This window comes from Seonamhaeicola sp. ABD4_175 (genome assembly GCF_056160885.1).
This window is the reverse complement of sequence record NZ_JBSWYC010000001.1, coordinates 1451272-1543960: the sequence shown is the minus strand read 5'-3', so window position 1 is coordinate 1543960 and position 92689 is coordinate 1451272. Positions and strand designations below refer to the sequence as shown.

69 protein-coding genes and 1 tRNA gene (1 of these 70 cut by a window edge) are annotated in these 92689 nt (G+C 33.0%); 48 read left to right on the top strand and 22 right to left on the bottom strand.

Features of this window, described 5'->3' with window-relative positions:
* The first annotated feature begins 294 nt into the window (after positions 1–294).
* From ACXAG4_RS06305 to ACXAG4_RS06290, 4 genes are all read left to right on the top strand, one after another.
* The gene (locus ACXAG4_RS06305) at positions 295–3138 is read left to right on the top strand and encodes a TonB-dependent receptor (protein WP_475295223.1); all 2844 of its coding nucleotides are present in this window, start codon (positions 295–297) and stop codon (positions 3136–3138) included.
* 10 nt (positions 3139–3148) lie between these two features.
* A complete protein-coding gene (locus tag ACXAG4_RS06300) occupies positions 3149–4756 on the top strand; it encodes a G-D-S-L family lipolytic protein (RefSeq protein ID WP_475295222.1) in 1608 nt (535 codons plus the stop codon).
* Positions 4757–4926: 170 nt separating this feature from the next.
* Positions 4927–6435: a F0F1 ATP synthase subunit beta gene (atpD, locus tag ACXAG4_RS06295; protein WP_475295221.1), complete on the top strand. Its 1509-nt coding sequence runs from the start codon at positions 4927–4929 to the stop codon at positions 6433–6435.
* Between the two features lie 77 nt (positions 6436–6512).
* Positions 6513–6806: a F0F1 ATP synthase subunit delta/epsilon gene (locus ACXAG4_RS06290; protein WP_475295220.1), complete on the top strand. Its 294-nt coding sequence runs from the start codon at positions 6513–6515 to the stop codon at positions 6804–6806.
* A 71-nt stretch (positions 6807–6877) separates the two neighbouring features.
* Here the strand turns inward: ACXAG4_RS06290 and ACXAG4_RS06285 are convergent, their stop codons facing one another.
* Complete coding sequence (locus tag ACXAG4_RS06285; RefSeq protein ID WP_475295219.1) at positions 6878–8512, bottom strand: tetratricopeptide repeat protein; 1635 nt, start codon at positions 8510–8512, stop codon at positions 6878–6880.
* A 587-nt stretch (positions 8513–9099) separates the two neighbouring features.
* Here ACXAG4_RS06285 and ACXAG4_RS06280 point away from each other — a divergent pair.
* From ACXAG4_RS06280 to ACXAG4_RS06270, 3 genes are read left to right on the top strand one after another with little or no spacing between them, the layout of a single operon-like run.
* Positions 9100–12192: a SusC/RagA family TonB-linked outer membrane protein gene (locus ACXAG4_RS06280; RefSeq protein ID WP_475295218.1), complete on the top strand. Its 3093-nt coding sequence runs from the start codon at positions 9100–9102 to the stop codon at positions 12190–12192.
* A gap of 18 nt (positions 12193–12210) precedes the next feature.
* On the top strand, positions 12211–13941 hold the full coding sequence (locus tag ACXAG4_RS06275; RefSeq protein WP_475295217.1) for a RagB/SusD family nutrient uptake outer membrane protein: 1731 nt from the start codon (positions 12211–12213) through the stop codon (positions 13939–13941).
* A 17-nt stretch (positions 13942–13958) separates the two neighbouring features.
* Positions 13959–15542: a hypothetical protein gene (locus ACXAG4_RS06270; protein WP_475295216.1), complete on the top strand. Its 1584-nt coding sequence runs from the start codon at positions 13959–13961 to the stop codon at positions 15540–15542.
* A 79-nt stretch (positions 15543–15621) separates the two neighbouring features.
* On the opposite strand, the gene ACXAG4_RS06265 is transcribed toward ACXAG4_RS06270, so the two are convergent.
* Complete coding sequence (locus tag ACXAG4_RS06265; RefSeq protein ID WP_475295215.1) at positions 15622–16458, bottom strand: AraC family transcriptional regulator; 837 nt, start codon at positions 16456–16458, stop codon at positions 15622–15624.
* A gap of 255 nt (positions 16459–16713) precedes the next feature.
* Here ACXAG4_RS06265 and ACXAG4_RS06260 point away from each other — a divergent pair, with 255 nt between their 5' ends.
* From ACXAG4_RS06260 to ACXAG4_RS06235, 6 genes are read left to right on the top strand one after another with little or no spacing between them, the layout of a single operon-like run.
* Complete coding sequence (locus ACXAG4_RS06260) at positions 16714–17874, top strand: cytochrome P450 (protein WP_475295214.1); 1161 nt, start codon at positions 16714–16716, stop codon at positions 17872–17874.
* A gap of 23 nt (positions 17875–17897) precedes the next feature.
* Positions 17898–18206 carry a 2Fe-2S iron-sulfur cluster-binding protein gene (locus ACXAG4_RS06255; protein ID WP_475295213.1) on the top strand — a complete coding sequence of 103 codons (309 nt, stop codon included), beginning with the start codon at positions 17898–17900 and terminating at the stop codon, positions 18204–18206.
* Positions 18207–18211: 5 nt separating this feature from the next.
* Entirely contained in the window at positions 18212–19459 is a 1248-nt protein-coding gene (locus tag ACXAG4_RS06250; RefSeq protein ID WP_475295212.1) for an NAD(P)/FAD-dependent oxidoreductase, read from the top strand.
* Between the two features lie 16 nt (positions 19460–19475).
* Complete coding sequence (locus tag ACXAG4_RS06245) at positions 19476–20606, top strand: zinc-binding dehydrogenase (protein WP_475295211.1); 1131 nt, start codon at positions 19476–19478, stop codon at positions 20604–20606.
* A gap of 33 nt (positions 20607–20639) precedes the next feature.
* Positions 20640–23150, top strand: coding sequence for a glycoside hydrolase family 2 TIM barrel-domain containing protein (locus ACXAG4_RS06240; protein WP_475295210.1), 2511 nt, complete (start codon positions 20640–20642; stop codon positions 23148–23150).
* A gap of 9 nt (positions 23151–23159) precedes the next feature.
* Positions 23160–23960: an alpha/beta hydrolase gene (locus ACXAG4_RS06235; RefSeq protein ID WP_475295209.1), complete on the top strand. Its 801-nt coding sequence runs from the start codon at positions 23160–23162 to the stop codon at positions 23958–23960.
* Here the strand turns inward: ACXAG4_RS06235 and ACXAG4_RS06230 are convergent, their stop codons facing one another.
* Positions 23961–24311, bottom strand: coding sequence for an arsenate reductase family protein (locus ACXAG4_RS06230; RefSeq protein WP_475295208.1), 351 nt, complete (start codon positions 24309–24311; stop codon positions 23961–23963).
* A gap of 72 nt (positions 24312–24383) precedes the next feature.
* Here ACXAG4_RS06230 and ACXAG4_RS06225 point away from each other — a divergent pair, with 72 nt between their 5' ends.
* On the top strand, positions 24384–24845 hold the full coding sequence (locus ACXAG4_RS06225) for a DinB family protein (protein ID WP_475295207.1): 462 nt from the start codon (positions 24384–24386) through the stop codon (positions 24843–24845).
* Between the two features lie 12 nt (positions 24846–24857).
* Here the strand turns inward: ACXAG4_RS06225 and ACXAG4_RS06220 are convergent, their stop codons facing one another.
* Positions 24858–25607: a THC0290_0291 family protein gene (locus ACXAG4_RS06220; RefSeq protein ID WP_475295245.1), complete on the bottom strand. Its 750-nt coding sequence runs from the start codon at positions 25605–25607 to the stop codon at positions 24858–24860.
* A 251-nt stretch (positions 25608–25858) separates the two neighbouring features.
* On the opposite strand from ACXAG4_RS06220, the gene gdhA reads away from it, so the two are divergent.
* The 5 genes from gdhA to ACXAG4_RS06195 all read left to right on the top strand — a co-directional run bounded on the left by gdhA (position 25859) and on the right by ACXAG4_RS06195 (position 33927).
* Entirely contained in the window at positions 25859–27202 is a 1344-nt protein-coding gene (gdhA, locus tag ACXAG4_RS06215; RefSeq protein ID WP_475295206.1) for an NADP-specific glutamate dehydrogenase, read from the top strand.
* 135 nt (positions 27203–27337) lie between these two features.
* Positions 27338–28378: an acyltransferase family protein gene (locus tag ACXAG4_RS06210; RefSeq protein ID WP_475295205.1), complete on the top strand. Its 1041-nt coding sequence runs from the start codon at positions 27338–27340 to the stop codon at positions 28376–28378.
* A gap of 78 nt (positions 28379–28456) precedes the next feature.
* Positions 28457–30793 carry a type IX secretion system anionic LPS delivery protein PorZ gene (gene porZ, locus ACXAG4_RS06205; protein WP_475295204.1) on the top strand — a complete coding sequence of 779 codons (2337 nt, stop codon included), beginning with the start codon at positions 28457–28459 and terminating at the stop codon, positions 30791–30793.
* Positions 30793–31512, top strand: coding sequence for a DNA repair protein RecO (gene recO, locus ACXAG4_RS06200; protein ID WP_475295203.1), 720 nt, complete (start codon positions 30793–30795; stop codon positions 31510–31512). Before porZ ends, recO begins: the two co-directional genes overlap by 1 nt.
* A gap of 3 nt (positions 31513–31515) precedes the next feature.
* Positions 31516–33927 (top strand): TonB-dependent receptor plug domain-containing protein, encoded by a 2412-nt coding sequence (locus ACXAG4_RS06195; RefSeq protein ID WP_475295202.1) that lies wholly within the window; start codon positions 31516–31518, stop codon positions 33925–33927.
* A 31-nt stretch (positions 33928–33958) separates the two neighbouring features.
* On the opposite strand, the gene ACXAG4_RS06190 is transcribed toward ACXAG4_RS06195, so the two are convergent.
* A complete protein-coding gene (locus tag ACXAG4_RS06190; protein ID WP_475295201.1) occupies positions 33959–36322 on the bottom strand; it encodes a hypothetical protein in 2364 nt (787 codons plus the stop codon).
* Between the two features lie 81 nt (positions 36323–36403).
* Between ACXAG4_RS06190 and ACXAG4_RS06185 the strand changes: the two genes are divergently transcribed.
* Positions 36404–36880, top strand: coding sequence for a regulatory protein RecX (locus ACXAG4_RS06185; RefSeq protein ID WP_475295200.1), 477 nt, complete (start codon positions 36404–36406; stop codon positions 36878–36880).
* 158 nt (positions 36881–37038) lie between these two features.
* Here the strand turns inward: ACXAG4_RS06185 and ACXAG4_RS06180 are convergent, their stop codons facing one another.
* The 3 genes from ACXAG4_RS06180 to ACXAG4_RS06170 form a co-directional block, all read right to left on the bottom strand.
* Positions 37039–37533 (bottom strand): DUF6646 family protein, encoded by a 495-nt coding sequence (locus ACXAG4_RS06180; protein WP_475295199.1) that lies wholly within the window; start codon positions 37531–37533, stop codon positions 37039–37041.
* A gap of 56 nt (positions 37534–37589) precedes the next feature.
* Positions 37590–38456, bottom strand: a complete 867-nt coding sequence (locus tag ACXAG4_RS06175) for a cupin-like domain-containing protein (RefSeq protein ID WP_475295198.1) — start codon at positions 38454–38456, stop codon at positions 37590–37592.
* 167 nt (positions 38457–38623) lie between these two features.
* Positions 38624–40444 carry a TonB-dependent receptor plug domain-containing protein gene (locus ACXAG4_RS06170; RefSeq protein WP_475295197.1) on the bottom strand — a complete coding sequence of 607 codons (1821 nt, stop codon included), beginning with the start codon at positions 40442–40444 and terminating at the stop codon, positions 38624–38626.
* Positions 40445–40520: 76 nt separating this feature from the next.
* Here ACXAG4_RS06170 and ACXAG4_RS06165 point away from each other — a divergent pair, with 76 nt between their 5' ends.
* The 3 genes from ACXAG4_RS06165 (at position 40521) to ACXAG4_RS06155 (ending at position 43563) form a co-directional block, all read left to right on the top strand.
* Entirely contained in the window at positions 40521–42014 is a 1494-nt protein-coding gene (locus ACXAG4_RS06165; protein ID WP_475295196.1) for an aminotransferase-like domain-containing protein, read from the top strand.
* A 66-nt stretch (positions 42015–42080) separates the two neighbouring features.
* Positions 42081–42521 carry a DUF3157 family protein gene (locus ACXAG4_RS06160; protein ID WP_475295195.1) on the top strand — a complete coding sequence of 147 codons (441 nt, stop codon included), beginning with the start codon at positions 42081–42083 and terminating at the stop codon, positions 42519–42521.
* A 10-nt stretch (positions 42522–42531) separates the two neighbouring features.
* Positions 42532–43563, top strand: coding sequence for a sugar-transfer associated ATP-grasp domain-containing protein (locus ACXAG4_RS06155; RefSeq protein WP_475295194.1), 1032 nt, complete (start codon positions 42532–42534; stop codon positions 43561–43563).
* Between the two features lie 11 nt (positions 43564–43574).
* Here the strand turns inward: ACXAG4_RS06155 and ACXAG4_RS06150 are convergent, their stop codons facing one another.
* A complete protein-coding gene (locus ACXAG4_RS06150) occupies positions 43575–44117 on the bottom strand; it encodes a hypothetical protein (protein WP_475295193.1) in 543 nt (180 codons plus the stop codon).
* Between the two features lie 53 nt (positions 44118–44170).
* Here ACXAG4_RS06150 and ACXAG4_RS06145 point away from each other — a divergent pair, with 53 nt between their 5' ends.
* From ACXAG4_RS06145 to ACXAG4_RS06130, 4 genes are all read left to right on the top strand, one after another.
* A complete protein-coding gene (locus ACXAG4_RS06145) occupies positions 44171–44713 on the top strand; it encodes an N-acetyltransferase family protein (protein WP_475295192.1) in 543 nt (180 codons plus the stop codon).
* Positions 44714–44742: 29 nt separating this feature from the next.
* Positions 44743–45999 (top strand): Y-family DNA polymerase, encoded by a 1257-nt coding sequence (locus tag ACXAG4_RS06140; protein WP_475295191.1) that lies wholly within the window; start codon positions 44743–44745, stop codon positions 45997–45999.
* 106 nt (positions 46000–46105) lie between these two features.
* Complete coding sequence (locus ACXAG4_RS06135) at positions 46106–46552, top strand: LexA family protein (protein WP_475295190.1); 447 nt, start codon at positions 46106–46108, stop codon at positions 46550–46552.
* A gap of 33 nt (positions 46553–46585) precedes the next feature.
* A complete protein-coding gene (locus tag ACXAG4_RS06130; protein WP_475295189.1) occupies positions 46586–48064 on the top strand; it encodes a tetratricopeptide repeat protein in 1479 nt (492 codons plus the stop codon).
* A 174-nt stretch (positions 48065–48238) separates the two neighbouring features.
* On the opposite strand, the gene ACXAG4_RS06125 is transcribed toward ACXAG4_RS06130, so the two are convergent.
* The gene (locus tag ACXAG4_RS06125; RefSeq protein WP_475295188.1) at positions 48239–50845 is read right to left on the bottom strand and encodes a glycoside hydrolase family 3 C-terminal domain-containing protein; all 2607 of its coding nucleotides are present in this window, start codon (positions 50843–50845) and stop codon (positions 48239–48241) included.
* A gap of 122 nt (positions 50846–50967) precedes the next feature.
* Between ACXAG4_RS06125 and ACXAG4_RS06120 the strand changes: the two genes are divergently transcribed.
* On the top strand, positions 50968–51132 hold the full coding sequence (locus tag ACXAG4_RS06120; RefSeq protein WP_475295246.1) for a hypothetical protein: 165 nt from the start codon (positions 50968–50970) through the stop codon (positions 51130–51132).
* On the opposite strand, the gene ACXAG4_RS06115 is transcribed toward ACXAG4_RS06120, so the two are convergent.
* Complete coding sequence (locus ACXAG4_RS06115; RefSeq protein WP_475295244.1) at positions 51115–51621, bottom strand: RNA polymerase sigma factor; 507 nt, start codon at positions 51619–51621, stop codon at positions 51115–51117. The two genes, ACXAG4_RS06120 and ACXAG4_RS06115, sit on opposite strands and share 18 nt — an antisense overlap.
* A 136-nt stretch (positions 51622–51757) precedes the next feature.
* On the opposite strand from ACXAG4_RS06115, the gene ACXAG4_RS06110 reads away from it, so the two are divergent.
* From ACXAG4_RS06110 to ACXAG4_RS06090, 5 genes are all read left to right on the top strand, one after another.
* Positions 51758–52894, top strand: a complete 1137-nt coding sequence (locus ACXAG4_RS06110) for a FecR family protein (RefSeq protein WP_475295187.1) — start codon at positions 51758–51760, stop codon at positions 52892–52894.
* A gap of 170 nt (positions 52895–53064) precedes the next feature.
* The gene (locus tag ACXAG4_RS06105) at positions 53065–56520 is read left to right on the top strand and encodes a SusC/RagA family TonB-linked outer membrane protein (RefSeq protein ID WP_475295186.1); all 3456 of its coding nucleotides are present in this window, start codon (positions 53065–53067) and stop codon (positions 56518–56520) included.
* Between the two features lie 11 nt (positions 56521–56531).
* Entirely contained in the window at positions 56532–57947 is a 1416-nt protein-coding gene (locus tag ACXAG4_RS06100) for a RagB/SusD family nutrient uptake outer membrane protein (protein WP_475295185.1), read from the top strand.
* Between the two features lie 129 nt (positions 57948–58076).
* Complete coding sequence (locus ACXAG4_RS06095; protein WP_475295184.1) at positions 58077–59147, top strand: TlpA family protein disulfide reductase; 1071 nt, start codon at positions 58077–58079, stop codon at positions 59145–59147.
* 104 nt (positions 59148–59251) lie between these two features.
* Positions 59252–60460, top strand: coding sequence for a thioredoxin family protein (locus tag ACXAG4_RS06090; RefSeq protein ID WP_475295183.1), 1209 nt, complete (start codon positions 59252–59254; stop codon positions 60458–60460).
* Between the two features lie 106 nt (positions 60461–60566).
* On the opposite strand, the gene ACXAG4_RS06085 is transcribed toward ACXAG4_RS06090, so the two are convergent.
* From ACXAG4_RS06085 to rseP, 3 genes are all read right to left on the bottom strand, one after another.
* Entirely contained in the window at positions 60567–64085 is a 3519-nt protein-coding gene (locus ACXAG4_RS06085; RefSeq protein WP_475295182.1) for a carbohydrate-binding protein, read from the bottom strand.
* A gap of 765 nt (positions 64086–64850) precedes the next feature.
* Positions 64851–64924: transfer RNA gene (locus tag ACXAG4_RS06080), tRNA-Asn, on the bottom strand.
* Positions 64925–64997: 73 nt separating this feature from the next.
* Entirely contained in the window at positions 64998–66344 is a 1347-nt protein-coding gene (gene rseP / locus ACXAG4_RS06075) for an RIP metalloprotease RseP (protein ID WP_475295181.1), read from the bottom strand.
* A gap of 171 nt (positions 66345–66515) precedes the next feature.
* On the opposite strand from rseP, the gene ACXAG4_RS06070 reads away from it, so the two are divergent.
* The 12 genes from ACXAG4_RS06070 (at position 66516) to ACXAG4_RS06015 (ending at position 78143) form a co-directional block, all read left to right on the top strand.
* On the top strand, positions 66516–67190 hold the full coding sequence (locus ACXAG4_RS06070) for an SCO family protein (protein WP_475295180.1): 675 nt from the start codon (positions 66516–66518) through the stop codon (positions 67188–67190).
* Positions 67191–67287: 97 nt separating this feature from the next.
* Positions 67288–67521, top strand: coding sequence for a FeoA family protein (locus ACXAG4_RS06065; protein WP_475295179.1), 234 nt, complete (start codon positions 67288–67290; stop codon positions 67519–67521).
* On the top strand, positions 67518–69620 hold the full coding sequence (feoB, locus tag ACXAG4_RS06060) for a ferrous iron transport protein B (RefSeq protein ID WP_475295178.1): 2103 nt from the start codon (positions 67518–67520) through the stop codon (positions 69618–69620). The genes ACXAG4_RS06065 and feoB overlap by 4 nt, the downstream gene beginning before the upstream one ends.
* A 42-nt stretch (positions 69621–69662) precedes the next feature.
* Positions 69663–69800 carry a FeoB-associated Cys-rich membrane protein gene (locus ACXAG4_RS06055; RefSeq protein WP_475295177.1) on the top strand — a complete coding sequence of 46 codons (138 nt, stop codon included), beginning with the start codon at positions 69663–69665 and terminating at the stop codon, positions 69798–69800.
* A gap of 72 nt (positions 69801–69872) precedes the next feature.
* The gene (locus ACXAG4_RS06050; RefSeq protein ID WP_475295176.1) at positions 69873–70745 is read left to right on the top strand and encodes a 3-keto-disaccharide hydrolase; all 873 of its coding nucleotides are present in this window, start codon (positions 69873–69875) and stop codon (positions 70743–70745) included.
* A gap of 136 nt (positions 70746–70881) precedes the next feature.
* Positions 70882–71541: a metal-dependent transcriptional regulator gene (locus ACXAG4_RS06045; protein WP_475295175.1), complete on the top strand. Its 660-nt coding sequence runs from the start codon at positions 70882–70884 to the stop codon at positions 71539–71541.
* Positions 71542–71566: 25 nt separating this feature from the next.
* The gene (locus ACXAG4_RS06040; protein ID WP_475295174.1) at positions 71567–73753 is read left to right on the top strand and encodes a TonB-dependent receptor; all 2187 of its coding nucleotides are present in this window, start codon (positions 71567–71569) and stop codon (positions 73751–73753) included.
* Positions 73754–73772: 19 nt separating this feature from the next.
* Positions 73773–74678: a metal ABC transporter solute-binding protein, Zn/Mn family gene (locus ACXAG4_RS06035; RefSeq protein WP_475295173.1), complete on the top strand. Its 906-nt coding sequence runs from the start codon at positions 73773–73775 to the stop codon at positions 74676–74678.
* Complete coding sequence (locus ACXAG4_RS06030; RefSeq protein WP_475295172.1) at positions 74678–75415, top strand: metal ABC transporter ATP-binding protein; 738 nt, start codon at positions 74678–74680, stop codon at positions 75413–75415. Before ACXAG4_RS06035 ends, ACXAG4_RS06030 begins: the two co-directional genes overlap by 1 nt.
* 42 nt (positions 75416–75457) lie before the next feature.
* Complete coding sequence (locus tag ACXAG4_RS06025) at positions 75458–76573, top strand: metal ABC transporter permease (protein ID WP_475295243.1); 1116 nt, start codon at positions 75458–75460, stop codon at positions 76571–76573.
* Positions 76566–77726: a metal ABC transporter permease gene (locus ACXAG4_RS06020; RefSeq protein ID WP_475295171.1), complete on the top strand. Its 1161-nt coding sequence runs from the start codon at positions 76566–76568 to the stop codon at positions 77724–77726. The genes ACXAG4_RS06025 and ACXAG4_RS06020 overlap by 8 nt, the downstream gene beginning before the upstream one ends.
* 57 nt (positions 77727–77783) lie before the next feature.
* Positions 77784–78143 carry a YraN family protein gene (locus tag ACXAG4_RS06015; RefSeq protein WP_475295170.1) on the top strand — a complete coding sequence of 120 codons (360 nt, stop codon included), beginning with the start codon at positions 77784–77786 and terminating at the stop codon, positions 78141–78143.
* Positions 78144–78149: 6 nt separating this feature from the next.
* On the opposite strand, the gene ACXAG4_RS06010 is transcribed toward ACXAG4_RS06015, so the two are convergent.
* Positions 78150–79481, bottom strand: a complete 1332-nt coding sequence (locus ACXAG4_RS06010) for a TlpA family protein disulfide reductase (RefSeq protein WP_475295169.1) — start codon at positions 79479–79481, stop codon at positions 78150–78152.
* Positions 79482–79500: 19 nt separating this feature from the next.
* The gene (mfd, locus tag ACXAG4_RS06005; protein ID WP_475295168.1) at positions 79501–82857 is read right to left on the bottom strand and encodes a transcription-repair coupling factor; all 3357 of its coding nucleotides are present in this window, start codon (positions 82855–82857) and stop codon (positions 79501–79503) included.
* A 245-nt stretch (positions 82858–83102) separates the two neighbouring features.
* Between mfd and ACXAG4_RS06000 the strand changes: the two genes are divergently transcribed.
* Positions 83103–83534: a tellurite resistance TerB family protein gene (locus tag ACXAG4_RS06000; protein WP_475295167.1), complete on the top strand. Its 432-nt coding sequence runs from the start codon at positions 83103–83105 to the stop codon at positions 83532–83534.
* A gap of 59 nt (positions 83535–83593) precedes the next feature.
* Here ACXAG4_RS06000 and ACXAG4_RS05995 read toward each other — a convergent pair whose 3' ends face one another.
* The 6 genes from ACXAG4_RS05995 to ACXAG4_RS05970 form a co-directional block, all read right to left on the bottom strand.
* Entirely contained in the window at positions 83594–84274 is a 681-nt protein-coding gene (locus ACXAG4_RS05995) for a hypothetical protein (protein WP_475295166.1), read from the bottom strand.
* Positions 84275–84391: 117 nt separating this feature from the next.
* A complete protein-coding gene (locus ACXAG4_RS05990; protein ID WP_475295165.1) occupies positions 84392–84760 on the bottom strand; it encodes a cupredoxin domain-containing protein in 369 nt (122 codons plus the stop codon).
* Positions 84761–84799: 39 nt separating this feature from the next.
* Positions 84800–85348: a carboxymuconolactone decarboxylase family protein gene (locus tag ACXAG4_RS05985; RefSeq protein WP_475295164.1), complete on the bottom strand. Its 549-nt coding sequence runs from the start codon at positions 85346–85348 to the stop codon at positions 84800–84802.
* Positions 85349–85479: 131 nt separating this feature from the next.
* Positions 85480–85638: a hypothetical protein gene (locus ACXAG4_RS05980; RefSeq protein WP_475295163.1), complete on the bottom strand. Its 159-nt coding sequence runs from the start codon at positions 85636–85638 to the stop codon at positions 85480–85482.
* 91 nt (positions 85639–85729) lie between these two features.
* Complete coding sequence (locus ACXAG4_RS05975; RefSeq protein ID WP_475295162.1) at positions 85730–86572, bottom strand: helix-turn-helix domain-containing protein; 843 nt, start codon at positions 86570–86572, stop codon at positions 85730–85732.
* A gap of 36 nt (positions 86573–86608) precedes the next feature.
* On the bottom strand, positions 86609–88732 hold the full coding sequence (locus tag ACXAG4_RS05970) for a Tex family protein (RefSeq protein WP_475295161.1): 2124 nt from the start codon (positions 88730–88732) through the stop codon (positions 86609–86611).
* Positions 88733–89000: 268 nt separating this feature from the next.
* Between ACXAG4_RS05970 and ACXAG4_RS05965 the strand changes: the two genes are divergently transcribed.
* Positions 89001–90530: an alpha-L-fucosidase gene (locus ACXAG4_RS05965; RefSeq protein WP_475295160.1), complete on the top strand. Its 1530-nt coding sequence runs from the start codon at positions 89001–89003 to the stop codon at positions 90528–90530.
* Positions 90531–90689: 159 nt separating this feature from the next.
* Positions 90690–92689, top strand: partial view of an MORN repeat-containing protein gene (locus tag ACXAG4_RS05960; RefSeq protein WP_475295159.1) — the 5' portion only. 445 nt of this gene lie beyond the right edge of the window; 2000 of the gene's 2445 nt are visible here — the first part of the coding sequence; its start codon is at positions 90690–90692; the stop codon falls past the right edge of the window.

Below are 92689 nucleotides of genomic sequence, written 5' to 3'. Positions count from 1 at the left end.
GATTAGATGATGATAAACTTACAGACAAATTAAGTGAGTATATAGGTTTAATAGGTGCTGAGTGTTGTCCCGTTGGAGAACATTCAGTTACAGTAGAATAGTTTTTTAAAAACTTACCTTAATATTACAAAGCCTAGATTCATTATCTAGGCTTTTTTTAGTTTATTAAAACAATACTTTTTAGGAAAAACGCATTTATTTTAATCTTTTTTTGTTAATTTATATTATGCGCGCATAGTTTTTTAAGATTTTATTTATATATTGGCTTATTAACTTAAACTAATTATTGCTTAAATGAAGACAATTCTACCCTTCCTACTGTTGTTTTTGTGCAGTTTCACTTACGCTCAAACAACAGTAACAGGCTCAGTTACTGATGATAATGGTCAACCCATTCCAGGAGCAAACGTAATTATAGTAGGTACCACAGTTGGTATTGTTACAGATTTTGATGGTAACTTCACGTTAACATACAATGAAAACCCACCATTTTCTATACAAGCCAGTAGTGTTGGCTTTGAATCTGCTACTGCTCAAATTACAAAATACAAACAAAATGTTTCTTTAGTTTTAAAAGAAGGAAACGCTTTAGATGAAGTTGTAATATCTGCTTCTAGAACACCTGAACGTATTTTTGAATCGCCTGTAACAGTTGAACGCTTTGGCCTTAAAGAAATTAAAAACACAGCTTCTTCTGAATTTTATGATGGTTTAGAAAACTTAAAAGGTGTAGATATTAACACAAATAGTTTAACATTTAAATCTATAAACACCAGAGGTTTTGCAACGTTTGCAAACACACGTTTTATGCAACGTGTTGATGGTATGGATAATGCCGCACCTGCATTAAACTTCCCGCTAGGAAATTTACTAGGTATGGTAGAAACTGATGTACAAAGCGTAGAGCTTTTACCCGGTGCTGCATCTGCTTTGTATGGTGCCAATGCGTTTAATGGTATTTTATTCATGACAAGTAAAAACCCATTTGATCACGCAGGTATTAGTGCTTATTTTAAAATGGGAATAACATCACAAGAAGCCGCTGGAGATAATGAGTATAAAGATTATGGCATTAGAGTTGCACATAAATTTAGCGATAAGTTTGCAGCCAAAGTAAACTTTAGTTATTTACAAGGAACAGATTGGGTAGCAAATGACACAAGAGGCAAAGACAGAAATACAACATTTATAAAAAACAACAGCACCAGAGAAAATGATCCTGATTATGATGGCGTGAATGTTTATGGAGATTTAGCATCTACTAATCTTAGAAATGTAAAAGAAAGCCCAACCTTCTTAAGTCAATTACCAAACCCCGCCTTGGCTAATTTAATTCCTGATGTTAATGTTAGTAGAACAGGGTATCATGAAGCAGATTTAACAAATTACGATGCCAAAAGTATTAAAACCGATTGGGGATTATATTATCGCCCATGGGAAAATGATTTTGAAATTCAATACGTTGGTAAAATAGGTTCCGGTTCTACCATCTATCAAGGTTCTAACAGGTATTCTATTAAAAACTTCTTCTTACAACAACATAAATTAGAAATTAAAAACGATAACTTTTTTATAAGAGGTTACGTAACTGCTGATAATGCAGGAGACTCTTATGATATGGTTTTTACAGGTGTTAACATTAATAGAAAATGGAAATCTGATGACCAATGGTTTGGTGAGTATGCTGGTGCCTTTTTACAAGCCACACTAGCTGGTTTAAATGGAGACCAAGCCCATGCTGCTGCAAGACAAGCTGCTGATACTGGTCGTTTTGAACCTGGAACACCTGAATTTCAACAAGCTTTTAACGCTGTAACAAACGACCCTGATATTGCAACAGGAAGTCAGTTAAAAGACGAATCTAAAATTTACCACTCTGATGCTAATTACAATTTTAGTCATCTAATTGATTGGGCTGAAATTCAAGTTGGTGGTTCATACAGAAAATATGTATTAAATTCTTTCGGTTCTATTTACACTGATAGAAATGATGAAATTCCATATTCTGAAGTTGGTTTATATACACAAATTCAGAAAAAATTCTTAGAAGATGATAGATTGAAGGTAACAGCTTCGTTACGCTATGACAAATCTGAACTGTTTGACGCCTTCTTTTCACCTAGACTTTCATTAGGTTATAATATTGGAGAAAATAATAACCACAATATAAGAGCATCATTCCAAACAGGCTTTAGAAACCCTGATACACAAGCCTTATATATTGGCTTTAACGTTGGGCCAATTACACTTATTGGTAGTGCTTTTGACAATCCTGAAAGATTTACAAGAACAGTAAGCGGCACAGAAATATCACCAACAGGGCAAGCAATTTTAGGTACAAACTCATACACCTACAACGCTAATGGCGCTTATGATAATTCATTTACGCGTAGCTCTGTTACTGCTTTTGCTGCATCACAAAACCCAACAGACTTAGAAATAGCAAACCCAGATTTAGTTGAACCAGAACAAGTAAGTTCATTTGAAGTTGGGTATAGAGGTAAAATTGATAAAATAAGTTTAGACTTTAGTGCTTATTACAATCAATATAAAGACTTTATTACTACTGTTGATGTTATTAACCCATACTATGGCGATGTGCAATTATCGCAAACATTTCCTGTAAACGGTACACCAACACCATTATCTGTAATTGCTCTTGCAAATGAAGATTTTCAAGCTTACAGAGCTTACACTAACACTTCTGAAGATGTTAGTTCATACGGTGCTTCTTTAGGCGTTTCAACAAAAATATTTGGCGATTTTGATTTAGGCGCAAATTACACATATGCTAAATTAGATTTTGACAGACAAGCAAACTCTGATTTCCAAACAAATTTTAACACACCAGAACACAAGTTTAAAGCCACCTTTGGGAATACTGAGTTATTTGAAAACTTTGGTTTTAATTTAGCTTGGAGATGGAGTGACAATTACGTTTGGGAGGCTTCTTTTTTAACTGCCGATGTACCTGCATACCATGTACTAGATGCTCAAATAAATTTAAGAGTACCTAGTTTAAAATCATCATTTAAAGTTGGGGCAACTAATCTTTTAGGTGATGAATACTTTACTGCAGCAGGAACAGGATTCATAGGGTCTCAATACTATGTATCTTGGATAATTAATAACCTATAAAAATAAAATTATGAAATTTAAATATATATGGCTTTTAGTAATTTTAGTAGGATTTATTTCCTGTGATGATTTAGAAAGCCCAATACCAGACCAAGAAATTTTACCAGAATTAACTTCGGGTAGCGCAGATTTTTCTAACTATGTAGCTTTAGGCGCCTCATTTACAGCAGGCTTTACAGATAATGCTTTATTTAAAGCATCTCAACAAAATTCATTCCCTAATATGCTTGCAAGCAAATTTGCATTGGCTGGTGGTGGTGATTTTTCTCAACCTTTAATGAATGATAATATTGGAGGCTTAGCGGCTAATGGTAATAGAATTACTGACCCTAGATTAGTTTTCAATGGCTCTGCACCAGCTAGTTTAGAAACCGTTATTGGCCCTGTAACCGTATCAACTGATATTGTATTAAATAACCCAACAGGCCCTTTTAATAACTTAGGCGTACCAGGTGCAAAAAGTTTCCATTTAGTTGCTAATGGCTTTGGTAACCTTCAAAATTTTCCAACGGCCGCAAACCCGTATGCTATTCGTATAACAGGTGATGCTTCAAATGCGTCTATTTTAGATTTAGCTTTAGAACAAAATCCAACCTTTTTTACATTATCTGAAATTGGTGGAAACGATGTTTTAGGCTATGCTATCACAGGAGGTGATGGCAGCAATCCAATTACAGATACTACAACTTTTAATAATGCATTTGGTTTTCTTGTTTCTGAACTCACAAAAAATGGTGCAAAAGGTGTAGTTACAACCGTACCTTACATTACAGATTTGGCTCATTTTACAACTGTGCCTCATAATGCTTTAGACCCTACAAATGAAACATTCGGACCATTAATTCCTACATTAAATGGTATATTTGGTCAAATAAACTTAGTTTATCAAGCTTTAGGTCACCCAGAAAGACAAATTGTTTTTTCTGAAACCAGTGCAAGTGCAGTATTAATTAAAGACGAATCTTTAGAAAATATAGCTGCAGATATGGCTGCAGCATTTAATGCTAGTCCAACTTTTCCAGCATTTATACAATCTTTAGGTTTACCGGCTCAAGCCGCCCCCGCCGTAGCAAATTTATTAGGTTTAGCCTATGGGCAATCTAGACAAGCAACAGCCAATGATTTATTAGTATTACCAAGTAGTTCTGTAATTGGAACTGCAAATACACAATTCTATACTTTTTTAACAACTCAAAATATTCCACCACAATTGGCTGGTCAATTTTCTGTTGAAGGTATTACCTACCCTTTAGATGATAAATGGGTTTTAACTCCTGAAGAGCAAATGAAAATTAGCGCAGCCACAGATGTCTTTAATGCTACTATTACATCAGTTGCAAATGGAAATGAAAATGTTGCACTGTTAGATTTGAATGCTATTTTAACTGAATTAGCTTCAACAGGCATCATGTTTGATGGTTATTCTTTAAAATCTAGCTTAGTTACTGGTGGTGCTATTAGTTTAGATGGTATACACCTAACAGCAAGAGGTTATGCGCTTATGGCAAACAAGTTTTTAGAGGTTATTGATACTGAATTTGGCAGCAATTTTGAGGCCTCAGGCAATCTTTTAAAAGCTAGTAATTACCAAACAAATTATTCGCCTACACTACAATAAATATCACATACTATACAAATTTTTAAAACACCTTCAATATGAAGGTGTTTTTTCTTACTAAAAAAGAGTAAAAAAGACGTATATGTTTTAATTAAAACATATATCTTTGCAGCCGAAAACAAAACCATGTTTTCTAACAATTAAATCGCATAATATTAAACAGATAAGTAATGTCAAAAGTTACAGGTAAAGTTGCACAAATAGTAGGACCAGTTATTGATGTAGAATTCGGAGCAGGGTCTGAACTTCCAAAGATTTATGATTCATTAGAAATTAAGAAGCCAGATGGCTCTACATTAGTATTAGAAGTTCAATCTCATATTGGTGAAGATACGGTTAGAACTATTGCAATGGATTCTTCTGATGGTTTAAGCAGAGGTACTGAAGTTGTTGCAACTGGTGCCCCAATTCAAATGCCAATAGGAGAAGATGTTTACGGACGTTTATTTAACGTTATTGGAGATGCTATTGATGGTTTAGGTGATTTACCTAAAGCTAATGAAGCTGGATTACCAATTCACCGTGAAGCTCCTAAATTTGAAGATTTATCTACATCTACTGAGGTGTTATTTACTGGTATTAAAGTAATTGATTTAATTGAGCCTTACGCAAAAGGTGGTAAAATTGGATTATTTGGTGGTGCTGGTGTTGGTAAAACAGTATTAATACAAGAGTTAATTAACAATATTGCAAAAGGTCACGGTGGTTTATCAGTATTTGCTGGTGTAGGTGAAAGAACACGTGAAGGAAATGACCTTTTAAGAGAAATGCTAGAATCTGGTATTATTAAATACGGTGATGATTTTATGCACTCTATGGAAGAAGGTGGATGGGATCTATCAAAAGTTGATAAAAACACCATGAAAGAGTCTAAAGCTACTTTCGTTTTCGGACAAATGAATGAGCCTCCTGGAGCTCGTGCTCGTGTAGCACTTTCAGGTTTAACCATAGCAGAATATTTCCGTGATGGTGCTGGTGACGGACAAGGAAAAGACGTACTTTTCTTCGTAGATAACATCTTCCGTTTTACACAAGCAGGATCTGAGGTGTCTGCACTTTTAGGTCGTATGCCATCTGCGGTAGGTTACCAACCAACATTAGCAACAGAAATGGGTGCAATGCAAGAGCGTATTACGTCTACTAAAAAAGGATCTATTACATCTGTACAAGCGGTTTACGTACCTGCAGATGATTTAACAGATCCTGCGCCTGCTACTACGTTTGCTCACTTAGATGCAACAACAGTATTATCTCGTAAAATTGCAGAGTTAGGTATTTACCCAGCGGTAGACCCATTAGATTCTACTTCTAGAATCTTAACACCTGAAATTTTAGGTACAGAGCATTATGCCTGTGCACAACGTGTAAAAGAGCTTTTACAACGTTATAAAGAGTTACAAGATATTATTGCTATTCTAGGTATGGAAGAATTATCTGAAGAAGATAAATTAGCCGTATCTCGTGCGCGTAGAGTTCAACGTTTCTTATCACAACCTTTCCACGTAGCTGAACAATTTACTGGTATACCTGGTGTATTAGTTGATATTAAAGATACTATTAAAGGCTTTAATATGATTATGGATGGTGAACTAGATAACTTACCAGAAGCTGCTTTTAACCTTAAAGGTACTATTGAAGAAGCTATTGAAGCTGGTGAGAAAATGTTAGCTGAGGCGTAAAACTAGTTAGCAGTAATAAGTAATTACAGTCTACTATGACTGAAAACTGTACACTGCGTGCTGTAAACTAAAAGAATATGTATTTAGAAATTGTATCACCAGAAGCCACTTTATTTAGTGGAGAAGTTGATTCTGTAGCTGTTCCAGGTGTGAATGGCGAGTTTCAAATGTTAAATAATCACGCACCAATAATTTCTTTATTGAAAGAAGGTATTGTTAAAATTCATACGCACACACAAACACACTTAGAGTTTAACGACTTAAATGGCAAAGTTGTGCCACTTGCTGACGATGATAAAATTTTAACTGTTCAAATAAACTCTGGAACAATTGAAATGAAAGATAACAAAGTAATTGTTTTGGCAGATTAAAATAAATACAACATTATAAATTATAAAAAAAGCGAACCGTAATGGATTCGCTTTTTTGTTTGTTGTATACATTAGAGAGAGTTAATATAATCCTCTAAATTTACGCTTCTTGAAAGCTTCATTTTTTTCCTAATTCTGTGACGCGATGTGTGCACAGATTCTACAGATATACCCAATAAACGCGCCATATCTTTACTTGAAAAGTTCAATTTTATAAGCGCACAAATTTTTTGATCGCCTTGGCTTAAGTTTGGAAATTTATCAAACATTTTCTTATAAAAATCTTTATTCACATCAATAAAACGAAGCTTAAACTCTTCCCAATTTTGATTATTGCTAACAGATATTGAACGAAGAACTTTGTTAACCTCATGCACTTTTATTTTTTCGTCTTTTACTCTAACTTTTGATTTTAGGGTTTTTAAAAACTCTTCTTTTTCAATTAGCTGTAAAGCAGATGCTGCCAATTCTTTATTTTTAAGTTCAAGCAACTCTTGTGTTTTTTTATTTTCTAACTCTTGGTTCTTCTTAATAAGCGCTTTTTCTGCGTTATGTTTAGCTCTTAAGTGTTTTACATATATAAAGGCTAAAACGGCAATAAAAACAATTGAAACTAACAATATTATGCGCTCTAGGTTACTAATTTCATCTTCTTGCTCAAGTTGTTTTAAGTATTGCTCTTGTATGCGAGCTTCTTGTTTTAATTTTTCAATTCTGTAATTATCTTTAATCTCTAATAATGATTGATTATTTGAACTTCTGCTATCAAAAAAAAGTTCATTTAGTTGTTTAGCTAACTCTAAGTGTTTAAATGCATTTTTAAAATCATTCTTTTTTAAATACATATTACTTAACTTCTCATGCACTAATGGTATAAAATCTTTATGTGAGTTGTATTCTTTAGAAATTGCTAAAGATTTCATATATAAATCTTCACTAACATTTAACTTATTCAATGCAAGATAAATGTCTGCCCATTGTTTGTAAAAAAGTACTAAATAAGATGGGTTATTCTTTTTAAACCATGGATAAATATCTTCTAAAAGCTTTATAGCCTCAGTTTCTTTATTGGTTTTAGATAAAACATATGCTTTTTCAAAATGAACTAAAGCCTTTGGGAAATCATTGAGTTTTTCTGGCATTATTTGATAGCAACTATCAACATAAGTTTTTGCCAAGTTAGGCTTGTTTAATTCACGATATGTACTAGCTATAAAGTAATAATAGGGTATTAATTCACTTTTATTTAAGCCTTCTGCTTCAATACTATGCTTTCTAAGTAGTAAGGCTTTATTAAGATATTTTAATGCATCGTCTTCTCGTTTATAATAACTATAAATTCTACCTAATCTATGATAAATTAAAGATTTAATATTATCATTTTTAAAATTATCGGTAAGCATTAATGCGCTCCAATACGCATCATATGATTTTGAGTAGTTGGCATTATTTTCAAAAATATGTGCTTTTGCTAATAAACTATTGGCAGCTTGTATAGTATCATTTTCATTTATAAAAACCTTAAAACTCTGTTCTAAAAGTGCTATAGAACTATCAGGAAATTTATATCTTAATTCATTGGCCTTATTTCTTAATATTAAACCTGAATTAATACTATCTTTTTGAATTTTAGTTAAACCAAAAGATAATGTGTTTATAGCAAAATATACTATGGCAACCATAGCCAATCTTGGTAGCGTATTCATTGTAATTAATGTAAAGTTTAGTTTAGTGATTTTAAATATAGATAAAACATATGCTAAAATTAGCACATGTCAAGTTTTTGTGCAGTAGTAAAAACCAAATAAAACAGAAATAAATCGCAATTATTCATCTGAAAACATGACGTTTATGTGATTTCATAAACAACATATGCTCATTTTAAAAAAAACATATGTTTAGTTAAAAAACAGGAAATAGTAAGTTTATAATAACGATATTAACTTTTAAATTAACCTCTAAAACCAAACAAAAAAGATGAAATATTAATAGCATTGCTTTCTGTATAAATATGATGAAATAAATAAAAACAACATTCATTAAAATATTATAACCAAACTTTAATTGTTTGAAAATATTAAAATATAGACTGTAAGTATTAAATAAATGTTAATTTACAAAAACACTTTGGTATAAAAACCTCAAAATAAGGTGTTTATAATAATTAAATTGAGTTTATATCAAGTTTTATTATAATCATAAAATTATTTTGTCTAGTTATGATACAGTACTAAAAACATAACAAAAGTAGCTATCATATTAATTTAGAGTTCTTTAAAACTAAACTAAATATATGATGAAATTAAACTTTTGTTTGAAACAAGGTTTTAAGTATGTACTCTACTTTGCTTTGTTTATTGTCTTTTGTGGAAACTTACATGCCCAAAGTAAAACTATAAAAGGTGTAGTTAGTGCAGATGGCGGACTTCCATTACCAGGCGTTACCATTTTAGTTAAAGGCTCAACTAAAGGAACCGCTTCAGATTTTGATGGTAATTATGAGTTAAATGCTAATACCAATGATGTGTTGGTATTTAGTTTTATTGGTTACACAACTAAAGAAGTTACCGTTGGAAACAAAACAACACTTAATGTAACTTTAGAAGAAAACCTATCTAAACTAGATGAAGTAATTGTTGTTGGTTACGGTACGCAAAAAAAGAAAGAGGTTACAGGTGCTGTAGCCAAAGTAAGTGCCGATGAAATTGTAAAAGCACCGGTTGCAGATTTAGGAGCTGCCATACAAGGTAAAGTTGCAGGTGTTAACATTCAAGCAGCTAGTGGTAGACCCGGCGAATCTTCAAATGTACAAATTCGTGGTTTAGCTTCAATTAATGGTGGCGAGCCTTTGTATATTGTAGATAATATTCCGCAAGAAGGCAATCCTAATATTCCACCAGAACAAATTGAATCTATTGACATTTTAAAAGATGGTGCTTCGGCAGCCATTTATGGTATTAGAGCTACCGGTGGTGTAATTCTTATTACTACTAAAAAAGGTAAATCTGGTAATATGAAGGTAGATGTATCTACATACACCGGTATTCAAAACATCACCTCTGGTACACCTTTAATGAATACAACACAACAGTTGTATAATTTAGAGGTAACTACAGAACAATTAGGTACAGAACCTTTAACATTCTTTTTTCAGCCAGATGCTTTAGATTATGACTCAGATTTTGTAGCCGATGTACAAAATGATAATGCCATAATACAAAATGCAAACCTTAATATTTCAGGTGGTATTCAAGATTTAACTTTTAACTTTTCAACCAACTATTTTAAACAAGATGGTGTATTAATTAATTCTGGCTTTGATAGATTATCAAACAGAATAACAGGGCAGTTTTCAAAAGGAAAATTTAAAGCATTTGCTACTATAGGTATGACTACTGAAAACAGAACGCAAGAACCTTGGGCTTTGTATGAATACGCCATTGGTCAATCACCTTGGGCAAGACCACTAAATGCTATCCCAAGTGTTGGCCAAAATAGTGTTGAACTTGATGTTGGTAACGAAATATTTTACAGTTTTTTATCAAGACAATTAGATAATGTTGATGAACGCGAAGTAAAATCAAACAACATTGCTTTAAACTTAGAATATGAAGTTTTAAAAGGTTTAAAATATAAACTTAACCTTGGTAGAAATGAATGGAATTACTTTAGAAGATTCTTTCAACCACAATACCTAGCCTTTTCTAGAGAAGGTGTTTATAACGCTACCGCCTCTAGACCACAAGCTACTTTAGATGAAGATTATATTTTCACTAAAAGAGAAACCATAGAGCATATACTTAATTACTCTACAAGTTTTGGTTTACATAATTTAAATCTTTTAGGTGTAATGTCTTATGAAAGATTTAAATCTAGAACTGTTGGTCTTGGTGTTATTTATGATGAAAATGCAAGTAATGATATACAAACACTAGGTGCTGGTGCTGAAGGTATTAAACCTAACTCATATAACATTGATAGAACATTAGCTGGTAAACTTGTTAGAGTACAGTACAACTATAACCAAAAATACTTGTTATCTGCAAGTTACAGGCGCGATGGTTCTTCAAAATTCTCAAGTGATAATAAATATGGAGATTTCTACGGGTTTTCAGCTGGTTGGAACGTACACGAAGAAAACTGGTTTAACCTCCCTTTTATTAACGCATTAAAAATAAGAGGAAGTTGGGCAGAATTAGGTTATGAAGGCGTTTCAGACTATTCATACCAACCTGTAATTGAAACAGGTATAAATTATCCGTTTGGTTTTGATGAAGATTTGCAATTTGGATCGGTTCAAAGACGTTATGCTTCTGATATTTTTTGGGAAACAACCGTATCAAAAAACATAGGTATTGAACTTTCTATGTTTAAAAACAGACTTAATATCACTGCCGATGTTTACCAAAACGATAAACAAGATATGCTATTACAACAGCGTATTGCGCCATCATCGGGTACGCATCAGCCAAGAGCAGCTTCACAATTCAACTTTATAAATATTAATGCTGGTAATATGTTTAATCGTGGTGTTGAATTAGCTGCTAGTTACAAAAACAGTATTGGCGATTTAAAATTTAGTCTTACCGGAACCTTCACAACAAACACAAACGAAGTAACAGATTTAAATGGTATTGAAAGAGGCTATGCAAACGGTAGACCACTTGTTTCTAGAGGTCAAAACATTGAATACACCACTTTTTTAGCTAAAGGTTATGAAGCTGGCGCTTTCTTTTTATTCCAAAATGATGGTGTTATTAAAACACAAGAACAACTTGACGAGTACACACAACTAGATTTAAGCAGTGTAAGTACACCTCAATTAGGAGATATGATGTATAAAGACACAAACAATGATGGTAAAATTGATGACAAAGACAGGGTGTATTCTGGCTCCGGGCAACCAGAATTTGAAGCTGGTTTAAACCTAAACCTAAAATACAAAAACTTTGATTTTGATGTACAAGGATACTATGTTGGCGGTACAGAAATTTACAACGGTGCCAAACTATATGCCTATACAGCAGGTAGGCACATAGATTTATTAAACATGTGGAGTCCGCAAAATCCAACATCAAACATCCCAACATTTAGGCAAAACGCATTTCATAGTAATGTTAGAGCTGCCTCTGATTATTTCTTAGAAGATGGTTCTTACTTAAGAATTAGAACACTAACATTGGGTTATTCAATTCCTGGTATTAAAGATGCCACAGGTATTGATAAAGCCAGAGTATTTTTAACATCAACCAACCCATTTACCTTTACAAACTACTCTGGTTATGATCCTGAAGTTGGTGGCGATGGTTTATTTACACGTGGTATAGATAGCGGTAGCTACCCAGTTACCCGCCAATTTATGTTTGGTGTACAGTTAAGTTTCTAAAAAAATAAAAAAAGTATTATGAAAATATATAATAAAGTTTTAACCCTAATTTTCTTTAGCACACTTGCGTTTGTAAGTTGTAATGAAAGTAATTTTCTTGAGGAAATTAACCCTAATGCCATTACTACTGAAACCTTTTGGCAGTCTGAAAAACAATTTAATAGTGCACTAACAACAGTTTATGGTGCACTACAATTTCCAAGTGTAAGCGGTGGTGAACTGCAATATGAATTTGTTTTAGGTGATATAGCCGGAACAGAATCTTGGTACCGCCCAAATGCATTCAGAAATTTAACCTATAATGATGGTATTTATCACATAACCGATAAATGGGATCAATTATACGTAGGTATTTTTAGAGCCAACCAAGTTATTCAATTTATACAACAAGCAGACCCAACAGTGTTTAACGGTAATACAAAAGCCGAAATTGAAGGGCAAGCGCGTTTTTTAAGAGCGTTTTTCTACTTTCAATTAGCACACACTTACGGTGGTGCTGTAATACATAACGAAGTTGCTGAAGGGCTTGATGATTTTAACAAACCCTTTTCATCAATTAATGATGTAAATACTACTATAATAATACCAGATTTAGAATTTGCCATTGAAAACCTTCCGCAATCTTGGGACACTAACAATGTTGGGCGTGCAACATGGGGAGCCGCAACTACACTATTAGGAAAAGTACATTTATATGATGAAAACTGGCCAACTGCAGCTACACTTTTCAAACAAGTAATAGATTCTGAGGTATATGCGCTTACCCGAGATATTACTGATAACTTTTGGCATGAAAATGAATTTAACGAAGAATCTATCTTTGAAGTAAACTATTCTTTTGATATAGCGCCTGGTGTACCCGGTGCCGTTGTTGATGACAATGCCAATGAATCTGGTGCAGAATCTACCGCTATGGCAACAGCCGTAGGCCAATTAAACTTTGGTGCTTTTAATACCATATTACCATCATATAACTTACACGAAATGTTAGTAAATGATGAAGTAGACCCAAACAACCCTATTAATGATGGTAACTTAGAATCTAGAAGAATGAATGGCACTATTGCACCAAGAAACTTTGAAGGTTTATACTATCAGCTTCCGCAAGGTGAACCACGTGGTTGGGGTTTTGGTCAAAGCGCTTATGTAAAAAAACATTCAAATTGGTATCATTTACCTGCAGAACCAGCTCTTTCTAGATCTGGCATTAATTTTAGACACATTAGATATGCCGATGTACTTTTAATGTATGCTGAAGCCATAATTAATGCTAGCGGAGATTACACAACAGCTATTGAATATATTGATATGGTTAGAAAACGTGCCGGTGTTTACACGCTGCAACAATACATGGATATGAATGGCGGTATGTTTCCACAACTTCACGTTAGCAAACAAGTGCATGGTAGCCAACCATTAGTACCAGCAAATGCTCAAACAGTTTTAACACACATACAACGTGTTGAAAGAGCTGTAGAGCTTTGTTTTGAAGGTCATAGATGGAAAGACCTTGTACGCTGGGGTATTGTAAAAGAAGTTTTTGATGAATTACGTGCCGATGAAATTTGGAGAGAAAACAATAAAGATACCGTACTACAAGTAGATGATAATGGTGTTGAACCATTATTTATTATTGAAAGAATAAGACCAGATTTTTTCTTGGCTTCACAAAACTATAATCCTTCACAACACAACTACTTCCCTATTCCAAACGGCGAAGTACAAACCAATGATGGATTGACTAACTAAAAAAAATTGTTTGAATTATGAAAAATATAAAATTTTTAATCGTAATAATCTTAACGGCCACCTTTGCTGTAAGCTGTTTTGAAGACGATTCTATTAACACAACAGAACCCAATCATAGAGTTATTGTAACCTCTGAAATGAATTTTGATAATACCATAAACCCTGGTGGCCATATAGATTTTGGCGATTTATCACAAGGTGTTCAAAGCAGAACATGGACCTTTCCTGAAAATGCATCGCGTATTTCAGGTGAAGATGGAAATACGTCTACTAAAAATGTTGTTAAAGGTATTTTTAATACACCCGGTGTTTATAATGTAACTTTAAATCAAATTTTTAAAGGCAATGTATACCCAAATGAAGACAGTACAGTACCAAACAACTCAAAAGAACTAGACACCACCATTGTTGTAACTGTGCTAGATTGGGTAGAATCTAACATTAAAGCTTACTATATAAATGAAGATGGCTCTACTGGCAATGAATTAACCATGACTTCTAATGCCGAAAACGAAATTACAGCCAGTGAATTTATAAGGTTAACATACACCGCTATTGGCGCACCTGATGAAGTTGTATGGTCATCGGCAGGAGGAAAACCAACATCTATTACAACTAATGACGAAGCTGAAGTTGACATGAGATTTAGCAAATTAGGCACCTGGGATTTGCAATATATTGCTTCTAGAAGCAGACCAGGAGATGCTGATACCATTGCAATTAAAAATTTCATAAAGGTAATTCCTTCAACAGAACCCGTAACGTTAGATCGTGTTTTTGAAAAAGAATATCAAACAACCTTAGGTTTAGAGTTTAGTAGAGAAATGAACCCAGAAACTGTTAATAAAAACAACTTTTCTATAACTATTGAAACCGCTGCAGGTTCCATTTTAAATCCTGAAATAGCAAGTGTAACTGTTGATGCAAACGAAGGAAACATTATACAAATTGAACTTGCAAATGATATCATGTATAATGATGATGTTGTAAAAGTATCATACACACCGGGTGTTTTAGCTACCATGGATGCTGTTGCTGCAACAGCTATTACAGATGCTGTTTTAACAGATTTCATAAAAACTAATGCTCTAGAAAATACTAATGTTGATTATTCTTTTGAAACCACTGAAGATAGTAATTGGCCATACCTTTGGTGGGGCGACAGATGGGGCGAGTATGATTATAACTTGTCTTTTGATAGAGCCCACACAGGTAGTAAAAGTATGTACATTGAATTTAGACCAAATGGCGGTATGATTATGGGGCACAGAGATAATGACAATGCAAATATTACCTTCCCAGTAGAATCTGGCGTAAACTATGAAATGGGCGCATGGGTATACGTTGAAGATTTAGGAAACATAACCGCTGAAGCTAATATTAGAATGTATTGGACACCTGGTACAAATTGGGGAATTGGTGATAACGTTACATTTACCACCAGTACACCTGTTGGGCAATGGTTTTACTCATCGGCAGTTGTTCAATTTGCCGCAGCTGGAGATGTTAGCTATATGATAAGAGGTGTTAACGATAATACTGAAAGGTTAAAGTTTTACATTGATGATTTAACACTATATAAACTTACAAGCAGACCATAATTTTTTACTATTTACAAGCTGTAAATTGCAATTTGATTTTCAATAAAAAAAGGAAGCTGATAAAGGCTTCCTTTTTTAATTATGCTTTATGTTTACCCCTATACTTTTTTGGTGTAACATGTTTAACTTTTTTAAATTGTTTATGAAAAAAGGTTAAAGACTCATAGCCGCAGGCATAACCAATTTGCGCCACAGACCAATCTGTATCAATTAACATTCTGCTAGCCATATTTATACGGTATTCATTTAAAAAAGTAAAAAAAGGTCGACCCATCATTTTACTAAAAAAACGTGAAAATGAGTATTCAGACATGCTCACTAATTCAGCCAGTTCTTTTAAAAAAATTTTACGTTGATAATTAGCTTCAATAAAATCGTGTATTTTTGTCATTCTACTACCATATTCTGTTGGAATATCATCTTCAAAACTAGCATTAGACAAGTATTTAAAGTCACACGCAGAAAGTGCCAAAAGCAACTCAAGCAAACTAACATACAACGCTTGCCCTTCTAAATAAAGTAAAGTTTCAATTTTAGGCCTTAAAACTTGCACCGTATCTTTTGAAAATAAAATACCTCTAGATGCAGCTTTTAACATATTGAACAAAGCCTCTAATTCTGGCACTCTATTGTAAATGCCTTTGTTCCATTGTATTACAATAGATTCCGGCATCTCACTTTGTTCCTGCAAATTCTTCCAACAATGTGGCAAATAAGACCTTAAAAGCACCAATTCACCTGGTTGATATGAACCTACATAATCGCCAATAAACTTTGTACCCGTACTTTTTGTAATAAAGGTAAGTTCATGCTGCGGATGAAAATGCCATGGCGCATCAAAATCTTCACCACTATACTTATAAGCAAGTATAGAGCGTTTTTCACCTAATTTAATATGCTCTAAAACTGGTTTCATAACTTAAAAAAAGTATTAAAAATAGAAAAACAGTGAATAATATGTATGCAATTATACACTTTAAATGATTTATTATGTGAATAATATGCTTAAAAACTACAAAATTCTGCAAAATAGTTTACTTATTAAACAAAATAAGATAATTATCATATGTAATTAATGGCAATATTTGTATTCTAGAAAAATCTCTTTTTCTAAATTTAAAACACCCAAACACATAACCTTCTTAATAACAAATAGTTAAAAAGATAAAAAATGAAAAAAAGCACACTTCCTGATCCGTTTAAAGAAGCAAGAGAGACCAAAGGTACTGGTGAAATGAATGACCAAAACGATCCTGTAAAAATGGTTTTAGGTCATAAAGACGTGAGAAGATGTGCTCACAATTGGAAAACATTTCAGTCTGGCGGTGATGAAGTTGGGCGCATTGTTGTGCCTTCTGAAGTTCATATTAGAGACACACGTCAAATTCCTTTTGAAGTAGATCCGCCTAAGCACAAAAGCTACCGAGATTTGGTGGAATCTTGGTTTAAACGCCCTTTAGAAGAAGCTTACCAAAAAGCGTTAACCAAAATAATTGAGGGTGTTGTAGATGAAGCTTTAGAAAAACAAACCTTAGAAGTTGTTGAAGAATTTGCTTTAAAACTCCAATCTAGAGCTTTAACACTTTTACTTAATATTCCTTTTGAAGAGTCTGATTTATGGATTTCTTGGGGAACTCACGTATTTAGAAGCGAAGACACTGCCTTAGATGGAGACAAAGCCAATATTTTATATGATTATATAGATGCGCAAATAGATAAAGCTATAGCAAACCCAGGTGATGATTTATACTCTGTTCTTTTAGCTTCTGAAGTTGATGGTAAAAAAATGACCAAAGAAGAAGTTAAAGGTGTGCTTATTTTAACATTTGCCGGTGGTAGAGATACTGTAATTAACGCCGTAACCAATTCCATTGCTTATTTTGCAGATCATCCGGAATCTTTGAAACGCCTACGTGATGAACCAGAAATAATGAATACAGCAATAGAAGAATTAATTCGTTATTTTTCGCCATTAACTCAAATGGGACGTGTAGTTACTGAAGATACGCAAGTTTGTGAACACGCCGTAAAAGCACAAAGCAGAATTTCTATGTGTTGGGCATCAGCTAACAGAGATGAACGTGTTTTTGAAAATGCTAATGAGGTGGTTTTAGATCGAAAAGTGAATCCTCATGTTGCATTTGGATTTGGAACGCATAATTGTTTAGGTGCTACCCATGCACGCCAAATAATGAAAATTTTATTAACCACACTTACTAAAAAAGTAGGTTCTATGGAAATACTAGATTGCAAAGAAAACATTGAAGATTTAGACGAGTTTAAACGTAAAGTAGGCTTTGATAGTATTCAAGTAAAATTCAACAAACTATAAATAATACATTAAAAGAAGATAAAATGGCAAAAATAACATTTATAACAAGTGATAACGAAACTATAGTTGCAGAAGGCACTACAGGAAACGTTATGGAATTAGCAGTAAAAAACAAAGTAAAAGGTATTGATGGTGATTGCGGAGGCGTTTGTTCTTGTGCCACCTGTCATGTACATGTAAATGAAGCCTTTTGGAGTGCTGTTGGTGCACCAAGTGAACTTGAAAGTGATATGTTAGAATTTGATGACAATGTAAGTGATTATAGCAGATTAGCGTGCCAACTTCAAGTAAATGAAGTACCAGACGGCCTAATTTTAAAAGTTGCTAAATAAAAAATATGTCTTTAACCAAAGAACAGGTTTGTGTAGTTATTGGCGCTAGTCATGCTGGTGTAAATTTAGCATTTGCATTAAGAAAAGAAGGTTGGGAAGGTGAAATTATTTTATATGATATAGATAAAGAATTTCCTTATCATCGTCCGCCACTTTCAAAAGCCTATTTAACTAGTGAAGAAGGCACTGAACAGAGTTTATTATTTCCAAAGGAAAACTACCAAACAGACAACATTATTTTAAAATTAGGCATTGCGGTAAAACATATTAATAGAGAAAATAAGTCTATTTCTCTAAGTGATGATTCTGTTCAAGCTTATGATAAATTAGTAATTGCTACAGGAGCAAGACCTTTCATTCCGCCAATAAAAGGCATTGATACTGCCAAAAACTTATTTCCAATGAGAACTGCAGAAGATGCAGTTAACATTAGAAAAGCTTTTAACGCTTCAGAAAAAAAACGCGTAGTAGTTATTGGTGGTGGTTATATTGGTTTAGAAACTGCAGCCTCACTAAAAAAACTAGGCGCTAATGTTGTTGTTTTAGAACGTGAAGAACGTATTCTTGCTAGAGTTACGGCACCAGTAATGTCTCAATTCTTTACTGAATTGCACCAATCTAATGGCGTTGCTATTAAAACCAGTAAAAATGTAATTTCAATTGATCAACACAACGGATCTAACGTTGTTGTTTGTGATGATAATTCTAAATACGAAGCAGACCTTATTGTAGTAGGCGTTGGCATTAAAGTAAATACAGAATTAGCGCAAGAAGCTGGTTTAGATATAGAAAACGGCATTAAAGTTAATGAAACCGCTAGAACTAATGACGAACATATTTATTCGGTTGGAGATTGCACATATCACTACAATCCGCATTATAAAACCAATGTAAGACTAGAATCTGTACAGAACGCCGTAGACCAAGCCAAAACCGCTGCAAAGGCCATTTGTGGTCAAGATATAACGTATAACACTGTTCCTTGGTTTTGGTCAGACCAATTTGATGTAAAACTTCAAATGGCTGGACTTTTAAATGGTTACAATCAAATAGTTATAAGAAAAGAAGAAGTTAAAAATAGTTTTTCAACTTGGTATTTTAAAGATGATGAGTTATTAGCTGTAGATGCTGTAAACTACCCAAAAGCATACATGCTAGGAACTCGTTTTATAAAATCCGGACAAAAACTTGACAAAACCAAGTTAGAAGATATATCAATTCCCTTTAAACCAAATAGCTTTTTAGCCGAATAAAAAATAAACCAAGATTATGAGTAAAGAAGATTTTATTATAAGTAAAGCCGCAGTTGCCCATACTGATGGAACTTTCACTATTGAAGAAACTAAAATTTACCCTCCTCAAGGTGATGAAGTATTAGTAAAGATTAAAGCAGCGGCTATTTGTCATACAGATCACGACTCGTTAACATGGGATATGCCAATTGTAATGGGACACGAAGGCGCAGGAATTGTAGAATCTATTGGACCAGACGTTACTAAAGTAGCCGTTGGTGACGAAGTGATTTTAAATTGGGCTACTCCTAAGTACGATAGTTTTCAATCTCAAATAGGAAATCAAAATATATGTGAGTGTAACTCGCCAGTTATGGCAAGTCATGCCGGCAAAATTTCTGGAGGACATCCAACTTTTGAATCAACTACTTTAAATAACAAGCCCATTGAGCGTTCGTTCAACCTAGGAACTTTTTCTGAGTATGCACTAGTAAGATCTTCTGGAGTTGTAAAGAAAAATTCAAAAAAAATGTCTTTTGAAGCCGCTTCAACAATTAGTTGTGGTGTAATGACGGGCTGTGGTTCTGTATTCAACACTGCTAAACCAGAATGGGGAAGTTCTGTAGTAGTTCTAGGAACTGGAGGTGTTGGACTAAATGTAGTGCAAGCCGCTAGAATTTCTGGAGCTGCAAAAATTATTGCTGTTGATATTAATGAGCAACGTCTTGAAATGGCAAAACAATTTGGAGCAACCGATATTATTTTGGCAGACAAAAATGATAAAGGGTTATTAAACGCCGCTGAAATTGTAAAAGGCATGACCAATGGTAGAGGCGCAGATTATGCTTTTGAATGTACCGCTGTTCCTGCTTTAGGAGTTGCTCCTTTAGCAATGATTAGAAACGCTGGTACTGCGGTACAAGTAAGTGGAATTGAAGAAGAAATTATGGTAGATATGCGCCTGTTTGAATGGGATAAAATATACATTAACCCATTATACGGCGGCGCAAAACCTGATATTGACTTCCCAAAATTTGAAGCACTTTATGAAAAAGGCGATTTAATTCTAGAAGAAATGATTACACGTACCTATAAGTTAGAAGACCTTCAACAAGGTTTTGATGATATGCTTTCAGGTAAAAATGCCAAAGGTGTAATTACTTTTTAATTCATACAACAACTAAACAATTATAATATCAAAATGCTTAAAAACACCACAAAAATTCTTTCGTTTTTATTAATACTTTCGGTACTTCAAACCCAAAGTCAATCTAGGAGAATTACATTATTAAAAGATTGGAAATTCACTCAGTATGACGATGGGGCATCTTTTCAAGAAAACTTTAATGATTCAGATTGGAAAACTGTAGAGGTTCCACATGATTGGGCAGCTGAAGGGGAATTTGACTTTGCAAATGATATTCAATTAACCATGGTAGTTCAAGATGGAGAAAGAGAAACTAAATTTCGTTGTGGTCGTTCGGGGGCATTACCTTATACCGGCGTAGGCTGGTACAGAACAAATTTCAACATAGAAGACACCAATAAAGTCTACGATTTGCTCTTTGATGGCGCCATGAGTCACGCTAAAGTATATGTTAATGGAACATATGTGGGCGGACGCCCAAATGGGTATGTTTCCTTTCATTTTGATATCAGTTCTTTTCTAAAAAAAGGAAATAATACTCTAGCGGTGCGTTTAGAAAATTTCAATAGCCAATCTAGATGGTATCCAGGGGCAGGATTGTACCGTAAAGTAAGTTTAATTCAGAAGGAAAAAAATCATATTCCTACTTGGGGAACTTATGTTACAACTCCAATTGTTGAAAAAGGGAAAGCTGTTGTTCATGCTGAAATTACCATAGCTGGTGAAGGTGTAGTTTCTGTAAAAAATGAAATTATAGATGCTAAAGGTGACATAGTTGCATCTAATACTCAAGAAGTTGATGCTTCTAAAACTAAAAAAGCAATTACAGATTTGTCTTTAAAAAAGAAAAACATTGTTTTATGGGATTTGAAAAACCCTTATTTGTACACACTTAAAAGCACTATCATTACTAATAGCAAAGAAAGTGATGTAACCGAAACAGCTTTTGGTATTAGAACACTGGCTTTTGAATTAGACGGATTCTATTTGAATGGCAAAAAAACACGTTTCAATGGGGTGAACATGCATCATGATTTAGGTCCTACGGGAGCAGCTTTTTATCCAAACCTATTTAGAAGACAAATGTTAAAAATGAAAGAAATGGGTGTTAATGCCATTCGTTTCTCTCACAATCCACCCGCACCTGAAGCCTTAGATATTTGTGATGAATTAGGACTTTTAGCCATTGATGAAGCTTTTGATGAGTGGCAAATTGGAAAAGTAATTAACGGGTACTCTAACGATTTTGACAAATGGGCTGAAATAGATTTAACAGAGATGATATATAGAGATCGTAACCACCCATCAGTAATTATGTGGAGTATTGGTAACGAAATTTTAGAGCAATATAGAAATGACCCCAATAATATTACGGGTTATTTAAATGACATTGTAAAAAAAGTAGATACTACACGTGCTACTACCTGCGGATTTAATTCGCCTTTCAATGCATTAAAAAACGGTATGGCTTTTAAAGTTGATGTTGCTGGGTTTAACTATAAATCAGGCTCATACCATCTTTACCGTGAGAAATATCCAAATTTAAAGTTTTATGCAAGTGAAACTGGTGGAATGGTGAGTTTAAGAGACACATATAGATTTCCGGTGGTTTTTGATACCATTAGAGATAAAAGAGGTTTATCTTCTAACACATACACATACAAAGATGGTTACGCGGGCAATTATGAAACCACAGGTGTACGTTGGGGATATCCGGCTTATAAAGAGTTTGCTGCGCAAGATGTAAATGATTTTGTTTACGGCGAATTTGTTTGGACTGGTTATGATTATTTAGGAGAACCTTCTCCTTATCATTTTGCACAATCGCGTAGTTCTTATTTTGCACCAGTAGATTTTGTTGGTTTAGAAAAAGATAAGTTCTACCAATACAAAAGTCGTTGGAATCCAGAAGTAAAGACATTACATGCGTTCCCACATTGGTCTGACCCTGCTGAGAAAGGAACTACTTTCCCTGTGGTTTGTTATACGAATTATCCAAAAGCAGAATTGTTTGTTAATGGCGTTAGTAAAGGCATTAAAACCAGAGAAAAATTAAACCCTTCATTATTCCAAAATACAAGTCTTGATACGCATGGTTCTGGCGGTCCTTCATATGGTTTAATGAAAGCTTATGCCATTGTATGGGAAAATATCACTTACCAACCCGGTGAAATAAAAGTTGTTGCCTATGACAAAAATGGAAGGAAAACTGAAACACTGCGCTATGAAACGGCAAAACAAGCAGCTAAAATAACCATTACTCCAGAGGTGAAAACTATTGAAAAAGAGGAAGTAGCCGTGTACAGAGTTACAGTAACAGATAGCGAAGGAAACTGGCAACCAAATTATGATAAGCTATTCCATATAGAAGTTTCAGGAGCTGGAAAATTCTTAGCTTCAGGAAATGGAGACCCAACTAACTTACAAAAATTAACAGGCCTAAAAAGAAATTTCTATAAAGGGAAAGCCGTTATTTTTGTTAAAGGGATTGAGAAAGGAAATATCAAAATTAATATAAAAAGTAAGGACTTTACGGCGGCAAATTCTGAAGTAGAAGTAAAATAAATTTAAAATATGGCGTCAAGTTTTAAAACCATAGAATTATCAGATGTTCCTTATGAATCTCAAGGACTTCGGTTTTTAACTATTAAAACACCTAATCTTCAAGGTAGAGGAGATATTTGTTTGTATGTACCTAAAGTAGATGAAGGTATAGATAATCTTCCTATTTACATATTACTTCATGGTGTTTATGGTAGTGCATGGATTTGGGCCATGAAAGGTGGTGCTCATAAAACCGCTGAAAAACTAATGAATAACAATACCTTAGACCCCGCAATAATAGCAATGCCTTCTGATGGGCTTTGGGGAGATGGTTCTGCTTATTTTTCACACCATTCTAAAAACTTTGACAATTGGATTGTAGATGACGTAGTTACAGCTATAAAGGAAAATATCCCACAAGCTAAAAATTCCACCTCAACCTGTATTGGCGGCTTATCCATGGGAGGCTATGGTGCTTTAAGTTTAGGTGCTAAATTTCCTGAGAAGTTTAAAGCAGTTTCAGGACATAGTTCTATTACGAAATTAGAACAAATGGCGCTTTTTGTTGAAGAACCTCTAGAGGAATATACCAATAACAACAACTTGCCAGATGTTATTGACTGTATTAAATTAAATCGAGATAAACTACCTAAATTAAGATTTGACTGTGGTATAAAAGATGAACTTATTGAACCTAACAGACTACTTCATAAAGAACTCACAGCATTAAATATTAATCATATTTATGAAGAGTTTGAAGGCGGGCATGAATGGCCTTATTGGATTAAGCATGTTGAAAAAACCCTAGAGTTTTTCAATAAACACAAATAATTAGTTTAAGGCTGCTTTTACAGCTTCAACATTCTTTTTTGAGTTTCCAATAAAAATTTCATCTTCAATAATGAACACAGGTCTACTTAAAAACGTGTAATGCTCTAAAATGTAGTTTTTAATATCTCTTTCTTCTAAAGTTTGATCTTTTAAACCCATTTCTTTGTAAAGCTTTGAGCGTTTACTAAATAAAGCTTCATAACTACCAGATAATTTTTTCATTGTCTCTAGCTGTGCTACTGTTATGGGTTCAGATTTAATATCTTGAAGTATAAATTCTGATGGAAGATTTAACTCTTTTAAAATTCTAGTACAAGTGTTACAAGTTTTTAAATAGTATACTTTTTTCATTTTATAAGCCTTATTTACAGCAAAAATACAGGCATTTATTTCATTTAAAACTATATTTACAAAAAAAACATCATGCAATTTCAATTTGACGTATTATTAAACGTAAGAAAAGCGTTAAAACAAATTTTAGATAACGCTTCTGAAATAGAGTTAAACAAAATACCTACAGGTTTTAACAACAATATTATTTGGAATATTGCACACCTTGTGGTTTCAGAACAACTGCTAATTAACAAACTATCTGGCTTACCACTAACCGTTTCTGAAGATTTAATAAACGCTTACAAAAAAGGAACAAAACCAACCGGTAATGTTTCGCAAAAAGAAATTGATGTAATTAAAGATTTAGTTATTAGTTCTATTAAAAAATCTGAAGAAAATTATAAAGCAGGACTATTTAAAAATTACACAGAATATACAGTTTCAACTACAGGTAACACCCTAAAAACTGTTGAAGACGCCTTAAATTTTGTTCTATTACACGAAGGTATTCACCTTGGTGTGGTTATGAGTTTACTTAAACTAGTAAAGTAAATTTTATTAAATTTAGTCTAAGTAATAAATGTAGCCAACATTAAACCAAACAAGCCAATCATTATATTTGTTGTAGCTTAGTTGATGATTTAAACCATCAACCCAATCATCAAAATAATATTGCCATCTTAGGTCTAGCATTAAATCTGACAATTTACCAACTTTATATCTAAAACCTACACTGCTAACCATAGACCAAGCACTTCCTGGAGAAGCATCAACCGAACCCGGATCCCAGGCAGAATAAAAGTTTGTAGGATCTGTTACGTCACCAATTGCATCAGGATTTGGGTTAGCATAAGTAGTTGTAACCTCTGGTGTGTAATATGTGTAATGAATGCCTAAACTAGCAAAAGGTGCTATCCTATAACCAAAAGCCTGAAATGCTCTTATACTTCTAGGAAAAAACTCTATTTGGGTACCTATATCTAAGTTTTTAGCATAACCTGTATGACCACGTAATTGATTAGCTTCGGGCGAGTTTTTACTTGGGTCTACCCATTCACCCAAATGTTCTAATTTGGTTTTATTCCAAGAAATTTCGTTTCTTAATTTAAAATGGTCATTAAAATAGGTATCTGTTGTGTAGCAACTACAATCTGCACTGTAAGAAAAATTTAAATAATGAATTATACCAATACCAATACCGCTATTACCAAAGTTAGTTTCAGATTCGTTTCTATTTCCATAGTCTGAGCGAAACTGCACAGGACCGGCAATAACACCTAATTCGTGAGAGAAACCTAATTGAGCGCTTGCCATATCAAAAATAAAAAACAAGCAAAAAGCAGACGCTAAATGTTTAAAGTTAAGCATAATAAGGTTTCTTTTTTTGAGGCATTTATTATAACAAATATATAAAAACTCAATTAACATTCAAATATTTACAAATTTTACCAGTTACGCAAAAATATTTGTTATGAATTTCAAAAAAAATAAGCGTAATTTTTGCATAAAACGTATATTTGCCGCTATATATTATATTTTTTTTAAAATAGTTCAATTTTAAGCTTATGAAAAGTATTATTAATGAGTTTTTAGACCAAGTTAAGCAACGTAACCCACACGAGCCTGAATTTTTACAAGCAGTTGAAGAAGTTGCTGAAACGGTAATTCCTTATATAGTTGAACATGATATTTACTATGGTAAAAATATCTTGTTAAGAATGGTTGAACCCGAGCGCGTAATTACTTTTAGAGTATGCTGGGTTGATGATGAAGGAGAAATTAGAGTAAACAGAGGTTATAGAGTTCAAATGAATTCGGCCATTGGCCCATATAAAGGCGGCCTTAGGTTTCACCCAACAGTAAACTTAAGCATTTTAAAGTTTTTAGCCTTTGAGCAAGTGTTTAAAAACAGTTTAACTACCCTGCCAATGGGTGGCGGAAAAGGTGGTAGTGATTTTGACCCCAAAGGAAAAAGCGACAATGAAATAATGCGCTTTTGTCACGCTTTTATGAATGAACTGTTTAGACACATTGGCCATAACACCGATGTTCCTGCAGGAGATATTGGCGTAGGCTCTAGAGAAATAGGCTTCCTTTTTGGTATGTACAAAAAAATAAGCAATGGCTTTACAGGTGTATTAACAGGTAAGGGCATGTCTTGGGGTGGCTCTTTAATAAGACCAGAAGCCACAGGTTACGGCGCTGTATATTTTGCTGAAAACATGTTAAAAACTAAAAACGATAGTTTTGAAGGCAAAAACGTTATTATTTCAGGTTCTGGAAATGTTGCTCAATTTGCGGCAGAAAAAGTACTGCAACTTGGTGGTAAAGTTTTAACACTATCAGATTCTTCGGGTTATATTTATGATGAAGAAGGAATTGACGAAGAAAAACTAAAATTTGTCATGCATTTAAAAAATGAAAAACGTGGCAGAATACATGAGTATTTAGAAAAATATCCTAATGCTAAATTTGAAAAAGGTAAAACCCCATGGGAAGTTACTTGTGATATTGCCTTACCATGCGCCACACAAAATGAGTTGAATGAAAAAGATGCTAAAACATTATTAGAAAACGGCTGTATTTGTGTAAGTGAAGGTGCCAACATGCCATCTACAAAAGGTGCCATAGCAACTTTCCATAAAGCTAAAATACTATTTGCACCCGGAAAAGCATCCAACGCAGGTGGTGTAGCAACTTCTGGTTTAGAAATGACACAAAACTCTTTAAGGTATAAATGGACGCGCGAAGAGGTTGATAATAAATTAAAAGATATTATGGAAGATATTCATAATTCATGTATAGAATACGGCAAAGATGAAAACGGCTATATAGATTACGTAAAAGGTGCTAATATTGCTGGTTTTGTTAAAGTTGCCGATGCTATGTTAGCTCAAGGTATTGTATAAACATACGGTATTAATATTTTAAGTTTTAAAAACGCTTCTTAAATTAAGAAGCGTTTTTTTATTTAATTTATATCACTTTAAACTTCAAAATCGTTTGTTAAATAAATATCTTTGAACTTAATAAAAAAAATTTTTTTGACTAAAATTAACGTTAATAATTTTGATTTTTTAAGAGTTGTTTTTGCCACAACGGTGGCTTTATCTCATTTAATTGAATTAAGTAATATTAATGAATTGAAGATTTTCTCATCAATATTTAACACACGTTTAGCTATTGATGGTTTTTTTATAATTAGTGGTTTTTTAATTGCTAAAAGTTATCAAAACACAACTTCAACAAAACAATATATTTTTAGAAGAATTAAAAGAATTGTGCCTGCTTATGTTGTTGTTATCTTTTTAAGCGCACTTTGCTTTAGTTTAATATCTTCAATGAGCGCTTATTCATACTTTACAAACCCGCAATTTTATAAGTATTTATTAGCAAACTTAAGTTTTCAAAATTACATTGAACCTTGCTTACCTGCTGTGTTTCAAGATAATACTATATGTGCTGTTAATGGTGCTCTTTGGACTATTAAAATTGAAGAAGCTTTCTACCTGTTAGTTCCTCTATTTTATTGGTTAATAAATAAAAAAAGAATTAATATTTATGTTTTATCCAGTATCATATTTACAATATCAGTAATATACTTTAGTTATTTTGTTAGTATTGATATGTATAGAATTGCTAAACAGTTACCAGGAGCTTTAGCATTTTTTGTAACTGGCATGATGTTATATCACAAATTTTCATTTTTTAACAAATGGAAACATTACATTATAATACCCTGTTTGTTATTATTTATTTTAGAATATGTTTATTTAAAAACATACATTTTAAAGCCTGCAACATTTGGCTTTATGGTATTTTATATAGCCTATAATTTTAAATTTTTAAACCATTTTGGAAAGTATGGCGATTTTACTTACGGTATTTATATATATCATTTTCCTATAATACAAACATTTGTTTACTTGGGTTTGTTCAATGCACTAAACTCATATTTGGCTAGTTTCATAACGTTAGCTATAACTTTAATACTATCAATAATATCATGGTATTTTATTGAACTACCTAACTTATCTAATAGCCGAAAATCTAGACACAAAAACATATTTAAGCCTTCTAAATAATACTTTACTTTTAGTTTAATATTATTTGTTTATTTATTTCGTTTATAAATTAATAGTTTTGAAGTTAAATTAAACAGCATGCTTAAAAAGCTAATTATTATAATAATTATAGTGTTTCCTGTGAGACTTATTGCTCAGGATTTTTCTAGTGAATGGACAGGGCACTTTTCTTATTTTAACATTAAAGACATTATTGAAACTGAAAACAAAATATTTGCTGTATCAGATAACGCAATTTTTAGTTTAGATGTTCAAACCAACGTTATAGAGGAGTACACAACGGTTAACGGCTTATCTGGCGAACCCATTTCTAAAATTCATTACAGTGAAACCTATGACTTGCTCATAATTGGATATGAAAATGGTTTAATTGAAATAGTTTTTTTTAACGGAAGTGATGTACTTTCAGTTGTTGATATTATAGAAAAAACAACCATTCCGCCTACACAGAAAAAAATAAACCACTTCAATGAATACAATAATTTACTCTACATTGCTACTAATTATGGTATTTCAGTTTTTAATCTAGAGCGTTTAGAGTTTGGAGACACCTATTTTATTGGTACAAACGGAAGCCAAATTGCCGTTAATGGCACTTCAGTTTTTAATAATTCTATTTATGCTGCTTGCGCTGGTAATAATGGTATAAAAAAGGCCGATGTAACTAGCCCAAACCTTATAAACTTTCAAAATTGGCAAACAATTGCAACAGGTTCATATTTATTTATAGTAAATACTGCTTCTAAACTATATACCATTAATTCAAACAGAAAAATTTATGAAATAATTAATGATGGACTAATTGAACGCGCTACGTATAATAACACGCCAGCAGATTTAAAATTTAGTTCTAGCCTAGTTGTAACAACACCGAACAATGTGTTTGTTTATGATGAAAATTTTAATGCTTTAGCCCAAGTAAATATTGAAACGGCTTTTAACACAACATACACTTCGGCTACGGTAAAAAATAATGATATCTATATCAGTTCTTCTAATTTTGGTGTTTTAAAAACCTCTTTTGCAACCTCTAATACATTTGAAGAAATTCATCCAGATGGGCCATTACTTAACAGTCCTTTTTCAATTAAATTCTCAAACAATGATCTTTGGGTAGTTTTTGGTGGTTATAGTTCATTTTTCACTTGGGATGGTGGACGTGCTATTTCAGGCATTAGTAAACTAAACTCAAACGGATGGAAAAACATACCTTATGACACTATACAAACTGTTGTTAATGAACCAAGACATCTCTCTCATATAGCAATAAATCCAACAAATAAATCTGAAGTTTATATTAGTTCTTATTGGGCTGGTATTATTGAAATTGAAAATGAAACAATTAAAACACTATACAACCAAAGCAACAGTACTTTAACCCCTTTTGTTAATGATTGGTATTTAACACTAACATCAAATTATGACAATGAAGGTAATTTATGGGTAACTAACGCTAGGGTTGACACAGCTTTACATAAAAAGAATACTAGTGGAAATTGGACTTCATTTGATTTTACATCGTTAATTGGCGACAGGTTTTCTAACATTGGCTATTCTAACATAGAATTTGATATAAATAATAATTTATACTTTGGAAGCTTTGATTATGGCATTATTGGCTTTAAAGAAAATAATGGCAACCATGTTATAAAAAGTATTATGGGAGAAGACAAAAATATGCCTTCTAACAATGTAACCGCTTCTGCCCTCGACAAAAGAAACCAACTCTGGATTGGTACTGACAAAGGCCTGCGCGTGCTATACAACACTGCTGGTTTTTTTGATGATGATAATATACAAGTTGACGAAATTATAATTGAAGAAGATGGCATTGCTAAAGAACTTCTATTTCAGCAATTAATAACAGATATAAAAGTTGACGGCTCTAACAACAAGTGGATTGGAACCGCAGATTCTGGTCTGTTTTACTTTTCGCAAGATGGCCAAAATACCATTTATCACTTCACAAAAACCAACTCGCCTTTACCATCAAACACTATAAATGATATTTCGCTAGATAGCGCTAATGGCATTGTTTACATAGCTACCAGCCGTGGTTTGGTGTCTTTTAAATCAGGTGGTTCTAGTCCGTTTAAAGATTTAACCAATGCTTATGCCTATCCTAATCCGGTGCGCCCAGGATTCAATATTGTTTCCGATAAGGTAAAAATTAAAGACATTTCAGAAAACGTAAACATTAAAATAACCGATATTGAAGGTAATTTGGTAGCCGAAGCTCAATCTAACATCAACCAAAGGCATCGTGGTTATAATTTAGAAATTGATGGTGGAACCGCCTACTGGAATGGTAAAAATCTTGCCAACAATCTTGTAGCATCGGGTGTCTATTTAATTATGTTGTCTGATTTAGATACCTTTGAAACAAACGTTATAAAACTAATGCTGGTTAGATAATGCTTGTTACCACAAACGCTATTGTTTTATCAAAAATTAAGTATAAAGATTATGACCTTATTGTAAAGTGTTACACTGCACAATTAGGTGTAATTAGTTTTATATTAAAAGGTGTTTTAAAAAGTAAAAAAGGCCACAATAAAGTTGCTTACTTTCAATTATTATCGCAGCTGCAACTTAATTTTCAGCATAAAAACAACCGTAATTTACACACCATAAAAGATGTTAAGCCACAAGTGCTATACAACAGTTTACACACCAATGTTGTAAAAGGCGCCATTGTTATGTTTTTAGCCGAAGTACTTTCAAATGTTTTACAAGAAGAAGAAGAAAACAAAAACCTTTATAGCTACATTGAAACTACCTTATTATGGCTAGATGAGCAAACACAATTTTCAAACTTTCATTTATTATTTTTATTAAAACTTACTAAATACTTAGGCTTTTACCCAGATGTTACCAACATACAACTACCCTATTTTAATTTATACGAAGGAAGCTTTAACGCAAAAAAAATTAACAACTATTGTGTGTCTGGTGATAATTTAACACTCTTAAAACTGCTATTAGGCACAACATTTGATGCACTTTCTTCAATTAAAATTAATGCCAACCAAAGACAATTGTTTTTAAATATGATTTTGCTGTATTTTGAACTACATTTGGGCAATTTTAAACAACCAAAATCTTTACAAATATTTAATCAAGTTTTTAAATAAAACATGAAGTTTTACACGTCAATTTTTCTTTTTTTCTTAGCTTTTTTAAATACTCAGGCCCAAAATATTAAGGTTTTAAACAGTATTACAAAAGAACCTATTATAGGCGTAGCCATATATAATATTGATAAAACTAAAAGTATAATTACCAATTTTAGAGGTGAAGCTGATATTTCAGAGTTTTCTGAAACCGAAGACATTTACCTAAAACACCTATCGCACATACTAAAAACCATTACAAAACAAACCTTAGGTAACAGCAACACCGTTTTTTTAGAAGCTAATACCCAAGGGCTTGAAGAAATTGTTATTTCAGCATCTAAATTCATACAAAACAAAAAAGATATCCCGCAAAAAATAGTAAGTGTAAATGCCCAAAACATTCAATTTACAAATCCGCAAACCAGTGCAGATTTATTGGAAACCACTGGGCAAGTGTACATTCAAAAAAGCCAATTAGGTGGTGGTAGCCCCATGATTAGAGGCTTCTCAACAAACCGCCTTTTAATTACTGTAGATGGTATTAGAATGAACAATGCTATTTTTAGAGGCGGCAACCTACAAAATGTTATTTCTATTGATCCGTTTTCTATTGAAAACACTGAGGTTACTTTAGGCGCAGGCTCTGTAATTTATGGTAGTGATGCCGTTGGTGGTGTTATGAGTTTTTACACCCAAAAACCGCAATTATCATACACAGACTCGTTACTTTTTAAAGCCAATGCAATATTAAGATACGCCTCTGCAAATAATGAAAACACAGGGCATTTCAATTTTAATTTAGGTTACAAAAAATGGGCTTTTTTAACAAGTGCCAGTTATACAGATTTTGATGATTTACGCATGGGTTCTCATGGCCCTTCAGATTATTTGCGCCCTGAGTTTGTTTTAACAACCAATAACACAGACCAAATTATTACCAACACAAACCCTAAAAAACAAAAACAAACAGGCTACAACCAACTTAACTTAATGCAAAAAGTACGCTACCAGCCCTATAAAAATATAAGTTTTGATTTAGGCTTGTATTACACCACCACATCAGATATTCCAAGGTACGATAGGTTAATACGATACCGAGATAACACACTCCGTTCTGCCGAATGGTATTATGGGCCGCAAAACTGGTTTATGTCTAATTTAAACATCACCAAACTTAGCAGCAGCTCTAATTTATACGATAAAATTATAGCATCAGTAGCCTATCAAAATTTTGAAGAAAGCCGTATAGACCGCAACTACCAATCTGCCACCCGAAATATTAGAGAAGAACGTTTAAACGCCTACTCTTTAAACATAGATTTTGAAAAAACCTTTAGCCCTAAAACACAATTTTTTTATGGTGTAGAATATATTTACAACCAAGTAAACTCCACTGGTTTTGAAGAAGACATAAACACTAAAAACACAACACCAATAGTATCTAGATATCCAGATGGTGCCAATTGGCAATCGGCAGCAGTGTATAGTAGCATTAAATACAAACCCAACACTAAATTTGTATTTCAGTCTGGTTTGCGTTATAACCATATTGTTTCAAAAGCCAATTTTGAAGCCAATAATGCTTACTTAAATTTACCATTTAACAGCTCTAAAAACAATGCGAGTGCTTTAACCGGTACCGCTGGTGTTAGTTGGTCTCCTAATGATATTATTCAATGGAAATTAAACGCCTCATCTGCTTTTAGAGCGCCTAATATTGATGATATTGGAAAGGTTTTTGATTCTGAACCTGGCTCTGTAGTTGTACCCAATGAAAACCTTAAACCAGAATATGCTTATGGAGCAGATCTTGGCTTAAAACTAGATTTTAACAACAAAGTTGTTTTAGATTTAAATGCATATTACACCTATTTAGATAATGCTTTAGTACGAAGAGATTTTACCCTAAATGGCGAAAGTAGCATTATGTATGATGGCCAATTAAGCAACGTACAAGCCATACAAAACGCATCAAAGGCATGGATTTATGGTTTTGAAGCTGGCTTACTTGTTAACCTTACCAAAAACCTAAACCTTAACACACAATATAATATAATTGGTGGTACCGAAGAAGACAACGGCATTGAAGTACCCATACGGCACGTTTCACCTAATTTTGGAAATGCCCACATAATTTACACAAACAACAGCTTTAAAATTGATGCATTTATTAATTTTAATGATGAAATAGCTTTTGCCGATTTAGCTCCTTCGGAAATTGAAAAAGATTACATTTACGCTTCCGATGCTAACGGAAACCCATACAGCCCATCATGGTACACGCTTAATTTGCGCACACAATATAACATTGGCAAATCTACGTTATTAACAGCCAGTTTAGAAAACATTACAGACCAACGTTATAAAACATATTCATCGGGTATTGCAGCTGCTGGCCGCAATTTTATTCTATCATTAAAATATAGTTTGTAATAAAAAAAACACTTATTTAAACTTATTACTGCTACCTCTTTACAGCTTTACGGCTGATTTCAATACCATTTGATAGCATTACTTTAGCCACAAACACGCTGCTTTTTAATTTTGATACGTTATATGTTTCTGTACTGCTATTTCCGTTAAAACTATAAAGCGTTCTACCTAAAACATCGTAAATTTTTACGGTTTTAATTGTTACATTATTGCTAGTGCTAAACTGCACAAAATCGTCTTGTAAAGCCGTAATTTTTAAACTGTTGTTATTAGCAATTGCTGTATTTGTATGTAAAGCTGCATTACTAAATACAATTTGAAAACGCTCATTAAACGTGCCTGTTTCTGAAGTAAATGTATAATCAGATTCCGATAAATTATGCGTTTTCCCCAACAAATTATCTTTTAAATACACAGGATTATTGGTTAAAAAATCACCCTGTAATTTAGCTAAAGACAAAGTGTAAAGCGTTGCCACATCAATATTGGTTTTAAATCCTAAAGCTATTTGCTCGTTTTCATTTAAACTGTTTGGTGCTTTACCTTGAATTACAAATGTTTTATTTGAGTTTTCTATTTGTGAGTATAAGGCAGCATAGGTAGTTGGTGCTATAATTTTTTTAGCATCATAAAAAGCGCCATCATCGTTATTAGTAGCACCATTAACATAAGCCACTAAAATTTGATTAAACACACCGTTATCCGATGTTAAATTAATCCAAAACTTATTGTCTTCTGAAACAGCTTTCTTTTTTGCATTACCATTTTTGAAGAACACACTATTATCTGGAGATAAATTTAAGCGCCTCATACCATTGTTGAATATAACTGTTCCTGAGTTTGATGGTGCACTATCAGAAAAAGACACAAAGAAACCTTGACCCGACGGTATAAACCCGGTAGTTGTAATACCATCACCACCTGTTGTACCACCAGAACCATTTTCAACAGCATAATCTGATATTGAAAAATTTAATCCACTATTACCATTTTCAGTACTGTTATAATCTGTGTTTTGAGACCAGAAATAAACAGCTCCGTCTAATGGACCAGCTGGATATAAATTTTGTGCCATAAACTCATTAACATTTATTGCAGATGGGTACGGGTTACCAATAAAATTCCAGTTATCATCTAAATTAGTATTATCATTTCTGTCAACAGGTACTGTTACTACTCCGTTATTAAAAGTACCAATAAACGAGTATCTATAGTTTACAGCTGGAAAAGGTAGCATTGCTACTTCAGAGTGTGTTGCGGCGTACCCAACGCCAGGTATCATAAGATTTATGCCACTTACCCATTGCCAATCATCACCCTCATCATCAATACCATCTTGTCCTGCAACAAATGTATTATTGTTATTTGTTTCAGCTAATTCATCGTTATAGAGGGCTCCGTTGTATGTAAATATTCTATCACTATCAGCATCACCTAATGCTGTACCAACTGTTGCATTTGTAACAGGCGAACTCCAATACGTGTACTCGTACCAATTGTCAATGGGAGCTGTTAGCTTATCAACTTGCATAATACCATTATTTGTAACAACACCTGTATCATTATTTTGAATAAACGCACCATATGGTTGTACAACTATAGAGGCACCAGCATTAACAATTATATCATTTTGTACCTCAACATAATCACCATCAGCTATATTTAAAATGCCAGTAGTAACTGTAATTGAGCACGCACTAATGCTACCGTCAATAGCTGTATCATAATTTGAAGCAATTATAACTTCGGTTGATAAATCAGGTGTCCCATTACTCCAACCTGCATTCCATGTTGTAGATGAGGTACAACATCCTATTGGGGCATCACCAAAACCACTCATATTTGTTCCGACAGCAATTGCATCAAAACGAATACTTGGGTCTGACCACCCTATTAAATCACCTGAACAAACACCATATTTAACTTGTAAATTATCGTTTTCTGTACTAACACCACTACCAGACCAAGCTGTACCTGGATCTGTTCCACAAGTTCCAAACGTATCTTGTAAAACTCCACCTAGATATAACTGTAATGCATCATCACCATTAAAATTAAAACCATAATTTGTTGTTCCTGATAAATTAACTCCGTTTGTTATAGCGTATGCTGTTAAATCAGAGGTTCCTATAACCCACACTTCATTAGCTCTTAAAATCCCAGATGTTATAATTGCACCTGATAAAGGTGAACATGTACCTCCATTTCTTCCTAGATAAACCTGTAAATTATTTGCAGCAGAAAAAGTAATATCAACACCCGACGCATTAAATATTTCTAATCCTTTTGGAGTTAATCCAGAAGAAGTTTCAATATATTGACTAATAAAAATGTCTTGCCCAAAGCTAAAATTTAAAGCCAAAAGCAGTGTTATAATGGTTGAGAGTTGTTTCATGGTACTAATATTAGTTGTTTGTTGTTAGGGTTTTATGTTTATACTTTTAAAACTGCTAATGCTTTTATATTTTTGGTGCTTATGCGGCAACAAAAAAATACTTATACGGTACAAGAGGCTACAAAAAAAATAGAGCACTATTGCGCGTACCAAGAACGCTGCCATAAAGAGGTTAGGCAAAAGCTACAAGGTATGCACATGATACCCGAAGCCATAGATGTTATTATTGTACATCTATTACAGCATAACTACCTTAATGAGGAACGTTTTGCCAAAACATTTGTTAGCGGTAAGTTTAGAATTAAGAAATGGGGGCGGCGCCGTTTAACTCAAGAACTTAAATTAAAGGACATTAGCAAAGTTAATATAAACCGTGCACTTGCTGAAATTACAGAAATGGATTACATCGAGGTTTTTAATGCTTTAGCCGAAAAAAAAGCTGACAGTATTACTGAAACTAACCTTATGAAAAAACGAAAAAAACTCATTGATTTTTTACTATATCGTGGTTGGGAACCGCATTTAGTGTACGAAAAAGCTAATGAACTAGCGCATTGAGTTTTTTAAAAACTTGCTATTTTGAAACTTAAGTGAATAAACACCTTTTTTTTGTACAATTACAAAGCAGCACTTTCTTATAATGACAATATAAACTGTACGTAACAAAAAAAGATAGCTTTAAAAGCTATCTTTTTAAATATTGTTTTTACTTTTTTTTAAATATTGAAACTTGCGCCAAAACTTACATTAAATTGATTGTGAAGTTTTTCGGCAGGTGTTAAAGTATCACTATTGTATTTAGCAAATGGTGCATTTAATTCAGAATAAATACCAAAACCACTAGAAAAGAAATAGCGCAACCCTAAATGACCTCCAAAGTTTTTTAAACCAAGGCCTAAACCTGGGTATACATCAAAATTATCATCTACATTAATAACGTTGCCTAAGTTGGCACTAAAACGGGCTCTTACGTCAATTCTATCGCCAAAATCGGCATCAATAGCTTCTTCAACGCTTAAAAGATAGGTTGATGCTAAACCAATTGATATGTTTTCGCCAATACCATAATCATAAGTTACATTAATACCGGTACCGTTGTCTTGAAAATTGGCGCCTACTTGAAATTTGTTGTCTGTGTTACCAATAAAAGCCTGAGCATTAACAAATACAACGCTTAATAAGGCTACTACTAAAATTATGTTCTTTTTCATTATTTGGGATATTAATTTTAAGCGGCAAATATACTACATCTTTTGTAAACTAATCCTTAAATGTTTAAATGTTTGTGTGTACGTGTAATGGCTTTTTGGTTTTTCCAATCTATCCATTTTTGGCCTTTTATTTTTCGCATAGCGTTATCAAAATGGCGCATTATAAGTATGTTATAAAGTGCTTTACTAAAGTTTTTTGGGTTACGGGCAATGGCACGTAAACTCATTGAAAAGCCTGGTGTTAGGTATTTCATGTAGTGCCAATAACCTTCGGGCATGTATAAAATTTCGCCATGTTTTAGTTCTGTTTTATAGCCTTGTGCATGTTTTAATGCGGGCCATTTTTCAAAATTGGGGTTACTAAAATCTATATCTTCGCGGGTTATTAATGCGTGTGGTATTTTGTATAAAAATTTATTTTGTTTTTGATTAAATAGAATACATTGCTTTTTTCCTTCAAAATGAAAATGAAAAATGTTAGCTAAATCTATATCATAATGCATAAATGTATGCGAATTGGTACCACCAAAAAATAACATTGGAATACCCTTCATGAGTTTTAGCCCAAAATCTGGAAATTTAAAATCTTTTTGTAACTGCGGAATTTCTTTTAAAATATTCCACAGAAAAATACGATATTTTGTGGGCTCTTTTTTAAGTAAATCAATGTAATCGGCCATTTTCATTTTAGCGTGTGGCTCGTTAAAACCTTCTTTATAATCAACTGGCCTGTCATCATAAAGTGGTACAACGGTATTACCTGCAATGGTTTTTATATACTCTAAATTCCATTTTTTGTATGCAGGCCAATCATCAATAAAACGCTCAATAACCACAGGTTTTTGAGGCTTAAAGTAGTTTTTTATAAACTCTTGTTTGGTTATGTTTTTTACTCTTGGAACTTCTTGTAGGTTCAATTTCAATTTACTTAAAATTAGTTGGCAAAGTTAAGTAAACGTTAAGTAACTACATTACTATTTTTTGTTTTGCCTGTTTTTTAACGTATTAAATAAATTAATATTGGATGTAAAAAACTAAAGCTGCATAAAAAAAGCAGCTTCATTTAAAAAATATATTTGTTGTTTTGGTTTTAGTTAAAATTATAGCGCAACCCAAATAACACATTGCTTGGTGGCATTGGCACTACACCAGACTCTATATAATCTGCATCAAAAATATTAGCTGCTGTTACAGTAAATTCTAATTGGTTTAAGTTTATAATTGCCGAGGCATCCCAAACATTATAGCTTAAACCTTCGGTACGTTCGGCATGTTTATATACTACATTTAAGTTAATGTTGTTTGACACTTTTGTGTTTAAACGCCCTGTAAAATGATGTTTTAATGAGTTTATAGAATACCTTGAAAACGGTATATTTAACGTGCCAACTTCGTCTTCAATAAACGTATAACCAAAAGCTATATTTTGTGGCTTATTTGCTATTGTAAAGTTGTAGCCTGCATTAACCTCAAAACCTTTTGTATACAAATCTCTTAGGTTTGTTGCAGTAAAAGGGTCGTCTTCTAAAACTTTTACATAGTCTATTAATTTACTAGCATCTCTGTAAAAAAGTGCAAATGATGCTGTTACTTTTTGTGAAAAATATTTACCACCAAACTCGGCAGATAAGGCTTCTTCTGGCTCTAAATTTTCGTTTCCAACGGTTGCTGGATCTGCGTAATACAAATCTGTATATGTTGGTATTCTGTACGTGTAACCTGTGTTTGTATAAAGTTTAAAATTATCGGTTAGTTTGTAACCAACATCTAAACCAGGGAATGCATGAAATTTAAAATCTGAAAAATAGGTTACAGCTACACCCGGTGTAATATCTAGTTTATTATTAAATAATTTAAATTGATGCTCTAAAAACATATTAACCATAAACCTATTACGTTTGCCCAAGTTGTTACTTCTAATGTAAATTTTTGATACATCTACACCAAAACCTGTAACACCAAGTTTAGAGTTGTATGATGCGTTAACCTCTGCTCCTATTTTATTTGTAATATGTAAGTTTCTGTAAAAGTTAGGCTCGTTTCGTCTTAATAAAAATATATCCTGATTACGTTTCCAGTAAACACGTGGTTTAATTTTTAATTGGTTTGATTTGAATGCTGTTGTAAACCCAAGCAAACTGTTTTGTGTTTCTTCGTATTCGTTAAATGTTGGGTTGGTGGTGTAGAAATTTTCGGCACCAAATTTTCTTTCAAAAAATGTAGCAATCATTTCAATAGGTTGTGCATTTTTATTGAATACACTCTTTAAAAAGTAGTTGGAGTTTTCATAATCTGAATTTACTCTATAACCTTCAGAAGTTAATTTACCTGCATGTATAATATGTGATGAATTCTCTAACTCAGAGCCTACAGTTACTGAGCCGTTTAACTGCCCAAAAGAACCTGTTTCTAAATTTGCAGATACTGTATTTTTTAACTGTTTTTTAGTTACAATATTTATGGCTCCTGTAAATGCATTTTGCCCAAATACACGAGCTGCTGGCCCTTTTATAATTTCAATACGCTCAATAACTTCTATGGGTAATGCAGCATTCATGGTGTGGTGGCCTGTTTGTGCATCGTCCATTTTTATACCATCTATTAACAACAAAGTTTGGTCAAAACTACCACCACGAATGTACAAATCTGCTTGACTTCCGGCAGTACCTCTTCGGCGAATATCTACACCTGCTACCTGTTGTAATAATTCTGCTACTGTTGTTGCGGCACTGTTTTTTATATCTGTTGCCGAAATAACGTCTATGGTTCTAGAGTTTTCTTTAAAAGGTAAATCTATTCTGGTTGAAGCAATTAAAACGGTATCTAACTTTTGGTCTTGTGGTGTTTGTTGTGCAAAACCAGTTACCGTTAACAATGCTAAAAAAGCTGTAAAAACTACTGTTGTTTTCATGTATTAAATTGATTATTTAAAAGCGGTGCAAAATTCGTAACTTTCCGGACGATTTGTGTAGTCCAGTTTTAAAACTATGAATAGTCCGGTTGTAAATATTTTAGAACAGTTAATTACGTTTGAAAAAACAGGCACTAACCCTGTTTACATTCAAATTGCCCAACAAATTATAAATGCTATTCAGCGCGGATATTTATTAAAAGGCACCGTATTACCAGGAACACGTACCTTTAGTAATTTATTAAAAATACACCGTAATACCGCCGTGGCCGTTTATGATGAGTTGGCATCACAAGGTTGGGTAGAAATTATACCTAACAAAGGCACGTTTGTATTGGTACCCAAACAAGGCAACGCGCCTATTAAAGCAACTGTACAGCGTAATATTGATGATGCTTATGAATACTCTAAAACTACCGGATTTCCATTTCAGCAATCCTTACATTTGGCTTCTACGACCGAAAAAACCAATGCAAAATTTATAATTAATGACGGAAAACCAGATTTAAGGTTGCATCCCATACATCAATTTTCACGCTGGTATAGCGCTGTAATGAAACGTAAATTGGTGGTTAATAAGTGGAATGACACCAATACATCGGCATCAATTTTCCACACACATATTTGCAATTACCTAAACGCCACACGCGGTTTTCATATAAAGCCAAACAATTTTATTAGTACCAGAAGCACTGAAATGAGTTTGTACATTGTTTCTCAACTTCTTATAAAACCAAACGATATTGTTTTGGTTGGCAATTTAAGTAATTACGCTGCTAATATGATTTTTCAGCAAGCTGGCGCTACTATAAAAACAATTCCTGTTGATGCAGATGGTTTAAACATAGAATACATTAAAACACATTTTATAAAACACCGCATAAGGTGCATTTATATTTGCGCAAACAGGCACTATCCAACCACACAAACATTAAGTGCAAAAAGGCGTTTAGAACTTTTAAACCTTGCTAAAACCTACAAATTTGCCATTATTGAAGATGATTTTGATTACGATTTTCAATTTGAAGGTTCTGCCATGTTACCCTTGGCAAGCGCCGATGTTAATGGCATGGTAATTTACCTAGGCAAGTTAGGGCAATCATTATTTCCTAGTTTTCAAACAGGGTTTGTGGTAGCTCCAGAAAATTTAATTGCCGAAGCTAAAAACTATTTACAGTTGCTTGACGAACAAGGCGATATTATACAACAACAAATGCTTGCCGAATTAATTGATGAAGGTGAAATTTACAGACTTACAAAAAAAAATGTAGTAGTATACAAGCAACGGCGTGATATTTTATGTAAGCACCTTCACACCTATTTTAAAAACAAAATAACTTTTGAAATTCCAAACGGTGGATTAGCCATTTGGTTACAATTTAAACCTAAAGTTTCATTAATTAAATACGCCGAAGCTACTAAAAAGCAAGGTGTTTTTTTACCAAAAACCATTTTATACCAAGACAAATACACTTGTGCCATTAGGTTTGGCTATGGACATTTAAACGAAACTGAAATTAAAACGGTTGTTGAAAAACTGTGGCTTGCATACTGCCATGTGGTAAATTAACTGCATTATTTAAATGTTAGTATTATATAAATTGTACTTTTGAATTTAACCTAAGCATTTATTATTATGAAACGTTTTCTTGTTGCTATTATATTTTTAATATCATATTCTGCACTGTCTCAAAACAACCATATTGTTAAAACTGAAGATGGGCGTCGTGTTTTACTTAAAGCCAATTTTACTTGGGAATACATTGATTTAAAAGCGCCAACAAACGCACAAACCAATACAATTACAACAAACAATAACACCTGCAATTTACCCGCAGATTTTAAAGAGCCTAAACTTAATAAAAAAATACAAACACAATTAAAAAAAGGGCGCGCTACCATAACACACATAAAAAAACGTGTTGCTAAAGATTACAAATGTAGCGTTGATGATGTTGTACTTATATCAGTTAAAGAAAGTAAAGCTACCGCTATTTATAATTTTTGTGCTAACGGCACCACAACAACCTATAAACGCACAGGCCACAGTTTTTCAAAAAAGTTAGATATTTTTTAGAAATTATTTTATGCAAAATAGACTAAAGGTTTTTTTAAAATACCCTAATAAAAAAAGTGTTTTCACAATACTTAAAGAAGTTATAATTCTTACAATTAAAAAAAGAGAAATTCCTTACTACTATTTTAAATTTCTGTATAGAAAAGACGCCAAAAATTTTTTAGAACACCTGAGTTTAAAAGAACAACAAAAACTACAAACGCATAAAAAAATACACAATCCTGCGCTTACAAACACTGTAAATAATAAATTGTTTTTTGCTTTAACAAGTAAGCAAAACAACTTAAAAACGCCCAAACTTATTGGTTATAACTTTTATACTAGCTTTTATTATAATGGGCAAATGCACAATTTAAGCACGCTAACATCTGCCATTAAAACATTTGAACTTATTTTTAATACTGAAAATATTGAAGCTATTTTTGTAAGACCTCCAGCGGATTATGGCGGCAGAGGCTGCTTTAAAATAACAGCTAAAAATTACAAAGAAGCATTAAAAAACTCATACCACAACACTATAATTAAAGGCAACTTTGTTTTTACTGAAATTATTAAACAACACCATTTAATTAATAAAATACACAGCAGCTCATTAAACACCTTAAGAATTATAACCGTTATAACAAAAGAAGGTACTACCAAAATTGTTGCTGCCATTATTAGGTTTGGTGTTGGAGATAGTATTGTAGATAACTCTGCAGCGGGTGGTTTTTTTGTGGGTATTAATATTAATGAAGGCACCTTACAAAAACACGGCTATTATTTTCCTGAATATGGCGGGCACCTAATAACAAAACACCCCAACAGTAATGTAGCTTTTGAAGGTTTTAAAATACCTTATTTTGAAGAAGCTTGTACCACAGTTATTAATGCGGTTAATTATTTTCCTGATAGGTTAATTGGTTGGGATGTTGCCATTACACCAAACGGACCTGTTATTATTGAAGCAAACACATCGCCACACCTACAATCAATGAATATGATTACCAATGGGTTTTTACAAAACAAACACATAAAAAACCTATTACATGAGGTAAACTAACACCTCTTTTTTTAAAAATAAACCACTTTACCTTGTTGCTTGGTTGCGGCTTTGTTTATCCATTTAAAATCATTCCTAACTGTTGCGTCTAATAAATCTATTTTCAATAATTCTGACAATTCAAAAGCTATCGTAAAAGCATCTTTATAATTAAATTCTTCATATAAATCCCAATGTTTATTTTTGTTATTCCATAAATTCACCTGATACACATTCCTGTCAATAGCAAACAATGATACATAATCAATTTGTGGTAGTTTTTTCCATTTTCCAAACTTCAATATACCTAAAGCAAACTCCCGTTTAAAAAGTTTCTTTTCAAAATCGAAATAACAATTTATTGTATATGAGCAATAAATTCCAATAAAAAGAAGAATGAAAACAATCTGCAACAAATCAAAATGCGCATAAAAATGTTTTTGCCTCAATGAAAATTTCATGGTGCTAACAAAATATATAATCGCTCCAATTGTTGCCGTAAAACACAATGCAGCAACCACCCTAAAAAACAAAGAATTCCGTCTTTCTATATATTCTACGTATTTACTAACCATCAAAACAAATGTATAAAAAGCATATCTTTATCTTTCAAAAATAAACCACACATTTGCAAACAAACATAGCATACACACACGTTTCAACTAAACTTGAATTACTTCAAATTTTAGAACTTCAAAAAGCCAATTTAATATCAAATGTTTCTGAAAACATAAAACAAAAAGAAGGCTTTGTAACCGTGCATCATTCTTTTGAAATTCTGCAAACCATGAACAATGCCTGCCCACATATAATTGCAAAACATAATAACAACGTTATTGGTTATGCCCTTACAATGCTAAAAGATTTTAAAAATGATATTGATATTTTAAAACCAATGTTTAGCCATATTGAATCCGTTGTAAACCCCAATTTAAACTACGTAGTTATGGGGCAAATTTGTATTGATAAAAATTTTAGAAGACAAGGTGTTTTTAAGGGGCTATACAACCACATGGCACACAGCCTTAAAAACCAATTTAGTTGTATTATTACGTTAATTGATAGCAAAAACACCCGCTCCATAAATGCTCACAAAGCTGTTGGATTTAAAACTTTAAAAACATTTTCTCAAGCCGAAAAAAATTTAAATCTGGTTATTTTAAATATTTAAAACATCATTTTCTTGTATCTTTACAGTCTATGTTTGCACTAGTAGATTGTAATAATTTTTATGCTTCATGCGAACGTGTTTTTAACCCTAATTTACAAGGAAAACCCATTGCTATACTTAGCAATAATGATGGTTGCGTAATTTCACGTAGTGATGAAGCCAAAGCGTTAAATTTGCCTATGGGCGCACCTATTTTTAAATGGGATAGCTTCTGTAAGGCAAACAATATTACCGTGCTTTCATCTAACTACCCACTTTACGGCGATATGAGTAGTAGGGTTATGAATATACTAAAACAATTTACACCCGATGTTGAAGTATATAGCATAGACGAAGCCTTTATGCAATTTAAAGGTTTTGAAAACTACAACCTTAACAACTACGGCCATCAAATGCGAACACGCATTTTAAAATGGACAGGTATACCAACCTGTGTAGGCATTGCGCCCACAAAATCACTCAGTAAAATTGCCAATAAAATAGCCCGTAAATTTCCTAATGAAACCGGTGGCGTATATGTAATTGATTCTGAAGAAAAACGCCTAAAAGCCTTAAACTGGATTAACATAAAAGATGTTTGGGGTATTGGCCGTGGGTTTCACAAAAGCCTAAGCAGCAAAGGCTGCAAAAAAGCCATACACTTTGTAAACCTGCCCAACGCTTGGGTACGCAACAACTTTGGCACCACAGGCTTTAAATTAAAAAAAGATTTAGAAGGCATACCACAAATAACGCTAGATGAACCTACAAACAAAAAAGCTATTGCCACAACACGTAGTTTCGATTTTTCTTATAACGACATAAACTACATAAAAGAACGCATTGCCACATTTGCCACAACCTGTGCCGAAAAACTACGCAAACAACACTCCAGTTGTTACGTAATATATGTAACCCTTAGTAGTGATAGGCATAAAAAAAACGCACAACAACACCGCGGTAGCGCCGTAATAAACCTGCCCTATCCTACAAATTCTTCGCTAATAATTAGCACCGAAGCCGTAAAAGCCGTAACCTCAATTTTTAAAAAAGGCATTAAATACAAAAAAGCAGGCGTTGTAGTATCAGGTTTGGTGCCAACCAACAACCTTCAACTTAATATGTTTGAAAAAGAAAACCCCAAACACCAACCACTCATGCAATCAATAGACAAGCTAAACAACAAATACGGCCACTATAAAATAAAACTAGCAAGCCAAGACTTAAAACGCACCTGGAAAATGCGTCAAGAGCACCTATCGCCCAAATACACAACTAATATAAAAGACATTATTGTGGTAAAATAATTAGTATCTTTATGGCGTTACCACAAGGGTCGGGCTTTCACTAGTCGCTCTCTGCGAGGAGCTCCAACAAACCGTTCAATCCCTAACGCAAAACAACACCAAAAAAATGATATTACACAAATCTGCAAATTTAACCTTCTTCACACCTCAAAACGCACAAGATGACGCCTTAGGCGCCTTATTTATTGATGCCGGCATTTCAGCAGGATTTCCATCACCTGCCGAAGATTTTAAAGAGCAACGCCTATCATTAGACAAAGAACTTATAAAAAACAAAGAAGCCACATTTTTTGCACGTGTTAGCGGGCAATCTATGGTTGGTGCAGGTTTAGATGATAATGATTTACTGGTAATAGACCGCAGTATAGAACCCACAAACAATAAAATAGCCGTTTGCTTTTTAGATGGTGAGTTTACCGTAAAACGCCTAAAAGTAGAAAATAATGAAGTTTGGCTGCAACCAGAAAACCCCAATTACCCAATAATTAAAATAACTCCAGAAAATGAGTTTGTTATTTGGGGTATTGTAACCAATGTTATTAAAAAAGTGTAATTATAATATAAAAGTTACTGCCATCATATTAACATGTTTAGAAAGTTTTTTCTATTATATATTTTCACGCTTTTCCAATTTTGTATTGCTCAAAAAAGCAAACATGATAGCATATTAAAACAAGCCCAACAAAATATAGAAATATCTAAACACCTAACTTCTATTGCAAATTACCCAGAGGCATATGATAAACTTTGGAGTGCCTTAATAATTTCAGATTCTTTAAACAATCTAAAAATTAAATACGAAGCACACAAAAACTTATCATTATTATATTCTATATTTTATAACAAAGAAAAAGCCTTTGCCTCTATAGATTCTATGTTTGTATACGCAAACAAACTAGGTATTTTAAAAAAGCCAAAACAAAAATCTAATTTATATTATTCGGCTGCTTTAACCTACAGAATGAACCAAAAATACGCTTTAGCTAAACAACACCTAGATGTATGCGAATATATTTTAGACTCTATTAATAGCTCATTTAACGAAAAGCTTTATGTATTAACAGAAAAAGCCCACATTTATACCTTAACAGGAAGTTATAATGCTTCAGAAAAAATATTAAACAAAATTTTAAATCAAATTTCAGATAATCATGATTACGCCTCTATTATTTATTCTATGCTAGGAGATTTATATGCTGAAAAAAATGAAAAACTAAAAGCCTTAAAATTTTACAATAAGTGTTTAAACATTATTTCTAGAAAAAACATAAGAGTAGGCATTAAAGTAGAATTGTTAGAAAAAATATCTCAGTTAAATAGTCAAATAGGAAATTATAAATTGGCTTTTAAGCAAATGACAGCTTCAAAAATTCTAGGAGATAGCCTATTTGGAAGCCAAAGCAAAAGAAACAAACAACTATTTGAAATTAAAGACTCATACAGAAAATCTATAATAGAAAATAACAAGCTTAAAAAAGAACAAGAATTACAAGCAATAAAAACACAAAAAGAAAAACTTAATTTACAATTATTATTTGCCATAATATTGTTTGCTATAACTGTTATTGCAACGCTTTTTGGAGTTTGGTTATTACGTAAAAAACATACAGCCGAAAAGAATTTAGCTGCAGAAAAAGCTAATACCGAAGTAGAAATTAAGAAAAAAGAATTAGCCGTAACAGCGCTTCAATTAATAGAAAAAGACAAGTTATTAGCAGAAATTAAAAAAGGACTTGAAACTGTAAAAACTCAAGAAAATGATAGCTCTGTAGAGCAAATTAAAAGCACAATTAAAATTAATGCCGCCAAAACTTGGGATGAATTTGAAGCCAGATTTGTGCAAGTTAACAATTCTTTTTACGAATCTTTAGGTAAACAACATGCCAACCTTAGTAGAAATGAACTAAAACTATGCGCTCTTGTAAAGTTAAATTTTTCAACCAAAGAAATGGCTGAACTATTAGGAATTTCAGCCGATAGCGTAAACAAAGCACGTTATAGACTTAGAAAAAAACTAGGGCTACAAAGAGATGATAATTTAGTTACTTATATAAACTCTATTTAATTCATATATAAAAAAATTATGTTGCCCAAAAAGTTATGCTTTTGTTAACCTGAACTTGTTTCAGGTTTTCATAAGACATGTTAGATGTTGGATGAGATTCTAAAATAAATTCAGAATGACAGTAAGTATTTAACAATTTTAAGGCAACATAATTTCTTATTTGTGGTATGCTACTTATTTAGATCTATTTACAATTTTAGATATTATAAAAGGTTTTTTATTATTCCCTGGAGGAATAATTTTTATGGCATTATGCTCAACCTCACCTTGTAATGTTTTAATTTGTAATCGCACTGGTTTCCCATATTCTGGCGGAATAGGTATTTTAATGGCCTGAGATTTTTTCCAAGCTACCTCATAAGTATCAATTTTAATTCCTTCCATTGACGCTTCAATTATAGCATTATTTGAAGTTGATTTAAATAATAATTCAGCATCCCATGTGTTTACATAAACGCCTGGATCTATAAAAGTAATTTCATATTCTATCCATTTTGAAGAATCATCTGTATTATTGTTACTATTAGCAGTATTAAAGTTTCCATCTTTATATAAATAATCCCAAGATTTTGATCGGTTAGCGTCATCAGCATTATAATAACCACTCTTTTGTCCAACTTTAATATTAGGGATTATGCCATTATCTACTGAAACTGTTTTAGTAGCAACAATTTTTTCACTAGACTGCCCAATCATAATTTCAAAATCGCCAGCTTCAACCTCAAACTGTTTTGATTTAACATTATATCTTGAGAAGGCTTCATATGGTAATTTTATAGAAACCGTTTTAGCATTGCCAGCAGAAACACTAACACGTTTAAACCCTTTCAATGCTTTTACTGGTGTAATTTCAGAAGCTTTAACATCACGAACATAAACTTGTACAATTTCGTCTCCATCCATATTACCAATGTTTGAAACTTTGGCAGTAACTATAACATCTTTATTCGCTTTTATACGACTTTTACTCACCTTTAAATCTGAAATTTCAAAATTTGTATAACTTAAACCAAAGCCAAACGGATATAAAGGTTTCTTTTTAGAATACATGTATGTTCGCCCAACTTCAGGACCGTAATCGTCTTTCCAAGTTTGAATGTTATAATCATGCATATGAGGTAAATCTCTTTCAGATTTCACCCAAGTTGTGTTTAATTTCCCTCCTGGGTTTACTTCACCAAACAATACTTTAGCTAATGCAGTACCTTGCTCTTGCCCATTAGCCCAAGCACAAATAATTCCGGGTAAATTTTTCTGCTCCCATCCAATAGACGTAGAACCACTTGGAATAACCACAAGAATAACATTTTTATTTACCGCTTGCACCGCTTTAATAAGTTCATGCTGTTTTCCTGGTAAACTTAAAGACATTCTATCTTTGGTTTCTGTAGCAGTAGATTCATCATTACCAACCACCAAAATAACGTAATCTGATTTTTTTGCCAGAGCAACCGCTTCATCAATTTTTTGTTGGTCTTCAGAATCTCCCGTAACAGAGCAACCTACGGCAAAATTGACTTCGCCCTTAGCTCTTTTTTTAATACCATCTAGTGGAGACACTTTACTACTAGGGTTACCAGAATAAATACCTAACCAACAACGATTGGCGAAAGGCCCAATAACTGCCAACTTACTATCATCATTCTTAAGTGGTAGAATATTATCATTTTTAAGAAGTACAATAGATTGTTCTGCAGCTTTGAGTGCTAATTGTTTGTGCGCATCGCATTCTAAAACACTAGATGGAATTTTAGAATACGGATTTAACGAAGCATCATCAAAATCACCAGTCATAAATCGTAATCTTAGTAATCTTCTTACCGAAACATCAAGTTCATCTTCAGTTAATAAACCTTGTTCTATAGCAGGTTTAAGTGCTTTTACAAAAGGGGCTTTTCTTGTTTTGTGTCTAAAACACTCTTGATCTACACCCGCTTTTATGGCCATTGCCGCTGCTTCTTCTTGAGTTTGTGCAAATCGCATGCGTTTTTCAATACCTTGAATGGCAGCCCAATCTGCAATAACGTACCCTTCAAAACCCCAATCATTGCGCAACACACCATTTACCAACCACTCATCTGCAGAACACGGCACACCATTTACACCATTAAGCGCAGTCATAATACCAGTGGCTTCTTCATCTACAATACACGTTTTATATGCAGGAAAATAGTACTCGTATAAATCTTTGTGTCTTACCAATGAATGGCTGTATTCTCTTCGTGTGTCTACATTGTTGGCCACATAGTGCTTAACAGTGGTTACAGTTTTTACATATTTGGGGTCGTTACCTTGCATGCCTCGAATATACATACGTGCCATTTCAGACATTAAATGTGGATCTTCGCTATAACATTCCTCATTTCTTCCCCAACGTGGGTCGCGTGCCATATTTACTGTTGGAGAAAACATCATCACCTCTTTTTTACCAGCATTTTTAAGTGCTCTTGCTTCATTAGAAATGGCCGTTGCTACGTCAAACATTAAATCTGGATTCCACGTGGATCCCATGGCATTATTTTGAGGAAACTGTGTGCAATTCCAAGCTTTTAAACCATGAAGTGCTTCTCCGTACCATACAAATGGTTCAATACCCAGTCGGTCAATACCTTCTATTGCAGAACCACAATAACTAATTTTTTCTTCAAGGGTCATTTTAGACAATAGATCTTCAACTCTATCATCTAGATTTGCATTTGGGTTTTTCCAAGTTTGGGCATCTATGTTTAATACACTCAAAAAGAAAAACACAAACAACAATGATGTTTTAAAAAATGTCATAAAAATTATTTTGTTTAATTGATACTCTCAAAGTTAATTGTTGGAAAGTTAACAGCTAAAAAAACAGTATGGACATTAATAGGACAAGCACCTTAAAACACTATAAATAAACATAATAGGAATTGTTTTTATATTTAAATGATGCTATAAAATTGAAAGATGTTGGGTTGCAACCAGAAAACCACAATTACCCAATAATTAAAATAACTCCAGAAAATGAGTTTGTTATTTGGGGTATTGTAACCAATGTTATTAAAAAAGGGCAAAGGCTAAGTAGTTGTTTCTAAACACATTTTTAATAACGCATACGCTTTGGTAATATGCCCTTCAACTGTTTTAATAGTGATATTCAAATTTTCAGCCACCTGTGCGCGTTTTAATCCAGAAATCTTACTTTGTTTAAAAACTTGTTTACACTTACCTGGTAACAATTCTATACAAGATTTCATTTTAGTAATCTTATCTGTTTTTATTGCTGTATCTGTTTCAATAGCTCTCATTACTGCAGTATGGTAATATGAAGAAAGCATTTCATCATTTCTTTGTTGCTTTCTATAATTATCCATAAGCGTATTATAAGCAGCTCTGTAAAGATAACTTTTTAATGACTTTTTAACAGATAACCGTTTTCTTTTATGCCATAATTTTATAAAAACATCTTGAACCGTATCTTCAATTTTTGCGTGGTCTGAAGTATAACTTTTAAGATAAACACAAAGGCTTTCGTAGTATGTTTTATACAACAGTTCAAAGGCATTTTGGTCACCTTTTTTAATACGTTCTAATATGATATTTTTATCTTTCAGTTAACTAAAATTTTATATTTCTGTAATACAAATGTTAAAAAAATAAATTAAAATCAAGGGGGTTTTAAAAAATTTACGTCATTACTACAAATAAGCTTATAAAAAAATGAACCAAAAAAAAATAGATAGAATTATTGTTAAATTAATAGATAATACTATCTCTGAAAAAGAGTCTGAAATACTTAAAACCTGGTTACAAAATAAAAGTAATCTTGAGTATTTTAATACGTTTATAGAAGTAAATCATTTAACCAATGCACTTCATAAATTTCCTTATAACAACGCCTTAAATAAAAGCTTACAAGAAATTAACAGAAAACGTTTACATATTAAAAAGTTATTTAGGTATGGCATTGCAGCATCAATAATTGCACTACTTGGTTTTGGTTATTTTATACTAAACAACACTACAAATAGTACTAAAGTTGCTACACAAAACAACATACAAGCTGGCACAGACAAGGCCACTTTAACACTAGATGACGGTAGTAAAATAACTCTAGAAAAAGGGCAAAATTACATTACCAACAACGTTAAAAGTAATGGCAAAGAATTAATTTATAACACACCAAAAACCGCAAAACAAAGTATAACCTACAATTATTTAACCATTCCTAGAGGTGGGCAATTTTTGGTAAATCTAGCCGATGGCACAAAGGTTTGGCTAAACTCAGATTCGCAATTAAAATACCCAACAAATTTTATTGAAGGAGAAACCAGAACTGTAGAGCTTGTATATGGCGAAGCATATTTTGATGTATCACCAAGTACAGCCAATAACGGCTCTAAATTTAAAGTATTAAACAACCACCAAACTATTGAGGTTTTGGGTACAGAATTTAATATTAAAGCCTATAAAGAAGACACAAATATTTTAACCACTTTGGTTGAAGGAAAAGTAATGGTTGCAAACCATACAAATAGTACCATTTTAAAACCCAATCAGCAATCAATAATCACACCTAACAACAACAAAATTGCAGTAAACACTATAAATGTTTACAATGAAATTTCATGGAAAAGCGGTGTATTTAGCTTTAAAAACAGGCCTTTAAAGGAAATAATGATGGTTTTATCAAGATGGTATGATGTTGATGTAAACTTTAAAAACAAAAACATTGAAACCGAACTATTTGGGGGCTCTTTTGATAAAACACAAAATATAGAAGAAATTTTAACAATGATACAAAACGCAACAAATATGTCTTTTATTATTCAAAATGGGCAAGTAATTATAGAATAATAAAAAGGGAAAAGGAACAGAGTTTAGACATCCTACCGTACCATTCTCAGTTCCTTTTTAAGGCGTATTTAATTAATTAAATGTTTAACTAACTAAAAACACTCAAATTTATGAAAATTAAATTTATTCGAGTTCCTATAAACTATAGGAAACAACTCTCTTTGATGCTTATGAAAACCTTCATTTTTTTATTTTGCGCCTTATCCTTTGGGTTTAACTCTAACAACAGTTTTTCACAAAACATCAAAATAAACATTGATGAAGAACAAGAAATATCTGTTATTGAAGTTTTTGAACTTATAAAAGAAAAAACAAACTATAGGTTTATTTATAAAACCGAAGATTTTAAAAACGCCCCAGAAATTCACTTAAAAAAAGGTATTATTACGGTTCACAATTTGTTATCAAAAAGCCTATCGTTTAGCAACTATGTTTATGAACTAACACCTAACAAAACCATAGTTTTAAAACAAAAAGATTTTATTAGGCAGGGTATTTATCAGCAGCAAATAAAAGGTACTGTAAAAGATAAAAATGGAGCGCCACTACCAGGTGCTAACATAACTATTACTACTGCCAGTGGCGATTTCATTAAAGGTGTAGCGGCAGACTTTGATGGAGGTTTTACAATTACTGCATTAAAAGGCTATATTATTAAAGTATCATTTATTGGCTTTTTAACTCAAGAGTTTGTGGTAGACAACCAAACAGAACTTAACGTAGTACTTCAGGAAAATGCCAACGTACTTGATGAAGTAGTACTTAGCACAGGATATCAAAAAATTTCTAAAGAACGCACCACTGGGTCGTTTGAAAACATTAATCAAAAAACACTTGGTATAAAAACCACTCAAAATGTATTTGATAAAATTGAAGGAGAAGTCGCTGGTGTTTTATTTGATGTTGATTCTAATGGAAACAGTTCAGCAGTTATTAGAGGTATTAGCACTATAAACTCTGTAAGTGAGCCTTTGGTTGTGGTAGATGGTTTCCCTATAGAACAAGGCTTAGAAACTATAAACCCTAATGATGTTGAAAGTATAACTATTTTAAAAGATGCTGCTGCCGCATCAATTTGGGGTATTAGAGCCGCTAACGGCGTTATAGTTGTTGTTACTAGAAAAGGCGAAAGAAACACCAAAACTACAGTTAATTATTCATCAAACTTTTCAATAACACCACAAATTGATTTACATGAACAGCCCTATGCATCAACATCCAGTTTTTTAGAGTTTGAAAAACACATGGCTGATAATACTTGGAGAAATCTACCTAATGCCTTTAACCCTTCTAACATAAGCGAAGGTTTAAACACATACCTTCTTTTAAATAACGGTAACATTACCCAAGCTGAAGCCGATGAAACCATAAGCAAACTTAAAAATATTGATAGCAGGCAACAGTTTGAAGATTTGTTCCTTTCTAACCAAACATGGGTTCAGCACAATTTAAGCATTGGCGGTGGTGGCGCTAATAGTAGTTATCAAGCATCTATAGCTTATAATCAGAATAAAAATAATAGGTCTTATAGAAATAATGACAACGACCAAATTATTGCAAACATAAGTAACCAAATAGATATATCACCAAAGTTTACTTTTACTGGTAGAATTAATTACTCTCACTCCAAAAATAAAGCTAACGGCATGTCTTTGGGTAATGCTCAAGGTTTAGATCAATACCAAAACATAATTGATGAAAACGGCAATTATCTAGCTCAACCTCAAGGATTTTATCAAGAATTTAAAGATGCCCGTAGCGTAGAAAACGGGTACCCTTACAATTGGGACTATAATTTATTACAAGAGTTTGAAAACAAAGATAACAAAACAACCTTTTCGCAAATAAGGCTTCAAGCTGCTTTAAAATATGACATCACCAACCATTTATCTATTGAGGGGCGTTATCAGTATGAAGAAGGTACTTCAAAAACTAGAAATTTATTTAATGAAGACACCTTTTTTGTTAGAAACCTTATAAATACTTACACCACTAACGCTACGGGCAGTATTGTTAGTGCTATACCAGAAGGAAGTATTTTAACTAAATCTAATTTTAATCAAAATTCACAATCTAGCAGGTTACAACTAAATTACAACCAATCGTTTAATAATAATTTACATAACATTACAGCTATTGGTGGTTATGAGGTTAGAAAAGTTTTATCAAACAGTAATAGTAATAGGCTATATGCTTATGATGATCAATCATTAGATTTTGCAAAAAATATAAACTATGCTGATTTGTTTCCTACTGTATACTTTTTTGGAGAAAGCCAAATACCATTTGTTGATACCGTTTCTGAAGTTGAGAACAGATATATTTCTTATTACGGTAACCTTGCTTATTCTTTTGATAGGAGATATAGTTTAACCGGTAGTGTACGTTTAGATGATGCAAACCTTTTTGGTGCAAGTAAAAAATATAAAAACATTCCTTTATACTCAATTGGTGGTAAATGGGCCATTCATAATGAAACCTTTTTCAATAGTAAAACCATTAATAATTTATCACTTAGAGCTACTTACGGTAGTAACGGTAACGTAAATAATAGCACAAGCCCATTTGTACAAGTTGGTATTTCTAGTGATCCATTTACGGGTAACCAATATGGTTTTATTTCAAATGTAAAAAATCCAGAATTAAGGTTAGAAAAAGTATATGTAACAAACCTTGGTTTAGATTTTGGTTTATTTAACAACCGTATTAATGGTAGTGTAGAATATTACAATAAAAAAAGTGAAGACCTATTATCTAACGTTATTTTCCCATCAATACTTGGTTTCAATTCTGCTTTAATTAATGCTGGCGAAATGGAAAACAAAGGTGTAGATATTTCTTTACGCGGTTTAGTAGTTGATGCAAAAGATTTTAAATACAATACCACTCTAAACTTTAGCTACAACAAAAATACAGTAACTAAAGTTGATGTACCTAATGATACACCATTTGCCTACACTATTACGCAAACACCCTTAGTAAACACACCCTTACGTTATTTATACAGCTACCAATATGAAGGATTAAATGATAAAGGCGACCCTGTATTTTTAAATGAAAATGGCGATTTAGTTAATGAAGATATTAACGTAGTAGAAGCTTTAAAATATGAAGGCACCACTTTACCTAAATATTATGGTAGTTGGATTAACCAATTCACCTACAAAGGTTTTACTTTAAGAGCTTTAACAACCTTTAAATTAGGCCATGTATTTAGAAACTCTAATTTCTTAGACTATGCAGAACTTCCTAACAGGTTTGGTGGCAACCATTACATACATGAAGATTTTGAAAACAGATGGCAAAACCCAGGTGATGAAGTTACAACTACAATTCCTAGAATACCTACAACCAGAGCAGATGCTACTCTAGAGACATACTCAACATATTACAGGTACGGAAGCCAACACATTGATGATGCCTCACACATACGTTTAAAAGAAGTGGTTTTATCATATAATTTAAACCCTAAGGCAACTAGCGCCATTGGTTTTAACAGCCTAAGTTTTAATGTACAAGCCAGAAATTTAGCATTAATAAATTTCAATAAATGGAATGTAGACCCAGAAAGCTTCATTTTTACTCAAAGACCAACATTTACAGTTGGAATAAATGCTAACTTTTAAATAATAAACTCATGAAACATACTATATATATATTTTGTCTTGCGCTTTTAATGTTTTCTTGTGACAGAGAAGAGTACTTAGACATTCAACCAAAAGGTCAAGTAATCCCTACTAAAATTAATGATTACAGGCTACTTTTAGACCAAACCGAAGTATTTGGTAATGCTCAAGGTTTACAGGTCATATCACCTGGTTTTGTTGATTCGGCCTCAAATACCGAATTAGCAAGTGACGATGTTATGATAACCGATAACTTGATTAGTTTTTATCCTGAAGGAGATGTTGGTACCAACACCTTTACTTGGAATGATAATATTTATACCCCAGCACAAGAAGACCCAGATTGGTCTGCACTTTATGGCCAAATTTATGTTACAAACATTATAGTTGAAGAAATCCTAAACACAACCGATGGTTCTTTAGATGAGCAAATGGCATTAAAAGCAGAAGCATTAGCGCACAGGGCTTTTGCTTATTTCTACCTTGTTAATTTATATGGTAAACATTATAACCCAGCAACAGCAGATACTGATTTAGGTGTACCTTTAAGACTCACAAGTCAATTAACCGGCGTTGAGTTTCCACGGGCTACAGTAAAAGAGGTTTACGAACTTATTTTAACTGATTTAAATGAAGCAGTAACGTATTTACCAGATACACCAGAATTAGTTCATCGTCCATCAAAAGCAGGTGTTTACGGCTTGTTAGCAAGAATTTATTTATACATGGGCGAATATGAAAATGCTCTTGATGCTTCCAATAATGCATTAGCTTTATCAAACACTATAGTAGATTTTAATAGCTATCCAGATTGGTTTTTTCCTGGTATTGCAAATCAAAGTGATAACCCTCAGGAAGACCCTGAAATTATTTGGCATAAAGCATCAAATGCAACTTATAGTTTTAATATAGCTTCTGATGATTATTTAAGCCTTTTAGAAGATAATGACCAACGTAGAAGATGCTTTGGTGGACCAGAACTTTACGGACTTTCTGGTCCTGAAAAAATTTACGCCGTTGGTTTTATACGTAATTTTAAACCTATTGGTCCTTCTACACCAGAAATGTATGTTACCAGAGCAGAATGCTATGCAAGATTAAATGATTTAGAAGCTGCCTTAAACGATTTGAATACACTACGTGAAAAACGTATGGATACTGGCACATATACACCATTATCTAGCACAGATCAAGATGAAGTAATAGCTTGGACAAAAAGAGAAAGACGCTTAGAACTTATTATGAAAGGGCACCGTTTTTTCGATTTAAAACGTTATAATGTATTTGATACACCAACTGTAGACATTACACACACGTATAACGGTACAACATATACATTACCCGCTAACAGCAACAATTGGGCTTTACCAATAGCTCAAAAATATATTTCGCAAAACCCAGAAATTGGTGAAAACATAAGAGATTAAAAAGTTTTCAAATTCCATTTAAACTTAAGAAGCTAAATAGCCATTGCGCTATTTGGCTTCTTTCATCAAAAAACAAAAATTTATAAGGTTTAATTTTTTTAAACCATTTTAATAATTCCATTTTTTATTATGAAAAAGATAACAACACTATTATGTCTTTTTTTGGTAATTGCAGCTTGTAATACAAAAAAAGAAACACCATTAAACACTTGTAAAATTGAAGTACATGTTGATAAAAAAAGTGTAGGAGAAATATCTATTGCACCTTACCAACGCGTTGAAAGTATGGAAGAATACAATAAATTCACCATAAAAGATTCTTTAAAAAACAACAAATCTGTAATTGAAATAGATACCGTACAAGCCATAAGACGTGTAACTTTAAAGTATAACAACAAAACCTATAACACTGAACTTTTTACAGGTACTGGCACATATAAATTAATTATTAAAAACGATAGTCTTATAGTACAAGGAGCTCCAAGACACGACGAATTTTTAAAAATTAGTGAAACATTAGGAATACCTAAAATGGAACGTTTAAAATATAAAAAAGACCCAACCGAAGACGAAATCAATTTTATTGATAATTACGCAAACAACCTTATTGCTGCCATAAAAAAACACCCTAAAAATGTGGCACTAGCACAAACAGCTTACGGACAATTTTGGAGTGCAGATGCCACAACGCTTGACTCTGTTATAAGTAGTTTTGACACTAGTTTACATAACAATTACTTCTTAGCCCCATTGGTGGAACGTCGTAAAAATTTAGATTTAGTAAAAGTGGGGCAACCAGCACCTAACTTCACCTTAAAAAGCATTGAAGACAAGAATATTTCATTATCTGATTATAAAGGAAAATACGTATTATTAGATTTTTGGGCTTATTGGTGCATACCATGCATAAAAGGTTTTCCAGAACTAAAAGAAATTAGAAAAACATACACTGAAGACAAACTTGCTATTTTAAGCATTAGTACAGATAAAAATTATGATAAATGGGTTGAAGCTGTTGAAAAACACAAATTACCATGGACACAAGTAATAGACGATGCCAATTTACCTGTAGATATAGGCTCAAAATACGCAGTTGTTGCCATTCCGCATTTAATATTAATATCACCCGAAGGCACCATAATTTACAAACACCAATACACTGATAATTTAACCAATGAATTAGCAAAAATTTTAAACTAAGTTAACCATTAGCTTTGGTGTTTTAAAAAAACAAACTTTAACATTTCTTTACAAGAGTTTATAAGCACCAAAACGTCTTAGCTTTATAACATAAAAACAAAATAATGAAAAAAATTATAGTTCTATTCGTAGTTACATTAGCTTATAACCTAACATTTTCACAAGGTGTTTCGTTTGAACATTCATCATTTAACGAAGCCTTAGCAAAAGCTAAAAAAGAAAACAAATTGTTATTCATGGACTGTTACACCACTTGGTGCGGCCCTTGTAAATGGATGACAAAAGAAATATTTCCGCAAGAAGAAGTAGGCAACTTTTTTAACGAAAATTTTATAAGCATAAAAGTAGATATGGAAAAAGGCGAAGGCATAGATTTAAATAAAAAATATGCTATAAAAGCCTACCCTACTTTACTATTTATTGATGGTAATGGAAATGCAGTACACAAATTAGTAGGCGGTAAACAAGCTACAGATTTAATTGAAGGTGCAAAATCTGCCCTAAACCCTAACTTAAGAATTGATTTTTTAAAAGAAAAATACAATACTGGTAATAAAGATTACAACTTTTTAATCACCTATTTAAAAGCTTTAAATGATCAACATGACAATGAAACTGCAGCTATTGTTGCAAAAGAAATTATAGAACAATCATCATTAGATAAATTTATGACTAAAGATTTGTTTTATGTAATAGCATCAGCACAATACCCATATAAATCTAAAGAGTACAACTATCTACTAAAAAACAAATTACAAATAAAAAAAATAACTGAAGATTACAATTACAGCAGTGTTTTAGGGAGCCCCATAATGGCACATTTGCAAGCTTTTGCAAAAACCAGTAAAAATTTAAAAAAGTTATATGCTGAAATTGAAAATTGCAACAAACAATTTGACATGAATGCTTTTGGCGACATATCAAAAAACCTAACCTATACTTTTTACATTGAGAATAACCAACTAGAAAAATGGTATAACAGTAAAATTGAAGATGTTGAAGCTTTAAAAAATGAAAAAAGCTATATATATGTTTACAATGGCATTTGCGATGAAATTTTAAGAACCCCTAAACTAGCTGCAGAATCAAAAATTTTTAATGACTTTTTAAAGAAAGCCCAAGGTTTCTCAACAAATGAAGAAACTGGTATAATAATGGGTAATTTAATGCTTGCTAAACTTTACCTTCATAAAAAAGAAAAAGAAAACGCATTAAATGCTTTTAACATTTTCTTTGAAGAGAACAAAAAAGCAGGTGGTAATAATGACCATCCCTCGGTGTCTAATCTAAGAAAGGCCATTGAAACTATTTAAAAGTATAGTTGTGTTACAATAAGAAAGATTTATAAAACACCTATATTAAATAAGGCTACCATGATAGGTAGCCTTAAAAAAAATTTATTTTTTTATTTCTTTATAATCACTCTACAATTAATTTCTTAACTGTTGTTGTTTCATCTTGTTTAATATTCACAAAATACATACCCGATTGTTTTACAACTCGTTTATTTACTTTTACTGTTTGCTGTTTATAAGACTTGTGGAAAACAGTTCTTCCTTGTATATCATAAATACTAATAATTGAAGGAGAATCACTTCCTAAATCTATAGTAAACTCATCACCTTTTAACGGGTTTGGATATATTGATAAGCGATCTGAAACACCTAAAACATCTTTTCCTTTTAGTTGTTTTGCTGCTGTTGTACCTACAACTAAGGCTATATCATCACACCAAGACTGATGACTACCATTTGCCATATAATAATAAACCTGTGCTGTAGTAGCACTTGATCCTGTGGTAAAGGTGTGCGATACTTTTGTATAACTTGTTGATGTTAACGGTGTGCCTGACTCTGCATTACCATGGTTTTTTACTCCTAATATGGCTTGCTGACCTGATGATCCTACTTTTCCCCAAATGCTTACTGTATATGTTGTATTTGGACTTACACTTATAGTTTGTGATACAGCTCCTGCACTACCCGATATTGTTGCTGCATAACTACCGCCATGTTGATTATTCCCAACTACTGATGCGCCTCCCCATGATCCCCATGAACTTAATGTCCCTGTCTCAAATCCTGGGTTTGATGCTAAGTTTGTTGGGCCTGAGGTTGTAAACTTTACCCAATTGATATTGGCGCCTCCTCCTACAAATTCTAATCTCAATATTTTACCATTACCGCCTGTTATGCTTACATTTGGTATACTTACTGTTTGAAAAGTACCCCAATTGCCTGTGTTTGGTAAATTAAACGTACCTATTGTTGTACCATCTAATTTAGCTATTATAGATTTTCCTGTGGTAGTAGTGGCTATGCGCGCTTCTAAATCATATGTGCCTGATGTTGCGTTTACTGTGTACTCTAACCACTCTCCGTTAGCTGTCCAGCCTACTGTTTGACCTCCATCTCGAGCCTCTATATCTACCCCTTCATTCTCCCTTGATACATTAGGGCCATTATTGGCTGAATCACTATCATTATAGGCTACTCCTTGTCCTCCAGTATCATATTCCTCAACCTGAATGGTGCCTGGTATTAATCGTGCTGAACCTCCATAAGGGGCTTGTGTTGAAGCGGTTGTACCAGAAATAGTAACTGTAGGACTTACTCCTGGAGAACATAATGACCTTAACACAAAATCATAAGCGGTTCCTGATGATAACCCTGTCATTGTTATTGAGGTGCTTCCAGCTGCCCCACTTGCATACCCTTCATTTGGGGCATTAATATTACCTGTGTAGGTACCAGCAATAAAAGCACGCAGTTCGAATGTTCGTGTATCTGAACCCGTATTATCAAATGAGATAGTTACTGAAGTTGTTGTACTTCCGGACACTGAAGCATTTGTTGGAGCAATACTACAATCTGCATTTCCTGGACCACTACCATTACAACTTTCTCCAGGAAGACCATAACAAGTACCATTAGCTCCATTAGTAAGAATCCAATCTGTTCCAGGAGTCCAATTATCTCCTACTTCATAAGCCCCAACATCTGGTGCAGAACCTACATAACCATCTGTAAAACCTGAAATTATACGCCCAGAATTCACTGCTGGCGTACCATTATTTAGCCTGTAGTTATTGTTGGAATAACTAATCCATGATGTGTTATTAATTAGATTATTTTGCTGGTTTGCTTGAGGTTCCCAAGTCACCTCACTCTCTTGTCCTCCTGCACTGCCTGGAGACGGTTTATCAGTAATATTATTCCAAACTTTTACGTTAGAAAACACTAGCTGCCCTCTTGTTGGATGATTATAATGCCATGCGCCCATAGTACCTCTATCTGCCTTTGAAATTGTATTATTAAAAATATCAATGTCTCTGGCTTCCCAGTTCATTTGAATACCAGTCCATTCAACATTCCAGACCACATTTCTATATACTTGAATACCTTGAGGATCATTATCTAAATAAATACCTGCAACCTTATATTGTGCCCCCCTAGCGTAGGCATCATGAAACCAATTATGATGGATTTTCATATTTTGAACATTTGTAGTGTTATTGCTGTTTACTGTATAAAATAAACCACAATCTTGAAGTAGCATAGCCGCTTGAGATATATTGTTCCAAGCTAACTCTGTTCCGTTATTAACACTTTGAACACAATCTCTTCCTGCACGCTCAATTACATTTCGAAGAATTTTTGTGTTAGATCCTCCTCTGGCGTTAATTGGTGCATCATAAGAGCCAACAATATTAAAATCATGAATATAATTGTTTTCAATTCTGGTTCCATTGCCTGCATCATATATTCCAGACCCCATACCAAATCCAATTTCACAATGTTCAATTACTGTATTAGATGAACCGCTTTCAATTTTAACTGCATTTACACCTGTTACAAAGTTAGATTGAATACCTTGTGTGTAACTTCCATATAAACTAGTAACTCCTTCAAGTTTATTACCTGTTCCTTTAATAAGAATACTACCACCAAAAAGAGCAAGGTTTTTAAATGTTATGTAGTTTCTATTGGTTAAATCTGCAGTTGTAGTTCTTCTAGACATTTGAATTTGGCCATTAGTAGGTGCTGCTCCTCCTGGTAATTGCACATAAAGTGTATTTGTTGAAGATTCGAAAAACCATTCGTTTTGATAATCAAGTGCCTGTTTAATTCCTTCTAGGTAATAATCTCCTTTACTAGCTGGATCGTGATAGGAGATAATCCAATCTGGATTTTTAGGTGCATCAAAATTAACTCGTCCACCTGAGCTACTAGTAATATTTCCTTTCCAAGCAATCCAACCCGATCCGGGTTTATCACCAAAAAACCATAGCGATCCACCTGTCCAGTCCCAATTAGGTATTTCTGCATCAGTTAAATACCCTCCTATTTCAACAGATCCGCCACTTCCTCCATCATTACGAAGAGAATTAGGTGTGAAAGGATCATCGTCTGTATTGTTTGGCCACCTTGCTAAATCTAAAGCTTTATTTCCAGCCATTACAAAATTACGCTGACCCAAATCCCAGTTAACTGTTGTTTTATAACGCCCACCTCCATCAGAAGTAAAACCATTTAACGCCTGCATAGCAGTTATAATAACTTTTTGACCTGGAATAGATTGAAATACAATTGGATTTCCAGGTGAACCTGAATTAGCAGGTCTTACAGACTCTTCATAAGTACCTTCTCCTATGTTTATTACATCACCAGAAACAGCAATAGATGCTGCTTTTCCAATAGTTAAGAAGGGTTGGCTTTGTGAACCAGAGTTATTATCATTCCCTGATTTAGAAACATAATAATTAACCTGTGCAAGTAGTTTTATTTGAAAAAACAATAATAATAAGATAGTTACTAGAAATTTTGAACGCATATCTTTTAAATACGATATGTCTTTAAACGAAAAACAAGAAGAACACAAATAGTTCTTTTGTTTAAATTTTTTCAATAATGAATTGTAATAGTTTTTTTGTTTCATTGTGGTGTGTTTAGTTGTGTGTGTGTTAAATTAATACGTACCAACCAGTTGCTATACATAGTGCTAGCAACTGTTAAAAGACATGGAAACACGTACAAAAAATGTAGTTATGCCTGTCTAAGGGGTCAAAATAGCATCTAAGAAAGCTACATAACTGCTTATTACGTTGTAAAATTATACTTGAATTATGTATACCAAAGCAAAGCACTATAAGTGCTAATAGTTCATTATAAATACAATATCAAGATAATTCTACTTATATATAATAATGGTAGCTATTTAGATCTAAGAGTTTTTACGCCAAAAATTTATTGGTGTATTGAACTTACATTAAGAGATTAAGAATATTCTAAGTTATTGTAAGTTTGATCTTTGGAGAGAAATAAAAGATCATATTAGATAGTCGTCGATTAATTTGTAGTTCGTTTTTCATTGTGTGTGTGTTTTAGTTTAGTGGTATGGTGTGTATTTATTATTATCTACATAATATTTATTATTAATTGATTTTAAACTCATTACATAAATTGTTTTGCTATATTAATCATTTTACAGACTATGTCAACAAAACAAATAAACTAAAATATACAATAAATGGTTTTCTTATGGGGATATGATTTTACCTAATTTTTCACACAAAAAACCGACTATTAACCAATATCACTGAGAAAATGCAATAAAAGAAAGAAAATAACCATGAGTTATTTTTAATGTTTTTCACAAACGAAAAAAGCCTCTACATTTCTGTAAAGGCTTTTGTTTTAAACGCTCCTCAGGTTGGGCTCGAACCAACGACCCTCTGATTAACAGTCAGATGCTCTAACCAACTGAGCTACTGAGGAAGGTTTTGTTTCGCTTTTGCGAGCGCAAATATATATATTATTTTAGTTCCCACAATACTTTTTTTAAAAAATTTTAATCAAATATTGCTTTGTAAATATCATTACCGTTTGCAAACAGCACTAAGGCTATTAAAATAAAGAAACCAACCATTTGTGCATACTCCATAAACTTATCTCCTGGTTTTCTTCCTGAAATCATTTCATAGAGTAAAAACATAACATGGCCACCATCTAGAGCGGGTATTGGTAATAAGTTTAAAACTCCAAGCATGATAGATAAAAAGGCTGTTATGCCCCAAAAAGATTGCCAGCTCCATGTGTTAGGAAAAATATCGTAAATAGCTTTAAAACCACCTACACCTTTATAAGCGCCTGTGCTTGGTGTGAATATAGCACCTAATTGATCCCAATAAGATACTACTCTATCTTTTGCCTTTTTTAAACCAACAGGAAAAGATTCAAAAAAACTATATTTTATTTTATCAAACTTGTAATAACCTAAAGCTTCTAGAGTTTCGGGTGTAGATCCTGCTGCGTAAACCAAGCCTAGTTTGGCACTATCACTTACTTTAAGTGATAGATTAAGTTCAGATTTATCTCTTAAAACCTTAGCCGTAACGTTTTGTCCTTTAAATTTTGATAGGCTTGCAACCACCTCATCACCGTATTTTGTGTTTACATCATTTAAACCAATAATAATATCGCCTTTTTTGAGTCCGCTACCTTTATTAAATGAAGTATCTGGTACTTCAACAATGGCAAAAGGTGTTCTTAAGTCAATAAATTTTCGTTCTTTAGAATCTATTAACTGTGCTAAAAAATCTTCGGGTAAAGTAACGGTGGCTTGTTGCCCATTACGTTCAATAGTAACATTTTTTCCAAACAATACTTTTTCTGATATTTCAGAGTATTTTTCAATAGTCTCACCATCAACCGCCAATATTTTATCACCCGTTAATAAGCCAGCTTCATTAGCTACTTTATTATTTATTAAAAGACCATCTTTTATATTTTCATTTGGCAAGAAGGTATCGCCATAAAAATAACTCATTCCAACGTAAATAAGTATGGCTAAAATAAAGTTAACGGTTACACCACCAAGCATAATTATTAAACGTTGCCATGCGGGTTTAGAGCGAAATTCCCAAGGTTGTGGCTCTTGTGCCATTTGCTCGGTATCCATGCTTTCATCAATCATACCCGATATTTTTACATAGCCGCCAAGTGGTAACCAACCAATACCATAAACGGTTTCCCCTATTTTCTTTTTAAATAGTGAAAATTTAACATCAAAAAACAGGTAAAACTTTTCTACTCTAGTTTTAAAAGCTTTGGCAGGTATAAAATGCCCTAATTCGTGTAAAACTATTAATAGTGATAAACTCAGTAAAAACTGAGATATTTTTATAACAAACTCCATATATTTTTAATCAAAATTTTTTTGATAACCGCACAAAAGTAATCTTTTAAACCAAGTATAAAAAGACATTTGTGTATTGCACATCTATTTAACACGAATTTAAGTAACATACATTACCTAAGTTATCTTAATTTCGTTGTATTTTTGTAATACTTATTTTTATTAAATATCATGCTTAATTTTTTTAAAGATTATAAAATTTTTGCAATTGTTTTTGGCGTTATTTCTGTAATAATAGTAGCATTAATTTACAATACACTTAACGTTTACCAACCACTACCCATTTACCAGCCTGCCATGGTAAGTACAGAGCTGGTTGACAGCACCATTCAGCACAAAAAAAAATATCATAAAATAGCCAATTTTTCTTTTACCAACCAAAACGGAAAAACAATTACTCAAAAAGATTATGAGGGTAAAATTTATGTGGCCGATTTCTTTTTTACAACATGCCAAACTATTTGCCCTATTATGACCAAAAATATGGCACAAATACAAAGCGAAATTATAAATGATGATGATGTTATGCTATTATCGCACTCTGTAACACCCGAAATTGATACCGTTGCGCAACTAAAACGTTACGCTATAAAAAAAGGCGTGAATGATGCTAAATGGAATTTGGTTACAGGTAATAAAAAGGAAATTTATGCTATGGCCAGAAAAAGTTATTTAGCAGTAAAAGATAATGGTGATGGCGGCCCATTTGATATGGTACACACTGAAAACTTTATGCTAATTGATAAAAAACGCCAAATTCGTGGGTTTTATGATGGTACCAATAAAGCTGATATTGAAAAGCTATTAAACGATATTAACCACCTACAAAAGGAATATAGCAAATAAACCCAATGTAAATTTTAAGTAAACTTTAAACGCCTAAACTTTTAAAAGTTTAAACTTTTAGTTTACTTTTGCTTCTTTAAAATCAATCTAAATAAGTTTGCAATATACCTTAGCTCATCTTAAAAAAGGTGAAACTGCTGTTATTACTGATGTTTCATCAACCGAAATTCCATTAAAATTACTAGAAATGGGTTGTTTACCTGGTAATACAGTACAATTACTACAAGTAGCGCCATTTGAAGATCCTATTTACTTAAACATAAACGGATCGCATTTAGCTATTAGAAAAGAAACAGCTCACCTTATTTTAATTGAAAAAAGCACGCTATGAGTAAACAAATAAACGTTGCTTTAATAGGAAACCCTAATACAGGAAAAACCTCTGTTTTTAACGCTTTAACAGGCTTAAACCAAAAAGTAGGCAATTATCCTGGTATTACGGTTGATAAAAAAGAAGGTATTTGCAAACTACCACGTGGTTTAAAAGCACATATTTTAGATTTACCCGGAACCTACAGCTTAAATGCTTCATCATTAGATGAAAATGTGGTTATTGAACTACTTTTAAATAAAAACGATAAAGATTTCCCTGATGTAGCAGTAGTAGTCACAGATGTTGAAAACCTTAAACGCAACCTACTACTTTTTACACAAATTAAAGATTTAGAAATACCAACACTGCTAGTTATTAACATGGCAGATAGAATGCAAAAAAAAGGTATTTCATTAAATATAAATTATTTAGAAGAACAACTACACACCAAAATTGCCGTAGTAAGCACCCGAAAAAACGAAGGCATAGATACCCTTAAAGAACTCATTACCAATTATGGTATGCTAAACAATAAGCCTTGTTTAGATATTAGCACCATTGATACAGCCTATTTTCAAAACTTAAAAAAAACATTTTCCAACCAGCTACTTTACAAATTATGGTTGGTAATTACACAAGATGTTAACTTTGGAAAAATTCAGCGAAATGATTTTGATGCTCTAAACGATTTTAAAACTAAAAGCAATGCAGATTTAAAACGTTTACAACAAAAAGAAACCATAAAACGCTATCAATTTATAAACAATGTACTAAAAAAAGGATTGACAGTAAATTTAGCCAACGCTACAGATTTACGCATAAAACTAGACAGCATTTTAACACATAAAGTATGGGGTTATCTCATATTTTTTACCATTCTATTTTTAATGTTTCAAGCGGTTTATGATTGGGCAACCTACCCTACCGATGTAATTGATGAAGCATTCGCATCATTAGCTAATTGGGTAAAAAACACAATGCCCGCAGGTGCATTTACAAATTTACTTTCCGAAGGTATAATTGCTGGTATTGGCGGTGTTATGGTGTTTATTCCGCCTATTGCTTTTCTGTTTTTATTTATTGCACTTTTAGAAGAAAGTGGTTACATGAGCCGTGTAGTATTTTTAATGGATAATATTATGAAACGTTTTGGCCTTAGCGGCAAAAGCGTTGTACCACTAATTTCAGGTAACGCCTGTGCTATTCCTGCGGTAATGGCCGCCCGAAATATTGAAAACTGGAAAGAACGCCTTATTACCATTTTAGTAACACCTTTCACAACCTGTTCGGCACGTTTACCGGTTTATGTTATAATTATAGCTTTAGTAATTCCGCAAGGTACATTTTTAGGCATGAGTTACAAAGCACTAACACTCATGGGGCTGTATGTTATAGGCTTTTTAACCGCCATTATTTCTGCTTATATTTTAAACAAAGTTTTAAAAATAAAAAGCAAAACCTATTTTGTTATTGAAATGCCTAGTTATAAAATACCACTATTTAAAAACGTTTTTTATACAGTAGTTGAAAAAACTAAAACCTTTGTTTTTGAAGCCGGTAAAATAATTTTAGCCATTTCAATTATTCTATGGGTATTAGCATCAAATGGTCCGGGTGATAATTTTAATAATGCCGAAAATATTATAAAATCCCAAAACCCTTCAATCTCTAAAATTGAGTTAGAAGATAAAATAGCAGCTCATAAACTAGAATATAGTTACATTGGTATTGTTGGAAGAACCATTGAACCTGCAATAAGGCCATTAGGTTATGATTGGAAAATTGGCATTGGCCTTGTAACATCATTTGCTGCCCGCGAAGTTTTTGTAGGCACATTAGCCACCATATACAGCGTTGGAAGCGCTAGTGACAATGAAGATGAAGATACCATTAAAAGCAAAATGGCAGCCGAAGTCCATAATAACGGCACCAAAGTATTTACATTAGCTTCAGGTATTTCATTATTACTTTTTTATGCCTTTGCAATGCAATGCATGAGTACTTTAGCTATTGTTAAACGCGAAACTAACAGTTGGAAATGGCCTATATTACAATTAGTTGTCATGAGTAGTTTTGCTTATATAACTGCTTTAATAGCATTTCAATTTTTAAAATAAAATATGCTTGTAATTTAAACGCTAAAAAACGACTAAAATAGTATGAACACCTTAATACAAAACATACTTGTTTTTTCAACAGTAGCAGTAGCTATTCTATTTTTAATTAAAAAGTTTATGCCTAAAAAAGCTAAAACCAATAAAGGTTGCAACTCAAATTCAAACTGTGGTTGTCATTAAACCTCAATAATTTTGATTTATTGGGTTTTGCTCTTTACATTTATAACATCTAAACTAAAAACCCAACAACTAATGAGTAAAAAGCTATTGTTATATTCTGCTTTATTTTTAAGTTTGAATAGCTTCGCACAAAAAAAAGCCATTAAATTATTTGATGCCAATTTAAGTCATTTTGAAAAATGGAATGGTGTTCCGCATGAAACAGTAAAAGACTTACCCATAAGCACTTATCAATCTGGCAACGTTCATGCAGGCACACCTCTCGGGTTAAATAACGACATAAAAAATGTTTTCACCATTATTACCGACAACAACGAACCCGTACTAAAAATTACTGGCGAAATTTATGGCGGCTTAACCACAAAAGCATCTTTTGAAAATTATCATTTAAGTGTTATGTTTAAATGGGGCGATAAAAAATGGGCGCCAAGATTAAATGCTAAACGCGATAGTGGTATTTTATATCATTGCTACGGAGAACACGGACGTTTTTGGAAAACCTGGAAAACATCATTAGAATACCAAGTTCAAGAAAGTGATATTGGCGATTTTATTCCAATTTCTGGCAATACAGCAACACCAAATGTTGGCGGACCAAAAGTTGAAATTAGAGGCGATTTTTCTGAAATAAAAAAGTTTAATCCAAAATCTAATATGTATTCAGAAGGTAGTGGTTACATTCAAGCTTCAATGGAGCCCGATGCTCCTCATGGTGAATGGAATCATTTAGAAATTTACGTAATAGGTAATGATGCTGTACACGTTGTTAATGGCCATATCGTAATGGTTGTTGAAAACGCTATAAACCCAGAAACTGGCAAACCTTTAACTAGTGGGCAAATTCAAATACAATCTGAAGCTGCAGAATGCTACTACAAAGATTTAACCATCACACCAATTAAAAAATTCCCCAAAAGCATTAGAAAAAACGTAAGATTTAAATAATCTTCAAAAAAAATAAAAGTATTTAAAAACCTTTGTATAAAATAAATACAAAGGTTTTTTTATGGTCTACATTATTTTTTTAATTACATTTGAATAAATTTTTAAGCTTACTTAAAAATAATTTAAAGTAAATTGAATGTCTGTAGCCATTGAAAATTTTGTAAAGGCCATTTACAAAAACGGAAAAAGTAACACCAACAACACCAAACCGGGTAATATTGCCAAAGCACTAAATATATCCAGTGCAGCAGCCACCGATATGGCTCAAAAACTTGCAGCAAAAGATATTATAGTTTATCAAAAATACCAGCCTTTAAAGCTTACCGAAAAAGGCAACAAAATGGCATTAAATATTGTGCGCAAACACCGTTTATGGGAAAGTTTATTATTTAAATTATTCGATTTATCGTTGCACGACATCCATCGTGAAGCCGAATTATTGGAGCATCAAACTTCTGATTTGTTAGCCGAAAAAATAAGTGATTATTTAGGCAACCCAAAATTCGACCCGCATGGAGACCCTATTCCAAACGCCAATGGCGATATTACTACGGTTGATACATCTATACCGCTTTCAAAAGCTTCAGAAGGAAAAAGCTATATTATTTCAAGGCTTTTAAGTACTGATAAAGAGTTTTTCGATTTTTGTTCGGTAAATGCCTTAAAATATGGCAATACCATTCATGTGTCAAAACAATTTACAACCAGTAAAATGACACAAATTTCAATAAATAATAACACCATCGTACTTAATAGTGATTTCACTAATATAATTTACATAAATGAAGTCAATTAAACTGTTTTTCATATTAAATTGTATTATGTTAAGCACAGTAAGTGCACAGAATATTGTTGGCAAAGTCACTCATAAAAACGAGGCGCTTCCTTATGTAAACATCTATTTAAAAGGCACTACCAAAGGAAATGCTTCAAACGAAAAAGGAACATTTAAAATAGAAAACGTGTCCATAGGAAATTACACCATTGTAGCATCGTTTACTGGTTTTAAAACGGTTGAAAAACAAATTACTATAAAAAATAATGAAACGCTTACTGTAAATTTTAATTTAGAAGAAGCGCAACTTTTAAACGAAGTTATTGTTACTGGAACACTAAAAGCAGTGTCACGATTAGAAAGCCCTGTACCTGTTGAGGTTTATAAGCCTACATTCTTCAAAAAAAACCCTACACCAAATATTTTTGAAGCGTTACAAAATGTAAATGGCGTACGCCCACAACTAAATTGCAATGTTTGCAATACGGGCGATATCCATATTAATGGTCTTGAAGGGCCATACACTCTTGTTTTAATAGACGGCATGCCCATTGTTAGTGGTTTATCTACGGTTTATGGCTTATCGGGAATTCCTAATTCGTTAATTGAGCAAGTTGAAGTTGTAAAAGGTCCGGCATCGTCGCTATACGGTAGCGAAGCTGTTGGTGGTTTAATTAATATTATCACCAAATTACCCGAACATGCACCCATCTTTTTTTACGATAGTTTTGTAACCGGTTGGGGTGAAGCTAATTTTGACGTTGGTTTTAAATCTAATGTCGGAAAAAAAGCTACGGTTCTCGTTGGCACCAATTATTTTAAATATTCAAACCCAATTGATAATAATAACGATAATTTTACCGATGTAACCTTACAAGATCGTATTTCGGTGTTTCAAAAGTGGAATTTTAAACGCAAAAACAATCGTTTATTTTCACTTGCTGGCCGCTATTTTTACGAAGATCGTTGGGGCGGAGAAATGCAATGGATCCCAACGTTTCGTGGTGGTAATCAGGTTTACGGAGAAAGCATTTACACCTCTAGATACGAACTTTTAGGAAACTACCAATTACCAACACGTGAAAAAATTAATGTTCAATTTTCGTATTCCGATCACGATCAAAATTCAGTTTACGGTAATACTCCATATTTAGCCAAACAACGTATTGGTTTTGGTCAACTTATTTGGGATAAACCTTTAAAAAATCATGATTTACTTTTTGGACTTGCAGCCCGATATAATTTTTATAACGATAATACGCCAGCAACCACAACATCAGATGAAATAGTAATTCCTTCAATGTTTTTTCAAGATGAAATTACGCTGGCCAAAAAACACCATCTACTTTTAGGTGCTCGTTATGATTATGATGATAGGCATGGTTCTATTTTCACACCAAGATTAGCATACCGCTTTAAACCTACCGAAGATGATATTTTAAGATTAAATGCCGGTACAGGCTTTAGAGTTGTAAATTTATTTACGGAAGACCACGCAGCATTAACAGGTTCGCGAGATGTTATTATTGAAGAAGCCCTAAATCCCGAGCAATCTTTCAACATAAATTTAAACTATTTAAAGAAAATTTATACCAAAACAGGACAACTAATTACCGTTGACGCATCGGCGTGGTACACACATTTTACAAATGCTATTATACCAGATTACGACACCAACCCAAACCAAATTATATACGATAATTTAGATGGATATTCAACCTCAAAAGGCTTAAGTTTAAATATAGATGCCATTATAGGAAGTGGCATTAAAGCATCAATTGGCGGGACATTTCAAGACGTATCGCAAACCGAAAACAACATAACAACCCGTCAAATTTTAACCGAGCGTTATACGGGTGTTTGGTCGCTGTCGTACAAACATTATCCAAGTAACATCACCATAGACTATACAGGTAACGTTTACGGCCCAATGCGTTTGCCAACACTAGGCGATTTAGATCCACGTAGCGCTTACTCACCTACATGGAGCATTCAAAACATCCAATTAACTTATACTAGTAAAGCTAATTTAGAATTCTATTTAGGTGTAAAAAACTTATTAAATTGGACACCAAACCAAGGTAACCCGTTTATAATAGCCAGAAGCCATGATCCTTTTGATAAAGTTGCAACCAACAATAATCCGTATGCATTAACTTTCGACCCATCGTATGTGTATGCACCAAACCAAGGGCGACGCTTATTTTTAGGATTGCGATACACCTTAAATTAATATTAAAATGAATACCAATATGAAAAAAGTAGTTTTAATTTTATGTTTTTTAAATATGATTTTTAGCTGTAAAAGCGACAAAAAATCATCAGGAAAATTACAAGTAGTAACCACAACCACCATGATTACCGATTTGGTAAAAAATATTGGAGGCAATGTTATAGAAGTAAAAGGATTAATGGGAAGCGGTGTAGATCCGCACCTTTACAAAGCCAGTGAAGGCGACGTAACCAAACTGGTAAGTGCCGATGTTATTTTTTATAACGGTTTGCATTTAGAAGGAAAGCTGGTTGAAGTTTTTGAAAAAATGAAAAGCAAAAAAACCGTTGCAATTGCTGATGCTTTAAATAAATCGACTTTAATTGGTTCAGAGTATTTTGCTTCAAACTATGATCCGCACATTTGGTTTAACATCGATTATTGGATGCAAGCCGGTGCTTATGTTGCAAAAACACTAGAAGAATCAATCCCAGAACATGCACAAACTTTCAAAAAAAATTGGGAAAGTTATCACGCGCAATTAGTAACTTTAAAACAGGAAATTTCGGCGATTATTGAAACACTTCCGCAGGAAAAACGCATATTGGTAACAGCACATGATGCCTTTAATTACTTCGGAAAATCGTTTCATTTTGAAGTTGTTGGTTTACAAGGCTTATCAACCGCAACCGAAGCTGGTGTACAAGATGTACAAAAGCTCACAGCTTTTATTATTGAGAATACAGTGAATGCTATTTTTGTGGAAAGCTCGGTACCAAAACGTACAATAGAAGCCTTACAAGCTGCTGTAAAATCCAAAAACCATGAAGTTACTATTGGTGGAACACTTTATTCTGATGCCTTAGGTGATGCTGAAACAGTTGAAGGAACTTATATTGGAATGTATAAGTACAATGTGAATACTATAGTTAATGCTCTAAAATAATGGAACGAAATATTGCCGTAAAAGTAGACGATTTAACCGTTGCTTATAACTACAAACCCGTACTTTGGGATATCGATTTAGAAATTCCTGAAGGCGTACTTATGGCAATTGTTGGACCAAATGGCGCGGGAAAATCAACCTTAATAAAATCTATTTTAGGCATTTTAAAACCTATTGCAGGTAGTGTTTCTATCTATGGAAAGCCATACGACAAACAACGAAAATTAGTGGCATACGTACCACAGAAAGGCAGTGTAGATTGGGATTTTCCAACCACAGCACTCGATGTGGTTACTATGGGAACTTATGGTAGTTTAGGTTGGATAAAACGCCCTGGGCAAAAACAAAAAAAAGAAGCACTAGAGGCTTTAGAAAAAGTTGGCATGCTTCCTTTTAAAAACCGGCAAATAAGTCAATTATCTGGCGGGCAACAACAACGCATATTTTTAGCACGTGCTTTGGTGCAAAACGCATCTATTTATTTTATGGACGAACCTTTCCAAGGTGTAGATGCCACCACAGAGATAGCTATTATTAATATTTTAAAAGAATTACGAAAAGCTGGAAAAACAGTCATTGTTGTGCATCACGATTTACAAACCGTTCCTGAATATTTTGACTGGGTAACCTTTTTAAACGTAAAAAAAATTGCTACAGGACCCGTAAAAGATATTTTTAACGACGACTATTTAACCAAAACCTATGGTATAAATTACAAAGTAAGCTTACAAAAATAAGCCCTTACAAGTAGATAGTTTAAAAAAAGAAACATTTTGAATATTAAAGATTACATAGAATTACTATTTACAGATTATACCTTGCGCACTATTACACTAGGAACCGCTATTTTAGGAGCAGTTACAGGAATGTTGGGTAGTTTTGCTGTGTTGCGTAAGCAAAGTTTATTAGGCGATGCCATTTCTCATGCTGCTTTACCTGGTATTGCTATAGCTTTTTTAATTACCGGCACAAAAGAATCTAACATATTACTTTTAGGTGCTTTAATTAGTGGGTTAATTGGTACTTTCTGGATTCATGGTATTATTACTAAAACACATTTAAAATCTGATACTGCACTTGGGTTAATTTTATCATTATTTTTCGGTTTCGGTATGTTGTTGCTAACCTTCATACAAAAACAACCTAACGCTAACCAAGCAGGTTTAGATAAATATTTATTTGGACAAGCTGCTACTTTAGTTGAAAAAGATGTTTGGTTTATGACCTTTGTAACGGGCATTTGTTTAATTGTTTTATTGCTATTTTGGAAAGAATTTAAAATCTTACTTTTTGATGCCGATTACACTAAAACACTTGGCTTTAACACCAAATTTATTGATGTTTTAATTACATCATTTATTGTGTTAGCTATTGTTTTAGGTTTACAAACCGTTGGTGTTGTATTAATGAGCGCTATGTTACTTGCTCCTGCAGCGGCAGCAAGACAATGGACAAACAGTTTAGGCAAAATGGTAATTTTAGCAGCTATTTTTGGAGCATTTTCAGGTGTTTTTGGTACTGCGGTAAGCGCTACACAAAACAATTTATCTACAGGGCCCGTAATTGTTATTATTGCTAGTATTTTTGTATTGGTATCCTTTGTATTTTCACCAACCAGAGGACTTCTTTTTAAGCAAATTAGATTTATTAAAAACCGCAGAGATCTTCAGCTTAATAAAACATTAGCGTTTATGTATCATATTGCTGAAACTCATAATGATATTTCACATCCGCATGCTATTAAAATTTTAAATAATTTTCATGGCTACACCAAAGGCACGCTTCAAAAATTAGTACATAAAAACTACGTAACCATAAGCGGTAACATGTGGAGTTTAACCAACAAAGGCTTTAAAGCCGCTTCAAATTTATACAATCAACAAACAGATGATTAGCCCTCAAATTGAAATACAACTTATTGCATGTTTAGCAGCAATTGCCTGCGCCATTCCGGGTACGTTTTTAGTATTGCGTAAAATGGCAATGATTAGCGATGCCATAAGCCACTCTATTTTACCCGGTATTGTTATTGGCTTTTTTATTACACAAGATTTAAATTCGCCTGTACTTATTTTATTAGCTGCCGTAACTGGTATAATTACTGTGGTTTTGGTTGAATATATTCAAAAAACAGGTTTGGTAAAAGAAGACACTGCCATAGGTTTAGTCTTTCCGGCATTATTTAGTATTGGCGTTATTTTAATAGCTAAAAATGCTAATGATGTACATTTAGATGTTGATGCCGTTTTATTAGGCGAATTAGCTTTTGCACCATTTGATAGATTGCTAATAAACGGTGCAGATTACGGCCCTAAATCTTTATGGATTATTGGCTCTATATTACTTGCAACTATTGGTTTATTAATTACCTTTTTTAAAGAACTTAAAGTTAGCACTTTTGATGCAGGATTAGCAGCTTCATTAGGGTTTTCGCCAGTGGTTATTCATTATGGCTTAATGGCGGTTTCATCTATTGCAACCGTTGGTGCTTTTGATGCTGTTGGCGCTATTTTAGTAGTAGCACTCATGATTGCCCCAGCCGCAGCTGCCTATTTAATAACAAATAACTTAAAACGTTTGCTCTTATTTGCTATTATTTTTGGAGTTTTTAGTGCTATTTCGGGGTATTGGGTTGCTCATTGGTTAGATGCTTCTATTTCTGGTTCTATAACAACCATGTTAGGTGTTATTTTTTTACTAGTGTATTTATTTGCGCCAAACAAAGGTTTTATAGCAGTACTTTACAGAGAAAAACAACAACGTGCAGAAGTATCTCTTTTAACATTTTTGTTACATCTTAAAAATCATAATGAAACAGAAGAACGCCATGTCAACCATTTAAACGAACATATAAATTGGCAAAAAGTTAGAAGTAAAACCGTGTTAGATTTAGCCTTAAAAAATAACATGATTATTATTAATAAAAACATAGTGTCACTTACCAAAAAAGGCGAAAAATTTACCACCCAAGCTATTGATTATATTATTACCAATCAAGACGGTAAAATAGAACATATGAAAGATGATTTCTTTTTGTTTAGAGGATAACCGCTATTTACAGATGGTTACAAACCATTGTGTTTAAATAAACATTACCTTTATAACATGGCACAACACAACGAATTAGGCAAAAAAGGCGAGCAATTAGCGGTTGATTTTCTTATTGAAAACAACTATGATATTATTGAACGCAACTACCGTTTTGATAAGGCCGAAGTGGATATTATCGCTCAAAAAAAAGACACACTTGCCATTGTTGAAGTTAAAACTAGGTCTAGCACAGATTTTGGCAATCCGCAAGATTTTGTAAAACCAAAACAAATAAAAAATTTAGTGAAAGCTGTTGATGAATATGTTACTGTAAACAATTTAGATGTTGAAGTTCGTTTTGATATTATTGCTATTGTGAAAAATGGCAAAACTTTTAAAATAGAACATTTAAAAGATGCTTTTTATCACTTTTAACATGCGTTATTCTTCTTGAAAAAATTTTATAAAAGCCTCAAAATCTTCTGGTTTTGAAATAATTTTTTTGTCTTTATTTAAAACAAAATAAGTTGGTGTTGCAGATACAGCATAATCATCTCCAATTGGGTTATCCCATTTTCCTTCACCATAAACATGAATAAACTCAGGAAAATCGTAGGTTAAACTTTTCCATTTATAGGGTTCATTTTCTAAAGCTACAGCCACTACTTTTACATTTGTTTTTTCCTTCATAAATTTTTGTAACATAGGAATTTCATCTAAACAATGCGAACAGGCGCTGCTCCAAAAAACAATAACATATTTATCAAACCCTTGAAGTTCTGTTAGTTTTTTTGTTACTTTTTTTCCGTTTTGCGTTATTTCAACATCAAAATCTGGTGCTACTTTACCACGTGATAAATTTTCAAAAGTTATTAAACTATTTATAAGCTCTTGATCATTTAACGCTACAGCAATATCCATTAAATATTTTTCTGAAATGTAATTGGCTACAGTTTCTTGGTTTAAATCTACCATTTGCTGCCACAAACTTACTAACAAAATACGTTTTACTTTATTATTTGCAGGTTTCATGGCATTTGCAACAACGTTAATGTTTGTTTTATAATTTTCAACTTCATCATCAGCATCTACATTCATACCAAACACATAGTTTAGCATTTTTTCTTCTAAAATATTAGAGCTTTGAAGTGTTTTGTTGGTAAAATCTACATGATCAAAATAGTGCGTTTGCAAATTTTTAACGTAGATTTTTACATCTTCAAAAGTTGAAGGAATATAAGGCTTATTGGCTTTTATAAAATTTAAAACTATAAGATTTTTAGCTGCTTCTTCGTAGCTTTTTTGCGTGTTTCTTTGGGTATCAAAAATTTTTAGAAGCGCCAGTGTGTCTTTACTTTTTTCACTGTAAAATTTACCTATACTGTGGGTAACCATAGACATGCTATTGGTGTACGATGTTAATAATTTATTTTCTACAGATTTTTGGAACTTTACGCCTGTTTCAGAATTAAAAGTTAATTCAATATCTTCTTCTGCATTATAAATAATATCAAAATTATAGTCTTCTTGAGGTATGGCATACACCAACCTGTACATACCTTTTGTTACTGTAGAATCTAGTTTTAGCTGAAACGTACCATCTGTATTTACACTAGCGTTTGTTATGTATTGTGAAACTGTTGGCGTTACTTTATAAAGCAGTGCTATTTTATAGTCTTCGGGTGGTGAAAACGTACCTTTAATGGTGTGTTGCCCCCAAGCAAATATGGGACATATTAATATAGCTACAATAAGTTTTAAACAGTGTTTCATATTATTTAATAGACAATAATTACGCCACAATGGGTTTTAATAGTGTTAAAGCTTTTTCTACAGAGTTTACCTTATCAAAAGTAAGTAATAATCTTAAGCCTTGGCGGGTTTGTTTCTCTTTCATTTTACAAATATTAGAATTTGTTTGTACGTATTTTAAAACGTTTGTAAATGTGGTACTTTGATAAAAACTACTTTGCTGGTTGCTTATAAAATATCCTATAAGCTTTCCTTTTTTCATTATTATTTTTTCAAAACCTATTTTAGTTGCTAACCACTTTATTTTGACACTGTTTAACAAATCGGTCACTTGTGGTGGTAATTCTCCAAACCTATCAATTAAATCATTTTCAAACCTTGTTAGTTCTTCTTCGGTTTCAAGTTCGTTTAGTTTTGTGTATAAACTTAATCTTTCGGCAATGTTGTTTATGTAGCTATCTGGAAACAATAATTCAAAATCTGTATCAATAGTTACGTCTTTTACGTATGTTTTGTCTTCTTCTGGTTCATTGTATAAATCTTTAAACTCGTTTTCTTTGAGTTCTTCAATAGCTTCGTTTAATATTTTTTGATAGGTATCAAAACCTATTTCATTTATAAATCCGCTTTGTTCACCGCCCAACAAATCTCCCGCACCACGAATTTCAAGATCTTTCATTGCAATATTAAACCCGCTACCTAAATCTGTAAACTGTTCTAAGGCAGCAATACGTTTACGGGCATCTTCGGTCATGGCACTATATTCTGGTGTAATAAAATAACAGAATGCTTTTTTATTGCTTCGGCCAACGCGACCACGCATTTGGTGCAAATCACTTAACCCAAAATTATTGGCATTATTTATAAAAATAGTATTGGCATTTGGCACATCTAAACCGCTTTCAATAATGGTGGTGCTAACTAAAACATCAAAACCGCCATCCATAAATTGAAGCATAAGTTCTTCTAGTTTTTTGCCTTCCATTTGTCCGTGGCCAACGCCAATTTTAGCATCGGGCACCAAACGCTGAATCATGCCTGCAACTTCTTTTATATTTTCAATACGGTTGTGAATGAAGAAAATTTGTCCGCCACGTTCAATTTCATAACTCACCGCATCACGTATGGTTTCTTCATTAAAACGAATAACATGACTTTCAATTGGGTAGCGGTTTGGTGGTGGTGTTGTAATTACCGATAAATCGCGCGCTGCCATTAAACTAAACTGAAGCGTTCGAGGTATTGGCGTTGCGGTAAGCGTTAATACATCTACATTTTCTTTTATGGTTTTAAGCTTTTCTTTTACAGCAACTCCAAATTTTTGTTCTTCGTCTACAATTAAAAGCCCTAAATCTTTAAATTTTACGTTTTTGTTTACCAATTGGTGCGTGCCAATAATAATATCTACACCTCCTTTTTCTAACAGCTCTAGGGTTTCACGTTTTTGTTTGGCAGTTCTAAAACGGTTTACATAATCTACCGTTACAGGAAAATCTTTTAAACGTTTTCTAAACGTGCGTGCATGTTGGTATGCTAAAATGGTTGTAGGTACCAAAACAGCTACTTGTTTGCCGTTATCAACAGCTTTAAATGCCGCACGTATAGCTACCTCTGTTTTACCAAAACCAACATCGCCACAAATAAGCCTATCCATTGGGCGCTCACTTTCCATATCGGCTTTAATATCGGCCGTTGCAGTACTTTGGTCTGGTGTGTCTTCATAAATAAAAGACGCTTCTAACTCATGCTGCATATAGCTATCTGGTTTGTATTGATAGCCTTTTTCGGTTTTACGTTTAGCGTAAAGTTTTATAAGGTTAAAAGCAATATGTTTTACTTTTGCTTTTGTTTTTTGTTTTAAGGTTTTCCAAGCATTGCTACCAAGTTTGTAAACCTTTGGTGGTTTGCCATCTTTACCGTTATATTTTGTTATTTTATGAAGTGAATGTATGCTTAAATACAGCACATCGCGCTCACCATAAATAAGTTTTATAGCTTCTTGTTTTTTGCCTTCAACATCAATTTTTTGAAGTCCGCCAAAACGCCCAATTCCATGATCAATATGCGTAACGTAATCTCCAATATCTAAGTTAGTAAGCTCTTTTAGTGTTATGGCTTGCTTTTTGGCATAACCATTTTTTATACTGAATTTGTGATAACGTTCAAATATTTGATGATCGGTGTAGCAAACTATTTTATTTTCATGATCTACAAAACCTTGGTGTAACGATAAAATTACGGTGTTATACGGTGCAACTTCTAAATTTGAATCGTCAAAAATATCATGAAAACGTTTAGCTTGTTGCTCACTAATACACGCTATATAATTTTTATAACCGTTGTTGTGATTTGTATTTAAATCTTCAATTAATAAATTAAATTGTTTGTTGAAAGACGGTTGTGGCGAGGTATTAAATTCTAGGGTTTGATGTGCTTCATTTTCTGAATTTGTGAAAATATTTTGTGTACCAAACTCTAAAATTGAAAATTCTAAAAGTTGGCTTTTTAGCAATGCCGAATTACAGAATAATTCTTGCGGTTTGCTATGTTTAATATCGGGCGAAAGGTTTGTAAATGCAGCCTCGGCTTTTTCAAAAAAATCGTCAATTCTAGAAAAAAGCATGTTGGCATTTTTTATACCAATCACTGTTTTTTGTGCTATGTACCGTAAAAAACTTTGGCGTCTTTCTTCTAAAAGTTTATTAGCAACATTGGGTATAATGTTAATTTTTTTTATTTGATTTATAGATAGTTGAGATGCTACATCAAAGGTTCTAATACTATCAACCTCATCACCAAAAAACTCAATACGGTAAGGTTCATCATTTGAGAATGAAAACACATCTACAATACCACCTCGCACAGAAAACTCGCCAGGTTCTGTTACAAAATCTACGCGTTTAAATTTGTATTCAAACAATACTTCATTTACAAAATCTATTGATAAATTATCGGCTACAGCAATTTTAAGGGTGTTACGCTCCAGCTCTTTACGGGTAACTACTTGCTCAAAAAGTGCATCGGGGTAGGTTACTATTAATGCTGGTTTTTTTTGTGAATTTATACGGTTTAAAACCTCGGCACGTAATAGCACATTGGCGTTATCTGTTTCTTCTATTTGATACGGCCTACGGTAACTACCTGGGTAGAAAAGCACATTGGTTTTATCACAAAGTTGCTCAAAATCGTTTAGGTAATGTGCGGCTTCTTCTTTGTCATCAAACACCAATAAAAATGGTTTTTTGGCTTGTTTAAATGCGTTGGCAATTACAAATGATAATGATGAACCTACGAGACCTTTTAAATGTATTTTTGATTGTTTTTGGGCAATAGCATTTTTCAGATTATGCGTTTGCAAAACCTGTAAATAGGCTTGAGAAATATGGGTTTTACTCACCTAATTATGTTTTTAAAGCTGCAAAGATAAGGTATGTACTTTATTTTAGGCAATATACAAGCTTAAAATGCATGGATTATTGGGTTAAGTTTGCGTTAGGGATTGAACGGTGTGTTTGAGCTCGCCGACGTAGGAGGCAGCGAGTAGTGAAAGCCCGCCCACAGGGAACGCCCAAAAAATTATTTTTTTAAGCTACATTTATTAAAAAAATATGTAGGTTTGCAGCACTTAAAAAATTGATAATTATGTCGTTTTCAGATTTATTTGACAGTGGTTTTAAAAAGCGTAATGAGAGCCATTTTGCTTCTATTGTAAGAGTTGCTATGGCCGATGGTGTTATTACTGATGATGAGCGTGCTTTTTTAGATAGATTAGCTAAAAGATTAGATATTAGCGAGGTTGATTATACAACTATTTTGAAGAATTATGCTAAGCATCCTATTAATCCGCCGGCGTCTTACGATTTGCGTTTAGAGCGTTTGTATGACCTTGTTAGAATGGTTTATGTTGATGATATTCATGGCGAAGCTGAAGATACTTTACTTAACAAAATTGCGGTTGGTTTAGGTTTTCATGCGGTTAATGTTAAGTATATTATTGATAAGGCCTCAACACTTGTTAAACAAGGGGCAGACCTTGATACGTTTGTTGATGCTATTAAAAATATGAATAGATAGTTTTTTTAAACTTTAGAATAATAAAAAAGCGAAACCAAAATTGGTTTCGCTTTTTTGTTTTACTTTAGTGTAATTTCTACTACTCCATTGGCGCCTCTTGTACCCCAATGACCCGATTCTGCCGCAGAAAGCACTTTTACTGTTTTTACTTCTGGTGGGCTTATACCTGCTATATTTGTTGTAACTATACCGTCTACCACTAATAATGCTAAAGGACTACTTAAAATAGATTTAACTGCTCTAGCATCTAAAATAACTTGTTTTCCTGTGGTACCAAAACCAGCATTTTCATCTGTAATTCGTGCTTGTGGATAAACATATTGAATTACTTCATAAATAGTACCCAATCTGTCAAAGTTATTATTACTATCAATTTCGTTTTCTAAACAATAATTAAGTTTTATCTCAGAGAGATGATTGTTTTCAACAACATCTTTATAGGCTTGTTTATTTTCAATTATAAGTAAATTAACGTTTGTTGAGTCTAAATCTTTTAGCTTAACTCTTAAGTTTTGAAAACCGCTTGCATTAAACACCAAAACATCATTTTTACTACACTGAATAGAAAAACGACCCAAAGAATCTGAATACACCGTGTTTTTTGCTTTTTTTGCTTTAATTTCTACGTTATTAAGTCCATATTTTTTAAAAGCAACTACAGTACTTTTTACATTTTGCTGTTGAGCAAACACAAAACTAATAGAAAAAACTAACGTTATTTTTAAAACTAGAACTTTCATAATAAATATTTAAATAACACTAAAAATAGTATTTTTATTTATAAATATGTATTGAAAACTACAAAACCCCTGAATTAATATCCAGAGGTTTATATTATTTGGCGTCAACCAATTACTCTACTTTACTGTAAGCGTGTATTGTGGTGTTGGGTTTAACGGACAAAAGTATACATATTCACCTTTAGTTAATTTTGTTGGATTAGATTTTTCTACCTTTCCGTTTTTTACAACTTGTGTAACATAAGCTGTTTTAATATGGTTTTCTGCATTACTAGCATCTGCTCCTTTTTTTACTAAAACCAAGCCTACATCTTTGCCTACATTATTGTTTGCAATGGCAAAAACATAAGTTCCTTCCTTTACTGTTACAGATTTTTGTGTAAACTCACCTTTTGTTTGTTCTAAAGTAATGGTTTTTACCTCTTGTGCGTTTACATTTACTATAAATGCTAAAGCTACTACTAAAATTGATACTACTTTTTTCATCTTTCTATTATCTATTATTATTATTTTGGTTTAAATTATTTATACGTTTACTGTTTCAAGTTCTTGAGCTAAAGGAAAATCTATAGCTACTTCGGTTAAATTGTGTAAAGTATTGGTAACTGTTATCATGGCATAAGCCAATGTTAAGTCTACTAAGTTTTCTTTGGTGTAACCTGCATTAAAAAAGGCTTCTTTTGCAGCTTCTGAAGCTTTACCGCCATTTTTAGCTACATCTTTTGCTAAAACAGCTAAAGCATTATATTTTGCATCCCATGAGGCTTTTCCTTGTCTAAGTTCTAAAATTTGCTCGTCTGTAAAACCTTTTAATTTACTTGTTGCAGTATGTGCAGACTGACAATACTTACAATTATTAACTTGACTTACCGCCAAGTCTATAACCTCTTTTTCTTTTGCTGAAAGCGATAATTTTGTATCTGAAAATTGCAAAAAAGCGCCTAATGCAGTTTTTGAGTGCGCCATAGTAGCGTATAAATTTGGTACAAAGCCTAATGCTTTTTGTAAATTATCAAAAATTGCTTGGTTGTTTCCTGTTACTTCTTCTCTTGTTGGTACATTAAATGTGCTCATAATTATTAATTTTTAAATTGTTGTGTTTATTGTTTTTAATCTTGGTACAAAGTTGCAACATGCTTGGGTTTTACACCATGTAAACATATCCCGTTGGCATGTCATTTTTTCCCTTTTGTGTTTTTCTAGTTTTAATTTTGGTTTACAAATGGGCGTTCTGCATCACAATAAAAATCGTGTATGTGTTTTTGTTCACAATGTGTTTTAGCACTAATAGTGTTAAACGCTTGTTGCTTTTTTCCTCTGAAAATTTCAATTAAATTGAAAATAGATATGTGTTTTAAATTCATCGTTCTGTTGTTTTACAATTACAATGCAAAGATGAATGAAAAGGAAAGGCGTAACCATAGATGAAACACCCAAGTGTTTGTCAATTTTTCCCTAAGAAGTGGTTTCTAGTTGTTTTTTGAAGTCTGAAGGTGATACGCTAGTGTATTTTTTAAATAAACGGCTTAAATGCGATGCATCTTCAAAGCCTAATTCAAACGCAATTTCTTTAGCTGTTTTGTTGGTGTACATTAATAAACGTTTTGCTTCTAAAATAATACGTTCGTGAATTATTTTTAACGGACTTTTATTTAATTTTGAAAATGAATTTGATAGCGTTTTGGCCGATTTATATAAAGCATCTGCATAAAACTGTACACTATGTTGCTCTCTAAAATGTGTTTCAACCAGTACATTAAAAGCTCTTAACAGTTCGGTTTTAGCATCTAGTTTTTGGGCATCAACATCCGTTTTATCTTTTAATAATCGGGTAGTTTTTATAATGAATCTTGCCATGAGCATTCGTAACATTTCTGCCTGAATATTGTCTTTAGTTTCTAATTCATCAATAAAAATATCATGTAGAATATTAAACTTTGTCTGTTCTTTTTCGTTTAATGTAATTATGGGGTTTGGCTCATTTCCAAAGAACAAAATACCAGCGCAACCAACCTCTTTATCATGGTCTTTTATACAGTAAAATTCGCGGTTAAAAAAATACACTTTTAAATTTTCGCCATTTAAAAACTTAAAATATTGCACATTTGTAAGCGCCAAAATACTGTGTGGTTGCAAAGTAATTGGTATGCTATCAACCTCAACATTAGCCTTAACTGCATTTGTGCAAATAAACGCGTAAACATCTAAAGGTTTAGCTGTTTTAAAGGGTTGCAAAAGGGTTTCACTTCCTATTTTTAATAAGGCGTTTGTTGCAAACTCGGTAAATGCATGTATCATGCACAATAAGTCTCAAAACTAAACAAAACATTACATCTATTTATGCAACTTTAATTGAATGCGCTTTCGCGGAAAATCTACCTCTAAAACCTTAACAATAACTTGCTGATGCAAACTAACGTGCTCGTTTACATCGCTTACAAAACCATCGGATAGGTTTGAAATATGAATTAACCCGCTTTCCTTAATACCAATATCTACAAAAGCACCAAAATTAGTAACGTTGTTTACAATGCCTGGTAGCAATTGCCCTTCTTGAACATCGGTTATGGTTTTTATGTTTTGATTGAAGGTGAAAACCTTAGCTTGTTCGCGAATATCTAAACCAGGTTTTTCAAGCTCTTTTACAATATCTTGAAGCGTTGGCAACCCAACTGTTTCAGAAACATATTGATTTAATTTTATACTTTTTAACACTTGTGAATTTCCAATAAGCTCGCTAACGGTTTTGCCTTCGTTTTTAGCAATGGTTTTAACAATGTGATAACTTTCTGGATGCACCGCAGAATCGTCTAACGGATTTTTAGCATCTTTTATTCTAAGAAATGCCGAACCTTGCTCGAAGGCTTTTCCTCCTAAACGTGGCACATTTTTTAAATCGGTACGCGATTTAAATGCACCGTTCTCGTCGCGATAAGTCACAATATTTTCGGCAAGTTTTGATCCAATACCAGACACATAACTTAGCAAGCTTTTACTAGCTGTATTTAAGTTTACACCAACAGCATTAACACAATGCTCAACAACAGTATCAAGCTCACTTTTCAGCTTTGTTTGGTCTACATCGTGTTGATATTGCCCAACGCCAATGCTTTTAGCTTCAATTTTAACCAATTCTGCCAATGGGTCTTGTAATCGCCTCCCAATAGAAACGCTTCCGCGTACGGTAACATCGTAATTTGGAAACTCGTCGCGCGCAATTTTTGATGCCGAATAAATGCTTGCTCCGGCTTCGCTAACCACAAATACTTGCATATCGTTTTTAAACCTAATTTTACGCACTAAAGCTTCGGTTTCGCGTGAGGCTGTTCCGTTTCCAATAGCAATGGCTTCAATTTTATAAGCTTCGGCTAAGGTGCTAATTTTTTTAATTGCGCCTGTGCTATCGTTTTTTGGAGGATGTGGATAAATGGTTTCGTTGTGTTTTAATTGCCCTTGGGCATCTAAACACACAATTTTACAACCTGTACGAAATCCTGGGTCGATTGCTAAAACACGTTTTTCTCCTAATGGCGAACCTAGTAACAATTGTTTTAAGTTTTTGGCAAAAACAGTAATTGCAGCTTCATCGGCTTTTTCTTTGGCTTTTTGTAAAGCTTCATTACTTAAGGATGGTAATAATAAACGTTTGTAAGCATCTTTTATGGCTATTTCTATTTGTTCGGCGCAATCGTTATTCGATTTTATAAGGCGCTGTTCTATTTTATTTAACGCTCTATCGTCATCAATTTCAATTTTTACACGAATAAACCCTTCTTTCTCGGCTCTTAAAATGGCCAACAAACGGTGCGATGGTATTCTGCTAAGCGATTCTTCCCAATTAAAATAATCTTTAAATTTTTGGGATTCTTCTTCATTTTCTTTTGTTTTTATAACCTTTGTTGAAATCATAGCGAAACGCTCTAATTGATACCGAATATTATTACGAATATCGGTGCGCTCGTTTATCCATTCGGCTATAATGTGGCGTGCACCTACAAGAGCGTCTTCAACCGTGTTTATTTCACCTTTTACATAACGAAGTGCAACCGACTCAACATCTCTGGCATTCTGGCTCATTATTATTTTGGCTAAAGGCTCTAAACCTAACTGGCGCGCTTTTTCAGCCTTTGTTTTTCGGCTTTTTTTGTATGGTAGGTATAAATCTTCAAGCGTGGTTAAATCTGATGAAGCGGTTATTTTTTGTTCTAAACCTTCAGTTAAAACACCTTGCTCTTCCAAAGCTTTTAAAATAGCTGCTTTTCGTTTTTCTAAAGCTTCAAATTGTCCTTTATATTTTACAATATTGCCTATTTGTACCTCATCTAAATTTCCTGTGGCTTCCTTCCGGTAACGAGAAATAAACGGTATGGTACATGCATCATTTAATAAACTAATGGTATTTTGTATGGCTTTTTCTGGTAATTGTGTATGTGTTTGTATGTAATTTAGTAATAACATGTTTTTAATTTTGAAACAGATGCAATTTAGAAAAGAAACTTCTTTTTTTTATATAACTAAAGGTGTTTCTGTATAGTTTTTTACTTAACATCGTTATTTTTCAATTGATAATCAACACTATAAAACAACAACAACAATCAGTAAAATCTAACCAATATTTAGTAAAATGACCATTCGTTCTACTTTTAAAAACGATTGTTACACTCAATTTGTTATCAATTAATTTAATTTGCGTTGTATTCTAACCAAATGTAAATAAACTTAAGAGATGAAAAATTTTTTGAAAATTTTAGCTGTTGGTCTTGTATTGGTTTCTTGTAAGCAAGAAGAAAAGTTGGCCATGGCAAATGAAAGTGACTCTAGCAACTATGAAGCTAATTGGGAGTCTTTAGCAAAACATACAGCAGACCCTGAATGGTTTCACGATTCTAAACTAGGCATATACTTTCACTGGGGTGTTTATAGCGTTCCTGCTTATGGCTCAGAATGGTATCCGTACAGGTTATACAGAGTTAATGAGCATCCAGATTATAAAGAATACCATGAAAAAAATTATGGTAAGTTAGAAGAATTTGGTTACCATGATTTTATACCAATGTTTAAAGCTGAAAATTTTGATGCTGAAAATTGGGCAGATTTATTTAAAGCAGCCGGCGCTAAGTTTGCTGGCCCTGTTGCACAACACCACGATGGTTTTGCAATGTGGGATAGTGAAATTAACCCTTGGAACTCTGCCGATATGGGCCCAAAAAAAGATATTACTGGTGAAATATTAACAGCCGTTAAAAAACGTGGTTTAAAAACCATGACATCTTTCCATCATGCTAGGTTAAGACAACGTCATGACGGTGATTCTACTAAATGGGATACTTACAATAGCCATTTTGCTTACCACCCAGATTACCCAACGTCTTCTGAAGATGAAAAACTTAAAATGTTTTATGGTAACATGCCACAAAAAGAATTTGACCAATATTGGCTAGATCAGGTAAATGAGGTGGTTGATAAATATTCACCAGACATGTTATGGTATGATGTATGGTTAAACCATGTAGCTGAAGATAAAATACAAGAAATGTCTGCTCATTTTTTAAACAACGGTTTAAAAACAGGACAAGAGCCTGTATTAATTGCTAAGCATGACGATTTACCTAAAACTATGAGTGTTTTAGATATTGAACAAGGTGGTAAAAAAGATGTTTCTGAAACCGTTTGGATGACCGATATTACTGTTAGTGATAAAGGTAGCTGGTGTTATACGCATGGACAAGTATACAAATCTCCAGAGCTTTTATTAAGAAATATGATTGATGTTTGGAGTAAAAACGGTGTTGTATTATTAAACATTTCACCAATGGCCGATGGTACTATTAATAAAGAACAACGCGATTTATTAACAGGTGTTGGCTCATGGTTAGAAACTTATGGTGAAGCTGTTTATGGCACAAGACCATTCCATATTTATGGATTTGGGCACGCAAAAGCCGAAGATGGTGCTCATGGTGGGCAATCGGCTAAAGTAAAATACACCGCTAGTGATATCCGTTTTACTACTTCAAAAGATAAAAAATCACTTTACGTATTTGTTTTAGGAAAACCTAAAGCAGGAAGTAAAATTAAGTTAGGTAAACTAAATAATATTGGATATGGACCTGCAACACCTGTAAAACGTGTTGTTGAGTTAAAATCTGGTAAAGAAGTTGAATGGGATAGAACTGAACGTTCTCATAGTATAACGGTACCAAATGACATTGAGTTAAGTGGTTTAGCCAATGTTTTTAAAATGGAATTAGAATAAGCATAAGTTTATTTACAATAAAAAAGCGCATGATTTAAAAAATCATGCGCTTTTTAGTTTTATATAGTTGCTATAAAATTAAAAAAATACGACGTTTATCGTATTTCTTCATACTTCATTAAAAAGTAGTTTTGTTAACCTCAACAACTCGTATTTTTTATGAAAACACTAAAAAAATTATGCCTATTACTTACACTAACGTTAACTTTTAATGGTTATACGCAAAATGTCGATTGGATAAATGCCCCAGTAAACCCATTACCAAAAGGTGCTAACTTAAAAACCACGCAACTAAAAGGAGATGTGTTTCAAGAATATTTTTCCTTTTACGATACCAATGGTAATGAGCTGGATTTTGATAACAGTTACCATATAAAAAGGGACCAGAAAAATAGACCTATTACTTATATCTATCCTGATGGAAAAACAACAGTCATAACATATGATGCAAATGGAAATTTAATAAACGATGAGGGTAGAATTTATGAATATGACAACTATAATCGAATAATAAAAGCAACATTTGCCTACAAAACTACCGAATACAGTTACCAAAAACAAGGTGATTTATTAATGGTAACTATCGTGTCTAAAGTAAAAGATAAGGCGCCAACCACTAAAATAGAATACTATACAAATGGTTTATTAACTGAAAGAAAATTAACCTTAAACAGTGAGAAAACCTTTTTTAAATATAAATACGATGAAAAAGGCAACTGGATCACTAGGATAGAAACCGACACAGCAGGTAATTTAATAAACCAATATACAAGAAGTATAATTTACCATAGTGAATATAAGGATTTTAAAAAAAATGCTGTAATAAAAAAAACAACCGGAGATCAAAATTTAAAAGGAGGGCTTGCAATGCCTCATTTATACATTAATGGGAAATTAGACAATACAAACTTATTTTGCAGATTCAATAATGATTATATTTTTTTCAATCCTTTAACATCTACATATTACATTTCCCCAAATGCTTTTGATGAATGGGTATCTTTAAAAGATTTAATACCCTTTAAGCCTTTAATTAAAGCACAAAATATAATTGTGAGTGATGGAAAAACTGCAATTTGTATAGAAGAAGGAAACACCGGTATGTTTTCCAATAGAAAATGGGAGGTTAAAACCGAATATAGAAATATTATTGTAATTGATGCTAAAAGCAATGACACATACTTTGCCGAAAATGCTTTTGGGAATGGTACAAATAATGGAAACAAGGCATACTCAGCCATTTCTATGACAGATAAAGGCAGTGAAGTATGGTATATACTAAACCAAGATAAGTCACGCATTGCATTTTATCACAAAGGAAAAAAAGTACCTGTAACTTACAAAGGCGTTATTGCCAATACACAAGACCAAGTATATGCTGTTAATGGTGTAGCTACTTATGTTGCTCAAGATTATAGTAACGCAAAGCCATTGCTATTTAACAAAGGACGCTATTTTAATCCTTCTAATGATAAGCTAGCTACAAGCAACACTACTACCAATAATTCAAATACATCACAAAACAAATCATCAAACAGTTCGTGTATATCAGGAAATTGTGCAAACGGTTACGGAACATATACTTATGAAAGCGGTGCCAAAGTAGAGGGTTTTTTTAAAAATGGAAAAATTAACGGTTACGGAGAGTTTGTTTACGCCAATGGTGACACTTATAGTGGTAATTACCTTGAAGGTCAACTCGATGGTTATGGCATTTACCACTGGAAACAGAACAACTTACACTATTATGGCCATTGGAAAGATACAAAACAACACGGTTATGGATATTTTGTAAAAAATGGAGAAACTGTTGAAGCTGGTATCTATAACGAGGGAAAATTGGTAACCAATCTTTTAACCGACTTTTCTAACGGCAAGTCTAGTGGAAATTGTCTCGGAAATTGTACCAATGGCTATGGATCTATTACCTATGATCAAGGAGATGTTTATGAGGGATTGTTTAAAAACGGTAAGCCATACAAAGCTGGCACTTATATGTGGACTAACGGCAATAGTTATATGGGCGATTGGGACGAAAGTGGCAAAATAAATTATACCGGTCAATTTTTTACCAGTTCATTTGTCTATAAAGGTGCTTTTGCACACAATGGATTTATTACAGGACTTGGTGTAAAACTAGATAAAAAAACAAACACTAA

Excerpts from the sequence above, each read along its gene's own strand:
- ACXAG4_RS06305 (WP_475295223.1), top strand. The coding sequence starts at position 295 with ATGAAGACAATTCTACCCTTCCTACTGTTGTTTTTGTGCAGTTTCACT.
- ACXAG4_RS06300 (WP_475295222.1), top strand. The coding sequence starts at position 3,149 with ATGAAATTTAAATATATATGGCTTTTAGTAATTTTAGTAGGATTTATT.
- atpD (WP_475295221.1), top strand. The coding sequence starts at position 4,927 with ATGTCAAAAGTTACAGGTAAAGTTGCACAAATAGTAGGACCAGTTATT.
- ACXAG4_RS06290 (WP_475295220.1), top strand. The coding sequence starts at position 6,513 with ATGTATTTAGAAATTGTATCACCAGAAGCCACTTTATTTAGTGGAGAA.
- ACXAG4_RS06285 (WP_475295219.1), bottom strand. The coding sequence starts at position 8,512 with ATGAATACGCTACCAAGATTGGCTATGGTTGCCATAGTATATTTTGCT.
- ACXAG4_RS06280 (WP_475295218.1), top strand. The coding sequence starts at position 9,100 with ATGATGAAATTAAACTTTTGTTTGAAACAAGGTTTTAAGTATGTACTC.
- ACXAG4_RS06275 (WP_475295217.1), top strand. The coding sequence starts at position 12,211 with ATGAAAATATATAATAAAGTTTTAACCCTAATTTTCTTTAGCACACTT.
- ACXAG4_RS06270 (WP_475295216.1), top strand. The coding sequence starts at position 13,959 with ATGAAAAATATAAAATTTTTAATCGTAATAATCTTAACGGCCACCTTT.
- ACXAG4_RS06265 (WP_475295215.1), bottom strand. The coding sequence starts at position 16,458 with ATGAAACCAGTTTTAGAGCATATTAAATTAGGTGAAAAACGCTCTATA.
- ACXAG4_RS06260 (WP_475295214.1), top strand. The coding sequence starts at position 16,714 with ATGAAAAAAAGCACACTTCCTGATCCGTTTAAAGAAGCAAGAGAGACC.
- ACXAG4_RS06255 (WP_475295213.1), top strand. The coding sequence starts at position 17,898 with ATGGCAAAAATAACATTTATAACAAGTGATAACGAAACTATAGTTGCA.
- ACXAG4_RS06250 (WP_475295212.1), top strand. The coding sequence starts at position 18,212 with ATGTCTTTAACCAAAGAACAGGTTTGTGTAGTTATTGGCGCTAGTCAT.
- ACXAG4_RS06245 (WP_475295211.1), top strand. The coding sequence starts at position 19,476 with ATGAGTAAAGAAGATTTTATTATAAGTAAAGCCGCAGTTGCCCATACT.
- ACXAG4_RS06240 (WP_475295210.1), top strand. The coding sequence starts at position 20,640 with ATGCTTAAAAACACCACAAAAATTCTTTCGTTTTTATTAATACTTTCG.
- ACXAG4_RS06235 (WP_475295209.1), top strand. The coding sequence starts at position 23,160 with ATGGCGTCAAGTTTTAAAACCATAGAATTATCAGATGTTCCTTATGAA.
- ACXAG4_RS06230 (WP_475295208.1), bottom strand. The coding sequence starts at position 24,311 with ATGAAAAAAGTATACTATTTAAAAACTTGTAACACTTGTACTAGAATT.
- ACXAG4_RS06225 (WP_475295207.1), top strand. The coding sequence starts at position 24,384 with ATGCAATTTCAATTTGACGTATTATTAAACGTAAGAAAAGCGTTAAAA.
- ACXAG4_RS06220 (WP_475295245.1), bottom strand. The coding sequence starts at position 25,607 with ATGGCAAGCGCTCAATTAGGTTTCTCTCACGAATTAGGTGTTATTGCC.
- gdhA (WP_475295206.1), top strand. The coding sequence starts at position 25,859 with ATGAAAAGTATTATTAATGAGTTTTTAGACCAAGTTAAGCAACGTAAC.
- porZ (WP_475295204.1), top strand. The coding sequence starts at position 28,457 with ATGCTTAAAAAGCTAATTATTATAATAATTATAGTGTTTCCTGTGAGA.
- recO (WP_475295203.1), top strand. The coding sequence starts at position 30,793 with ATGCTTGTTACCACAAACGCTATTGTTTTATCAAAAATTAAGTATAAA.
- ACXAG4_RS06195 (WP_475295202.1), top strand. The coding sequence starts at position 31,516 with ATGAAGTTTTACACGTCAATTTTTCTTTTTTTCTTAGCTTTTTTAAAT.
- ACXAG4_RS06190 (WP_475295201.1), bottom strand. The coding sequence starts at position 36,322 with ATGAAACAACTCTCAACCATTATAACACTGCTTTTGGCTTTAAATTTT.
- ACXAG4_RS06185 (WP_475295200.1), top strand. The coding sequence starts at position 36,404 with ATGCGGCAACAAAAAAATACTTATACGGTACAAGAGGCTACAAAAAAA.
- ACXAG4_RS06180 (WP_475295199.1), bottom strand. The coding sequence starts at position 37,533 with ATGAAAAAGAACATAATTTTAGTAGTAGCCTTATTAAGCGTTGTATTT.
- ACXAG4_RS06170 (WP_475295197.1), bottom strand. The coding sequence starts at position 40,444 with ATGAAAACAACAGTAGTTTTTACAGCTTTTTTAGCATTGTTAACGGTA.
- ACXAG4_RS06165 (WP_475295196.1), top strand. The coding sequence starts at position 40,521 with ATGAATAGTCCGGTTGTAAATATTTTAGAACAGTTAATTACGTTTGAA.
- ACXAG4_RS06160 (WP_475295195.1), top strand. The coding sequence starts at position 42,081 with ATGAAACGTTTTCTTGTTGCTATTATATTTTTAATATCATATTCTGCA.
- ACXAG4_RS06155 (WP_475295194.1), top strand. The coding sequence starts at position 42,532 with ATGCAAAATAGACTAAAGGTTTTTTTAAAATACCCTAATAAAAAAAGT.
- ACXAG4_RS06150 (WP_475295193.1), bottom strand. The coding sequence starts at position 44,117 with ATGGTTAGTAAATACGTAGAATATATAGAAAGACGGAATTCTTTGTTT.
- ACXAG4_RS06140 (WP_475295191.1), top strand. The coding sequence starts at position 44,743 with ATGTTTGCACTAGTAGATTGTAATAATTTTTATGCTTCATGCGAACGT.
- ACXAG4_RS06135 (WP_475295190.1), top strand. The coding sequence starts at position 46,106 with ATGATATTACACAAATCTGCAAATTTAACCTTCTTCACACCTCAAAAC.
- ACXAG4_RS06130 (WP_475295189.1), top strand. The coding sequence starts at position 46,586 with ATGTTTAGAAAGTTTTTTCTATTATATATTTTCACGCTTTTCCAATTT.
- ACXAG4_RS06125 (WP_475295188.1), bottom strand. The coding sequence starts at position 50,845 with ATGACATTTTTTAAAACATCATTGTTGTTTGTGTTTTTCTTTTTGAGT.
- ACXAG4_RS06110 (WP_475295187.1), top strand. The coding sequence starts at position 51,758 with ATGAACCAAAAAAAAATAGATAGAATTATTGTTAAATTAATAGATAAT.
- ACXAG4_RS06105 (WP_475295186.1), top strand. The coding sequence starts at position 53,065 with ATGAAAACCTTCATTTTTTTATTTTGCGCCTTATCCTTTGGGTTTAAC.
- ACXAG4_RS06100 (WP_475295185.1), top strand. The coding sequence starts at position 56,532 with ATGAAACATACTATATATATATTTTGTCTTGCGCTTTTAATGTTTTCT.
- ACXAG4_RS06095 (WP_475295184.1), top strand. The coding sequence starts at position 58,077 with ATGAAAAAGATAACAACACTATTATGTCTTTTTTTGGTAATTGCAGCT.
- ACXAG4_RS06090 (WP_475295183.1), top strand. The coding sequence starts at position 59,252 with ATGAAAAAAATTATAGTTCTATTCGTAGTTACATTAGCTTATAACCTA.
- ACXAG4_RS06085 (WP_475295182.1), bottom strand. The coding sequence starts at position 64,085 with ATGAAACAAAAAAACTATTACAATTCATTATTGAAAAAATTTAAACAA.
- rseP (WP_475295181.1), bottom strand. The coding sequence starts at position 66,344 with ATGGAGTTTGTTATAAAAATATCTCAGTTTTTACTGAGTTTATCACTA.
- ACXAG4_RS06070 (WP_475295180.1), top strand. The coding sequence starts at position 66,516 with ATGCTTAATTTTTTTAAAGATTATAAAATTTTTGCAATTGTTTTTGGC.
- feoB (WP_475295178.1), top strand. The coding sequence starts at position 67,518 with ATGAGTAAACAAATAAACGTTGCTTTAATAGGAAACCCTAATACAGGA.
- ACXAG4_RS06055 (WP_475295177.1), top strand. The coding sequence starts at position 69,663 with ATGAACACCTTAATACAAAACATACTTGTTTTTTCAACAGTAGCAGTA.
- ACXAG4_RS06050 (WP_475295176.1), top strand. The coding sequence starts at position 69,873 with ATGAGTAAAAAGCTATTGTTATATTCTGCTTTATTTTTAAGTTTGAAT.
- ACXAG4_RS06045 (WP_475295175.1), top strand. The coding sequence starts at position 70,882 with ATGTCTGTAGCCATTGAAAATTTTGTAAAGGCCATTTACAAAAACGGA.
- ACXAG4_RS06040 (WP_475295174.1), top strand. The coding sequence starts at position 71,567 with ATGTTAAGCACAGTAAGTGCACAGAATATTGTTGGCAAAGTCACTCAT.
- ACXAG4_RS06035 (WP_475295173.1), top strand. The coding sequence starts at position 73,773 with ATGAAAAAAGTAGTTTTAATTTTATGTTTTTTAAATATGATTTTTAGC.
- ACXAG4_RS06030 (WP_475295172.1), top strand. The coding sequence starts at position 74,678 with ATGGAACGAAATATTGCCGTAAAAGTAGACGATTTAACCGTTGCTTAT.
- ACXAG4_RS06020 (WP_475295171.1), top strand. The coding sequence starts at position 76,566 with ATGATTAGCCCTCAAATTGAAATACAACTTATTGCATGTTTAGCAGCA.
- ACXAG4_RS06015 (WP_475295170.1), top strand. The coding sequence starts at position 77,784 with ATGGCACAACACAACGAATTAGGCAAAAAAGGCGAGCAATTAGCGGTT.
- ACXAG4_RS06010 (WP_475295169.1), bottom strand. The coding sequence starts at position 79,481 with ATGAAACACTGTTTAAAACTTATTGTAGCTATATTAATATGTCCCATA.
- ACXAG4_RS06000 (WP_475295167.1), top strand. The coding sequence starts at position 83,103 with ATGTCGTTTTCAGATTTATTTGACAGTGGTTTTAAAAAGCGTAATGAG.
- ACXAG4_RS05995 (WP_475295166.1), bottom strand. The coding sequence starts at position 84,274 with ATGAAAGTTCTAGTTTTAAAAATAACGTTAGTTTTTTCTATTAGTTTT.
- ACXAG4_RS05990 (WP_475295165.1), bottom strand. The coding sequence starts at position 84,760 with ATGAAAAAAGTAGTATCAATTTTAGTAGTAGCTTTAGCATTTATAGTA.
- ACXAG4_RS05985 (WP_475295164.1), bottom strand. The coding sequence starts at position 85,348 with ATGAGCACATTTAATGTACCAACAAGAGAAGAAGTAACAGGAAACAAC.
- ACXAG4_RS05980 (WP_475295163.1), bottom strand. The coding sequence starts at position 85,638 with ATGAATTTAAAACACATATCTATTTTCAATTTAATTGAAATTTTCAGA.
- ACXAG4_RS05975 (WP_475295162.1), bottom strand. The coding sequence starts at position 86,572 with ATGATACATGCATTTACCGAGTTTGCAACAAACGCCTTATTAAAAATA.
- ACXAG4_RS05970 (WP_475295161.1), bottom strand. The coding sequence starts at position 88,732 with ATGTTATTACTAAATTACATACAAACACATACACAATTACCAGAAAAA.
- ACXAG4_RS05965 (WP_475295160.1), top strand. The coding sequence starts at position 89,001 with ATGAAAAATTTTTTGAAAATTTTAGCTGTTGGTCTTGTATTGGTTTCT.